We start from the raw sequence: 111,975 nt of genomic DNA on the forward strand, positions 1-111,975 counted from the left end.
CAGGATCACCACAGGCTGCAAGGCTTGCACAGTACCTGTGGGAGCGGGCGTGCCCGCGAAGGGGCCGGCCCAGGCATTAGAGAATTTTCAGGGAATTGAACAAAGACAACAGAAGACACCCAATTCACCGTCGGCCAGACCACTTTCTATCAAGGCGAAAACGGCACCCATCCACTGTTCCGCATCGAACCCGGCATCCCCTGTCGGGACGCCCGCGAGCAATCTTCGGAATTGATGGGCTATGTCCGTGAACTGACCATCACTGGCCTGAAGGAGGAGAAGCCCATGATGATCTGGGCTGCTCACTACCTGAGTGCAATGGCCAAGGCGCTGAGGATGATGCAGAGCTGGGCATGAAGCACTGACATACCGCAGCCCTTTCGCGACACGGGGCCGCCCCTACAGGTTTCGTGCATTTCTGGTCGGTCTGGTATCGACAAAAAGAAAGGCCCAGGGCTTCCGCAGCTCTGGGCCTTTCTTCAGTGGCAACCCACCATCAGTGGAACTGCTCTTCCTCGGTCGAGCCGGTCAGGGCAGTCACCGACGATGCGCCACCCTGAATCACAGTGGTCATGTCGTCGAAGTAGCCAGTGCCCACTTCTTGCTGGTGCGCCACGAAGGTGTAGCCTTTGCTGGCGTCAGCGAATTCCTGCTCTTGCAGCTTCACGTAGGCGGTCATGTCGTTGCGGGCGTAGTCGTGCGCCAGGTTGAACATGCCGTGCCACATGTTGTGGATACCCGCCAGGGTGATGAACTGGTGCTTGTAGCCCATGGCCGACAGTTCGCGCTGGAACTTGGCGATGGTGGCGTCGTCCAGGTTCTTCTTCCAGTTGAAGGACGGCGAGCAGTTGTACGACAGGATCTGGTCCGGGTACTCCTTCTTGATGGCCTCGGCGAAGCGACGGGCTTCGTCCAGGTCTGGCTTGGCGGTTTCGCACCAGATCAGGTCGGCATATGGCGCATAAGCCAGGCCGCGAGAGATGGCCTGGTCGAGGCCGGCGCGGACCTTGTAGAAGCCCTCACGGGTACGCTCGCCAATCACGAACGGCTGATCGTACGGGTCGCAGTCGCTGGTCAGCAGGTCAGCGGCGTTGGCGTCTGTACGGGCCAGAATGATAGTCGGCACGCCGGAAACGTCAGCTGCCAGGCGCGCGGCCACCAGCTTCTGTACGGCTTCCTGCGTCGGTACCAGTACCTTGCCGCCCATGTGGCCGCATTTTTTGACCGAGGCCAGCTGGTCTTCGAAGTGCACGCCGGCGGCGCCTGCTTCGATCATGTTCTTCATCAGCTCATAGGCGTTCAACACGCCACCGAAACCGGCTTCGGCGTCAGCCACGATTGGGGCGAAGTAGTCGATGTAGCCTTCGTCGCCCGGGTTCTTGCCGGCTTTCCACTGGATCTGGTCGGCGCGGCGGAACGAGTTGTTGATGCGCTTGACCACGGTCGGTACCGAGTCAACCGGGTACAGCGACTGGTCAGGGTACATCGACTCGGCCGAGTTGTTGTCGGCGGCAACCTGCCAGCCGGACAGGTAAATGGCCTGGATGCCGGCCTTGACCTGTTGCACTGCCTGGCCACCGGTCAGGGCGCCCATGCAGTTGACGAAATCTTTGTCTGGGCGGAAGGACGGGTGGGCACCTTGGGTGACCAGCTTCCACAGTTTTTCTGCACCCTGGCGGGCCAGGGTGTGCTCTGGCTGCAGGGAGCCACGCAGGCGAACGACATCAGCGGCGGTGTAGGTACGGGTCACGCCTTTCCAGCGCGGGTTCTCGGCCCAGTCTTTCTCGAGGGCTGCAATTTGCTGTTCGCGTGTCAGTGCCATGGAAATAAACCTCGTCGCATCGATCTTGGGTTAATTGTGCTGATGCTCGGGTGCAGATCAGGGCGCTTGGCGGCTGTCCTGTTCGCAGGAGTGCGGCGGCGAACGCGAAGGCTCGAAGGGGGAAGGGTGGGCAGGCCGGGCGAAGGTGTGCTCCGGCAGGTCGGCTCGTGGTTGCCTTGCTGCGGTGCTACGCGATTGCCAGTACTGCGGTGATGCGCTTCCGTCCCTCGGGACAACTTCTTCGTTGCAGTCGCAATCCCGTCGAACCGCCTTGTGGGCCGTATAGACACGAGGCGCCTCCGGGGGTGGGAGGAGCACGCCTCGAAGGCCCTTGCCAGGGCCCCTGATTAGCGGGAGCGAGGCCATCATGCCCTTGGGAAAAAGACCCTGTCAAATGTTTTGTAGTGGATTTTTTCACTTACTACATCTTTGGTCTAATGCGACTTGTCAGTCAGTTTCAAGGCCTTTGGTCGAGGCCTTGAATTGCCTGGGATCAGTCCAGAAGGTCGACTTTCACCCGCAAAGTCATGTTTTCACCGCGCTGGGTGCTGTAACTGCGGCTTGACGCGCTGCGCTCGGCTTGGCTCTGCTGGTTGTAGCCTGCCAGGGTGATCCACTCGCCGAGCTTGCCGGTCACGGTCGTGTCGGTGCTTTGCACTTTCACTACATCTGCACGTTCCTGGCTGATGCGGTCATTATTAGTGCTGATTTGCAGACGAACCGTGTCACCGCTCAAACTGGGCGTGACATAAAAGCCCTGGGTCACATTGCGGTATTCGGTGTTGCTCTGGATGCGCCCATAACCGTCGGTGCTGGTGCTGGTAATCGGGATGCTCTGGCCAACCTGAATGAGTGCAGGCTGGCCTTCGCTGGCCTGAACCTGCTGCATGCCGCCGTCACGGTTGCTGGTGCCGTAGTGGATGACGCGTGCGTTACCGCGGTTGTCCTGGAAGTTGCTGTCGTTGTTGTCAACGCTGATCAGCAGGCGTTTGGGAGCGGTGTCCAGTTGCTGCAGCAAAGTGCGCAGGTCGCTGATGCGCTCGGGGCTGGCGTTGACGATCAGCTTGTTTTCGAAAGCGCTGACCGTGCCGTCCTTACCAATGAATGCCTGTGCGGCAGGCAGCAGTTCGGCGCTGGCGCGGTGCTGCAGCGGCACCACCTCGGTGGCCGCCTGGGCGGCGAGGCTGGCAACGAGCAGCAGGGAGGCGAAAAAGGGGCGTAGCGGCATGTCCATGATCTCCGCAGGTGGAATCAACATGATGGCAAATTTGCGGATGTCCTGCTGGATCTGGATCACGCTCCGGGGTGGGCAGATGAACCTTTAAGCTGCGCCGTCAGTCGCACTCACAGGGAACGCGTGGGGTGATTACATGAAGGGTAGTCTGATCCTGCTGTTATGGCTTTGCAGCCTTGGTGCACAGGCTGCAGCGGACACGCTGCGCATCAAGCAGCTGCAGCGGTGCGGCGACTTGTTCGACGATAACCAGCAGCAATGGTGCCTGCGTGCCGAGGGGCTCGGGGCAGATGTGCCAAAGGTATGGCTGGGCGGTGTGCGGCTGCCAACGGCGGATATCGAGCGTCAAGGTGACCGGCTCACGCTGAAGCTGGCGAAGCAAGCCCAGCGCAGCGCGCCGCTTTGGCTGGAATCTGGCAGCAGTACCAGCAACCCTGTATGGCTGACCCGCCAGCGCAGTCATGTGGTCGCCGCAAGGCCTGATGAGGTGGCGAAGAACATGGATGGCCTGACCACCTATGTCGACCTGGTCAGCCTGTTGATTGAGGAGAAACACGAAGGCCTTGGAGAGGCCCGGCGTATTGCCGACAAATACGGCGCCCAGGTTGTCGGTGCGATACCGCCGCTGAATGTCTACCAGTTGCGCTTGCCGGTGGCTGACCTGGTGCAGCGTGACGCGATGATCCTGCGCATGGGCAGTGAACTCAGCGTGGATGCCGTGGTTGTCGAGGAGTCTGCACCGGAGCGCGGTGAAGAAGGCAGCGGCCGCGACGCTCGGGCCATCGACCAGGCGGACGAATGGGCCGCCAACCGGTTCATGGATGCGCTGTATTTCTACCAGCGACGGATTGGCGCTTCGCACTTGCCGGTGCACCCCGTGCGGGTTGGGGTAGTCGAGCGTGAAGTGGATTTTGATGCCCCCGCGTTCAGCCAATACCGAGGCGGCTGCGAACAGGGCCAGACCTGCCTGTACGCGCGCGACGGGGATCGCGCGACCAGCCACGGCAGCCATGTCGCAGGCATTCTCGCCGCACAGGGTGAGGGATTTTTGCCGGGGCTGGGCAAGCACAGCCCTGGCTTCGAGGTGATTGTAGAGCGCAACTCCGATGCAGGTATCACCGCCAACATCGCTGCATCGGTGAACCTGGTCGAGGATGGCGTGCGGGTGCTGAACTGGAGCTGGGGCATCCACCGGGTAGGCGCACGCGATGTCAACGGTGATGAGGTCGATTCGCTGGTGCGTTCCGGGCTGGCGATGAGTGGTTACGAGGAATTGCTTGAGGAGTTCTTTCTCTGGCTGCGCAAAGAGCATCCAGATGTGATGGTGGTGAATTCGGCGGGTAACGGTGCGTCGTGGTCAGGTACCGACGAATACCGCCTGCCGTCGTCGTTCATCACCGAACAACTGCTGGTGGTGGGCGGGCACCAGCGCAGCGACAAGGCGACGGCGGTCGAAGCCCCCGAGCATGTGCGCAAGCGCCACAGCTCCAACGTCGACATGCGCGTGGATGTCAGTGCCGCTGCCTGCATTCGCCCAGCGGCTGCCGCTGCTGCGCATTGCGGCACGTCGTACGCAACACCCTTGGTGACTGCCACCGTTGCAACGATGCTGTCGATCAACCCGGCCCTGACCCCGGAACAGGTGCGCATGCTGTTGCGGCGCAGTGCCCTGACCCTGGGCACCGAGCAGGATTTCGAGGCGATGGATGCCGAAGACCTGACGGCGCCGATCCTGCCTTCGGAACGTGGAGGGCGCCTGAACCACCCAGACCTGGGGCGTTCAGCGCGGCTGGACATGCAGCGTGCGCTGGACCTGGCAGTGCAGAGCCGGGAGCGGGTGCGCTGAACGGTGGCCGCTGTCAGACAAATTCCGTAACATCGCGCCCTCGTTTTTGTAATGTCCCGCACCACAGGAAACCCATGAAGCCCGCCCGAATACGCGCCGACCTGCTCGCCGGCCTGACCACCTCGTTCGCCCTGGTGCCCGAGTGCATCGCCTTTGCCCTGGTGGCGCACCTCAACCCGCTGATGGGCCTGTATGGCGCGTTTATCATTTGTACGCTGACGGCGCTCTTTGGCGGTCGACCGGGGATGATTTCCGGCGCTGCCGGGTCCATGGCGGTGGTGATCGTCGCGCTGGTGGTGCAGCACGGCGCGCAGTATCTGCTGGCCACGGTGCTGCTGGGTGGCGTGGTGATGATCCTGTTCGGCCTGCTACGGCTGGGCAAGCTGGTACGCCTGGTGCCGTACCCGGTCATGCTCGGCTTCGTCAATGGCCTGGCCATCGTCATCGCCATGGCGCAGCTTGAGCACTTCAAGGCGGGTGAGCACTGGCTCAGCGGCGCGCCGCTGTACCTGATGATCGGCTTGGTGGCACTGACCATGGCGGTGGTCTACGTGCTGCCGAAATTGACCCGTGCGGTACCGCCGGCGCTGGTGGCGATCCTGGGCGTTGGCTTGCTGGTGTACCTGCTCGACCTGCCCACCCGCACCTTGGGCGACATGGCGCACATCGCAGGCGGTCTGCCGGGGCTGGCGCTGCCGGATGTACCCTGGAATCTGGACACCCTGAAGATCATCGCCCCCTACGCGGTGCTGATGGCGATGGTCGGCCTGCTGGAGACCTTGCTCACCCTCAACCTGACCGATGAAGTGACCGAGAGCCGTGGTTTCCCGGACCGCGAATGCGTGGCGCTGGGTGCGGCGAACATGGTTTCGGGCCTGTGCGGTGGCATGGGCGGTTGCGCAATGATCGGCCAGACGGTGATCAACCTCAGTTCCAACGGGCGCGGCCGGCTGTCCGGGGTAGTGGCCGGGGTGATGATCTTGCTGTTCGTGTTGTTCCTGTCGCCGCTGATCGAGCGTATTCCGCTGGCAGCGCTGGTCGGGGTGATGTTCGTGGTGGCCCAGCAGACCTTCGCCTGGGCGTCGCTGCGGGTGCTGCACAAGGTGCCGGTGAACGATGTGCTGGCGATCATTGCGGTGACCGTGGTGACGGTATTTACCGACCTGGCCATGGCGGTGCTGTTCGGCATCGTCATCGCGGCGCTCAACTTTGCCTGGCAGCATGCGCGGGAGCTGTACGCCGACAGCCATGAGGACGCTGAAGGTGGCAAGCGTTATCAGGTACATGGCACCCTGTTCTTTGCCTCGACCGCCTCGTTCCTCAACCAGTTCGACCCGGCCCAGGACCCGGCCCAGGTCACGCTGGATTGCCAGCATTTGAGCTTTGTCGATTATTCGGCAATTGCGGCGCTCAAGACCCTGCGCGAGCGCTATGCCAAGGCGGGCAAGCATTTGCGCGTTGTGCATTTGTCGGAGCGGTGCAAGAAGCTGTTGAAGCGGGCTGGCGAACAGCATTGAAAAAATTGTGGCTGCCTGTTCCGGCCCCTTCGGCTAAAGCCGCTCCCACAGGGGTATGCGATCCCCTGTGGGAGCGGCTTTAGCCGCGAAGGGGCCGGAACAGGAGAGCCACTTACTCCCCGCGATTTTTCTTGACGATGCCATCGGCAATGCTCGCCGGGGCCTCGGCATAGCGGGTGAACTCCATCGAGAAGCTGGCCCGGCCCTGGGTCATCGACCGCATCGAGGTGGCGTAGCCGAACATCTCGCCCAACGGCACCTCGGCGCGGATCACCTTGCCAGCCGGTGTTTCGTCACCGTCCTGGATCATCCCGCGGCGCCGGCTGAGGTCGCCCAGAATGTCGCCCTGGTATTCCTCCGGCGTCACCACCTCCACCTTCATCACCGGTTCCAGCAACACCGCGCCGCCTTTCTGCGACAGCTGCTTGGTGGCCATTGAAGCAGCGATCTTGTAGGCCATCTCGTTGGAGTCGACATCGTGGTACGAACCGTCGAACACGGCAGCCTTGAGGCTGATCAGCGGGTAGCCGGCAAGCACGCCGTTCTTCATCTGCTCTTCGATGCCCTTCTGGATCGCGGGTATATACTCGCGCGGTACCACGCCGCCGACGATCTCGTTGATGAACTCCAGGCCTTCCTTGCCCTCGTCGCCGGGGGCGAAACGGATCCAGCAATGGCCGTATTGGCCACGGCCGCCAGACTGGCGCACAAAACGGCCCTCGATCTCGCAGGTATTGCGGATTTTTTCCCGGTAAGCCACCTGCGGCTTGCCGATGTTGGCCTCGACGTTGAACTCGCGGCGCATGCGGTCGACGATGATGTCCAGGTGCAACTCGCCCATGCCCGAGATGATGGTCTGGCCGGTCTCTTCGTCGGTACGTACGCGGAATGACGGGTCCTCCTGGGCCAGCTTGCCCAGGGCGATGCCCATTTTTTCCTGGTCGGCCTTGGTCTTCGGCTCCACGGCCACGGAAATCACCGGGTCAGGGAAATCCATGCGTTCGAGGATGATCGGTTTGTCCAGGTCGCACAGGGTGTCGCCGGTGGTCACGTCCTTCATGCCGATCAGCGCGGCGATGTCGCCTGCGCACACGTCCTTGATTTCGGCACGCTGATTGGCATGCATCTGCACCATGCGGCCGATGCGTTCCTTCTTGCCTTTGACCGAGTTGAGTACCGCGTTGCCGGAACTGAGCACGCCGGAATACACGCGGGCGAAGGTGAGGGTGCCGACGAACGGGTCGGTGGCAATCTTGAAAGCCAAGGCTGAAAACGGCTCTTTGTCGTCGGCGTGCCGTTCCAGGTGCTTTTCTTCGTCGTCCGGGTCGGTGCCGCGGATGGCAGGAATTTCCGAGGGGGCGGGCAGGTAGTCGATTACCGCATCCAGCATCAGCGGTACACCCTTGTTCTTGAACGATGAGCCGAGAATGGTCGGGACGATTTCGTTGGCAATGGTGCGTTGGCGCAGGGCAGCCTTGATTTCTTCGACGCTCAGCTCCTCACCATCGAGAAACTTCAGGGTCAGCTCATCGTTGGCTTCGGCAGCGGCTTCCACCAGGTGAGCGCGCCATTCGTCAGCGAGCGCGCGCAGGTCATCCGGAATTTCTTCTTCGCGGTAGCTGGTGCCATTGTCGGCGTCGTTCCAGTAGATGGCCTTCATCTTTACCAGGTCGATCTGGCCAATGAAGTTTTCTTCGCTGCCGATGGCCAGCTGGATCGGCACCGGGTGGTGCCCCAGGCGCTGGTCGATCTGCTTGACCACCCGCAGGAAGTCGGCGCCCTGGCGATCCATCTTGTTGATGTAGGCCAGGCGAGGCACATGGTATTTGTTGGCCTGGCGCCAGACCGTCTCGGACTGAGGCTCTACCCCGTCAGCGCCGCTGAACACCACCACCGCGCCATCGAGCACGCGCAATGAACGCTCCACCTCGATGGTGAAGTCGACGTGGCCGGGGGTATCAATGATGTTGAAGCGGTATTTGTGCGCGAACTGTTTGGTCGAGCCTTGCCAGAATGCCGTGGTGGCCGCCGACGTGATGGTGATGCCGCGTTCCTGCTCCTGGGCCATCCAGTCCATGGTCGCGGCGCCATCGTGCACCTCACCCATCTTGTGGTTGACCCCGGTGTAGAACAGGATCCGCTCGGTAGTGGTCGTCTTGCCGGCGTCCACGTGGGCGACGATGCCGATATTGCGGTATAGCTCGATGGGGGTTGTGCGGGCCATGGCGGACTACCTGCGGATGGGCGGATTCCACCACGTTAGCAGACCGGTGGAATCCTGCCCTGCCGCCGGGCCGTCAGTCGGCCTGGGCTTGCAGCATCCATTGGCCATCCACTTCACGGGCCAGGCCACTGGCCGTGAGCAGCGCCAGCAGGCGCGGGTGCAGGTCCGCTTCGGTGAAGGTCTTGAGGGTGGCCAGGTCCAGTGGGCCGACCAGGTTGAGGTCGGCCTTGGTGTACGACAGCCAGGCCTTTTTCAATACCTGGGCGACATCGCTGCCTGATGTACTGGCGAAGCGGCGATGGCACTGGCGGCTTGCAAAAGTGAAGGTGTGGGCGTGGCTGTAGGTGCCTTCGTCACCCCCTTCAGTGCAGCGGTGGCAGCGGCACGGGCCTTCGCCGAAGGCGTTGCGCAGGTAGCTGTTGAAGTCCACGACGGGCTTGAGGGACAGGCGTTTATCGACATCGAACAGGTCGGCGATCAGGGGTTCTTCGGCGCTCACTCGGGATCCTCGTGTGGTGTGGCGTGCATCGGCGGGCACCCTAACAGATCGGGGCATTCAGATCACCTGTAGAGACAACAGAGACCACCTGCCGTACTCTACGCGCCCTTACGCCTACACACCCACTGAGGTAACCCCGTTTGAGCACCAAGTACCCGTACACCGCCACCGTGACCATCAGCGCCGAAGACCGTGGCGGAGATACCGAAGCTTCGGAAAACCCCAGCATGCGCGTGGGCCTGGAAGCGGTGACCGAAACCCTGAAGAAGGTGCATTTCGTCGGTACGCTCGCGGCACCTGAAAAACAGGCCACGCACATCTGCGTGACCCTGGAGAACGGCCTGACCTACTACGGCCCGATCGTCAACGGCCACGCCGAACTCGAAGGCGGCTGGATCGCCTTCGAATCCGACATGCTGACCCCCGAAGAACTGGGCCTGTAAGCCTCAGTTCAGCTCCACCAGGCACTGCTCGAGGATATCCAGCCCTTCCTCGAGCACCTCGGCTTCGATGGTCAAGGGGGCCAGCAGGCGGATGATGTGTCGCGCCTTGCCGCTGGGCATCAGCAGCAAGCCCTTGGCCCGTGCCGACTCCATTACCTTGGCCAGTTGCGCCGGCGCCGGGCTGCCGTCGGCATTGACGAATTCGATGCCGCGCATGGCGCCCACGCCGGTCAGTCGGCCGATGTACGGGCTCAGGCCCGAAGCCTTCCAGCGCTGGTGGCGGCTGACGATGGCCTGCTCCTGGCGCTCACCCCAGGTGGCGATGTTCTCGTCGGTCATCTGCGCCAGGCTGGCCAACGCCGCCGCACAGGCAATCGGGTTGCCCGAATAGGTGCCACCGAGGCCGCCCTTGGGCAGTGCTGCCATCAATGCCTTGCGCCCGACCACCGCCCCCAGCGGCATGCCGCCGGCGATGCTCTTGGCCAGCAGCAGCAGGTCGGGCTCGATGCCGAGGCGCGGGAAAGCGAAGCGCTGGCCGGTGCGGCCGAAGCCGGACTGGATCTCGTCGATGATGATCAGGATGCCGTGTTGGTCGCAGAAGCGGCGCAAGGCCTGGGCGAAGGCCGGGTCGAGGGCGAGGAAACCGCCTTCGCCCTGCACCGGCTCGAGGATGAACGCTGCCACGTCTTCCACGGCCAGCTCCACGCTGAACAGGCGCTCCATGGCCTTGAGCGCCTGCTCGCAGGTAACCCCGGTATCCACGCTGGGGTAGGGCAGGTGGTACACCGGTCCGGGCAGCTCGCCCACCCGTTGCTTGTAAGGGGCCACCTTGCCGTTGAGGTTAAGGGTGGCCAGGGTGCGGCCATGGAAACCGCCGTCGAAGGCAATGATGGCGCGCTTGCCTGTAGCACCACGGGCAACCTTCAGGGCGTTTTCTGCCGCTTCCGCACCGCTGTTGGTGAGCATGCCGGCCAACGGGTAGCTGACCGGTACGAACTGGCTCAGCTGTTCCATCAGCGCCAGGTATGGACCGTGGGGTGCGGCGTTGAAGGCATAGTGGGTCAGACGGGTGGCTTGCGCCTGGATGGCTTCGACCACGGCGGGGTTGCAGTGGCCCAGGTTGAGCACGCCGATACCGCCGACAAAGTCGATGTAACGTTTGCCGTCGGTGTCCCAGACTTCGGCATTACGGCCATGGGAAAGTGTGATCGGGTGAACGATGGCGATGGATGGGCTGATACTTTCCTGGTTCATGGGCACGCGGGACCTTTGTTCAAGTTTCTTATTATCCAAGCGTGTTGGGGGGTTATTCCGCAAACGAATTATTCGATTGCGGTCATTCCCTGAATTCGTGAACTGGCCGGTATAGGTTAAGTCAGTCCCCCTCAGCCACCCGCTCCCGAATCCACTGCACAAAGGCCCTGATCTTGGGCACTTCGGCCGCATGCTCGGCATGCGCGATAAAGTGCTTGCCGTTGCTCGCCACCGGGTGGTCCCAGGCCACCACCAGCTTGCCCTCGCTCAGCTCCTCGGCCACCAGGTAGCGCGGAATCAGGGCTATGCCGCAACCGGAGATCGCTGCGCGGATGCACAGGTAGAACGTGTCGAAACGCGGCCCGTGGTAGCTGTTCTGGCTGTGTAGCCCCAACCCCAGGAACCATTCATGCCAGGCCTCCGGGCGCGACACGCATTGCAGCAGGCGGTGCTCGGTAAGCGCCTGGGCGCTTTCAAAGGGGTGGTTGGCCAGCAGCTGCGGGCTGCATACCGGTACCACTTCTTCGCTGAACAGCTCGATGCAAGTGGCCCCAGGCCAGGTGCCCTGGCCGAAGAAAAAAGCCACGTCGGCCTTGGCCTGCACCAGGTCGAATGGCTCCAGCTCGTTGCGCACGTCCAGGTGAATGCGGGGGTAGCGGTCGCCGAAACCCTTGAGCTTGGGCACTAGCCAGCGCGCGCCGAAGGTAGGCTGGGTAGCAATACGCAGCACTTCGGTTTCGTCGCCGTAGCTGAGGATGTAGCGGCTGGAAATATCGATCTGGGTGAGGATCTTGTTCACTTCGGTGAGGTACAGCGCACCCGCCGGGGTCAGGTGCAGGCGCCGACGAATGCGCTGGAACAGGGAGTGCGAGAGCATGTCTTCGAGCTGCGCCACCTGCTTGCTGACGGCGCTTTGCGTCAGGTGCAGTTCCTGGGCCGCGCGGGTGAAGCTGAGGTGGCGGGCAGCCGCTTCGAAGCACTGAAGGGCGGTGGTCGAAGGCATCAGGCGTTTGGACATGACGGGCAAATACCGAGCAAAAAAAGGAAGGAGTTCATTCCAAAGCGGAATCATGTGGTTCGAAAAGGTCGTTTGTTGACCCCGGCCTATAGATTAATACTGACCTGGATCAACGATTACAACCGGTCATGTGAAGAGGAGGTCAGTACCCGCTTCCGGCATCTGCAAAACAACAAAAACGACTATCAGAAATTTACAAGAATTCTGCTCCGACCTTCAGCCGCTTTGTCGCGGCCGACCCATTCGAGGGTTCTTCATGGCTTCGCAAGACAACAAGAAACAGCGTTCCCTGCAGCACGGCCTGACTTCCCGTCAGGTGTCCATGATCTCCATTGCCGGCATCATCGGCGCCGGCCTGTTCATCGGCTCGTCGAACGCCATCGCCACCGCCGGCCCGGCCATCCTCATTTCCTACGCCATGACCGGCCTGCTGGTATTGCTGGTGATGCGCATGCTGGGCGAAATGGCCATCGCCAACCCTAACAGCGGCTCGTTCTCCACCTATGCCTCAGAAGCCATCGGCCCTTGGGCGGGCTTTACCATCGGCTGGTTGTACTGGTGGTTCTGGGTGCTGATCATTCCGGTGGAGGCCATCGCTGGCGCCGACATCCTGCATGCTTACTTCCCCGGCGTACCGTCCTGGTTGTTCGCCTTCCTGATCATGCTGGTGCTGTCGTGCACAAACCTGATCAGCGTGAAGAACTTTGGTGCCTTCGAGTACTGGTTCGCACTGGTCAAGGTGGTGGCGATCATTGCCTTCATTGTGGTCTGCAGCCTGGCGGTATTCGGCTTCTGGCCGCTGGCCGAGGTGTCCGGAGTCAGCCGGCTGTGGGACAACGGCGGCTTCATGCCCAACGGGTTCGGCACGGTGCTCGGTGGTGTGCTGATCACCATATTCTCGTTCTTCGGCGCCGAAATCGTCACCATTGCCGCTGACGAAACCGCAAACCCGAAAGACAAGATCCGCCGTGCCACCAACCTGGTGGTGTACCGCATTGCCATCTTCTACCTGGCGTCGATCTTCCTGGTGGTGTCGCTGGTAGCCTGGAATGACCCTGCGCTGAAAGCAGTCGGTTCGTTCCAGCGCGTGCTGGAGGTACTGAACGTGCCAGGCGCCAAGCTGTTGGTCGACCTGGTGGTGCTGGTTGCAGTGACCAGTTGCATGAACTCGGGCCTGTACACCGCGTCGCGCATGCTGTATTCGCTGGGCGCCCGTGGCCAGGCACTGAGCATGACCAAGCGTATCTCCGGCTCGGGCGTGCCGACCGTGGCGGTCATCTTCTCGACGCTGGCCGGTTTTGCCGGGTGCCTGGTCAACTATGTGTTCCCGGGTAAGGTGTTCGGCTTCTTGCTGTCCACCACCGGCGCCATCGCCTTGCTGGTGTACCTGGTGATTGCCGTGTCGCAGCTGCGCATGCGTGCGCGTGCGGACCGCGAAGGGCGCCCGCTGGAGCTGAAGATGTGGCTGTTCCCCTGGCTGACCTGGCTGGTGATCGGCACCATCGTCATGGTGCTGGGCTACATGCTGTTCAGCGATGCCTACCGCTATGAAACCCTGATGACCGCTGGGGTGACAGCATTCATCCTGCTGGTTTCGCTGACCCAACGGCGTGCCCAGGGGGTTGCCCAAGCCGCCTGATGTTTCTGCTTTAATGGGGGCGTTGCGCGCCCCCATTCCAACAAGCACAGGAAGCGTATGACTGACCACCCACTCTCCCTTCAGGCCCTTGCGGCGCCTGAAGGCACCTGCTACGGCTGCGGCTGCGCCCACCCCAGTGGGCTCCACTTGCAAAGCCACTGGGACACCGACGGCATCCACCTGGTATGCCGGCACGCACCCGACAGCACCTTTATCGGCTGGCCCGGCCTGGTTTACGGCGGCCTGCTGGCGATGCTGGTCGACTGCCATTCCAACTGGGCGGCCATGGCCTACCACTACCGCAACGAAGGCCGCGAGCCAGGCAGCCTGCCGCGTATCGATTGCGTGACTGGCACACTCAACCTGACTTACCTGAAACCTACCCCGATGGGTGTGGAGCTTTTGCTCAAAGCCCGAGTCGAAGGGGAGGTGGGGCGCAAAAGCCGGGTGATTTGCGAGGTCTGGGCCGAGGATGTGCTGACGGTGACGGCCGACTCGGTGTTTGTCCGTGTCGATACCGAAAAGCTCAAACTCAAGGCCCATGGCCAGGCTTGAGTTGCCGGCCCGGATGAGTGGTCGGTGATGGTCAGCGGCCGGGGATGTCTCTAGAGTGACAGGTTCATTCCCCAGGCAAGGTTGATCATGACCGATCTCAGTGCTTTCCCCATCACCCGCAAGTGGCCCGCCAAACACCCTGAACGCCTGCAGCTGTATTCGCTGCCGACGCCCAATGGCGTCAAGGTGTCGATCATGCTCGAAGAAATCGGCCTGGCCTACGAGGCGCACAAGGTCAGCTTCGATAACGATGACCAGTTGAGCCCCGAATTCATTTCGCTCAGCGCCAACAACAAGATCCCCGCCATCCTTGACCCGGACGGGCCTGGCGGCCAGCCATTGCCGCTGTTCGAATCCGGGGCGATCTTGCAGTACCTGGCGGAAAAAAGTGGACAACTGCTCAGCCAGGACCCTGCCCAGCGTTACCAGACGCTGCAGTGGCTGATGTTCCAGATGGGCGGCATCGGGCCGATGTTCGGCCAGGTCGGGTTCTTCCATTTCTTCGCTGGCAAGGAATATGAAGACAAGCGCCCGCGTGACCGCTACGTCAACGAGTCCAAGCGGCTGCTGGGTGTGCTGGATCGGCATTTGAAAGGTCGGGAGTGGATGGCTGACGAGTACAGCATCGCCGACATCGCCATCTTCCCTTGGGTGCGTAACCTGGTGGATCGCTACAACGCGCGTGAGTTGGTGGGCTTCGACCAGTTCAAGGAAGTGCAGCGGGTGCTGGCGAATTTCCTCGAACGGCCGGCGGTGCAACGCGGCCTGAAAATCCCGGGCTGATAACGCAGAACCCGTCACGTACACCGGTCCCTGCAGGAGCGGCACAAGGCCGCTCCTGCAAAGGGCGCAGTTCAGGTTTAGAAAATGTGGTTCAGCAGCCAGTACAGGCTGCCAGCCAACAGCATCGCCGCCGGCAAGGTCAGCACCCAGGCCATCAGCAAGTTGAACAGCGTGCGCTTCTGAATCCCCGACCCATTCGCCACCATGGTCCCCGCCACCCCCGAGCTCAGCACATGAGTGGTCGAAACCGGCAACCCGAACATGTCCGCTGCGCCAATGGTGCACATGGCAACGACCTCCGCCGAGGCACCTTGGGCATAGCTCAGGTGGGTCTTGCCGATCTTCTCGCCCACTGTCACCACGATGCGCCGCCAGCCAACCATCGTCCCCAGCCCCAGCGCGATGGCCACAGCCACCTTGACCCATAGCGGAATGTAGCGGGTGGCGTCGTCCAGTTGAGTCTTGAACAGTTGCACCTGGCTGCGGGTATCGGCATTGAATGCCACCAGGCGGTTTTTCTCGATCAGGCGGATGGCTTCGCTGGTCAGGTACATATCATTGCGCACGTTGGCCATAGCCTCGGCAGGTATGCGCTTGAGCGAGCCGTAGCTTTTGACCTCTTCGCCGATCATCCCGGTCAACGCCGCCAGTGCCGGTACCAGTTCCGCGCTGGCCTTGGGCTCGCCAATGAACGCGGTCAGGGTCTGGCGCGGATCGGCCGGGGCCGCTTGTGGGGCGCTGCGCACCAGTGCCTGGCGGGTCACTTCGGCGACGGTGGAAAACTGCAAGGCCTGCTCATTGGGCATGGTCTTGTTCAGCGCATACGCCATTGGCAGGGTGCCGACAAGGATCAACATGATCAGGCCCATGCCTTTCTGGCCATCGTTGGAGCCGTGGGCGAAGGACACCCCGGTACACGTCAGGATCAGTACGCCACGAATCCACCAAGGCGGCGGTGTATGGCCTTGTGGCGCCTGATACAAAGCTTGACGCTTGACCAGTGCACGCAAGGCTAGCAACAACAGGGCGGCGCAGGCAAAGCCGATCAGGGGGGAGAACAGCAGGGCGTAACCCACCTTGCTGGCCTGGGCCCAGTCCACGCCGCTGGTGCCGTCACGCCCATGCATCAGCGCATTGGCCACCCCCACACCGATGATCGAGCCGATCAGGGTGTGCGAGGATGACGCCGGCAGCCCCAGCCACCAGGTGCCGAGGTTCCAGATGATCGCCGCCAACAGCAAGGCAAAAACCATCGCGAAGCCGGCCGAGGAGCCTACCTGTAGAATCAGTTCCACGGGCAGCAGGGCGATGATGCCGAATGCCACTGCGCCACTGGAAAGCAGCACGCCCAGAAAGTTGCACAGCCCGGACCATACCACAGCGACCGGTGCCGGCAGCGCATGGGTATAGATCACGGTGGCTACCGCGTTGGCGGTGTCGTGGAAGCCATTGACGAATTCGAAGCCCAGGGCAATCAGCAGTGCCAGGCCCAGCAGCAGAAACGGCGTGAACGTGGTGATGACCGTGCCGCTGGCGCTGACATCCTGTTTCAGGCTCCAGGCGGTGTAGGCGATACCCGCCAGCAGCAGGCCGAAGAACAACACGAGGGTGGCGCGCCCAGGCTTGTGGGCAAGTGGCGGGCGGGCGTCGCGTTGGGCCAGGTGCGGCTGGCTGGCCAGTAGCGGGGTTGCCATGATGGCTCCGGTTGGCATTGGGCAAGTTGCCGAAGGCCTTGAGCATAGAAACAATTCGCAACCTGGCCGTGACCTCGATCAATGAATTATCTAGGCTCAAGACGGACGGTAAATGCCGGAGACAGCCATGATCCGCTGCAAGCGTGTCTACGATGCGGTCGCGAGCGACGATGGCCAGCGAGTGCTGGTCGACCGCCTGTGGCCGCGCCACCTGCGCAAGGAAAACCTGCACGGGCAGTGGTTGCGCGAAGTGGCACCCTCCAATGAATTGCGCAAGGCGTTTCACCAGGGGGCGGTCGACTTTACCGGTTTTACCCAGTGCTACCAGGAAGAATTGGCTGCCCATCCAGAGCATTGGTACCCCCTGCTGGACTTGGCCGGAAAGGGGTTGCTAACCCTGCTTTATGCAGGCAAGGACACCGAGCACAATAACGCCCGGGTGCTGGCCGAATGGCTGGAAAGCGAACTGGACCGGCATGGGCCTGGCAGTTCACCCGTATGCTATGCCCAGTGAGTGATATTTGCTGCACCGGCCTCATCGCCGGCCCTGCCAATCTCCAGAGCCCATTGTGCGATGCCGCTACATTTGATTCCCGCCAACGACAGTCACCGTACGTTCGCCCGCGACCTCACGCGGCGCGCCATGCTGCGGTATTACCGTGAATTTGACCTGCTCTGGATCGAGGACGCGTTCGACCAGGCCTGGGGTTGGCGCGAGCAGTGGTTGATCAGCGAAGGCGACAGCCTGTTGGGTTTCTGCAGCCTCAGCCAGGACCGCCAGGCGCTGTTTATCCGCGAGTTGCACCTGTTGCCCGAACATCGCGGGCGCGGTGTCGGCAGCTGGGTATTGGAAGAGCTGGCGCTGTGGGCCGGGCAGCGGCGCCTGCCGTTGCTCAGGCTGATGGTGTTTCGCAGCAACCCGGCGCGCCTGTTGTACCAACGCCATGGTTTTGTCGAAATGGGTGAGGATGAGTGCTTTGTGCGCATGCAACGTACGATTGGCTAGTAGCGTAATGATGGCTTGTCGCGACCGAAGCGCAGCGGCATAGTGAGCCCAGACGCTCACGGTCGCCCGTAGACGGGGCGGCAGAGGATGAGCGTGATCAGGGATAAGGAGAAGCCCACAATGAACGGGATTGGTCCGCGGCTGCGGGAAGAACGTGAGCGCTTGGGCATGACCCAGCGCGTGTTTGGCGATATCGGTGGGGTCGAACCCAATGCCCAGGGCAAGTACGAAAGTGGCGAGCGTACGCCGCGGGTCGATTACCTGGCAGCACTGGCGGCCAGGGGGGTGGATGCACTGTACGTGCTTAGTGGCATGCGCACGCCGGCCCCGCTAGAAGGGTTGAGTACGGATGAGTCAGGGCTGCTGGGCGCCTTCCGGCAATTGCCGATCGACGACCAGGCGGCCATCTGGCACCTGCTGGGCCGCTTGAGCAGCGATATCAAGCCCAGGCAAACAGTGAGGCCTGTCACTGTTGTGCGTCAGGCGTTTCTTACAGAAGCAATGCGTTAGACCCGCCTGGAAAAATTTTGTTAAGGTGGCGGGATCCAATCGCCCTGCTGACGAGGTGTGTGCTTGATTAGGGTCTTAGTGGTCGACGATCACGATCTGGTACGAACCGGTATTACCCGCATGCTGGCCGACATCGACGGCTTGCAGGTGGTGGGTGAGGGGGACTCGGGTGAATCCGCGCTCAAACTGGCCCGCGAGCTGAAGCCGGACGTGGTGCTGATGGACGTGAAAATGCCCGGCATCGGCGGCCTTGAGGCCACCCGCAAACTGCTGCGCAGCCACCCGGATATCAAGGTAGTGGCCGTGACCGTGTGCGAGGAAGACCCGTTCCCCACCCGCCTGTTGCAAGCCGGTGCCGCCGGTTACCTGACCAAGGGCGCAGGCCTTGACGAGATGGTTCAGGCCATCCGTCTGGCTTTTGCCGGCCAGCGCTACATCAGCCCGCAAATCGCCCAGCAGTTGGCGCTGAAACCTTTCCAGCCACAGGGCTCACCGTTCGATACACTGTCGGAGCGGGAAATCCAGATTGCCCTGATGATCGTTGGCTGTCAGAAAGTGCAGATCATCTCTGACAAGTTGTGCCTCTCGCCCAAGACCGTCAATACTTACCGTTATCGGATCTTTGAAAAACTCTCGGTCACCAGCGACGTCGAACTGACCTTGCTGGCCGTTCGCCACGGCATGGTCGACGCAAGCCTGTAGAACCTCATGTCCCAAGTGTTTGATGCCAGCGCATTCCTGGCCACCTGCAGTGGTCGCCCGGGCGTTTACCGGATGTTCGACGGCGAAGCCCGCCTGCTTTACGTGGGCAAGGCCAAGAACCTCAAGAAACGCCTGGCCAGCTATTTCCGCAAGACCGGCCTGGCGCCCAAGACCGCCGCGCTGGTCGCGCGCATCGCCCAGGTCGAAACCACCATCACCGCCAACGAAACCGAGGCGTTGCTGCTGGAGCAGAACCTGATCAAGGAATGGCGGCCGCCGTACAACATCCTGCTGCGCGACGACAAATCCTACCCCTACGTGTTCCTGTCCGACGGTGAGTTCCCGCGGCTGGGCATTCACCGTGGGGCGAAGAAGGCCAAGGGCCGCTACTTTGGCCCGTACCCCAGTGCTGGCGCCATCCGCGAAAGCCTAAGCTTGCTGCAAAAGGCTTTTTCGGTGCGCCAGTGTGAAGACAGTTACTACGCCAACCGCACCCGGCCGTGCCTGCAGTACCAGATCAAACGCTGCAAAGGGCCCTGCACCGACCTGGTCACCCCCGAAGAATACGCCGAGGATGTGCGCCACTCGGTGATGTTTCTGGAAGGCCGCAGCCAGCAACTGGGCAACGAGCTCAATGCCGAGATGGAGAAGGCCGCCATGGCCCTCGACTTCGAGAAGGCCGCTGAGTTGCGCGACCAGATCGCCTTGTTGCGCCGCGTGCAGGACCAGCAGTACATCGAAGGCGGCAGTGGCGACGTCGATGTCATCGCCGCTTTCGTCAACCCCGGTGGCGCCTGCGTGCACCTGATCAGCGTGCGCGGCGGCCGGGTGCTGGGCAGCAAGAACTTCTTCCCGCAGGTGGGCATCGAGGAGGAGGTGGCCGAGGTCATGGCCGCATTCCTTTCCCAGTACTACCTGGGCAACGCAGAACGCGAATTGCCCAGCGAGTTGATCGTCAACGTTGTTCACGAAGACTTCGATGCCATCACCGCAGCGCTGCACACGCTGCGTGGCCGCGAGCTGACCATCAGCCACCGGGTACGCGGCACGCGCGCCCGCTGGCAGCAGCTGGCAGTGACCAACGCCGAGCAGGCGCTGAACGCTCGCCTGGCCAACCGCCAGCACATGGCCGCACGTTTCGAGGCCTTGGCCGAAGTGCTGGGCCTGGACGAAGTACCGCAGCGGCTGGAATGCTACGACATCAGCCATTCCAGTGGTGAAGCCACCGTGGCCAGTTGCGTGGTGTTCGGCCCCGAAGGTGCGCTGAAGTCCGACTATCGCCGCTTCAACATCGAAGGCGTCACAGCCGGCGATGACTACGCCGCCATGCACCAGGCCCTGACCCGCCGTTACGGGCGTATCAAGGATGGTGAGGGCAAGCTGCCCGACGTGTTGCTGGTGGACGGCGGCAAGGGGCAGTTGAACATGGCCCGGGATGTGATGCAGGAATTGGGCTTCACCGACCTGACCCTGCTGGGTGTGGCCAAGGGCGTCACCCGCAAGGCCGGTTTCGAAACCCTGTACCTGAACGACGTGCACCACGAGTTCACCCTAAAGGGTGATTCGCCGGCCCTGCACCTGATCCAGCAGATCCGCGACGAAGCCCACCGTTTTGCCATTACCGGCCACCGCGCTCGCCGCGGCAAGGCCCGCCGGGTGTCGAGCCTGGAGGATGTGGCCGGGGTAGGGCCCAAGCGCCGGCGCGACCTGCTGAAACATTTCGGCGGCCTGCAGGAGCTCAACCGCGCCAGTATCGATGAAATCGCCAAAGCCCCCGGCATCAGTAAAAAGCTTGCCGAGTCGATTTATGCCAGCCTGCATAGCGAGTAGAATGCCGGGCTCAACTTGCAGCCAGTCGTACCGATGAATATTCCAAACCTGCTCACCGTTCTACGCGTCCTGCTCATTCCGTGCTTCATTCTGCTGTTCTATATGCCTTATCAGTGGAGCTACATGGCCGCCAGCAGCGTGTTTGCCGTTGCCGCCGCCACTGACTGGCTGGACGGCTACCTGGCGCGTCGCCTGCAGCAGAGCACGCCGTTCGGTGCCTTTCTGGACCCGGTGGCCGACAAGCTGATGGTGGCGGTGGCCCTGGTACTGCTGGTGCAGACCCACGCCAACTTCTGGCTGACCCTGCCGGCGGCGGTCATCATCGGCCGCGAAATCGTGGTGTCGGCGCTGCGCGAGTGGATGGCTGAGCTGGGCGCGCGAGCGCACGTGGCGGTGTCCAACCTTGGCAAGTGGAAGACCGCCGCGCAGATGCTGGCGCTGGTGATCCTGCTGGGCAACCCGCCAGCGGTAACGTTCTGGGTGATCCTGGGCTACGGGCTGCTGCTGGTGGCGGCGGGGCTGACGCTGTGGTCGATGGTGCATTACCTGCTGGCCGCCTGGCCGCACCTGCGCGAAGGTTCTGAACAGAAATAAACTTTTTTTGAATCAAGGGGTTGACGCTGTTTTAGAAATCGCTAGAATGGCACCCATCACGACGCGGGAATAGCTCAGTTGGTAGAGCACGACCTTGCCAAGGTCGGGGTCGCGAGTTCGAGTCTCGTTTCCCGCTCCAGATAGTGATCTACAGACTTCTACTGACGTCTGTAAGTCGTTGAAAAGAGGGGCTTTGGCCCCTTTTTTCATTCCAGCGAGCGCCACGGAAATCCACCCACAGCTACCGTTTTTGAGTGACCAATTGAGGCACAAGAATACGGTTGGGACGGCTACCGGATAGTTGCTGGGGCTGAGCGGGAACCATGACGAGCATTAGGCCTAAGTCATAACTTAGGAGCCTCGAAATGGCACTCTCTGATCTGACAGTCCGGCAGGCAAGAACCACCGGCAAGCGCTACACCCTCTCCGATAACGACTGCCTGGGCCTGATGGTCTCTGCCGCAGGCGGCAAGTCGTGGATCTTCCGATACTACTGGCTGGGCAAGCAAAAGCGCATGTCCCTGGGTGGCTATCCCGCCCTCAGTCTGCGCGAGGCCCGCGCCGAGCGGGACAAGGCTCAGGTTCTGCTCGCCAAGGGCATTGATCCCCAAATCGAACGCGACCAGCGCCGGCACGCGGCCAAGCTGGCGGGCGAATACACCTTCAAGAACGTCTTCGATGCTTGGGTCGAGCATCGCCGCAAGGAACTCAAGGAAGGCCGTCAGAGCACGCTTTCGCAGATCCTGCGCATCTTCAACAAGGACGTGCTGCCTACCCTGGGGAAGATGTCGATCTACGACATTCGACGGCCCCAGCTCGTGGGCGTCGTGGCGGCGATCGAGAAACGCAAGGCGTTCACCACCGCCGAGAAGGTCCGCACCTGGTTCAACCAGATGTTCCGCTATGCCCTGGTCATCGCCGAAGGGCTGGAAGTCAATCCGGCCGCGGACCTGGACGTGGTGGCCGAGCCCAAGCCCCCGGTGGCCCACAACCCCTATCTGCACCTGCCCGAGCTGCCCGAGTTCCTTCAGAAGCTCCGGCGCTACAACCCCCGGGGCTGGCAGACCCAGCTTGGCGTCCGGCTGCTGTTCCTGACGGGGGTGCGCACGGGCGAGTTGCGCCTGGCCGAGCCTGAGCAATTCGACCTCGACCGCGGCTTGTGGATCATCCCGCCGCAGGTCGTCAAGCAACTCCAGGACGAAATGCGCAAGGCCGGCAAGCGGCCGCAGGACGTGCCGCCCTACATCGTGCCCCTGTCCCTGCAGGCCATCGAGATCGTGCGCTATCTCCTGGGCGTGATGCGTCCAGCGCAGAAGTACCTGCTGTCGCATCGCAGCGAACTCAAGAAGCGCATCAGCGAGAACACCCTCAACAAGGCCGTGCAGCTCATGGGCTACGAGGGGCGCCTGACCGGCCACGGCATCCGCGGCACCATCTCGACCGCGCTCAACGAGATCGGATACCCGAAGATTTGGGTGGACGCTCAGCTTTCGCACTCCGACCCCAACAAGGTGAGTTCGGCCTACAACCACGCCAAGTACGTGGAGCCTCGGCGTCGCATGATGCAGGACTGGGCAGACCGTCTTGACCTGCTCGAACAGGGTGAAGTCGAAGCCGCGAGCGCGCATCTGACCATCCGTATCGACGGGGTGCCGGCAATGGCGGAAGTGGAGGAAGTGGTGGGCGCGGTCTCCACGACTGCTGAGCCTGTTGTCCCCGGCGTGCCGCCCGTGGTGGCCACGCCTATCGTCGTGACCCCCAACAGCGGCGGAATCATGTTCCAGCGGCTGTCGCAGGTGCCGCCGCCTCCGGTGCATGCCCCGGAGCCGGAAGTCTCCGCGATCCAGCGCGAGCGCGAGGAAATGCTGGCCATCTACGAGTCGCCGAACAATCTGCCGGTCCCGCTGTTCGGCAAGCTGGCCGGGAAGTCCAAGGACCAGATCAACCGCGAGCTGAAGGCGGGCAAGCTGCTGTCGATCAGCCTGGGCAACCGGGGGCAGCGGGTTCCCGACTGGCAACTGGTGCCGCTCAAGCACAAGCTGGCCCAAGTGCTCATGAACCAATGCCCGCACGCCGATTCGTGGGACCTGTACCGCATGCTGACCCAGCCTCACCCCGACCTGGGTGATCGTGCGGCCATTGATGCGGTCACGCCAACGAACGTGCCCGCAATCATCCGGGTTCTCATGGGCGACTACCAGCACCATGCGGATGTGCCCGAGGCCGTTGCCCCGCGGCCCATCCCCGAGGACGTGCGGCAGAGCGTCCGCCGACTGGTGGACAGCGCAGCGGTGCTTGAAGGGGTCTAGTCCGGTCTAGTCCCATGCTGCAACCTATGGCCGGGATGAGACGGCTCCGGCCTATAGGAGTGCCTGCTACAGGGCGCCTGCCTCGGCGATCTGCAGCGCCCTGCGCTCGAAACGCTTGGCAGCAGAATCTGCTTGCGCGTGGGGCCGTTGGAGGTACGTCACGATCTCATAGGGGCCATCGGCGAGCGGTCGCATGCTTACCCCCCATTGATGGGCACGCTCGATGCGCGATTGCGCGCATACGCCGATGCCGTAGCCGGCTGAAACCCACAGCGCCATCATCTCGAATGAAGTTGCAGGCAGGATGTTCTCTTGGTCCACTGGCATCAGGGAGGCCAACCTCTCGTCCAGCAAGGGACAAGCCTCCGCCTGCCAGCGATAGATTGGATAGTCCTGAAGATCGGAGATGGTGAGCTTCGCCTGATCAACCAAACGGAACCGCGGTGGTATCGCGACGGCCATGCTTTCGCACCACAGCCTCCGGCTACTCGTCAGGTGATCCCCCGCACTGCTAAGAGATAGCCCCGCGTCGTAGCGGCCCTCATGCAGGCCCGTTACCAGCTCTTGATCCGAAACTTCACGCACGGCGATCGCGACACCCGGCTCGTGCGCTCGCTGCAGTGCAAGCAGCGCCGACAGCCGTGAAGACGGCACACCTGGCGCTATGGCGAGTGTGAAATTCGGGGACGGTCTGATGGCGTTGTGCATGGATGCCCCCAAGAGGCAACGGGATCGAAAAGAGCAGCCGACATCATACTCAAGAGATATCTTTAACGTGGTTAAAGATCAGTGATTCCATGACGCTTCTGCGAATGCAGAAGCGCACTATTCGGCCTGGACGGCCCGCCGGAGTAACCACCTATGAGTCCGCACCGGCGTTGGCGTTCGGGCAAGCGGTGCGAGCCGCTCGCCTGGCTCAGGGGATTGCTCAGGATGAGTTCGCGGGCTTGGCGGGGATCGCGCGCTCGCACATGGGCAAGATTGAGCGCGGCGAGCACATGCCGACACTCGCTCTCATTCTAAAAATTTCCCTGGCTCTCAAGATCAGCTCGGCCGAACTGATGACGGCCACGGAGCGCAACCTCTACCTTCAGGGCGATGCGTGACGCCGGATGTGGCGCAGGCGTCGTAGCTAATCGCTCTTTGGCGAACGCAAACGCTCGATGAAGCGCTCTACGGGTGCGGATAGTCCGCTACCGCCTTCGGGCCGAAGCAGGTAGGTGATGATGACGGCCGAATCGAGCGCCAACGGCCGGATCACCACGTCGGGACGTTGACACGCCGCGATTCGGGTCGCCGTTGCGAAGCCGATGCCGTAACCAGCTCCGACCAATGTGAGCATCATGTCCAGCGACGAGACATGCTCAACGATGGTGGACTCGCGCTCCAGGGGATGTAGCAGCCGGGTCAATTCGCGGCAGTAGCCCTCGCAAAGCTGCGGATCGCACATCACCAGCGGGTAACTCACGAGTTCACGTAGCGACACTTCCTTGTGGGCCAGCAACGGGTGCCGGATCGGCACGGTCACCACCAGCGGGTCCTGCCAGATGGGCTCCGTCACCAGTCCGTCGCCGACGTCCGCGGTGTGTGCGAAACCGATCGCGAAGTCGCCGGATCGCAGTCCCCGCAACTGTTCCGCCAGGGTGACCTCGGAGAGCCGTATTTCGATCTCCGGCTCCTCCTGGCGGCACAGGGCAAGAAGTGCAGACAGCCGCGGGTCGATGGCGCCATCGGAGATGGCGATGCGCACGCTGCCTCTTAGGCCTGCGGCGATCGCCCTGACGTTTTCTCGTGCCTGCTCCAGGTTGGTGAACAGCCTGCGAATGTCCTGAAGGAAGGTGGTGCCCGCTGGCGTCAACCGCGTTCCCCGCCGATCGCGGTCAAAGAGCAGCACCCCCAGTTCGTCTTCCAATTCCTTGATCGTGCGGGACAGCGGCGGCTGCTCGATGTGCAAGCGCTCCGCAGCACGGGTGAAATGCAGCTCTTCGGCGAGAGCCACGAAGCAGCGCAAATGACGAAGTTCCATGGGCACGTCCTTCAGCAATCCTGGTCATTGGGTTGGCCACGGCGCATTGCTGCCGAAGTGCGCTTAGAGGGGGCGACGTAGTGCTGGGTCCCTCTTCAGGGCGAGGAAAAAGGCCATCGGTGTATCTGAATAAGAATACATATGTTCATGTATTAACTCAAGTCAAGGGCGGTAGCAACTGTTTCGGAACGTGACGCCGAAGCCAACCCGCTCAATGCTTGAGCGGCTAAGGCAGTACTGACGCCAAAGTAGCGCGAGCCCACAGAGGGGCTCGCGAGATGTAGGACTGAAGGCGCTCTGCCTTCATGGAAAGGCCCAAATCAGGCCGGGTTGATTTCCAACGAGCCACGGTTGATCTGGTCGCGTTCCATCGACTCGAACAAGGCACCGAAGTTTCCTTCGCCGAAGCCCTCGCGGTAGTTGCCCTTGCGCTCGATGAACTCGAAGAACACCGGGCCAAGCAGCGGCTCGGAGAATATCTGCAGCAGCAGGCGGGGCTGGCCGCCTTCGGTCGTGCCGTCGAGCAGAATGCCGCGCGCCTGCAACTCGGGTACGGGCTGGCCATGGCCGGGCAGGCGCTTTTCCAAGTTTGCGTAATAGATGTCGTTGGGGGCGGTCAGCAGCGGGATACCGGCCATCTGCACGCGGTCGAGCGCATCGAGTAGGTTGTCGCACAGCAGGGCGATGTGCTGGATGCCCTCGCCGCTGAACTGCATCAAGAATTCCTCAATCTGGCCGCCGCCCTGGCGTGCTTCCTCGTTCAGCGGGATGCGGATCAGGCCGTCCGGCGCGCTCATCGCCTTGGAGGCTAGGCCGGTGTACTCGCCGTTGATGTCGAAGTAGCGGATCTCTTGGAAGTTGAAGAACTTCGTGTAGAAGTCGGCCCAGTACTCCGACTCGCACAAGCGCAATCCCATGGACGTGTTCCGCGCGTCTGTCCAGAACTGGCCAGAGGTTGTGGAGTGCCATGCGCTGACCGGCGACATGGACTATCTGCTGCGGGTGGTCGTCATGGACATGGCTCACTACTCCCGCTTCGTGCTCGACACGCTGCTCAAGCACCCCAGCGTGCAGGACTGCAAGACCAGCTTCGTGCTGGATCGCGTAAAGAGCACCACGGCCTTGCCCCTATGAGCATTCGGCCGGTTGGTGTGGCGGGGATGCAAATAGCGATTGACCTTCCAACGGTGGCAAGGAGCACACTTCAAACACCCCAACCCGAAAGGAGTTTTCCATGCAATTCCATCTCGAAGACATGACCTGCGGCGGCTGCGCCCGCACTGTGACGAAAACGATCCAAATGATCGACCCCAACGCCAAGATCGTCACGGACCCGCCGACCCGCCGTGTCGAGGTCCAGACCTCGGCCTCGCAAGAGCAGATCGCCGCGGCCCTGAGCGAAGCTGGCTTCCCGCCGCGCGCGCAGTAACACCGCATCGTGGCCGGCATGCACACAGGACGGCCGATGCGAGCACGTGCGCTGCGCCGTACCTGGCGCGGCGCTCAGTGCATCCCAAGGTAGGCCGACCTTGGCCACAGGGCCATCGCCACCATCATCAGGTTCTCGGTCAGGGACACGAAGCCCAGCGGCACGTTGCTGTCCCCGCCCACGCAGGCGCACTTGAGTTCCCGGCGATCGACATAGACCGCCTTGAAAACCGACACGGCCCCGACGGTCCCGATGAACAGCGCCAACGGAATCGACACCCACATCCCCACGCCCGCGACCATCTGGACGCCTGCGATGGCCTCCGCGAACGGGTAGAAATAGGCATACCGAACCCAGCGCTTGGCCAGCAGGTCGTCGCGAAGCCGTCCACGTCCTTGAGCTTCTGCAGCGCCAGGAGGCACATGGCAAAGGCCACGAACCACTCTGCCGCCTGAATGCTCTAGACTTGGCCGAAGGCCGCCCAGCTCGCCGCCAGCGCCATTGCGGCCGCCGTGGCGAACAGCGCGATCACAGGGGTCTAGGTCACGGCGTTCTTGTCCTTCACGGACATGCCGAAGAATTTGCGTAGGTCGTCGTAGCCGCCCACGCGCCGCCCGTTTATGAAGACCTGGGGCGTGGTCTCGATGCCATGCTCCTTCTTGAACGCATCCGTCTGCTCGCGGCTTGCCAAGTGTTTGTCCTCGACCTCGTAGCCCTTGCGGTTGAGCAGATCGAGCGACTTCAGCCCGTAGGGGCAGGTATGGCCGGGCATGACCATTCGGTAGAGCGTGGCTAGCTTGGGCGCAGACATGCAGGACTTCTCCTGTGGGACTTTCCATGGGCCGGCCGTCACGGATTTAAGGACGTTGATGACCTTTCCAGCCTAACCGACGACCGTGCAAAGGGAGTGTAGACACCTGGCTCGCGGGTTGGTCTGGCCCACGGGTTGGTTATCTGGCGGCAATGCCGTCAGTCCTCCATCTGCCAGAGCAACCCTGCCGCAGGCCGGTGCGCCTGAGGCAGCACGCAGGCTCCTAGTGGTTCTCCTTGGCATGGTTGATCGTGTACTTGGGGATCTCGACGGTCAGGTCTTCGGTCGCAACGATGGCCTGGCAGCTCAGCCGCGACTGCGCCTCCAGTCCCCAGGCCCGGTCGAGCAGATCGTCCTCGCATTCCTCGACTTCGTTTAGAGAATCGAACCCCTTGCGCACGATGCAGTGACAGGTCGTGCAGGCACAGCTCATGTCGCAGGCATGCTCGATCTCGATGCCGTTGTCCAGCAGGGCCTCGCAGATCGAAGTGCCTGCTGGCACGTTCAGTTCGGCTCCCTCAGGCGCCAGTTCAGGATGGGGCAAGACGGTGATTTTGGGCATATCTCTCCTGGCTGCTCAGTGCGCACACGGCTTTTTTCCTGCTGCGTTGGCTCGCGCGCGGCGCGGCACTGCGCCAGTGCGCGCTTCGGGCTTGTTGTCACTGATATCGGGCTGCTCCAGCGTGTGCAGGATCGGGCAGTCGGGCCGTTCGTCGCCGGCGCAACACCGGATCAGCGCCTTGAGCGTCGCGGCCATCTCCAGCATGCTCTCGATGCGCCGGTCCAACTCGTCGATGTGTTGCTGGGCCAGACGCTTTACATCAGCACTCTGGCGCGACTTGTCATTCCACAGTCCCAGCAAGTCCGTGATCTCGGCCACCGAGAAGCCGAGGTCGCGCGAACGCCGGATGAAATGCAACCGGTGAACGTCGTCCTGGGTATAGGCGCGGTAGCCCGAATCGGTGCGGTCAGCCGGAGGGATCAGACCGATTTGCTCGTAGTAGCGGATCATTTTGGCCGAGACCTTCGAGGCCTTGGATGCTTCACCGATGTTCATGGTGTTCCTCCTTTCTCAATGAGCGGTATCCGCCGCCAGCGGCGGCTGGAAGCGGCGCAGGCGCAGCGCGTTGCCGAGCACGAACACGCTGGACAGCGCCATCGCGCCAGCCGCGAAGATCGGCGACAACAGCACACCGTATGCGGGGTACAGGACGCCAGCGGCCACCGGGATCAGGGCCGTGTTGTAGCCAAACGCCCAGAACAGGTTCTGGCGGATGTTGCCGATGGTCGCCTTGGACAGCGCGATGGCGTTGGGCACGCCCTGCAGGTTGCCCGACATCAGCACTACGTCGGCCGACTCCACCGCCACGTCGGTGCCGGTGCCGATGGCCAGGCCCACGTCGGCCTCGGCCAGCGCCGGGGCGTCGTTGATGCCGTCGCCCACGTAGGCGATCTGGCCGTGGCTGGCTTTCAGCCGGCGCACGGCTTCGACCTTGCCCTCGGGCAGCACTTCGGCCACCACCTCGTCGATGCCCAGTTGCTTGGCGATGGCCTGCGCGGTACGCGCGTTGTCGCCGGTGATCATCGCCACCTTCAGGCCGAGCTGGTGCAACGCGGCAATGGCCGCGGGCGTGCTGGACTTGATCGGATCGGCCACCGCGATGATGGCGGCCAGCCGGCCGTCGATCGCGGCGTACAGCGGTGACTTGCCCTCGTTGCCCAGGCGCTCGGCCGTGCGAGCGAAGCTGCCCACGTCCAACCCCAGCTCACGCATGAAGCGATCGGCACCGACCTCGACACGCGCGCCGTCCACGGTGGCGCGCACGCCCATGCCCGTGACCGAATCGAAGTCTGTCATCGTCGGCAGCGCGATGCCACCTTCCACGGCCGACTCGACGATGGCGCGTGCGATCGGATGCTCCGAGCGCGATTCGACAGCGGCGACCTTCGCCAGCACCTGGTTGCGGTCAAAGCCGTCGGCAATCTCCAGGTCGGTCAGGACCGGGCGGCCCTCGGTCAGCGTGCCGGTCTTGTCCACGGCCACCACCTTGGCGTCCTTGAGCAGTTGCAGGGCTTCACCCTTGCGGAACAGCACGCCCATCTCGGCGCCCCGGCCCGTGCCGACCATGATGGAGGTCGGCGTCGCCAAACCCATGGCGCAAGGGCAGGCAATGATCAGCACCGCCACGGCATTGACCAGCGCGAAGGACAGCGCGGGCGACGGGCCGAACACCAGCCAGACCAGGAAGGTCAGCACCGCGGCCAGCATGACGGCGGGCACGAACCACAGCGTCACCTTGTCCACCACGGCCTGGATCGGCAGCTTGGAACCTTGCGCCTGCTCGACCATGCGGATGATCTGCGCCAGCATGGTCTGACCGCCCACGGCGGTGGCACGCAGCGTCAGCGCACCCTTCTGGTTGACGGTGCCGCCGACCACGGTGCTGCCTTCCGCCTTTTCGACGGGAATCGGCTCGCCGGTGATCATCGACTCGTCCACGAAGCTGCGGCCCTCGGTCACTTCACCATCGACCGGCACGCGCTCGCCGGGGCGCACTTCCACGATGTCGCCCTGCGCCACGTCGTTGATCGGGATGTCCACGATGCGGCCGTCGCGCAGCACGTGCGCCTCCTTGGCCTGCAGGCCGATCAGGCGCTTGATGGCCTCGGAGGTGCGGCCCTTGGCCCGTGCCTCAAGAAAGCGGCCCAGCAGGATCAGCGCCACGATGACGGCTGCCGCCTCGTAGTACACGTTCACCGTGCCGGCCGGCAGCAGACTGGGCGCGAACGTGGCGACCATCGAATAACCGAAGGCCGCGGCCGTGCCGACCGCGACCAGCGAGTTCATGTCGGGACCCAGGCGGAACAGCGCCGGGAAGCCCTTCTCATAGAAGCGCCAGCCCGGAATGGCGAGCACCAGCAGGGTCAGCACGAACTGCAGATACCAGCTCTGCTGGATGCCAATGGTGGAAGCCACCCACTCGTGCATGCCGGGAATCATGTGCGAGCCCATTTCGAGCACGAACACAGGCAGCGCCAGCACGGCGGCCAGGGTCAGGTCGCGCTTGAGTTCGGCGCGCTCGGCGTCCTTTTTCTCGGCAGCTTCCTCGTCGGCCTGCATGCCTGTATCGACCGGGCTGGCCTCGTAGCCGACCTTATCGACAGCAGCAATCAGATCCTGCACGGATGCTACGCCACGCACGGTAGCGCGCTCGGTCGCCAGATTGACCACAGCCTCAGTGACGCCCGGCACCGCCTTGAGCGCCTTCTCGACGCGGCCCACGCACGAAGCGCAGGTCATGCCTCCGATCGCCAGCTCGATGGTGCCCTGAGGCACGTCGTACCCTACCTTCTCGATCGCCTGGATCAGCGCCATGCGATCGACAGGACGGTTCAGGCGAATGTCCGCTCGCTCGGTGGCGAGATTGACAGACACGCTTGCCACGCCCTCGACCTTGGCAAGGGCGGCCTCGACTCGGCCGACACAGCTTGCGCAGGTCATGCCCTCGATGGGCAGGCTGATTGCCGCTGCTTGGGCGCCAGCACTACTCGTTGTTGCCATGCTCATGGTGTGCTTCCCATAGTTGAAATTCGACATGGAGGGAGCTTAGGGTTTACCATCGTGGGAAGGTCAAGCGCTTTTTCGGATGCTGTCAGGTTTCAGAAATGACCCGGTGCACGGGGAACGGAGGCCTTGCCTGCCAGGCTCGCACTGGTTCTTTGCTGCGCGCGCCTAAGCGGCCGCTGCCTTGTTAATTCTGAAGGGCGAAAACAGCCATTCGAGGTTAGGAAATATTTTAAAAATGAATACAAGTAAGCCATTCAGTACCCCACCGAAGGGTCCCAGCGCCGATTTGGAATCGCTGTCACAGAATGACGTGACCATCTTGGCTGAGACATTCCGCCTCCTGGGTGACCCGTCCCGGCTGAGAATCATGCTGTGCTGCATGAAAGGCTCTTCCTCGGTCGGGGACATCGCTGAAACCCTCGAACTCTCGCAGTCGCTGGTGAGCCACCACCTGCGGCTGCTGCGCGGTGCTCGCCTGGTCAAGGGCGTGCGCCAAGCCAAACAGATCTTCTATGAGGTGGCGGACAAGCACGTGAACCAGGTGCTGCTGGATATGGCCACCCACATCGCGGAAGACCACAACGACGAGTAACTGTTGGGCATAGCATGCCGTTGCGGCGTGGCCTACGTTCCATGGCGATATGCGCCCCACCGCCCGCAGCTGCGTTCGGTGAGGTGGTTTGGATGCCGCTTCCGATCAATCAGAAGTTGAGCGCGCGCTTGTCCACGGCCAGCGAGGCCTCTTTGAACGTCTCGGAGAGGGTCGGATGGGCAAAGCAGATGCGGGCGATGTCTTCGCTGCTGGCCTTGAACGCCATGGCGATCACGGCCTCGGCCACCAGTTCACTGGCCTGCGGGCCGACCACATGCACGCCGAGTATCTCATCAGTGGCAGGATCGGCGATCACCTTGACGAGGCCCGGCGTGTCGCCCAGCGCACGCGCGCGGCCATTGGCCATGAACGGGAAGGAACCGATTCGATAGGCGGTGCCCTGCTCTTTGAGCTGCTGCTCGGTGCGGCCTACCCAGGCAATCTCTGGGCTGGTGTAGATGACGTTGGGGATCGTATTGAAATCGACGTGACCGTGCTGGCCGGCAATGCGCTCGGCCACTGCGACACCTTCCTCTTCCGCCTTGTGCGCCAACATCGGGCCACGCACCACGTCACCGATGGCCCAGATGCCGGGCACACTGGTGCGGCATTCATCGTCCACCAGCACGGCGCCGCGCTCATCCAGTTGGAGTCCCACGGCGGCCGGATTCAGGCCTTCGGTGTTGGGCACACGGCCGATAGCCACGATCACTTTGTCTGCCTGCAAGGACTGCGTCTGGCCCTGGCTGTCGGTGTAGTGAATAGTCACGCCAGCCTCGGTTGCATTGACTTCGCGAACCTTCGCACCTAGTTCGATCTTCAGGCCTTGCTTGTCGAACGCCTTCTTCGCCTCCTTGGCGATGGCTTGGTCGACGATTGGCAGGAAGCTGGGCAAGCCTTCGAGGATCGTGACATCCGCCCCCAGGCGGCGCCAAACGGAGCCCAGCTCCAGGCCGATCACGCCGGCACCGATGACGGCCAACCGATCGGGCACGGCCGCGATGTCCAGCGCGCCGTCGTTGGAGAGCACGACCCGCTCATCGAACGGTAGGTTGGGGAGTGGCCGCACGTTGGAGCCTGTGGCAACGATGATCTGCTTGCCCACCAAGGTAACAGCCTCATCGGCGGCGACGCTCACCTCGAAGCCACCATCGACAGTCCTGGTGAAAGACGCCAGGCCGTTGAAAAACTGGACCTTGTTTTTGCGGAACAGATAAAGGATGCCTTCGTTGCTGGACTTCACGACCTGATTCTTACGTTCCAACATCGTGGTCACATCCATGCGCAGATCACCCGTGGAGATGCCGTGCGTGCCAAAGTGGTGCTTGGCTTGTTCAAAGTTCTCTGACGACTGCAGTAGCGCTTTCGAAGGGATACAACCGATGTTGTTGCAGGTGCCGCCAGGTGCTGGCTTTCCGTCCTTGTTCTTCCAGGCATCTACACAAGCGACCTTCATGCCTAATTGGGCAGCGCGAATGGCCGCGATGTATCCGCCTGGGCCGGCACCGATAACAATGACGTCGAAATGCATTTCCATGATTTACATCTCCAAAGTTTTTGAGGAAATAGTGAGCGCCTATGTCGCGCCTTTTGTCAGGTGGTCGCCAGATTACAGCTCGTTCCCTGACGATCACGTTGAACACTACGGCAGAACGAACCGGGCGCTCGCGGTATTGCCCCCACGTTCGACTTGGACGACGGCCTTCGTGCCCTTGGCTGCGGCGAAGGTCCCGCTGCCTTCGAGGCGGCTTCCGTCCGCGGCAGGCGTGAGTTGCACCTCCTGCTTTTGTGAGCCGGTCAACAGTGTGAGCTTGGCTTTGGTGTTGCTTACATTGACCTGCTTGCCGTGGTCGCGCAGGTAGAGTTGCGCTGCTGCGGGCTGAACGACCAACTCGTAGTCCACGTCCCGGACTTCGGTCACGACGCCACCATGCAGCGGCTTGTGGTCATGCGCGTGGTCATGGTCGCCTGCGGCGAAGGCGGTGACGGATGCCAGGGCGAGGGCGGTGCCGGCCGTGAGGGAACGAAATCGAACAGACATGAAAGCTCCTATAGGGTTACGGTGGTTGAAATCGGGTGACAGAAGGCGTTGCATCAGAATGCCTCCGCGTCGCGGTCGTCCAGCAGGCGTTCGGCAGGCTTGCGGCCGAACAGCCAGAACATGGCGGGTGTAAGGAAGGTGTCTAGCAGCGTGGAGCTGACCAGCCCCGAGAAGATCACCACCGCGACGGGGTGCAGGATCTCAGTACCGGGTCGGGACGCCTCGAACAGCAGCGGGGCCAGCGCGAAGGCCGTGACCAGCGCGGTCATCAGAACCGGGGAAAGCCGTTCGAGCGAGCCACGCACGATCATCTTCTGGTCGAAGTCCTCGCCCTCCATGCGCATGAGGTTGAGGTAGTGGCTCACCTTCAGGATGCCGTTGCGCACAGAAATACCCGCGAGCGTGATGAAGCCGACCAGGGCGGCCACGGACAACGGCTGGCCAGACAGCCACAGCCCCAACACGGCGCCGACCAGGGCCAATGGAATGTTCACCATGATGAGCGCTGATAGGACGACCGACTTGTAGCGCGTGTACAACACCACGAACATGAGCGTCAGGGAGACGATGGACAGCAGGCCCACCAGTCGCGAGGCTTCCTCTTGTGCCTGGAACTGGCCGCCCAGCGTGATGAAGTAGCCTTCGGGCAAGCGCACTTCTTGGACGACGCTGCGTATGTCGGCCACTACTTCGGACAGCGGCCGTCCCTGAGCGTTGGCCGACAAAACTATGCGTCGACGGCCATCGTCGCGGCTGACCTGGTTGGGGCCGTCGCTGTCTTCGATGGTGGCAAGGCGCGACAACGGGACCCGACCCATGGGCGTGTCGATGAGGATGCGGCTCAAGCCCTCAATCGACCGCGCCTGCTCGGGCAGGCGAACCACCAGCGCGAAGCGGCGGTTGCCCTCGATGACCTCGGTGATCTTTTCGCCTTCGACCAGGCTTTGCAGCGTGGACAGAATTTGCGGTGCGGCCACGCCGTAGCGTCCCGCCGCCGCATAATCCACGCGGATTTTGATCTGCGGCGCTAGGACCTGCTTTTCGATCTCCAGGTCAGCAAGCCCCGGAATTCCGGCCAGCTTGGCGCGCAGCAGATCCGCCTGCCCGCGCAGGACGTCCAGGTCCTCGCCGAACACCTTGATGGCGATCTGCGAGCGCACCCCCGACAACATGTGGTCGATGCGGTGCGAGATCGGCTGGCCAATGCCGATGGAGCCGGGCAAGTGAGCCAGACGCGAACGGATGTCGGCGGTGATCTCCTCCATGGAGCGCTTTAGCTCCGAGGCGGGCAGCAGGCCCACGTCCAGCTCGCTGACATGCACGCCTTCGGCATGCTCGTCCAGCTCGGCCCGTCCGCTGCGCCGGCCCACGTGCTGCACCTCTGGCACCTGCGCGACCAGCAGCTCGGCTTGCTGGGCAAGCGCCGAAGATTCGGCCAGCGTCACACCGGGATTCAGGCGCAGGCCCACCAGCAACGTTCCTTCATTGAACGGGGGCAGGAACGTGGTCGGGAAGAATGGCACCGCGGCGACAGCCAGTGTGACAGCCACAGCGGCCATGCCAAGGGCGGCACGCGGCCGCTGCAAGACCCGCTGCAGGCCGCCCTGATAGCGCGTCTTCAACCAGGCTAGAAGCCGAGTGTCGCCATGGTCCAGCGTCCTCATCTTGGGCAGCAGGTAGTACGAAAGCACCGGAGTGACCGTCACAGAGACCAGCAGCGAGGCCAGCGTGGAGACGATGAAGGCGATGCCCAGCGGCACGAACAAGCGCCCCTCCATCCCCGGCAGCGCGAACAGGGGCAGGAACACCAGCACAATGATCATCGTGGCGTAGAGAATCGCCGAGCGAACCTCCATCGAGGCCCTGGCAACGATGACCAGGGGCGTCAGCCGGTTCTCAGGGTGGCGGGTGCGGTCCTCCTTGAGCCGCCGCATGATGTTCTCCACATCGACCACAGCATCGTCCACGAGACCGCCGATGGCGATCGCCAGCCCACCGAGCGTCATGGTGTTGATTGATAGGCCGAAATAGTGGAACACCAGCCCGGTCACGAAGATCGAGGCAGGAATCGCGGTCAACGCGATCACCAGGGGGCGCAAAGTGCCCAGGAAGAAGAACAGGATCACCGCCACGAAGACCGATGCGCCGATGAGCTTGCCTTGCAGCGTGCTGATGGACGCCTCGATGAAGTTGGCTTGTCGGAAGGTCACCTGTGGCTCGGCCATGCCAGCCGGCAGTGAGCCCTTCATGTCCGCCAACGCTGACTCGATCGAGCGGGTCAGTGCAATCGTATCGGCCGTGGGCTGCTTTTGGATGCCCAGGATCACGGCTGGCAGGCCCTCGAAGCCCGCATCGCCGCGCTTGATGGCTGGCGCAAACTGAACATCGGCGACCTGGTGGAGCAGGATGGGTTGGCCCGCACGCACCGCGAGAGGCAGGTTACGCAGGTCGTCGAGTCGGGACGTGCGGCCCAGGTTGCGGATCAGGTACTCGCGGCCATTGATCTCCAGGAAGCCGCCGGAAGTGTTCGCGGAGAAGCCCTTGAGAGCCGCATCCAGATCGGACGCAGTCACGCCCAGCTCTGACATTCGCGTGGTGTTGGGCTGGACCTGGAACTGACGGACCTCGCCTCCGATCGGGATGACTTGGGCAACACCAGGTATGGCCATCAGCCGGGGGCGTAGCACCCAGTCCGCGTACTCGCGAGTGTCCATGGCCGACAGCGGCGGGGCTGCGTTCTTCTGCCCTGAGGGCTTGGCACCGATGGGGATTGCAATCTGCATGATCTCGCCCATCACTGAGCTGATTGGCCCCATAGTGGGCGTCACGCCCGGGGCTAGCCCTTCCTCCATGGACGTCAGGCGTTCGGAGACCATCTGGCGCGCCCGGAAGATGTCGGTCTTCCAGTCAAATGTCACGTAGATGAAGGAAAGCCCGGCGCTGGAGACCGAGCGCACGCTTTCGACGCTGGGCAGGCCGTTCATGGCCGTTTCGAGCGGGAACGTGATGAGTTGCTCGACTTCTTCGGCAGCCATGCCGCCAGCCTCCGTCATGAGAGTGACGGTCGGCTTGTTGAGATCGGGAAAGACATCTACCGGCGTGCGCGTCAGGGTGAACGCGCCATACGCCATCAGCACCAGCGCCCCGATGATGACCAGGAGCCGGTTTCGTAAGCTATTTTCGAGAAGCCACTTGAACATGGAATGGTGCCCCTCAACGAACTTGATTGATCAGGGACGCGCCCTCGACAACCACGCGGTCGCCGTCCGCCAGGCCCGAAGTGACAGCGATGGATGCACCATCCAAAGGAGTGATGTTCACGACACGCGGCTCGAAGCGCTCGGCCTGGTCTTTGACCCAGACGATGTTCTGGTTGGCAGGGTTCTTCATCAGCGCACCGGAAGGCACGCGGTAGCCAGGTACCGTCGTCGCCTCTTGCACGAAGACCACCACCGGCATACCGACCGCCAAGCGCGAGAGGCTTTCGCTGGTGCCCTTGAACAGCATGGGCAGGGCCTGCTCGCGCAGGCTGCTGGCGGCACCGACGAAGCTCAGCGGCACCTTCTGACCGCCTACTGCGAGTGCAGCACCGGCCAGGTTCTGTGCCATTGCCGGATCGTAGGCAAGCGCCTCGATGCGCAGTTGGGTCGGATCGACCACCTCAAACACCAGTTCGCGCGCATCCACGACCTGCCCGGCAACTGCGGGGCTGGATGCGATGACGCCGCTGACTGGGGCCTTCAGTACGTCCCTGCCGGCGAGGCCCCCGCTCAAGGCGCGGGCGCGTTCGGTCAGGCTGTTCACTTCGCTTTCGGCTGCTTCGATCTCCTTGCGGGGCACGGTCTCCGACAGCTCGCGCAGCCGGGCCAAGCGCTTCTGCGCGAGCGCTTGGCCCGCACGCAGCTCGGCAACCTGGGCCATCTGGCCTGAGCGCTCCAGCACACCGCTGGCCGGTTCGATGTAAGCCAGCACCTGGCCCTTGCGCACGGATTGGCCGATCTGCGGCAGACCATCCGGCCCGGGCACCAGCCGGCCCATTACCATTGCCTGGACCTTGCCGCCTGTCGTCGGGTCCATGATTACTTTGCCAGCCAGTTCATGGCTGCGGGCCAAGGGCTCCTGCTTGATCAGCTGGGTGCGTACACCGATCTGACGTTGCGACGGTTTCGGAAGAAACACGCTGCCATCAGGCTGGCGCTGGGGGCCATTGGAAGACGCAGCCGGCGCTTCGTCGCCGTGGTCATGGCCGTCGTGAGCGAACGCGGGAGCAGCCAGAGCCAATGCAGCCGCCATGGCCGTCGTCATTAGGAAACGGAAGTTGCGCTTCATGCTGCACCTCGCAGTGCACCGTTGGTGCGTGTACGTCTGCGCAGCGCCCACGCTAGGACACCGACGCCGAGGACTGCGGCACCGCCACCTAGTACGACCACACGGCCGGATGCGACGGCATGCTCGTGTTCGGCGTCTTCGCTATGAACATCGAGAACGCCCGTCAACAGGTCCGATTGGCCCTGCGCAGTAATAGTGGCCATGATTGAGGTCTCGCCATCGGATAGCGGCTCAGTCAGATCGGCCTCGAACTCTCCAACCCCGTGTGAGCTGACCTTTACCTGTTGACCACCCAGCTCGAGGGTCAGCTCGCCATCGGTCACCGGCCGGTTGTCGGCAGCATGGTCGAGGTAGAGTGTGAGACGCTGGCCGTTCAGCACACCCACCAGTTCGAAGTCATCGGAAACTGCGGCAAAGCGCGGAAGCGCGGCCGCTGCGGGGGCAGGAGCGGCTTCGCCATGGTCATGGCCGTCGCCGGCCCACGTTGCGCTACTGCCAAGCAGGAGGCTGGACAAGGCAGCTGCACGCCAGAAAGAGGATTGCGACATTTCTAAGGTTCCAGGATGGTTGAGCGCGCGCCGATCAGCGCGTGCCGGAGATGTCAGTGAAAGTCTCGGTCGGCTGCGGCAGCGTGCCTTGTGCCTGCAACAGGGACGAGATGGCCGCGGCATGCTCCACCTTGGCGAGCAGCGCCGCGCGCTCGGCCTCGGTGGCCTCCTGCTCGATGCGAAGGCGTGTCGGCATGTCCGTCTCGCCCATCGCGAACGACTTTTGGTAGAAGGTGCGCGTTTGTTGGGCTAGTCGCTGGCGCTCCGAAGCGGCCTGCATCTGGGTGCTGGTTGCCAGTTCGCGCGATTGGGCAGTTCGAATTTCCGAGAGTAGCCGGGTGCGCTGGGCCGCGAGTGCCGACTCAGCCTCCAGTGCCTGCGCATTGGCGCTGGACAATTGCTCGGTATGACGGCTACCCGTACCGAAGGGAATGCGCACACCCACCGTGATCGTCTGGTTGTAGCGTTCGCCGTAGCCGCCCCGATCCCGCGTGGTCGCCAGGGTCAGTTCGGGGTTGGCGTACTTCTGATGGGACACCAGTTCCGCAGAGCGGCGGGCCGCCAGCGCCTTGTGCTGCAGTTCCAGCAGCGCAGGGTGGTTACCCAACAACGCGCCGGACGGCTGTGCCGATGCCGGTTGAACTCGGACACCTGACTGCTCCGGCTGCGCGGAATCGGCCTGCGACGGGATACTCTCGATGCCGGTCAGTGCCAACAACGCCTCGCGCTGCGTGATTTCTTCGGCCTGAGCAATGGCCAGGGCACTACGAGCCGACGCCAAGGCGCCATCGGCCTGGTTTCTGTCGGCTTGCGCCAGGTCGCCCGCGCGAACTCGGCGAGCCACATCTTGCGCCAACTCGTCCGCGCTGCGGGTGCGATCCTGCGCCGCCACCAATTCGGCCTGGGCACGCTGCCATGCCCACCATGCCTGGCGAACCTGTCCGGCCGTGCGTAGCTTGGCGGCCAGCATCCGGCTGGATAGCGCGAGGCTTTCCGCGTCCGCCCAGCGTGCCGACGAGGCGCGCTCACCAGGCATCCAAAGGGGAATAGCCACCCCGACTTCATATTCGCGCTGTCCGTTGCGGTTGTTGAACCGATCAGTTTTGGTGGAGGCTTCCAGCGCCATCGGACCTGCCACCCAACTGCCGGCCGTCTCTTGGCGTGCTTGGGCGGCCTGCTGCCAGGCGCCTTCTCCAGCGGCTTCTGGCTGCCGCTGCCAAGCTGACTCCCACAATTGGGCGACCATGTGGCTGTCTGGTCTGGATGGGACGTGAGGGGCGGCTACTGGCTGGGCTAGCACGGTGCCGGCCCAAAGCGTGGATACCGCCCATATCCATCCCTTGCGTATGTCTTTGCGAAGCATTCAATTCTCCATCGGTGTTGCATCAGTACTTACCCCCGGCTGGGTGTTCTCTTTCCGAGCAAGTGCTTGTCGTTGAAAAGCCACTGTTCACTGGCTTAGATATGAACAATTGTATATCTATTCATATGAATGGGAAAGAAAACCTTACATCCTTTGAGCACCAATCGCCTTAGAGAGGGCGTCGGGCGCAAGACATCGAGAGGCGAGGTGGGGCTAATCCACTGCGCAAACAGCTATGCAGACTCCTTGAGCATATCCCCCGGGGGGGGATATGATTGCTGCATGAAAGAGATGCACAAGCACACCAGCCACCCAGATCTCGTGAAACGGCTCAAGCGCGCCGAGGGTCATCTGCGACACGTCATCGGGATGATCGAAGGAGAAGAAACCTGCCTGGACATCGCTCGCCAGCTCGCTGCGGTGGAGAGCGCCGTCACAGCGGCCAAGCGCGTCCTGATCCATGACCACATCGACCACTGCCTATCTCATGATGAGGACTCCGTTCTAGCCGAAATGAAGGCGCTAACCAGACTGCTCTGAGGTCTCTCGATGCTCTCCGTCCTAAAGAACCGCACCTACCGCCACCTGTTCACCGCGCAGGTGATCGCACTCGTCGGCACAGGCCTGATGACGGTAGCGCTCGGCCTACTTGCCTACGAGCTGGCCGGGGCCGATGCAGGTGCGGTGCTCGGGTCGGCGCTGGCTATCAAGATGCTGGCCTATGTGGGAGTCGCTCCAGTCGCACAGGCCTTCGCCGACCAGTTCCCGCGACGGTCATTGCTCGTAGCGCTGGACCTGGTACGAGCGGTTGTCGCGATCTGTTTGCCCTTTGTCACCGAGGTCTGGCAGATCTATCTGCTGATCTTTGTCCTGCAAGCGGCATCCGCCGGCTTCACGCCGACTTTCCAAGCCACTATCCCGGACATCCTTCCCGATGAAGAGGACTACACGAAGGCGCTGTCGCTGTCCCGGCTGGCCTATGACCTGGAAAGCCTGATTTCCCCGATGCTGGCTGCTGCGCTGCTGACCGTCATCAGCTTTCACAACCTGTTCGCGGGAACAGTGCTCGGTTTCCTCGTTTCAGCCGCGCTCGTGGTCAGCGTGCGGTTGCCCACAACTATTCCCGGACCGCGCCGCGGCATTTGGGATCGCACGACCCGCGGCACACGCATCTATCTCGCTACGCCACGCCTGCGGGGCCTGCTGGCGATCAGCTTGGCCGTCTCGGCGGCGGGCGCCATGGTGATCGTGAACACGGTGGTTCTCGTGAAGGCGCGCTTTGGCCTAGGCGAGGTCGAAGTGGCGTCGGCACTGGCGGCATTCGGAGGCGGTTCGATGGTGGCAGCCTTCGTTCTGCCATCCTTACTGGAAAAGGTGGCCGACCGAACCGCGATGCTCACCGGCGCTACCGTACTGGTCGTGGGCACGGGGATCGGCGCACTGCTGCCGAGCTATGCATTGTTGCTGCCGCTGTGGTTGATCATCGGCTTTGGCTACAGCGTGGCGCAAACGCCATCCGGCCGTCTTCTGCGCCGCTCGGCCCATGCCGAGGACCGTCCTGCGATCTTCGCGGCACACTTCGCGCTGTCGCACGCCTGTTGGCTCATCTGCTACCCACTTGCCGGCCGCTTCGGCGCGGTCATGGGCTTGCCATCGACCTTCATTGTCATGTCCCTGGTCGGCTTGGCCGGCGTGGCGCTGACGCTCTGGCTGTGGCCGGCCAGCGACCCTTCTGACGTGGCGCATGACCACCCCAGCTTGCCGCCGGATCACCCTCATTTACGCACACACGCAGACCAAGGCAGGCACCATCACCAGCTGATTCTGGATGACCTGCACCGTATCTGGCCGAAAGGATAGGCACATTTTCTCGTTGCGGCATCACAACGCATGGCTTCGGAGGCTGAGAAGGGTGAGCGAAAATATATCACATGAACACATATTCATGTGTTATATTTCGCCATAGTCAAACACTCAACCAGCAGAGGCGCCCATGTCCCAATCCAATGCACATGACCATGGTCACGACCATGATCACGACCACACCCCCACAGTGACGAGCGCCAACGAGCGCAAGGTTCTGGTTTCCTTCTTCCTGATCTTCGGCTTCATGCTCGTGGAAGCTGTCGGCGGCGTGCTGTCGGGCTCGCTAGCCCTACTTGCCGATGCTGGCCACATGCTGACCGACGCCGTGGCACTTGCCCTGGCTTACGCTGCCTTCCGATTCGGTCGCCGCGCAGCCGACAGCAAACGCACATTCGGTTACCTGCGCTTCGAGGTCATCGCCGGCTTCCTGAACGCCGTGACCCTGTTCGCGATCGTCGCATGGATCGCCTACGAGGCGTGGGAGCGGCTGCAGGCGCCGCCCGTCATCCTCGCCGGCCCGATGATGATCGTCGCCGTGCTCGGCTTACTGATCAACGTCCTCGTGCTGTGGATCATGACCCGCGGCGAAACCGATCACGTCAATGTGAAAGGTGCCATCCTCCACGTGATGGGTGACCTGCTCGGCTCTGTCGGCGCCATCGTTGCAGCGATCGTCATCTACTTCACCGGCTGGACTCCGATCGACCCCATCCTGTCGGTTCTAGTAGCGGCGTTGATTCTGCGCAGCGCCTGGAAGCTCCTGGCCAAGTCGATCCATATCCTGTTGGAGGGTGCGCCAGAGGACGCTTCGCCGGAAAAGGTGGAACAAGGCCTGATGAGCACTGTGCCCGGCCTGGCGGCTGTCAGCCATGTTCACGTGTGGCAACTCACTTCCGGTCGCACGATGGCCACGCTACACGTTCGACCCAACGTGGACGAGGAGGCGCGAGCTGTGGTCAAGCGCGTCGAGGCGGTGCTGCGAGAGCAGTTCAGCATCGAACACGCCACAGTCGGAATCGACTGGAACTCGGAGGCTGACGAGAACATCTGCAGCCTGCAACCCACGACAGGCCGTCAGGACCACAGCGGCCACGACCACAGTGAGCACAATCATGACCATGACCACTCCGCTCCCGGTCACAAGCATTGAGGCCGTGCTAGACGGTTCGCAGTTCACTTGAGGGTTTGAATCCATGACATCCCGCAAAACCACCAGCGCCGCTATTGTGCAATGTTCGACCTCTAACCACGGCACGACCACTGATGTCCTCGCACTATCGCAAAGTGACGTCGCTGTTCTGGCAGAGACCTTCCGCCTGCTGGGCGACCAATCGCGATTGAAAATCCTGTTGCAGTGCATGCGCGGATCGGTCGCAGTGGGCGACATTGCTGGCTCGCTAGACCTGTCGCAGTCCTTGGTCAGCCATCACCTGCGCCTGTTGCGCGGCGCGCGCCTCGTGCGCGGCGAGCGCCAAGCCAAGCACATCTTCTACGGCATTGCCGACCAGCACGTCAGCCAGGTACTCCAGGACATGGCGGTTCACATTTCGGAGGACAGACACGACGATTGACTGAACATGTGAGTGCGCGCCGGCCTACGCCTTCAAGGGGTAGGCTTTTTTTGGCTATTAATCTAGAGAGACACCGGCGCGCCTTGCTGAATGCCTAGAAGACCCCAAGCAAAAAGCACTCTAAAAATAAACACTTGAACATATCTTCATGTGTGTTATTATTTGTCTACGGGGTATCCGAAAGGCGTAAGGACCACGCCATTATTTTTAACGTCAAGGAGTATTGACCATGTCCAAGAAAATTCGCTTTGCTGTTCTGCTTTCCGCACTTTTTGCTGCTGGAGTAAACGCTCAACCGTTCGCCGCAGATATGACACGGCAACAGGTCCAGGAGGATCTGGCTGCTTGGAGGCAATCTGGGTTGGAAGCGTTGTCTCGCGGCGAAAGCGGCCCGGATACGTTCAGCCCTCAATACCAGGCTGCCTTTCAGCGCTACTTGCAATTGACCCAAGGTGATATGTATCAGGCGCCCTCAGCAGGAAAGACTCGTGCTGAAGTGATGGCTGATTTGGAACTGTGGAAAATCTCCGGCATGCACGCGTTCACCTCGCGCGGAATCACCACCGCTTCGCACACCCAAGCCTACCAACAAGCCTACGAGAGCTATCTCCAGCTCAAGCTGGTTGCGGCTTACAAGGCTCCGGTGGCATTGACTCGTGCTCAAGTAAAGAGTGATTTGGCAGATTGGCAGGTTGCGGGAATGGCTGGATTCTGGGCTGGTGAGCAGACGCCTGATACCTATAGTGATGCCTACCGCACCGCATTTGAAACCTACCAGATGCTGCGCAACAAAAAATGACTTAATGGCAGCTGCATAAAGCAGCGGTCGGATGGTTCAGCCAGAAAGAGATTCTTTCTTTTTTTTGAATAAACATACAAACAAGTGTTCATTTGTTTGCATAACATTCCGATCGCTGATTTGTGCGTCCTGCCACGGCGATTACTCAGAGAACCAGGAGATTGATATGTCTTTGGAAACATTGGACGGCACAGGAGCGCAGGACGAACAACTGGGCTTTCGGGTCGAAGGTATGGATTGCGCCAGTTGCGTCGGCAAGATTGAAACAGCGCTTGGTCGAATTGATGGCGTATCAAATGTACAGGTTAATTTTACAAATGAGACGCTGACGTTGACGCGCAGCACAAGTAGCCGAAATACTGCACGCGACATTGCCAAGAAAATCCGGTCCCTGGGCTTCGACGTGCAGGCACTGCCCGCGTCCGAAATGTCCGCAGCACCTGCACCGTGCCATGCGGCCCACGCGCATGACCACGCCGGCTGCGGCGGCCACCATGACCATGGGCATGCCCACGACCACGGGCACGATCATTCGCACGGCAAAGCGTGCGGTGATGACCATGGGCATGGCCATGCTCACGGCCATGCCCATGCCCATGACCACGGTCACGATCACGGGGCCTGCAGCGGGCATGACCATGCGCCGGCCTCTGCCTCCCGTGGAGCACCCAGCACGCCCCCCAACGTGTCCATGCGCGTCGAGGGCATGGACTGCGCCAGTTGCGTCGGCAAGATCGAAACGGCGCTCGCTCGCATGGATGGCGTGTCCGATGCCCGCATAAACTTCACCGCAGAAACGCTGGAATTGACGCTCGCGTCTGGCGGCCCCACGCAGCTCGGCCACATCGAGAAGACCATCAAGAGCCTGGGCTTCGGCGTCTCCGACGTGCGCCGCCATGATGGCTCAGCACCCGCGGCCCCAGCAGCAGCATCGACGGCGCGCCATCAGCGCTGGTGGCAGACGAAGAAAGGCAAGCACGTGCTGGGCCTGGGCGGCCTGATGGGCTCGGCCTACGCGATCGCGCAGTTCGTTCCTGGCTACGCTGAATGGATCTTCGCCGCTGCGGTGATCGCGGGCGTGCTGCCGTTCGCTCGCAAAGCCTTCGCGCTGGCTGTGTCAGGCTCGCCGTTCTCTATCGAAACGCTGATGGTCGTCGCCTCGCTGGGCGCGCTCGTGATAGGCGAGGCCGAGGAAGCTGCTGCCGTGGTGTTCCTGTTCGCGATCGGCGAGCTGCTGGAAAGCGTGGCCGCCGGCCGCGCGCGCGCCGGCATCAAGGCGCTGGCCTCCCTGGTGCCTAAGACGGCGGTACTGCTCGATGCCGCGGGCGGGCAGCGCGAAGTGCCCGCCGCTTCCCTGCGCGTGAGCGACCGCGTGCTGGTGCGCCCTGGTGACCGGGTGCCTGCGGACGGCAAGATCCTCCGCGGTGAAAGCAGCCTGGACGAGTCGCCTATCACCGGCGAGTCCGTACCGCGTCAAAAGGCTATCGGTGCCGACGTGTTCGCCGGCTCCATCAACGTCGATGGCGTGCTCGAAGTACAAGTCGAGAAGACGGCATCGGACAACACCATTTCTCGCATCATCCAACTGGTGGAGCAGGCGCAGTCCTCCAAGGCGCCCACGGCTCGCTTCATCGAAAAGTTCAGCCGCTACTACACCCCTGCCGTCATGGCCATCGCGGCGTTGATCGTGGTGGTTCCGCCACTTGCCATGGGTGGCGACTGGGGTACCTGGCTGTACCGCGGCCTCGCACTGCTGTTGATTGCCTGCCCATGTGCGCTGGTGCTCTCCACACCGGCGGCCATCGCCTCGGGCCTTGCGGTGGCCACGCGACGGGGCCTGCTGATCAAGGGTGGCAACGCGTTGGAAACCATCGGCCGCGTGCGCGCCATTGCCTTCGACAAGACTGGCACGCTGACCGAGGGCAAGCCGCGCATCACCGAGGTCCTGCCCTTCGGGCTGTTCAAGCATCAACAGGTCCTTGCGCTTGCCGCCGCTGTCGAGTCCGGCTCAAACCATCCCTTGGCGAAGGCCATTGTCGCCCATGCCAAGAGCCTGGACGTGGCGATTCCCCAGGCCACGGGCGCATCGGCCATTGCCGGCAAGGCGGTGCGCGCCACCGTGAACGGCAGTGCGCTCGCTGTCGGATCGCCCGCCCATGCGGAACAGACGGCCACGCTGACAGCCGCGCACCGCAGGGAAATCGACAAGCTGGAGGATGGCGGCAAGACCGTGGTGGTCCTGTTCGACGAAGCCAGCAAGAACGTTCTGGGCCTGCTGGCCCTGCGCGACGAGCCCCGCCGCGACGCGCGCGAAGGCGTGGCCCAGCTCAACGCCATGGGCGTGCGCTCGGTCATGCTGACCGGCGACAACCGCCGCACCGCGCAGGCGATCGCCGGCAAGCTGGGCATCGAGTGGGAGGCCGAGCTGCTGCCGCAGGACAAGCTGCGCTTGGTCAACGAGATGAAGCGTGATGCCAAGGTGGCGATGGTCGGCGACGGCATCAACGACGCGCCGGCCCTGGCGACCGCCGACGTGGGTATCGCCATGGGCGGCGGCACGGACGTGGCGCTGGAAACCGCCGATGCCGCGCTGCTCAAGAGCCGCGTCACGGACGTGGCCCACCTGGTGGCCCTGTCGCGGGCGACGATGGCCAACATTCACCAAAACGTCGTATTCGCCATTGGCCTCAAGGGCTTGTTCCTGGTCACCACCGTGTTGGGTATCACCGGCTTGTGGGTTGCCGTGCTGGCCGACACCGGCGCCACGGCCCTGGTCACGCTGAACGCACTGCGCCTGCTGCGCTTCAAGGGCGCGCCGGAGGCCAACCACGGCGACGACGCCGGGCGTCCCACCACCTTGTCCGTGCCGTCTGCCCGCTGAGGCAACAAGAGGGCTTGACCTTGCCGTCGTTGTAACGCCTAGCCTCCACACAAATGTCTGCAGAGCGCTTCGGAAGGGCCGGAGTCCTGCATCCAAGAAAGGGTCACTTCCATGCGTAAAAAAATCAGAATCATTGTGGTGGCAGGCGTCATCGCAGCCGTCGGGGGGATAGCGATCGCTGCCCGCGACGCCAAGGACGAGGGCAAGGCCGCGGCGCCCCCGGCGGGCGCGCCGATGGCGCCGCAGGTGCCCGTGGCCGAGGTCATTACCCGCACGGTCGCGCCATCGGCCGAGTACACCGGCTTCCTGGCCGCGCCCAAGACCGTCGAGCTGCGCTCGCGGGTCGGCGGCGCCGTCGATGCGGTGAGCGTTCCCGAAGGTAGCCTCGTGCGCAAGGGCCAACTGCTGTTCCAGATCGACCCGAGGCCGTTCCAGGTTGCGCTCGACACGGCCGTGGCGCAACTGCGTCAGGCCGAGGTGCTGGCCAGCCAGGCCCAGGCCGACTTTGACCGCGCCGAGCGCCTGGTGGCGACCGGCGCCGTCGCGCGCAAGACCTATGACGATGCCGCCTCCGCACGCAACGCGCGCCAGGCTCAGGTGCAGGCGGCTAAGGCCGCCGTTGCTGCGGCTCAGCTGGACCTGTCCTACGCCCGCGTCACTGCGCCCATCGCCGGGCGCGTCGACCGCGTGCTCGTGACCGAGGGCAACTTGGTCAGCGGTGGCGGCGCCGGCGCGGCCACGCTGCTGACCACGATCGTATCCATCGACCCGTTGCACGTGTACTTCGACATTGATGAGGCCACCTATCTCAACGTCGTCAGCCGCTCGCGGCCCGCTGCGGGCGCCGGTAGCAAGGCTTCGCTGCCCGTGCAGGTCGGGCTGACCACGGACAAGGGTTTCCCGCACAGGGGCGCGCTCGACTTCGTGGGCAACACCATTGACCGAAGCACCGGCACGATCCGCGCGCGCGCCGTTGTGCCCAACCCGGATGGGCGCATGGCACCCGGCATGTTCGCCCGGGCCAAGCTGTCCACCGGCGCGGCGCGCGAGGCCGTCCTGATCGACGATCAGGCCGTGGGCACCGACCAAGGGCGCAACTACGTGCTGGTCGTGGGCGAGAACAACCAGGCCCAGTACCGGCCCATCGAACTGGGGCCGGTGGTGGACGGGCTGCGCGTCATCAACGGCGGCCTGCAGGCCGGTGAGAAGATCATCATCAAGGGCCTCGTGCGCCCCGGCATGGCGGTCACGCCGCGCATGGTGCCCATGCAGGCGCCCGCGGCACCGGCCGCCGGCGCGACCGGCGCGACCAAGGCTGCGGCAAACGCTCCGGCTCCCGCTGCGGCGCCTGCCAAGGCCGGTGGCGCGGACCCCGCCAAGGCTGACGGCGCGGCCGGCTCGGCGGAGGCCCGCAAATGAATTTCCCCCGCTTCTTCATCAACCGGCCGATCTTCGCCATCGTCCTGTCGGTGCTGATGCTGATCGCGGGCGCGATCAGCTATTTCCAGCTCCCCCTGAGCGAGTACCCCCAGGTCACGCCGCCGACGGTGCAGGTCACCGCCAGCTATCCCGGCGCCAACCCGCAGGTGATCGCCGACACCGTGGCATCGCCGCTGGAGCAGGCGGTCAACGGCGTGGAAGGCATGATGTACATGCAGTCCCAGATGTCCACGGACGGGCGGATGGTGCTGACCATCTCGTTCGAGCAGCACATCGACCCCGACGTCGCGCAGATCCAGGTGCAGAACCGCGTCTCACGCGCGCTGCCCCGGTTGCCGCCCGAGGTCCAGCGCATCGGCGTGGTCACCGACAAGACCGCGCCCGATATTCTCATGGTGGTGCATATGCTCTCGCCGGGGGACCGCTACGACCCGCTGTACGTGTCCAACTACGCGATGCTCAACGTGCGCGACGAACTGGCGCGCCTGCCGGGCATCGCCAACGTGATCATCGGCGGTGAAGGCGAGTACGCAATGCGCGTCTGGCTCGACCCCGAGAAGGTCGCATCGCGGGGCATGACCGCCAGCGATGTGGTCGCCGCCATCCGCGAGCAGAACGTGCAGGTCGCAGCCGGCTCGATCGGCCAGCAGCCGAATGCGTCGGCCGCCTTCCAGGTCAGCGTCAATGCGCTGGGGCGCCTGACCACCGAAGAGCAGTTCGGCGACATCGTGATCAAGGCCGGCGCCAACGGCCAGGTGACCCGCCTGCGCGACGTCGCACGCCTGGAACTGGGCTCGGACAACTACACCATGCGCGGCCAGCTCGACGGCGAGAACGCGGTCGGCCTGCAAATCCTGATGACGCCCGGCTCCAATGCCCTGGACACGTCCAGCGCGGTGCGCGCGACGATGGAGCGGCTGCAGGCCAAGTTCCCCGAAGGCATCGAGTACAAGATCGCCTACGACCCCACAGTCTTCGTGCGCGCCTCGCTCCAGTCCGTCGCCGTCACGCTGCTGGAGGCCATCCTCCTGGTGGTGATCGTGGTGGTGCTGTTCCTGCAATCTTGGCGCGCGTCGATCATTCCACTGATCGCCGTGCCGGTCTCGCTGGTCGGCACGTTCGCGGTGATGCACATGTTCGGCTTCTCGCTGAACACGCTGTCGCTGTTTGGCCTCGTGCTCTCCATCGGCATCGTGGTGGATGACGCCATCGTGGTGGTGGAGAACGTGGAGCGCCACATGGCGCTGGGCGAATCGCCCAAGGATGCGGCGCGCAAGGCGATGGATGAAGTGACTGGCCCGATCCTGGCCATCACCTCGGTGCTGGCAGCGGTCTTCATCCCCTCGGCGTTCCTGTCGGGGCTGCAGGGCGAGTTCTATCGCCAGTTCGCGCTGACCATCGCGTTCTCGACCATCCTGTCGGCGATCAACTCGCTTACGCTGTCGCCAGCGCTGGCCGCCATCCTGCTCAAGCCGCACCACGGCGCGGCCAAGCCCGATCGTCTCACGCGCATCATCGACGGCGTGTTCGGCGGCTTCTTCCGCCGCTTCAACCGCTTCTTCGATCGCGCCTCGAATTCCTACGTCGGGGGCGTGCGCCGCGCGGTGCGCGGCAGCGCCATCGTGCTGCTGCTCTACGTCGGCTTCCTGGGCCTGACCTGGCTGGGCTTCCACAAGGTGCCTGCGGGCTTCGTGCCGGCCCAGGACAAGTACTATCTCGTGGGCATCGCCCAGCTTCCGACCGGCGCCTCGCTGGATCGCACCGAGGCGGTCGTCAAGGAGATGACCAAGATCGCACTGGCTGAGCCGGGCGTCGAGAGCGTGGTGGCCTTCCCGGGCCTGTCGGTCAATGGACCGGTGAACCAGCCGAACACCGCGCTGATGTTCGCCATGCTCAAGCCCTTCGATGAGCGCAAGGACCCGTCGCTGTCGGCCTTCGCCATCCAGGGCAAGCTCATGGGCAAGTTCAGCCAGATCCCGGACGGCTTCGTTGGCATCTTCCCGCCGCCGCCGGTGCCGGGCCTGGGTTCGATGGGCGGCTTCAAGCTGCAGATCGAGGACCGGGCGGGCCTGGGTCCCGAGGCGCTTGCGCAGGCACAGGGCCAGATCATGGGCAAGGCCATGCAGGCGCCCGAGCTGGCGAACATGCTCGCCAGCTTCCAGACCAATGCGCCGCAGTTGCAGGTGGACATCGACCGGGTGAAGGCCAAGTCGCAGGGCGTATCGCTGACCGAGGTGTTCGACACCCTGCAGGTCAACCTTGGCTCGCTCTACGTCAACGACTTCAACCGCTTCGGTCGCACCTACCGGGTCATGGCCCAGGCCGATGCGCAGTTCCGCATGCAGGCTGAGGACATAGGCATGCTCAAGGTGCGCAATGCAGCGGGCGACATGATCCCGCTGAGCGCGATCGCGACCATCGAGCGCAGTTCCGGCCCCGACCGGGTGATGCATTACAACGGCTTTCCCTCGGCCGACATCAGCGGCGGGCCAGCGCCGGGCTACTCGTCCGGCCAGGCCACCGCCGCGATTGAGAAGATCGTGAGCGAATCGCTGCCGGACGGTATGACCTACGAATGGACGGACCTGACTTTCCAGGAAAAACGGGTTGGCAACACGGCGATCTACATCTTCGCGCTGGCGGTGCTGCTCGCCTTCCTGTTCCTGGCGGCCCAGTACAACAGTTGGTCGCTGCCGTTCGCTGTGCTGCTGATTGCACCCATGGCGCTGCTCTCGGCGATCGCCGGCGTCTGGCTCTCTGGGGGCGACAACAACATCTTCACGCAGATCGGTTTCGTGGTGCTGGTCGGCCTGGCTGCCAAGAACGCGATCCTGATCGTGGAGTTCGCCCGCGCGAAGGAAAGCGAAGGGGCCGATCCGCTGGCAGCCGTGCTCGAAGCCGCGCGCTTGCGGCTGCGCCCGATCTTGATGACGTCGTTCGCCTTCATCGCTGGCGTGGTGCCGCTGGTGCTGGCCAGCGGTGCGGGCGCCGAGATGCGCCACGCCATGGGCATCGCGGTGTTCGCCGGCATGCTGGGCGTGACGGTATTCGGCCTGGTGCTGACGCCGGTGTTCTACGTTGTGGTGCGCAAGCTGGCGCTGCGCCGCGAAGCGCGCCATGCCCGTGGCGGCATGACCGACCAGCACGCATGACGGCCAGGAGGACATACGACATGAAAACATCTTTCGCATTCACACGACCCGCCAGGACGCTGGCGCCGCTCGCCCTCGCGGCGGCGCTGGCTGGCTGCTCCATGGCACCGAAGTATGACCGGCCCGCAGCGCCGATCGACACGGCCTATCCCTCGGGCGCGGCCTATGTGGAACTGGCGGCCGCGACGCCCGACGACGCGATCACGGCCGAGATCGGTTGGCGGGACTTCTTCCGCGACCCGCTGCTGCAGCAGTTGATCGGCATTTCGCTGGAGAACAACCGCGACATGCACAAAGCCGCGCTCAACGTGGAGGCGGCTCAGGCGCTGTACCGTATCCAGCGTGCCGAGATGCTGCCGAACCTGGGCGTTTCCGCCCGCGGCGCGTCAGAGCGCGTACCGGCCGACCTCAGTACCACGGGGCAAAGCGACGTGCTCCGGCGCTACGACGTGGCCGGGGTGACGGCCGCCTGGGAGCTGGACCTGTGGGGCCGCATCCGCAGCCTCAACGACCGGGCGCTGGCGTCCTACCTGGCCCTCGACGAGACCCGCATCGCCACGCAGATGAGCCTGGTGTCCGAGGTGGCCAGCGCCTACCTCACGCTGCGCGCCGACCAGGAACTGCTGCGCCTGACGAGCGACACCCTCGCCACACAGAAGCGCTCCTATGACCTGACCACCCAACTGGTGGAAGCGGGAAATTCCACGCAGCTCGACCTGCGCCGCGCGGAGATCGCGCTGCGCACCGCCGAGGCCAACCGCGCCGCCTACACGCGGCAGGCGGCCAAGGACCGCAACGCGCTGGTGCTGCTGCTGGGCCAGCCGCTGACGCCGGAGCTGTCCCGGCAGCTTGACGAGGCCGTGGCGCTGCCGGACGACATCGTGCCGACCGACCTGCCGAGCGGCCTGCCGTCCGAACTGCTCGCGCGTCGGCCGGACATCCGCGCCGCCGAGCAGATGCTGATCGGCGCCAACGCCAACATCGGCGCGGCGCGGGCCGCGTTCTTCCCGACGATTAGCCTCACGGGCTCGGCGGGCACGGCCAGCGCTTCGCTGGACGGCCTGTTCGATTCGGGCTCGCGGGCCTGGAGCTTCCTGCCGCAGATCACGCTGCCCATCTTCCGCGGCGGCGCGTTGCGAGCCAATCTGGACGTGGCACAGGTACAAAAGAGGATCGAAATCGCCAACTACGAGAAGTCTATCCAGGCGGCCTTTGCTGAGGTGGCTGACGGCTTGGCGGGCAAGCGCACGCTTGATGAGCAGATCCGCTCGGAGCAGCTCCTGGTAGCGGCTAGCCAGAAAGCCTACCAACTAGCCGAGCAACGCTTCCAGGAAGGCGTGGACGACAACCTCACCTTGCTCGATGCGCAACGCACACAGTACGGTGCGCAGCAGACCCTGGTGCGCACGCGCCTGACGCGGCTGAACAACCTCATCCACCTCTACAAGGCGCTGGGTGGCGGCTGGACTGAGCACACGGTGCAATCGGGCGCCACCGGGCAACCATCCGCCCGGTCGCCGGGATAAGGGCTATGCGCAACGGCGGCGTTCCCCATCGTTGCGCACGGAGAACCGGATGAGGATCGGTGAACTTGCGCGCTTGACGGGCACCCCCCCGGAGAACATTCGGTTCTACGAGCGGGAGGGCCTGTTGCAAGCCCCGGAGCGGTCACGCAACAACTATCGGCGCTATGGCCCGGCCCATGTCGAACGGCTTCACCTGATTCGCAACTACCGTGCCTCGGGAATCGGCCTGGATGACGTGCGCCGCCTACTGGGTTGGGCACATGAGGGGTTCCTGGAACCTGAGCTGCTAAGGCAGGCTGTCCAAGGCCATCTCGCCTGTGTTGAGGAACGCATGGAGCAACTGATCCAGGTGAAAGAGCACCTGCTCGCATTGGCCCTGCACGGTGCTGCTTCCGCCGGGGCTTCCGAGGATGGACCGGCTCGCGATGGTTCGTGAGCATCGCATGTCCATATAACTGAATATATATTCATGCGTGTAATATTTCCGGCCAGACAAACGAATAAGAAAGACGCCCATGACCGACCAGAGCATCACGCGCCGAAACATCGGCGTTCTCACCGCCGCGCAGGCGCTCGGCGGCGCCAGCGCGCCCATCGTGATGTCGCTGGGTGGGCTGGTCGGCCAGCAGCTTGCCAAGAATTCGGCCTGGATCACCTTGCCCGTGAGTCTGTTCGGCCTGGGTCTTGCCATCGGCACCTTGCCTGCCGCCTTCATCATGCGGCACCATGGCCGCCGCAACGGATACGTGGTGGGGGTCGGCTTCGGCGTGGCCTCGGGCCTGATCGCCGCGTTGGGCATCATGCTGGCCTCGTTCTGGATCTTCTGCGCCGGCACCTTCCTGGCGGGCTTCTACGGCGCGTATGTGCAGAGCTACCGCTTCGCAGCCGCCGACACCGCCGAGGACGCGCTTAAGGCCAAGGCCATTTCCTGGGTCATGGTGGGCGGTCTCGCGGGCGCCATCATCGGGCCGCAGTTGGTGATCTTCACGCGCGATGCGGTAGCGGGCACGCCCTACGTTGGCAGCTTCCTCAGCCAGGCGCTGCTGCCGCTGATCGCCTTGCCGATCCTGCTGATGCTGCGCACGCCGAGCCAGACCCAGGCCGAAGCAGTCGCCGATAGCGGTCGGACGGTGCTGCAGCTCTTGGCGATGCCGCGCTATCTGCTGGCCGTGGCTGCGGGCGTGGTGTCCTATGGGGTGATGGCGTTCGTGATGACGGCCGCGCCGGTGGCGATGGTCAACCACGGGCATTCGGTGGACAACGCCGCCCTAGGAATACAGTGGCACCTGCTGGCGATGTTCGGGCCGAGCTTCTTCACCGGGCGACTGATGGTGCGCTACGGCAAGGAGCGCGTGACCGCCGTCGGCATGGTGCTGCTCGCCGCCTCCGGGGTGGTGGCCCTGGGCGGGCTCGGCCTGTCCCACTTCTGGGGCTCGCTGGCGCTGTTGGGCATCGGCTGGAATTTGAGTTTCATCGGCGCCACGGCGATGGTCACCGACTGCCACACCCCGGCCGAGCGGGGCAAGGCGCAGGGCATGAACGACTTCTTCGTCTTCGCCGCCACGGCGGCCGTGGTGGAAAATCGCATGTCGCGCGCAACGAAGCACAGGCCGTCGGCAATTTTAAAGAATATTAACTGTTTTTAGTAGTGAGGTTTCCAATGTCAGATATTATTCCCGGATATTGCACACTTTGCCGTTCGCGGTGTGGGACGCTGAGTGAAGTAGCAAATGACCACCTGATCAAGGTACGGGCTAACCCTGAACACCCTAATGGTAAGGCCATGTGTATGAAGGGGAAAGCGGCACCTGAGCTGGTGGACAGCGCAAATAGAATTCTGTACCCGATGAAGAGAACTCATCCTAAAGGTGCAGAGGATCCGGGCTGGCAACGTATAAGTTGGGAAGAGGCTATGTCAACGATAGCCGGACAACTGGAAAAATTTAAACGAGAGGATGGAGCTGAATCTGTCGCTTTCGGCTTTACGAGCCCAAGCGGTACCCCCCTCAGTGATGCAATTGAATGGTTAGAGCGATTTGTTCGTATCTATGGCAGCCCAAATACCAGCTATGGAACTGAGATATGTAACTGGCATAAAGACGTTGCACATCGATGGACCTTTGGCTGCGGCATTCCTGTTGCTGATTATTCCCATGCCGATCTTATTCTTCTTTGGGGGCATAACCCCGCGAATACTTGGCTTGCCCAGGCTAGTGCGATTGGTACTGGTCGAAATAACGGCGCAAAACTGATTGTCGTGGATCCTCGCCCGACACCCTTAGCGAAAGAAGCAAATGCCTGGCTTGATGTCAATCCTGGAACTGACGGTGCATTAGCTTTGGGGTTAAGCCATCTCCTGGTAGAACGAAACCTGTTTAATCATGAGTTTGTTCGAAACTGGACTAATGGTCCTTTGTTGGTTCGAAATGATAATGGTTATTTTCTTCGGGAAAAAGATATTAACCCACTTGCCATCAGTAATCGCTATACAGTTTGGGACGAACACAACCAGCAAGTCACATTTATCGATTCCGAGACTCGAACTGAAGAAACGCTGATGCCTACAGCTGCACTTGAGGGCAATGTTGAAGTCGCAATAGCTGATGGTGCAAAAATTTCCTGCCAAACGGCGTTTTCATCTTTTAAAGATATGTTGGCTAATTATGACCCAGAAAACGTAAGCCGTATCACCGGGGTATCTGTTGCGTCAATTGAAGCCGCTGCGAGTTTGATTGCCGGGGCCAAGAAAATCGCCTACCACAGTTGGTCTGGAGTGGCTCAACACACTAATGCCACCCAAACAGAACGTGCGATTGCGACACTGTATGCTTTAACCGGTTGTTTCGATCAGGAAGGATGTAATCGAATCTATGCCAGCCACCCGGTAAATGTGGTTAATTCACCGACATTGATGCCTAAATCACAATGGGATAAAGCATTAGGCCTTGAAGAAAGGCCTATCGGGCCGCCTTCACAAGGTTGGGTTCATTCTCAGGATATCTGGCATTCAGTATTAGAAGGTACACCCTATAAAATTCGCGGGTTAATTGGCTTTGGTGCCAACATATTACTTTCACAAAGTGATACTTCTCTCGGACAACAGGCGCTTGAGGCGCTTGAGTTTTATGCCCATGTAGATTTGTTTGAAACGCCTACATCAAAGTATGCTGATATCCTTCTGCCAGTTAACACTGCCTGGGAGCGCGAAGGCCTAAGAACCGGGTTTGAAAGTAGTGCTGCTGCTCAGGACCACATTCAGTTGAGAAAAAAAATGGTCTCTCCGCGCGGTGAAAGCCGTTCCGACCTTGAGATTGTTTTCGATCTTGCATGCCGGTTAGGAATGAATGAAGCGTTCTTCGACGGCAATATTGAGGCAGCCTGGAATTATCAACTAGAACCATTAGGTTTGACTGTTGAGATGCTCAGAAATAAGCCAGAAGGTTACGATATCCCGCTTGAGCATAAAGTCAGAAAATATGCTTTCAGAGACCCAAATAGTGGATATCTGGCAGGTTTCAATACAGAAACAAAACGTGCAGAGTTTTACTCTGAGATCCTTCATCACTATGGTTACAATCCTTTACCTGAGTATGTACAGCCGCAAGAATACCAGCGCAACGATCCTGATTATCCATTAATGCTGACATCCGTTAAAAGCGGATTCTTCTGTCATAGCCAACATCGAAGCCTGACTAGCCTACGAAAAAAAGCACCTTATCCAACGGTAGACATTTCGGCAACTCTGGCTGACGAAGAAGGTATCAAGACGGGGGATTGGGTAGAAATTGAAACGAGAGCAGGTCTTGCTCGATTTAGAGCAAAAGTGGAAGCCAAACTCTCTCATGAAACTGTAATTGCTGAGTTTGGGTGGTGGCAGGCTTGTCCTGATTTTGGCAAACCTTCATACCCGGTTAAAGGTGAGTACAGTAGCAATTACAATAGTTTAATCAGCGGTGATAGCTATGATCCAGTCAGCGGTGCTTTACCTTTGCGTTCATTCCGCTGCCGCATTCGCCGCTTGAATGATTTTGAGCTGATAAGGCGCCCCTGGGAAGGTCGTAAAACATTCAAAGTCATTGAACTGAAAAAAGAAGCAGATAATGTTACGACAATTACCTTCCAATCGAACAGTGAAGGCTACTTACCTGATTATGAACCGGGCCAGCATATCACTGTTAGCTGTTGTCCGATGAGCGATTCTGAAGAGATCGTTACCCGGGCGTATTCGCTGACAGGCCCTGCGTTTGTTCATGACCGTAAAACCTATTCCATTTCTGTCCGTCATCAGAAAGCGACTGATGAGAAAGGTGAGTATGTTGAAGGAATAATGTCATCCTACATAAACACGCATTTGCAGATAGGCAAGGATGTTGAACTTACCCCTCCTGGGGGGAATTTCATTGTCCCGCTCAATGCCGTCCAGCCTGTCGTAATCTTTGCTGGCGGTATTGGAATTACTCCATTCATTTCCTATCTGGAGTCTATTAACCCCCAAGCGGAAGGTCCGGAGATCTGGCTTTTCTATGCTAATCAAAATAGTAGGCTACATGCGTTTAAGAAAAGAATTGCGGAGCTAAATGCGTCTATTGACAGGCTTAAAGTAATTAATATCTACAATCAGCCCCTCGACTGTGATATTCCAGGATTGGATTATGATAGAGCTGGTTACGTTGGTGCGGGAGATGTCGAGGCATATCTTATTGAGAATAATGCTCGTTATTACATGTGTGGTCCGCAGCCTATGATGGATGCGATATCGCGAGGGCTTCAGGAGAGAGGTGTACCTGCATTTGCTATTTTCTACGAGATATTTCGTTCTCCAGCAAAAATAAATAATGATCCCTCATTACGTCATAAAGTCATTTTTGCAAAATCAGGAAGAACAGAGATTTGGACCACGGATAAAGGTACTCTACTTAATTTTGGGGAAAAGCTTGGGATTCAAATGCCTAGTGGTTGTCGTGTTGGACAATGTGAAAGCTGTTCAACTAGGGTGATTGCAGGGAACGTACAGCATCTGAATGGTGTGGAGCCCTCTGATGAGGGGGCATGTTTGACATGTCAGTGCATTCCTGCCGGTGATATCACGATTGATGCTTGAGGTAAGTACTAGCTATTAGCATCCTTTACATCAGGCCATTTCAGTGGCCTGATTTTTTCTATGAATAACATTATGTTTTAAACAATTTTCAATTTTTTGTACGAATTCACCTCAATAGCCGATTTAATCAATTTTATCAGTGCGATCTTTCTAAGTTTTTATCATCCTCCCCCTTGACCTTCCAGTTACTACAAGCTTTAGCCTGTAAGAAATTATACCAATTGCATTAATTAATTGACCAACTTTATCCACTCTCTCCAACAGAGATTTTTGACTCGTTCAACATCCGCAATGAATGTATTCCAAGCGCGAGAGACCTGTTCCACTATTTCTTCGTAACCTCGAAATACGCGGTTTGATAAGCAACGTTGCCGTAACCATTGCCATACTTGCTCCATCGGGTTCAGCTCCGGAGAATAAGGTGGGAGTTTTAACAGACTGACATTGGTAAATGGGCTGGCCGTATCGATCGTATGCCAGCCCGCGCCATCCATTACAACAACGGCATGACGCCCAGGCTCTGTCGCTTCACTTATTAATTTCAGATGCTGCTTCATCACCTCTTTATTCACAAGAGGGCTGATAAGCGCCTGAGTATTACCATTGCTCGGACACACCGCCCCAAAGACATAGCCATAATCGAATTGCTGTTGCTTTACTACTCTTGGCCTGCTGCCCTTGGCTGCCCATATTCTGGACGTCTGATTTTGCTGACCGAATCGTGCTTCGTCTTGAAACCAGACGTCAACGCGATCCAGAGGAAGATGACCGGGAGTGTGAAGGATCGTTTCCAGCAGGAAATTTTTTAAAAGTGTCCTGGGTTTGTTGTGATTGTTTAGGGTGTTTAGAGCGACTGGTTATCCAACTGAAACCGAGCGCATCCATGATGCGGTATACGTTTCGCAACTGATAATCGATTTGGAAGGTGTCGCTAATGTATTGTCGTACATCCTGTGCAATCAAACGCCCCCCCTCCTTTTTAACCGCATTTTCTTTGATAAAATGTGCGATCTGTTCTCGCTGGGAGACGGAGAGCTGACAGGGTCTACCCGGACTAGGTTTGGATTGCAGACCTTCAAGTCCGTGCGCCAGATAGTTGGATACCCAGGTATTAACACTGCCTCTGGCAACCCCAAGGTAAGTTGCTATCTGGGTTCGTGTTTCCCCATTCTTGAAATGATACAAAGCTAGATAGCGGGTTCGCAGTTGCCCGTTGGAGGTTTGCTTTGCTAATTGTTTAAAGTCGTCGGCTGTATGCATATCAAAATCACTCGAATATGAATACCACTATTAGATCAAACTTTTAAGACAATTGGTATTACTACAGACGCCAACTTCGGACTGGCCGAAGAGTTTTGGTGAATGAAAGGATCGTTATGATGAAAATGAAAGTTGGGATATTGCTGATGGCAGTTGCAGTGACAGCCAATACAGAAGTGGTACTTGCAAATGATGATGCAAGCGAAACGCAAAAAAAAACTGCAAATGCGCCTGCAGGTCCACAGGTACCCGTGGCTGTTGCCGTATCACGGAATATTATACCTTCTGCTGAATTTACCGGTTCTTTAGCGGCTATTAAAACAGTGGAGCTACGCCCCAGGGTAGGAGGGGCAATCGAATCTGTTACGGTGCCGGAGGGAAGTCTGGTTCAGAAAGGACAGATGTTATTTCAAATCGATCCGCGGCCCTACCAGGTTGTGCTTGATAGTGCACAAGCGCAATTACGACAGGCAGAAGCTCAGGCGTTCCAGGCAAGCCGCAATTACGAGCGTATTAGCCGTCTGGTAAACGGAGGTGCTGTTTCGCGTAAAGACTATGATGATGCATCTTCTGAGAAAAATGCCCGCGTTGCACAGGTTCAGGTATCGAAGGCTGCAGTCGAAGCAGCAAAGCTGGATTTGTCATACTCGCGTGTGACTGCGCCAATTGATGGCCGTATCGATCGGATTTTAGTAACTGAAGGTAACTTGGTTAGCAGCAGCCAGGGGGGGGCCGCGACTCTATTGACAACAATCGTTTCGTCCGACCCTTTATATGTTTATTTTGATATTGATGAAGCGACATATCTCAATACTGTCAGTAAGGCTCGGCCTGATGTTGTCGGACGTAGCAACGAAAAATTACCCGTACATATAGGTCTGGCAAATGAGAAGGGGTATCCGCACGGGGGGGCGCTTGATTTTGTTGGCAACCAAATTGATCGTAATACCGGCACTGTTCGTGTCCGGGCTATTATCCCGAATGCTGATGGTCTTCTTACTCCTGGAGCATTTGCCAGAGTTCAGTTAGGCACTGGTAGTGAGCAAAAAGTAATTTTGGTAAACGATCAAGCCGTAGGCACAGATCAGGGCAATAAGTATGTCCTTGTTGTTGATGCCAATAATAAGGCGCAGTATCGCCCGATAGTGTTGGGGCCAATGGTCGATGGATTACGTGTTATCAGCGACGGTCTGAAGGCCGGGGAAAAAATTATCATAAAAGGGCTCGTACGACCGGGGATGGCCGTTACGCCAGACATCGTATCGATGCAAACGCTGTTGAGCGTACCTGAGAGGCAGCCTGAAGGTGCATCTAAAAAATCGAATGGCAAAAATGAGGGAGGTAGTAAATGAAATTTCCTCATTTCTTCATCCAGCGCCCCATATTTGCAATTGTCTTATCAGTTTTTATGCTGATAGCGGGTTCTTTAGCGTTTTTTCAACTTCCTCTCAGTGAATATCCGTCCGTAACACCGCCAACCGTTCAGGTAACGGCAAGCTACCCCGGAGCAAACCCCAATGTAATAGCAGATACTGTTGCCGCCCCGCTTGAGCAAGCCATCAATGGGGTTGAAGGCATGCTTTACATGAGTTCTCAAACTGCTTCTGACGGCCGAATGATTTTAACCATCTCTTTCAGACAGGGAACTGACCCCGATATTGCGCAAATTCAGGTTCAGAATCGGGTATCACGGGCTTTGCCTCGGCTACCAACGGAAGTCCAGCAAATAGGGGTTGTGACTGAAAAAACCTCGCCGGATATTCTTATGGTGGTGCATTTGTTCTCTCCTGATGAGCGTTATGATCCACTTTATGTTTCTAACTATGCAATGTTAAACGTACGTGATGAGCTTTCACGCTTACCAGGTGTCGCAAGCATAGCGCTGGGAGGTGAAGGGGAATATGCCATGCGAGTATGGTTAGATCCTAATAAAGTGGCTTCCAGAGGGTTAACATCAAGTGATGTCACTGCTGCGATTAAAGAACAAAACGTTCAGGTAGCGGCTGGCTCTGTCGGACAGCAACCTAATGCATCGTCATCATTCCAGGTCACTGTGAATGCCTTAGGGCGCCTAACTACTGAGGAACAGTTCGGCGATATAGTTATTAAAACCGGAGATGACGGACAAATTACGCGCTTGCGTGATGTGGCTCGTCTTGAACTCGGTTCAGATAACTACTCCATGAGGAGTTTACTAAATAATAAAAATGCAGTGGGTATGCAGATTGTTATGACCCCGGGCGCCAATGCACTTGAGGTGTCTGCATCGGTAAGGTCAACAATGGAACGCCTGAAAGTAAGGTTTCCGGAAGGTATTCAGTACAGTATCGCTTATGATCCGACCGTGTTTGTTAGTGCTTCCCTGAAATCTGTCACGACGACTTTATTAGAGGCCACAATATTAGTTGTGCTGGTCGTGATGCTATTTTTGCAAACATGGAGAGCATCAATCATCCCATTGATCGCAGTGCCTATTTCATTAGTGGGTACGTTTGCATTAATGGATGTATTTGGGTTCTCACTCAATACGCTATCTTTATTTGGTCTGGTTCTTTCAATTGGTATTGTTGTTGATGATGCAATCGTTGTGGTTGAGAACGTTGAGCGCCATATTGCAAAAGGACTCTCACCAAAAGACGCCGCAAGAAAAGCAATGGACGAGGTAACGGGGCCAATTCTGGCTATTACCTCAGTACTGGCAGCTGTGTTTATTCCATCAGCATTCCTCTCGGGGCTTCAGGGCGAATTCTATCGTCAATTTGCATTGACGATTGCTATCTCAACGATTTTATCGGCTATCAACTCCTTAACATTGTCTCCGGCATTAGCTTCCGTACTACTGAAACCACATCAAGGTATAGAGAAGCAAGATTTGTTGACTCGTGTAATGGATCGTTTTTTCGGATCTTTTTTCCGTCGTTTTAACCGTTTCTTTGATAGCCTGTCGAATTCCTATGTTGGGACGATTCGACGTATCGTTCGCGGAAGTACAATTGTACTCATTCTGTATGCTGGTTTTCTGGCACTGACCTTCCTGGGCTTCAAACAGGTTCCTGGTGGTTTTGTGCCTGCTCAGGATAAATATTGCTCTTTTGTCAAATACATAGAATCATCCTATGTATAAGGCCTGAGTTGCTACAATCGAGGTCCGATGGGCTCCCGTCTCTACGTCATTTGAGAACCGCGATGAATAACCGCTTCACACTCCCACAGGCGCCGCGGCGTTCGCTCGTCGATTCGACGATTGAGCTGATCCGCGGCCAGATCGAGGGAGGCGCCTGGAAGGTCGGCGAGCGCATCCCCAGGGAGCAGGAACTGGCCGAGATGCTGGAGGTTGGCCGCAACACGGTGCGGGAAGCCATTCGCGTGCTCTCGCACGGCCAGGTCCTGGAAGTCCGCCAGGGTGATGGCACCTACGTGCGAACCAATATCGATCCGGCCGAGGTCATGCGCCGTGTCGGGCGTTCCGGCTTGCGAGAGCACTTCGCGTTGCGCTGCATGCTGGAAACCGAGGCGGCCAGGTTGGCCGCGGTGCATCGGTCCAAGGCGGACGTTGGGCTGCTGCGCCGACTGTTGAAGGCCCGCGGCGAGCAGGAGCAACACGCATCGAGCGCGGCCTTTGCCGAGGCCGATACGGCTTTCCACTGCGCGATCGCCGGGATGTGCGGCAACGGCGCGCTGGCTGAGCTGTACCGCTACTTCGCGAACTCGGTCCGCATGAACACGCTGACTGCGCTGAAGGACAAGGAACTGCCCGAGCCGGGTCTCGCGACCCATGAGGCGATCGTGGATGCTATCGAGCGCCAGGATGGAGAAGCAGCTGCGGCGGCTGTGCGGAACGTGGTCGCTCCGCTGATTGCGGCACTTGAGAAATCGGGTTGATCCGAGCGCGACTCCCGCGCTGGCAATGCCGCTTTCCATCGAGCAGCCGGTCGCCGGCCCCGTTGATCGGAACGCGGGTTGTTTCCCGGAGAGCACGCGGTAGCCGGTCCTCATGGATAGGCCCTTGGTGCGCTACAGCGACCGGACGGTGCTGTTCATATCGAATCTTCGACGCGACCACCCGCCAGGACATACCGGGCCAGCGCCTCGGCATCGGCGTGGGTGGCCCGGGTGGACTGCGGTGTACCGAAAGCCTGGACGAGCTTTGGCAGCATGGCCTCCAACTGGGCTCGCTTATCCGAATCCGGTTCGACGTGGATGAGCGCGAGCAATGTGCCGCCAAGCGTCTCCTTGTGAGTCTTCAGCCAGACGCCGCGCTGAGCGCGATCGTCGAGAGTCTCTTCTGGCCCTCCCGCGACGTAGATAAGCACGAAGGGCTTTCCGCAGGCGACGAGTTCATCCATTTCCGCGCACCAGGCGCTGCTGTATCCGTTGTAGATGCTTGCGCCGTCGAAGCGGACGATGGGGAAATCGCTGGTGTCGTGAACTTTCGGTTGCTGGGACATGATCCTGGACTCTCGCTATTAACGTCCTAACATCCTACCTTTGTTGAGAATTACTTGCAACTGAAATGGGCATGGGCACACCGCCGTGCAGCGCCAAGTGACGGGCGAAATAAGGGCTTGACCTTCCAACAATGGGAGGCCCTACAGTGAACCCATCAACCTCATTCAAGGAGTTTTTTCATGAAGGTCAACAAGTTCAGCCTCTTGTTCATTGCGGGCGCCGTCGTGGTCGCCGCCGGCCTGATGGCCGTCCAGAAGAAGGTGGTCGTCCCGTCGGGTGAAGCGATGCAGGCCAGTGCGGGCGGAGGTCACCAAGGGCACGCGATGCCCTCCAGCGCCTCGGCCAATGACAGTCCTTCCACGACCGCGTATCGCGCCGTGAACGACCAGATGCACGCCGGGATGGGAGCGCAGTTCACTGGCAACGCCGACGTCGATTTCATGCGTGGCATGATCCCGCACCACCAGGGCGCGATCGACATGGCCAAGGTGGCGCTGCAGTACGGCAAGGACCCGGAGGTTCACAAGCTGGCCCAGGAGGTCATCACCGTGCAGGAAGGCGAGATCGCCATGATGAACAAGTGGCTGGGCGACAACGGCCAGCAGGCGGCGGCCGGCAGCTCGGGCGATGCCTCGACGGCCGCCTACCGTGCCGGCAACGACCGCATGCATGCGGACATGATGATCGACTTCAGCGGCGACGCCGATGTGGACTTCATGCGCGGCATGATCCCGCACCACCAGGGTGCGATCGACATGGCCAAGGTGGCGCTGCAGTACGGCAAGAACCCGGAGGTCCGCAAGTTGGCTCAGGAGGTCATCTCCGCGCAGGAAGGCGAGATCGCCATGATGAAGAGTTGGCTTGTCGCTCGGGGCAAGTGAAGGCACGACCATGAACCAAGCCAACACCCCGCGCATCCTCATCTATAGCACTCCAACTTGCCCGGACTGCCGGGCACTAAAGGAGTGGTTGTCCCAGCAGGGCATCGCGTTTGAAGAGCGCGACCTGACCGACCCGAAGATTTCCGCGGAGGCCAAGTCACGAACCGGCGTGCGCGTGGCCCCGATCACGATCGTCGGCGACGAGGTCTTCTATGGCACCTTCGCGAGCCAGAAGCCGAGGCTGATGAAGGCGCTCGGTCTTCAGTGAGCCGCTGAAGGAAGACCGTGGTCACGGGCGGAGTCGCCGGTGCGGACCCCGGTCGGACCCTGTAAGCGCTGTTGTGGACGCGTCTGCACGCAAAGCTCAAGACCGTGAGGCATTCTTCGCCGACGACGCTCGGCGCTTTCGCCTGCGGTCGTTGACATCACGAGAGGAATTTTTATGCGATCGACATCATCAGCCACCTCCCTGCACGTCGCCATTTCCGAGGGCATCACAGTCGCCAACGACCTGCCGTTCGTGCTGTTCGGCGGCATCAACGTCATCGAGGATCTCGATACGACCCTGGCTGCGGCTGAGCACTTCGCGGAGGTGACGCGCAAGCTGGGGATACCCTTCGTTTTCAAGGCGTCGTTCGACAAGGCCAATCGCTCGTCGATCCATTCTTTCCGAGGTGTCGGCCTGGAGGAAGGGCTGCGGGTCCTCGATGCGGTCAAGTCGCGGTTCGGATGCCCAGTCTTGACCGACGTGCATGAGGTTGAGCAGGCCATGCAGGTCGCTGCCGTTGCCGACGTACTGCAAGTTCCGGCCTTCCTGGCCCGGCAGACCGATCTGGTGGCCGCCATTGCCCGCACCGGTCGGGTAGTGAATGTCAAGAAGCCGCAGTTCCTCAGCCCGGGCCAGATCAGGCATGTCGTCCACAAACTGCACGAGGCTGGCAACCCGCGCGTCCTGCTGTGCGAGCGTGGCACGCAGTTCGGCTACGACAATCTCGTCGTGGACATGTTGGGCTTCCGCGAAATGAGCGTTGCCAGCAGTGGCCTGCCACTGGTGTTCGACGTAACCCATAGCCTGCAGCGGCGAGAAGCGGATGCGTTGGCTTCGGGTGGGCGTCGCCAACAGTTGCCCGAACTCGCGCGGGCCGGCATGGCGGTCGGCATTGGCGGTTTGTTCCTCGAAGCACACGCCGACCCGGCGCATGCACGTTGTGACGGACCCAGCGCTCTGCCACTGGACACGCTCGAACCGCTGCTGCGGCAGGTCAAGGCGGTGGACCAACTCGTCAAGTCGTTCGAGCCTCTTCGGATCGACTGAAGCTTGCCACCCGTTCAAACAGAACGTGTGGCACTTCCCCTCTTAGTCGGCTATTTGAGCGACAGATAAGGATTGTTCGGTGGAACGGCATCGAATATGTGCGATGGGTCTTCGAGCAAATAGCCATGCACCTGGCGCGTTTTGCGCGGTCCCATGACCTCGCACGTCCTGATGTTCAGACCCGATGGCTGTTTCCTGTGGAGTCCGAGTTTTTCAAAGCGCTTCTGCACCCACTGCCAGTCCTGCAGGGCCGCGTCCTTCGCAAGCGGCCCAATGGTTGGATGCTCTTGTGCGTAGCGCTGGAAAACACCAGGGCTGATCAGGTAAACCGTGTCGGACACGGTATGTACCAGGGCCTTGGCGTCATTGATGATGAGCTTGCGGGTCTGGACGGCCTGTTTCAGCCAGGCCATGAAATGCTCGCCCGATGGCCGCCCGGTAAATGAGGCGAAATCGTGCGGCGCAGGCGCGGCGGTCGGCGCCGAAGGACCTGGGGCCGATGCGGGAGGGTCGAGCGGCACCGCTGCATCGTCGGCACCCTCTGGCGGGGCTTCGACGGACTGCTCCGGCTCAGGCGTTGTCTCGAACATCGCCAGCATGCTTTCCAGTGGGTCGGCCGGATTGCGCTGCGTGCTGGGAGGTATGGCGTGACTTCCGCCCGACTGATCTGGACGGCTGCTTGCTGCGGGCTCCTTCTCCGTTGCCACCGCTGCTCCAGGTAGCAATGCAGCGTCGGGTGCGGACGGGCGCGGCCCGTCCTCGGCCTCGCCGGCGTTGTCCACGGTCACGGTTCCCGCAAATGGGCTGGGTCGCTCCGAGGGCTCCCAGATCAGCGCCGGGGCCAGGCGCAGGAGCGTGAAGGCATGGGACCAGCCACTCTCACTGGTAATAGTTGCGCGCCAGATGGCCTTGCCGGAGGCGGTGGGCTGCAACATGGCATGATCCTGTAGCACGTTGAACACGGCCGTGTTGTTCGCGGGGATGCCATCGACCCCCTGGGACAGCAGGTGCGCGCGCAGCTTGTCCGAGACTGTCTTGCTCACCAGCCACAGCGCGTCCTCGGTGAGCCAGCCATCGGAGGCCTCCGGCTGGTTCAGTTTCAGCTCTTCCTTGAGCAGGTAGCGCAGCCCGTTGACCAGCTTGCGTTGGAGCGAGTGCTTGGGCGCGGCCATGGCGCGCGCGGGATCGCCGCCCAGCTCCTGGGCGACGGAGGCGCGGTCGGCCTGCACGACAAGCTCGCCCAGAACCCCGGCGTGCTCGTACTGCCCAGCCAAGACGTAGAGCAGCGGCGCCCACAAGGATGGATAGCCACTGAGCCAGTCCAGCAGATCGCGATTGAGCAATTGCTGGTACAGCAAGCCTGTCGCGGCGCTATGAAGCCGGTACTCGCGGTCGTCGCGGTAGCGGAAGCGGTACGGTTGGCGCAGCGGGCCGTGCCATGGGTGCCAGGTGCTGCCGTCGGCCAGCTCGACGTGCAGATCGACGGCCACCTTGCCGATGTCATGGAGCAGTGCGGCATAGGCGACGGCCGCAGTCCAGGCTTCGGCCTGCGCCGCCTGGTCTTCGGGGCTGGCCCCGATGGGCAGCAGATGGGACTGCCGCAGCTTTAGGCTGTAGGCGACGATTTCGAGGCCATGGTCGAGCATGCCGCCCGGGTAGGCATGGTGATGCGCTTCGGAAGCCGGGAAGGCCTGGACCAGCTCGGCGTAGCGCTCCAGCGGCGCGCGGTACAGGGAGGCGAACTGCTTGCGCGAAAGCGAGGTGCGCTGCCAGATGTGTTCCAGCAGCTTCTGCCGGCGCGGGGTGGCGAGCAACGATGCGGCCGACTCCGGCCGCATCAACCCTTTCGGGAGGTCGGTGGCGGGTGCTGGCGACGGCGCGGCAGCGACCGGGGGCCGTTTTCGCTGGAACAGGGAGAGCATGTCGGTGTCCTGATGGCGGGCCGGGCGGGAGGCCTTTTGGCCTTTTCAAGGTAGGGCCTTTCCCCTTGCACCCCATTCCCTTGCCGTTTCGACCCTTTGGCCTTTAACCGTTTCGGTATAGCGGGGCCTGGGCTGCGGCTCCAGCGTCAATGCGGAACCCGCACGAATGGATTAGACGGCGACCTGGCGCTGGGCCCCGGCCTATGCTGCCGGGGCGCTACACCGCCAGGTAGGCTCCCACCCGGGCGACTAAGTTGACAAATGCGACAAAGGAGACTAGAGTGAATCCTGTCTCAAACCTACCTGGGAGCTGACCATGCCCACTGCGATCGAATTCATTGCCGACCGGCTGCCGCGAGTCACGGTGGAGGATGTGCGACGCTTCGCCGATACCGTCGAAATCCGGGATGCACCGGCGTTCGCGGCTGAGTTGCAGGCGTTCATCCACGAGCGCGTGGAGGCGGTGACGCTGCCCGCCAACCTGGAAGGTGAAACGGTGGCGCAGGCCTTGCAGCGCAAGGCGGCCGCGTTGCGCTCCGACACGCGCTGGACACCGGCTGAAACCGATGTCCAGCGAGGCCGCGCCTTGCTGCTGGAAGCCTTCAACCAGCCGGACAACCTGCCGCCTGCCGAGTTCGCCAAGCTGGCGGACAAGTCGCGCCAGCAAATCTACAAGGACATCCTCGCCCGTCGGCTGCTGGCGCTGAACGTGGGGCCGCGCGGCCAGAAGCTGCCCGACTGGCAGCTCGACCCGGTGAAGCAGCAGTTGACCCAAACCGTGCTCCAGGAGGTCGAGGGCATCGACCACTGGACGATCTACCGCGCGCTGTCCGAACCCCTCGAAGGCCTGGGTGGTCGCTCGCCCGTGGATGCGGTGACGCATGGCACGATCGATGACGTGGCCGAGGCCGTGTTCAACGTGCTGGGCGTCCAGGTGCATTGAAGCGAGACCGCCATGAGCCACGAGCTGCCTTCGTTCCTGATCGATGCCGGTGAACTGCTCCAGCATGTGAGCCGCGTCGTCTATCGGGGCAGCCCGCTGTACTATGGCCGCAGCAGCACGAATCGCTACGATGACCCAGCGGGGGGCCTACGGCGTGCTCTACCTGGGGCGCGACCTGCCCACGGCGCTGATGGAGTCGGTGTTTCACAAGCACCAGTGGCTTGCGGACACGCAACGCTCGATCGCGCTGAAAGAAGTCCAAGCCCGGATGGTGCGCGCAGTAGGCGTGATGGACGACGTGTTTCTGGCCGATCTCACGGCGCAGGGCGTCATGGCGGGCTACTTCGGCCTGAACCTGGAGCAGTTGGCCAGCCGCGACTACACGCACACGCAGCGGGTGTCCGCCCAGGTGCATGCGATGCTCGGAGATGATGGCCAGGCGCTGTTCGACGGGGTGCTCTATCCGTCGCGCAACAACTATCCCGCCAAGAGCATCGCCCTGTTCGAGCGTGCGGGAGCGAAGGTTGGCGTCATCGAGGACATCGACCTGGTGGACCATGTGGACTGGCCGCGTTTCGTTGTTACCTACCGCATCGGCGTTGAACCCGACCCCGGCCCGGTGGGGCCGGATGACGAAGCGTCCTGAAGCAGCAAGAAAACACATTGAAGCCGCAAACCGAATGAAGTGGAGCAAACTGGAATAGGCATTCCTCAACAGCAGGAGACGACCATGAACACGACGACCCGCACCAGCACCGCAGAACGCCTCGGCCGCGCCTTTGGCCGCGGATGGCGTGCCTATGCGCGACGCGAACGGCGGGCGTCGAACTGGTTGGTGTCCAAGGGCATGCCGCGAGCTGGCGCTACCGCGCTCGTGTGGGTAGCCAAGCTGGCTGTACTGGGGGTGCTGCTCTACGTTGCGTTTTGGTTTGCACTCGTGATGCTGGGCGTTGCGGCGGCGGGATGGGCTGCTGCTGCAAATACTTCGGATGAGGACGAGTGGCCTTTCACCGACCTCACCGAGCTGCGCAAGACGCCGGGCTACGATCCCAACCTGTACAACGACACGTCGCACGAGTTGTACACCGACGACTGACCGGCCTCGCGCTATTTCAGTTTTCCTCCGGTGAGCGCCCCGGCACCCTTGCCGCCAGCTTGGCCGGCGCTCTTGCTGCCATCGGAAAGTCCCTGGATGACGTGCCCGGCCCGAATCCCAACCCAGGTAAGGCTCGCCAGCCAGAATCCCGGCAGAACCAGGAACATCGTGCCCATGACGAACATCAGGAGCATGTCGCCGAAGGCGTTGTTCAACCCTACCAGCGGGTCAAAGTTGGTGTGCGGCCGGTTCCAGCCAAAGCCCCAGCCATAAAGCGCGTCCAGAATCGTTGAATCGATCCAGCGTGCGAGCTGGAACCAGAAGTCCGTGAAGAACAGCGCGAACTGCACGACGCTGACGGTGACGACCGTCTTCAGGTCGTAGGTGCCCACAACCAGCACGAGCGGGATGCAGATGACCAGCGCCATCTTCAGTAAGGCGAGGATCATGGGCAGGGATTGGCGCACGACATCCATGGCAGGAAACGCGGCAATCGCGCCGACTGCCATCCCCACGTCGCCCGTGGCGCGCGTCACGATGTTCGGCAGGGTCTTGTCGATCTGGCCGCCGTAGTCCGTATAGACGCTGCCCTGGTTCAGTTTCTGCTGCCGCGGTGACGCGATGGCGCGGATCACCGAATCGTCCACCTCGGCCCGGCTGAGGAACCCGGCCCAGCCCGCCAGGCGATTCAGCAGGGTCGGGTCCACTTGCCCCAGCAGCCGCGCGCGCAGGCCGTTGCTGCCGTCTGACCACCACTGCCTGCAGGTCGGGTAGCCGCCACCATTGGCAACCTGCGCGAGGCCTGCATCGCGGGTGTCGTCATAGGGCCATGCCTCGCGCGCCGTGCTGGAGCGGTAGCTGTCGTAGTAGCCACCCGTGTCCGTGAAAAAGCGCGAGCCGATCCAGGTTACGTCGTGCATCTGCTGCTCATCGAGATCCGGGCGCTGCATGAACAATTTGGCCCGCGCAGGCCCATAGCAATCCCGCGAGAAGTCCGCGACCTCCTGAGCCAGTACCGGGTCGTCAATGCGGGTCGCGTCGATCTCCATCCTCATCTGCCGCAGGTCCGTACCGCACGGGATCGCCGCTACCGAGGCGCTCGTGACGGCGCGCGAGAGCGCGTGCATGAAAGCCCACCAGACCGGCACCTTCGCCGACTGGTTGTTGATGGTGCTGAAGGACTGCGACCAGCCGGTTTCCGTGGGCTGCGGCACGCTGACCTGGCACTGCGCCGAGCGCGAGCTGTCGTACTGGATGGTGCTGAGGTCCACGTCGATGAACGGAATGCCCGCGAACATCACCACCACGATCGCGACGAACACCCGGTTCTCGATACGGGCGGCACTCAGAACGCCTTTGTTGCCCTCGTCAGCGCCTTCCGCGCGGGCCTTCAGCCACTCCTGCACGACGATGGCGACGAAAGGCAGCGCGAACACCCCGCTGGACACCAGCACGGCCCAGATACCGTTGTTGACGATCCAGGACACGAGGGTGAGGTAGTACTCCAGATAGTCGGTCGTGAAGAGCGTCATGGCCCCGATCTCCCCTCAAGCGGCCTGCATCAACAGGCTGGCTTCCAGCGCGACGATGGCGACGACGCCGGCGACCTCGGTACGGATCAGCCGGCGCCGCGCCTGCCCATCTGTCCCGCTTTGGTCTTCGCGGGCCAGCACCCGGCGGCGCATCCAGAACCATCCATAGGCCGTTGCCGCGTACACGCACAGCCGCCAGATGAAGAAATACCCTGCGGAGGCCGCCAGCCACCGTTCCCAGCCTGCAACGCTGCCGACCAGGTTGATGCCCGCGACGTTCGCCCCCACTGCGGCGGCAACGATAAGCACCAGCCACAGCAGCGTCTTCGCCGCGCGCCGGCTGAACAACCAGCGCAGCGGCCGCCAGGCCATGCGCGCCGGGCTCATGGCCGACTCCCCGGATTGCCCTTCTGGAGCTGGTCGAGACGGTCCGGCACAGGATCGCCCTCGTAGATGCCGCGCGAACCGGCCGCGCGCGCGCCGTGGCGCTGGATGATCGCCATGGGCGAGTTGTTCGCCAGTTCGCGCCGCAGCTCCAGTTCGGTCTTGAGGTTGCGAATCTCACGGTCGAGCGTGTCGCTCTCGTGGTTCACCGCCTCCACGGCAAGTTCGTTCGCCGCGACGTTGGGCTCCTTCTTGCCCGTGAGCAGCGTGCGCTGCAGCAGCAGCGCTTTCTCCAGCACGGATGCCAGCGCGACCTCGGACGCGAGGCGCTGCGACAGCAGGTGCTGGTCGGGCTCGTCGCGCAGCGCCTCGATCACGCCGCGCGTGATCGGCAGCGACGCACTGCCAGCTTCGCGCAGGTTCTCCGGCGTCGTGTTCTTGGCCTTGGTTACCAGGTCCTGGAGCGCCTGCAGCTTGGCGTCGTACTCCTCCTGGATCAGCGGCGTGAGCCCGACGCCCGGCGTCGTCTCGGTCTTGGTGCAGGTATCGCACGTGCGCTGCTCCTTCTCGCCGAGCACGCGCGTGGCCCACTCGACGGCAGCCTGCGGCGAGGTCCAGGTCTGGCACGAGAGACTGCTGCAACTGGCCGGCGCAATGGACGAGGTGTCGGTCACGCCGCGGCCGTTGACCAGGTTGTAGCCAGCGCGGGTGACATCGCCGACGACCTTGATCGCGGGCTGGCCGGAGCCGCCCGCGTTGCTGCCCCCGACCCACGGCACGCCGTCATTGCCGCGGCGCGTCTCGGCCTGCTCGATGGCCGAGACCGCATCCGTGCTCGACACGGCATCGCGCAGCGCCAGCCCTTCGGCCATCTGGCTCCAGCCGAGTTGGCCGCCCGCCGTTTCGGCCATCTTCTCGGCCATGGCACGGCACGTCAGCTTGCTGCGGTCGAAATCCAGCCGCGCCTGCAGCACGCCATTGGTGAGCAGGTTGTACAGACCGGGATCGGCCCGCTGGATGATCAGTGCGGGCAACGATGCCACCGCACTGGTGGCACTCTGGATCACCGACGACATGATTTGCTGGAAGCCGTTGGTAATGCCGTTAAGTTGGTTCTTCAACGTGGTCTGGATGCTCATGTCGCCGCAGATCAAGTTGCTGTTCCAACCCACGCCGACACCGATGGAGCGCATGCCGGCTGCACGTCCCATCGACACGGCGTTGCCGCCACCGATCGAGTACATGACGTCATCGCCGATGACGCTGCCGCTGGTCTGGTATCCCAGTTGACCCCAGGCCACGCCGCTGCCCAGCGCGAGCGCGCCGGCCAGTGCCAGGACGATCTCCGTGCGACGTACCCGGCGGGAGAACGGATTGAATGCAGGACGGAACTTCATGGCACCCCCTCAGAGGAAATCGACGCTGCCCAGGAACACCTGGCCCCGGCGCTCGCAGCAGGCATACGGCCGCCACAGCGCCCATGCGTAGTCGCCTTGCTGGGCCTGGGTAAGGAAGCCGCTGCGCGGGAAGACCGTGCAGGACGAGGACAGGACGGGCGTGAGTTCTTGCCACTTGCCGGTCGAGGCATCGCCCTCCATCAGCGCGCCGGCCGGCCAGTAGCCGTCACGGGAGTTGGCAAGCAACGGCTGATAGACGTGGATCTGCCCGCGGCGCGTGACCACATCGCCCGCACGCTGGGCCACCACTGCGCCGGCCTTGAAGTCGTCGGTCTGGTGCAGGAAGCCGCCACGGGGATACACGTTGCCCCAGAGATTCATCGTGGTACGGGCACCGACTTCGCGCCGGCCCGGAATCAGCGCTTCCGGGTAGGCCATCTCGGGCACGTTGTAGCGCCAGGCCAGCGTATCCAGGGTGCTGAGCAAGTACGGCATAAACGCCGTGCCCGCGCCCTCACAGAAGTAGCCTGACGAAGAGACGAACTGGTTGAACACCTCTGCGCCGGGGTGACCGATGACATCCGCGTTCTTGAATTTGGCGAGGCTGTTTTCGTGATCCTCGTTCGTCGTTCCGTCGCCGCCAGCTTGGGCGGACGGGTTGGGCGTGCTCATTGCCTGGACTTCGACCCAGGGGTTTTCTCCGGTATTCGAGTACGACGACACCACTGCATCGGGGATGTAGTGGCGCACCTTGATCGACGTGCGCACGGTGCAGCCCGTCCATGTGCAGTAGAGCCAGTAGCAGATGCCGACGACGCGGTATTCGAGGCAATCGGGCGATGCCACCGAGCCGATGATGGTCGCTGTATTGAGGGCGTAGCTGCCCGTGGCGCTGAGCAGCAGCAACGAAGCCACGCCAGCGCGCAGGCGGCGCATCAGGTCGAATGGTCGGGTCACGGCTGGGTCCTCCGGTGCTGCTCGATGCGCGCGACAGCGCGAGCCACATCCGGCTCGCCATAGACCACATAGCGCCTGTCCACCACCACGGCCGGGAGGCTGGTGATGCCGAGGCTCCATGCGTCGGTAACGCCTTGGTATGCGGAAGCGATGCGTCGCTGCAGATCGGCACCGCCGCCATTCAGCCGGCGCTTGACGATGGCCGTCGCCTGTTCGGGGTCGGTGGGCAGTCCCGCGGAAAGCTCCGCTTCAATCCTGTGGGCTTCGTCCAGCTCGATCAGCCGCTCGCCGCCCATGGTCTTGACCGGGTGGCGGCTGTCGGTGACGACCACCACGTCGGCGGCGAAGGTGGCCGGGCTGAAAACGGCCAGGGCTGCCGGCAGCGCCACGGCCCGGCCGAGGGTTCGCCAGCCCGGCGCGAACCTGGAAAGGGATGCTGTCATGTCGCGTGCCCTTGAAGTTGATCAGAGCAGTAGTCAAACGCGAAGCCGACGCGGCCCCAACAAACAATGCGCATCGCGCACTGCCCGCATACCTGCTTGTCTCGCGCCCATGAAAAAGCGGAGGCCGAAGCCTCCGCGTGGATCAGGGAGCCGATGCCGTCGCTACAGCAGGCCGGATTCCGCGAACGAGTACGGCGTGCCCTGGCCGACGATGAGGTGATCCAGCACCCTCACGTCGATCAGCGACAACGCGGCCCTCAGCGTTTGGGTCAACGCACGGTCCGCGCTCGACGGCTCCGTGCAGCCCGAAGGGTGTTGGTGAGAAAAAATGACCGCTGCCGCATTCAGTTCCAAGGCACGCTGCACGATCGGACGCGCATGCACCGAGGTCGAATGGATCGTGCCTCTGAACATCGGCTCGTAGGCCAGCACCTCGTGCATGCTGTTGAGGAACACGATGGCGAAGACTTCATTGGGCTCGGCGGCCAGTTTCAGGCGCAGGTAGTCCTTGACGGCGGCAGGCCTCTCCAGGGATGGCCCCTTCTTGAAGACCCGCTGCTCCAGCAGCGCGATGGCTTGCCGGATGATCCAGTCATCGGATTGGGACATGGGGGCAAAACGTGGCTCCACGCAGGAGTCGTTGGCGACGAGAGACATGGCGGACCTCCAGAAAGTGAGCGGAGGGCGCCACCCTGGGAGGGCAAGCCCTCCTGGGGATGGAAACAGCGGAACAAGGTGCATCCATCACCGCGCGGCGGTGATTGTTCGCGGCCAGGATGCGAAAGCGAACGGGTAGCGGTCAGCGCGGCGAGCCGCGCCGTAGCCTTCAAGACCGAGGGCTACCTGGGCATGTCGCCGACAACGTCGGCAGGCATTTCGGATGTGGGGGTGGCGGGCGAACCCGGCGCGTCGCTGGCCATTTCCCCGGCCGCCAGCAGGTCCATGGCCGAGAGCAAGGCATCGCCCTCGATCGGCCCCTGCAACAGGATGGCCTGGCCCGTCTGGCGATCGAGCAGTCGCAGCGACGGCGTGGCGGTCACGCCGCTCTTGGTGGCTTCCGCGGCCTGCGCGCGGATGGCCACGTTGGGGCGCTCGCTAGCCATGCACTGTTCGATGGCTGACGTTGTTTCGGGGTAACGCAAGCCATCGGGCAAGCCCTGGCCGTCGCTGCGCGTGTGGGCATAGACCCATTCGACCGCCTGCCAGAACGCCGCATGCCCGCCCGCTTCGGCGGCGCACTCGGCCAGACGTGCCTCGGCCGACGCGGCAGGCTCGTGCGCGGCCAGCGGCTGGTGATGCCATTGCAGCGCCACGTCGGTGTTGTTGCCGACCCAGCGCTTGAGCTGCGGGAAATACTCCCGGCAGAACGGGCATTCCAGGTCGGCATAGAGCGTCAGCGTGAAACGGCCTTCCGGGTTGCCCATCTGCCAGGGTGGCCCAGCGACCTGCGCCGTGCTGACCGGCGCGCGCGACGGCGCTGAGGATTCGCCGGGCGTCCGGGACACCAGCCAGATCAGCAGCAGCGCGACCAGCGCAGCAGCCAATACCCAGGGCCAGCGAGGCCGCCAGCGGCGACGGCGGAACGCCTGGACCTGCATCGGAATGGAAGGACGTTTCTGTTCCATGGCGTTCTCCGGTTTACGACAGTTCCAGGGCCGGCGACTCGATGCCGCGGGCCTGGTCGATCTTCTCGGCCACCTTGAAAGCCGCTTCCAGTTCGGTGCAGCCGTACTGCTGCATGAGCTGGTAGCGTTCGGCCTTCTCCTCGGGTTCTGTCTGCGCGAGGGCGAGGTACAGGGACGGCGGCACGGCGCGGAACAGCACTTCCATGCTCTTGGAGAGGATGACGCCTTCGGTGAATTTCCCCGCTTCCTTGCGCGCCGAAAGCATCAGCGCCTTCTGCGCGGGCGAGAGTTCGCGGAACCGCGCGATCTTCTCAACTTCATCGGGCGGCATGCTGAGACAGATCCACCACTCGATCATGTTGAGCATGGGCTCCGCGGCGCGCGGCAGGTCGTCGATGTTCTGCGTCGCGAGCCAGAACCAGGCCCCCAATTTCCTCCACATCTTTGTAATTTTCACGACGTAGGGCGCGAGCAGCGGGTTCTTCGTGATGATGTGGCCTTCGTCGGTGACGTTGATGATCGGGCGTCCCAGGTATTGGTCGCGCTCGGCGATGTTGTTCACCGTGCTGATCAGGCTGATGTAAGCGATGGAGAGCTGCGCGTTGTAGCCCTCGCGGGCGTATGTCGCGAGGTCAACCAAGGTGATGTCGGCTTCGGGCCACGGCGTGCCGTCGCGGTCGAACATTTCGCCGTCCGTGCCTTGACAGAACATGTCCATCGCATCCGCCATCTCCAGCAGCCGCACGCGGCGCATTTCGGGCAGCGTCGGGTCCTGGCCGCGGGCGCGCAACGCGTTGCGCACGTCGCGCGTAAGCACCGTGCGTTTGTCGGCCACGCAGTGCTCGGCGGCGTCGAGGATGCACTGACGGATCAGCGAGCGGTCAGCCCGCGTCATCCGGGCTTCCTCCTTGTCCTCTCCGCCCGTGATCATCAGCCGCGCCGTGATCTCCAGTTCGCCGAGCACGTCGCGCTGCTCGTCCGCCTCCATGGCCGAGGCATCTGGTGGCGGGTCTTCATCCAGCGCGTCGGCGTCGAGCGTCTGCACGTCGCTGGGCGTCTCGATCAGCCGACGCGCGTCTGCGAATGGCGCGAGGCTGATGCCCGAACCTGGGGCCAGCTTGACCCGGTTTACCGTCAGCCCGAGCATGCGTGCGAAGTCGCTGAACAGGCCGAAGCTGTTGCCAGCCTCCACGATGAACAGCCGCGGTCGGTAGATGGCCGTGACCTGATTCAAGAGGTTGTTGAGCGTGGCGCTCTTGCCGGAGCCGGTGGGGCCGAACAGGAACAGATGGGCGTTCATCTGCCGATCCAGGCGGCTGAGCGGGTCGAAGGTGATCGGCCCGCCACCGCGGTTGAACATCGTGATGCCCGGGTGCCCCGTACCTTGAGCGCGGCCCCACACCGGCGACAGGTTCGCCGCGTGCTGAGCGAACATCAGTTGGGTGTACCACTTGCGCCGATCCTGGCCGGGGTTGTAGCAGCATGGCAGCCACCGCAAGTAGCTGTTGAGCGGCGCCACCTCGTCGTCCTCGCGCACCGGCTGCAAGCCAGCATTGAGCATCACGTTCGCCAGGTCCAGGCCGCGCCGGTCCAGTTCCGCTTCGTCGCGTCCGCGCAGGTAGAATGCCAGCGTCCCCCGGTAGAGCTTGTGTGCGCTGCCGATGAGGGAGCGGGCTTCCTGCACGTCCTTCAACGTCTGCTCCGACGCCAGCGTCTCGCCCACGGCCTTCTTCGCCAGGTGGTTGAGATCCGCTTCCAGGACATCCTGCGGCGTGGCGACCATCGTGAGACACAGCAAGGTGTCTTCCGGCATCTGGTCGAACAGCGTGTTGATGGCATCCCCTTTGCGGGTCTCGCCGGTCAGGTGTCCGGTGCCGGGCGGCATGCGCAGCCGGTCGGTGATCAGCACGCGGTGCGGCATGCCGTCGAAATACCAGGTGCCGTGCTCCACGTCGGAGCGTGGCTGGCCGAAGAACAGCCGCTGGCTGAAATCCCGCCCGCTCGCCAGCTCGATTTCGCCGGCCTCGCTTTCTTCGGTGCTGTCGGGGTAGCGCGCCAGCGCGTAGAAGCGCTCCCGGTCCTCTGCACTCGGTCCAAGCATCGCCGGGCGCGGATTGAACCACCGCAGCAGCCAGTCGTGGACGTCGGCTGCGACCATGCGCCGTGCCTGGATGCCGGCGTTCGCCAGGCCGCCGCACAGGCGGTCGCAGACGATGTTCAGCATCTGCTCGGGCGTCTGGCCGCGGCGGCTTGCCTGCCCAGTTGCACGGCGATAGATCACCATGCGCACCCGCCGCGTCTGGCCGCGCCAGCGCAGCCGCGTGACCACCGTGTCCTCGAACAGGCCGCCGGGCTTGGCCACAGCGCGCAGGTGGTGGCCGAAGAAGCGCAAGTAGAACTCGGTGAACGCCGAGCCGCGCGCACGTGGCTGCACGTAATCGCGCAAGGTCTGCATGTACTGGTCGAAGCTCGGTTCGTCCTGGGCATAGAGCTGGAGCACCCACGGGTTCTCGTCCAGTTCATCGAAACTGTCCTGAAGCGCGTTTTCCAGGGCGTCGCGGGCATGCGCGAGCCAGCCGGGTTCCCGGCCTTCGGTGCCCAGCGGCACCAGTTCGTAGAACGCCGCCACCGATTGGCCATCCTCCAGGAGCATCGATTTCGACCCGGGCAAGAACTCCACCCAGGGCAGCAGTTCCACGAAGGACGGCGCAACGTCGTACAGCGCCTGCTCGTCGGCCACGGTCGCTGGCTTGCGGCCGTGGACTGCCGAACCGGGTTCGGGGATGCCGGCCTGGCGCAAGGCCTCGACGTGGCGCTGCCAGCTGTCCGGCTGCTCATCGCTAGCCGGGCTACTGGAGCCGGCGCCGGCCAGCTTCGGCCATGGGAGTTTCCACCGCATCAGTAGTCCTCCACGCGCTCGCCCGGCATCGCGTACTGGATGCGCTGGTAGAGCGGGAAGACGGTCGTGTAGCCGGGCACCGGCACGGGATCGGTGCCGGCCAGATGCGGGTACACGTACATCACGAGATCGGGATTGGGCAGGCGCTGGAACTGGCGGTGGACCTCATTGCGCGCGGTGCGCGTGTAGCGCATCTGCTCGACAGGTGCGGCCTGCACGTCGGCGTCGGTCAGGGGCCGACGCAGGCTCTGGCGCGCATCGAGCAGCTGGCGGCCGGCGTTCCGTCCGGCTGCGCCACCGCCGTCGCCGGCCTCCTGCTGCCAGATGTCCATCATCGTGCGGTCACCGTGGGTCAGCAGCTTTTCCTTGCTGGTGGCGCAGCCGCCGAGCACCGCGACGGCGAGGGCCAGCACCAGGCCCTTAATCGAGTTCGAGAGCATGGCTTTCTCCTGCGCGGTGATCGACCTTGCGGCCTTCGGGATCGAAGTCGATGGCGAGCGGTTTTTCGAGGTGGACGGCGACCTTGGCGCCGGGCTGCACATAGACGGCGGCGAACGCCTGGCCGTAGAGCTTGTTGACCCAGGCCGACATGTCCCGGACACCGCCCGCGAGAATCTGGCCGACCGCTTCCTGGCCGGTGATGCCCACGGTGCCGATGGAGCCGTCCGAGCCGACATAGGACATGCGGCCGCTGTCGCTCTCGATGAGCGAGGCCACGCCGGCACCGGCCGCGGTGATCAGGGCCTGCGAGCCGAGGTACTGCTGGGCGTTGCTGCGCCGCTCGCCGCTGACGCAGGGGATGCCGTGCGGGTCGCTGATCCAGCCCAAGCCGTCGCGTTGCTGGTTGTTCTGCTGGTTGCCCTCGCGGTCTTCGGGGATCGTGCGGATCGTGCCGTCGTTGAAGACGAACGTGATGCTGCGCACCTGGCCGCGCACGCACGAAAGCGTCCAGTCGCCCGATGCGGTGCCGCTGAACACGGCGCCGGCCACGTCGGGAATGTCGATGCCATTGGCGGTCAGGTTGTCCGGCCCGACCAGGACTTTGAACGGATAGGGATCGTTGACCGTGCCGTCGATCGGCACGCGGCCGATCAGCGCGGTCATGGCGACCGAACCCATGAGCGTGGAGTTGGTCGGCACGGTATAGACCGGCTTGGCACTCTTGACCCCAGAGGCGCGGGCGCCCGCGTTGGCCACGGTTTCCGCGGTGGTTTCGAGCGTGCTCTGCGCCGGGCCGAAGCTCGTGGGGAAGCTCATTCCGCCGCTCGCGCCACGACCGCCGTTGCGCCCCTCGGCGGGCTTTGCGTCGTCCGGCTCGACCCACCGCACGCCGCCCTCCATGCCGGCCTCGTCGCCGCCCTGCAGCCCCAGGCCCACGGGCAGGTCCGCATGGCCGCCGCCGCGCCCGCCGATGCTGTCCAGGCGCCGCTGCAGGTCGGCGAGCAGCCCTTCGGTCTGCTGGCGCGCGCTGGCCGCCTGCTCCTGGTCGCGGCGCAGGTTGGACCGCTCGGATTCGAGCGCCGAGTTGATGCGCTGGTCGATGGAGTTCTCGCGCTGGCGCAGTCGCTGGTTCTCTTCACGCTGCGACTTGTTGTCCGAGAGCGCGGTCTGAAGCTCGGTGCGCAACTGCTTCACTTGGGCAACGAGCGTCGCCACGGTGTCGCGCGGGGTGTCGCCTTCGATGCCCAGCGCCTTCATTTCCTCGGGCGTGAGCTGGGCGCCGTTGTCCGCCGCGGGTGGCGCCGTGCTGCCTCCACCCGAGAACAGCCGGATACCGACGAACAGCACCAGGATGGCGACAGGGATCATCAGCCACTTGAGCAGGCCGTTACTGCGCATGGCGGGCCTCCTTGGCGTTCTCGTCGCCGTCCGGCTGCGGCAGATGCACGGCAGGGTCGAAGCGGTGAATCGCCGGCAGCAGCGACTGCGCGAGGCCGCGGCCGCCCGTGACCAGGTAGAGGACGGTCGTGTCCTCGGGCGTGCCGCGCGGGCCCAGCGCCTCGTGCTGGAAGGTGGCGGTGAGGAAATCGCCTTGCAGCACGCGCGGGTCGAGCGCGACCCAGTCGGCGCCGGTGTTGGTAAGGCGCACGGCAGTCACCCATTGGTCTTCCAGGCGCCACGACGCGAGCGCGACCGCGCGCACCGGCAGCGTTGGCATCAGTGTGTCCAGGTCGAGGTCGCGGGGCAGGTTGACCCGCATGACGCCCGGAAGCGGCTCGACGGTGCGCAGCGGTGCGTAGAGGTTCTGCGCGGCGAAGCGCGTCAGCACGACAGGGACCGGAGTTTCGCGCCGCGCGGTCCGCGCACCTGCCTGGCCCTGGGCGCGTGCCGGGGCCTCGGCACTGTCGGCCTGCTCGCCATAGCGTCCCGGTGCGCTGTCACCCTCGACGATGCGCACCGGCTCCAGCTCGGCTTCCCCGTCCTTGGGCGGTTCGGCTGCGATGTCCAGCAGGATCAGCGCGCCCGTGTCGGCGTCCTGCAGTTGCAACCGCGTGGGCTCGATCGGCTCGCTGGCGCGCAGGTACACCGCGCCACCCGCACTCTGCACGCGCAGGCGTTCGCCCACGCCCGCGGGCACGCCCACGCGCACGTTCCGGTCGATGAACACGATGCGTTCCTGACCGACCTTCAGCGGCACTGCCAGTGGCATGCGTTCCCAACGCAGGATCTCCACCGCCTGGGCGACGGGTGCCGCGGCCACGGCCAGTAGCCCCAGCAGCGCGAGTACAGGATGCTTCATGGGGTGTTTCCTCCTTGAGGCGCTTGCGGAGACAGGCCACTCGACGCCGGGCGCGCCGGCTCCGGTGCACTGATGCGCTGGGGCGCGCCTTCGTAGCAGTCCAGCGCCAGGCCGAACGGGTTGCGGGCGGGATCGACGTCCACCCGCGTGACCTTGATCGGATAACGCACCAGGGCGCGCTTGACCTGCTCGGCGCCGTAGTACTCGTCCGCCGTGATGTCCAGCGTCACCACCCAGTCGCGATCGGACACGGTGCGCACGCGCGCCGTGGGGTCGTCGCCATAGCCGCGGCCGGGAATCTCGTAGATGCCGCGCACGCGCTGGCGTAGCTCGCCGGTGGAGCGGCGGTAGTCGTAGTCCGCGCGAAGGAAGGCCTGGCAGGACGGGGTGAGGTACGGCGAGAGCGTGTGGAGGTTGCGCGAGTAGTCTTCTTCGCCATTGGTCGGCCAGCGGTTCAGCGTCTGGAACACGTAGAACGTGAACGCATAGACCGATTCGGGCGGCACTTCCCACCACTTGCGGGTACTGCCAGAGCGCAGGTCGGGCGGGACGTGGATGGTCAGGTCGCGCGGCGCGCTCCACCAGCCGCCGCCCATGACCAGGGCGACAATGACCAGCGCGCCCGCGCCCAGGCGCAAGGTCTTGATGTGCGCCTGCAGGTGGGTGATCTCGTTCTTGAAGCGGCTCATCGTGCCCCCCTTGCAACGGACCTTCGGGTGGACCAGAAGCCGGAGCGCGAGATCAGCACGTGGCCGCCTACCCATCCCGCCATCAGTGGATGGCGCGTGGCGATGCGCCATTGCAGTTGCCGGTACAGCCAGGTGTCGGGGCGCCCGCGCTTGAGCCGGCGCAGGATGCCGCCGCCGATGAAGACGCCCAGGGCCACGCCCAGGACGACGAACGTCGGCGCGATGGCGATCGTGCGGAACACCCAGGACAGCGGCGCGCCGACCAGCAGGCCGGCGGCGCCGGACAGGCCGCAGCAGATCCACAGTTCGTCGGCGGTGAGGCCGCGCACGACAACAGGGTGGCGGTTGAGCCGATGCGGAAGGAACGTGACCGTCCCGTCCGCACGGACGTGCTGCTGCTCGGACATACCGGCCTCGCCTTACAGGATGCCGGTGGCTTCGGTGAGCAGCCAGATGCCGATCACGAGCAGCACGGCACCGATCGCGACGGTGAGGCCAAACTGGCCCCAGGTCTTGCGGCCGGTGTGGATTTCCGCGTAGGTGCCGTAGGCGTGGTAGCAGACGCCGATGAACATCGACGCCACGACCAGGAGGGCTACGAGCATGATGATGTCGTAGCCGTAGTTCCTGATCGTTTCCATGATGCCGTTGCCGGTGCCGCGGGTCGGGTTCTCCAACTGCGGCAGGCCTTGCGCGAACGACAGCGCGGGCAGCGCGGCGGCGCCCAGGGCCATGGCGGCGCGCTGGGCGAGACGGGAAGTGAGGATGCGGTTGTGCATGGTCGGGCCTTTCAGGTCAGGACAGAAGGAAGAAACTCAGGACGAGGTACATCGCGACGAAGCGGATGCAGACGCCGAGGAACTGGCGCTGGTTGAGGCGGCTCTCGGACCACCCCACGTAGGCCGTTCGGATGGCCCAGACGCCCCACACGAGCAGGACCGCGAACACGACGCCGACCAGGACGGTCGCCATTGCGGAAGGCGCGATGCCGCTGTTGGCTTGAAATGCCGAGACCTGGGCGCCGTTCATTGCTTGCCCCCCGCAGTCGTCGCCGGCAGCGGCTCGGCCGCCCGCTCGGTGCGGTAGTCGCCGGCCAGTTCGGAGGGGTCGCGCGGCTGAGCGCGCGATGGCGTCAGGTGAAACTGGATGCCGGCGCGAACGCGCGCCAGGTCAGCCAGCAGCCGCGGGTAGTCGAAGTGGTAGCGCTCGCCCGGCTGGATGGGGGCATGCGCGGCGCTGTCCGCGACGGTGCGCTCCAGCGCGTCGAGCTGGCGCAGTGCGGCGACCAGCTCCTGGCGCTGTGCCGGAGACTCGGCCAAGGCCATCTGGGACTGACCCAGCAGGAGGGCCGTCACGAGAAAAGTGGGCACGCCGCGATGCGCGGCGCGCAGCCAGATCGAAGCCACCATCGCGCCATTCCTGTGTGATCAGCAATGGGGTGATCGTGGAGATCAGGGCTGTTTTAGGCCGCAAACAATAGGAACTGGCGGACGACCGGATTGGGCATACCGCGAGCGAACCTACAAAAGCCCGGGTGGAGTTTCGATTATTGCGTTTTTCGAGTGTTTCGAATATGATCGGCTCTGCAACCGTTTTCGCTTAGGAGCTACCCATGACCACCGCCACTGCCCAATCCAAGATGACCCTTCCCGCCGCGGGAGAGGTTAAGGCAGCCGTCCAGGGTCAACGTGCCTTGGCGGCTTACCTCGCAACCCAGTTCGAGACGCAGCACATCCAGATCTTTGATGACCACAAACAGGCTCATCAGGTGGAACTGCCTACCTCGGCTTTACGCCTGCTGGTCGACATCCTGGCCGAGTTGGCCGATGGCAATGCAGTAAAGGTGGTGCCCGTCCATGCAGAGCTGACGACCCAAGAGGCGGCGGACTTGCTCAACGTGTCCCGTCCCCATTTCGTCAAGCTGCTAGAAGATGGGGTGTTGGCATTTCATCGCACCGGCAAGCACCGCAGGGTGAGGTTCGCCGATCTGATGCAGTACAAGGAAGCGCGCGAGCGCGCCAGTGAGCAGGCGATGGCCGAACTCGCTCAGCAGTCGCAAGAGTTGGGAATGGGATACGAATGAGGCATTCCCCATTCACCGCCGTCTACGACGCGTGCGTTCTATATCCCGCGCCACTGCGGGATTTCCTGATGTGGCTCGGCCTGTCTGGCCGCTTCCGGGCGCGGTGGAGCCAAGCCATTCATGAGGAGTGGAAACGCAATCTGTTGATCAACCGCCCCGATCTCACCCGGGTTCAGGTCGACAGGACGTCGGATCTCATGGACAGGGCCATTCCGGACGGCTTGGTGGAGGGCTACGAAGCGCTCGTGGCAGGCCTGACATTACCCGATCCGAACGATCGGCACGTCCTGGCTGCGGCGATTCGCTGCGGTGCGAGCGTGATTGTGACGTTCAACGAACGTGATTTCCCGAACGATCTGCTGGCTCCGTACGGCATCGAATCGCAGCACCCCGATGAGTTTGTGGACAACCTGCTGGATCTGGATGCGGCCGCCGTAGTGTCGGCTGCGCAGCGCCAGCGTGCCCAACTCAAGCATCCGCCGATCGATGTGGACCGCTATCTCGAAATCCTGCTGCGCCAAGGCCTTGTGCAAACGACCAAGGTGCTGGCGACCTATCGCACCATTCTCTGACCCGCCGAGAGCCACGGATGACCAAGAATCCTTCATCAGACGCCACTTTGCCGAAAGGCATCCATCGAAGCTGGAAGCTGCCGGATAAGTCGCTGGGTGACTTGTGGGATTCGATCGTGATGGACGAAGCCATCAAAAAACAGTTGCTGTCACAAGCGATCGTCAACTTCACGGTGCGCCCCAAGGTGGAGCGCACGGTACTCCCCCTGCACGGCGTGATCTTGTTGGTCGGCCCGCCGGGGACTGGGAAGACCTCCTTGGCACGGGGCTTGGCGCATCGTGTGGCCGAATCTTTTTCTTCTGCGAAGTTTCGATTGCTGGAAGTGGAGCCTCACACGCTGACGAGCTCTGCAATGGGAAAGACTCAACGCGCCGTGGCAGACCTGTTCTCGCAATCGATCGCAGAATCCGCAGCGGCGGGCCCGACGATCGTCCTTCTGGACGAGGTCGAAACGCTTGCGGCTGATCGAGCGAAGCTCAGCCTGGAAGCCAACCCGGTTGATGTGCACCGGGCCACCGACGCGGTGTTGGTGCAGTTGGACATGTTGGCCGAACGCAACCCGCATCTGCTGTTCGTGGCCACCAGCAACTTCCCACAGGCCGTCGACAGTGCCTTCCTATCTCGTTGCGACATGGTGATGGAGGTGCCACTGCCCGGCAAGGATGCCTGCAAGCAGATCCTAGTGGACTGCCTGAATGGCCTGGCAAAGACATTTCCGGGGATTGGCAAGCTTTCCTCGGCTCACCAGTTCGACGCGTGCGCTGGCGAGTGCGTCGGATTGGATGGTCGGGCCATTCGCAAGGTCGTAGCCAACGCCCTCGCGGCCGACCCGCAAGTGGCTATCGATCCGAACAAGCTTTCCGTAGAGCACTTGCGCAGTGCGATACGACAGGCAAAGCAAATGCGCCTTCAAGGAGGGAAGCAAAAATGACCACCGTTGTCAGCCGGACGTTTCGCAGCTCGCCGCACCGCGATGCGTTGCAGACATGGGATGCCATTGTCGAACTGCTCACTCAGGGCAAGGACGGCACGGCTCGCTCTGAACTCAGGGCCGTGACGGGCGTGGCCGCCAGCTTGATCGCCGACCAGGCACCCAAGAGCGCGCCCATCGTTGCGACATGCGATGGACCACGGACCAGGATCTACTGCCTCTTCGACGAAGACGCGATCTATGGTGATGATGCCAACGAAGAAGTCTTGGGGTTCGAGCCGTTGAAGGGAGACTGGGGAGTCTCGCTGCCGTGTCCGAAGGAGCAGCTCGGCTGGGTGCAAAGCGCGCTCAAAAAGCACAGTTCTCGCATCATTGCACGGGACTTGAGCCAAGGAATTGCCACGCAGGCGCAGGCCGATGCTGGGCAAGCGCTGTCGCTCGACCTCGGAGGTTTCCTCAAGTCATGAGCACCGTCGCCACCTACTCGTACACGCACTCGGTTACCTATGTGACCGACAACATCCTCAAGAGCTTGAAAGACATCATCCTGCTCAGTGGGCTGGACCCTGAGCACTTTGCGGATCGCTGGGAGAGCAATACCCGAGCCATCAAGACGTGGCTCGGGACCGGTGATCTGCGCAAGGTGATTCTGGAGATCTACAACCCGGCAACCGACAAGCTCGTGACCCGATGGGATATCGACATCGTGTATGGGTGGTCCGATGGCGACGGCAGCTTCTGGACAGATACCGAGCAGTTGAAGTACGCGATCAAGAAAGCTGGGCTGCTGCCATCGCAGGCCAAGTACAAGTTAATGCTCGATACAAAGCCAGGGCGACCTGATGTGGAGGGATGGAGCAAAGGAAGTTATCGCTCGACGGATGGAATGGTCAAGCAGAGCCTAGGCTCGACTGTCGAACACAGCGGCCTGGCGGGTCAGGCCGGATATTGGAGGCAACGCTGATGCTGTCGATCGATGAAGCTTTTCGCAAGTTCAAGTCGCGTCTGGAACTCAACGAACGCGAACAGAAGAATGCCTCGCAACGCCAGAACGAAGTGCGGGACTACCTGCAGACCAAGTTCGGCATTGCGCGCAGCTTCCTGACCGGTTCCTATGCTCGATACACGAAGACGAAGCCGCTCAAGGATATCGACATCTTCTTCGTGCTGAAGGACTCGGAGAAGCATTACCACGGCAAGGCCGCATCGGTAGTGCTGGATGATTTCCACTCTGCATTGGTGGAGAAATACGGTTCGGCGGCCGTGCGCAAACAGGCGCGCTCGATCAACGTGGATTTCGGTGTTCACATCGACGCGGAGGACAACACGGACTACCGGGTGGTCAGCGTGGATGCGGTGCCCGCATTCGATACCGGCGACCAGTATGAGATCCCCGATACGGCGTCCGGAAAGTGGATCAAGACGGACCCGGAGATCCATAAGGACAAGGCGACCGCAGCGCACCAAGCCTATGGCAATGAGTGGAAAGGTCTCGTGCGCATGGTGAAGTACTGGAACAACAATCCCAAGCACGGCGATCTGAAGCCGGTGAAGCCCTCGTTCCTGATCGAGGTAATGGCCCTTGAGTGTCTTTACGGCGGCTGGGGAGGATCGTTCGATCGCGAGATCCAGTCGTTCTTTGCCACGCTTGCCGATCGAGTTCATGACGAGTGGCCGGATCCCGCCGGACTTGGCCCGGCGATCAGCAACGATATGGATGCCGCGCGCAAGCAGCGCGCGCAGCAGCTGCTGTTCCAGGCGAGCCAAGACGCAAGCATCGCCATCGACCACGCGCGTCGTGGTCGCAATATCGAAGCGCTTCGCGCCTGGCGCGCACTGTTTGGCCCCAAGTTCCCACTGTCCTGATTCCATCGGCTTCCATACACGTCCCATCGAGGTACAGCATGTCCCAGTGGTCGCTTTCCCAGCTCCTGTCGTCCCTGCATGAGGACATCCAGCAGCGCTTGTCCGTAGTACGCAAGACCTTCGGTCACCCGGGTACGAAGGGGGATGCGAGCGAGAACGTCTGGATCGACATGCTGGATACCTATCTGCCCAAACGGTACCAGGCGGCCAAGGCGCATGTGGTGGACAGCCTGGGGAACTTCAGCCAGCAGATCGATGTGGTGGTGTTTGATCGGCAATATTCGCCTTTTATCTTCACCTACGAGAACGAGACGATCATTCCAGCCGAAAGCGTGTACGCCGTTTTCGAGGCCAAGCAGACGGCTGACGCGGGGCTTGTGGCCTATGCCCAGGAGAAGGTCGCCAGTGTGCGCAGGCTGCACCGCACGAGCCTGCCGATCCCGCACGCTGGCGGGACCTACCCAGCGAAGCCGTTGATTCCGATTCTGGGTGGCTTGCTCACCTTCGAGAGCGAATGGAGTCCTGCATTGGGTCCATCCATGGACAAGGCGCTGAACGCAAACCTCACCGAGGGGCGTCTGGACATCGGATGCGTTGCCGCCCACGGGCACTTTTTCTATGACCAAGCCAGCGGCGCGTACAGCTACACCAACGAAAACAAGCCGGCGACCGCGTTTCTTTTCAAGCTGATCGCGCAGCTTCAGTTCAGTGGAACGGTCCCCATGATCGATGTGGAGGCTTACGGTCAGTGGTTGACCAAGTGAGGGGGCGCTGTGGCAAGCATACGTTCGGAGTACCACCGGTTCCTGGCGCACTTGGCGCAGCGGCACGTGCACGACGACGTGCGCCGGCTGGCGCACCTGGTGCTCGATCACCTGCAGCCACTGGCCGAGGTCGGTGCTGCACGCCGGGGGCGCTCCACGCGCTTGGCGCCGCTGGCCATCGCGCATCTGGCGCAGATGCCTGTCGCCTACGACGGGGACGCGCGCGGCCCCGAAAACGGGCCGGCGCTCGGGCGACTGCACCAGCTCGAAGTCGGGCCGTTTCGAGGATTCATGCGGCAGGAGACGTTCGACCTCAGCCATGACATCACCTTGGTCTACGGTGCCAACGGCACCGGCAAGAGCAGCTTCTGCGAAGCCTTGGAAGTGGCGATGCTCGGTTCGATCAGCGAAGCGCAGGCCAAGCGGGTCGACCAGCGGACGTACTGCAACAACGCTCGCCTGCGCCGCCACGTCGCGCCAGTCCTGTCGTCTACGGCGGCGGGCGAAGCGCAGGCCGTCCAGCCCGACGAAGCTGAGTATCGCTTCTGCTTCATCGAGAAGAACCGCCTCGACGATTTCGCCCGAATCGCCGCGCGGACCCCGAGCGATCAGCGCCAGCTCATCGCCACCCTGTTCGGCGTGGACCAGTTCAGCGAGTTCGTGCGCGGCTTCAACCCCTCGCTCGATCAGGACCTGATGCTTGCCGGCGTGCAGGCGGCGCAGCTGGCGCAGCGTCGCCTGCGGTTGGCGAACTCCGAACAGACCATCGCCGCCTACCCGCAGAAGATCGCAGCGGTCGAGGGCCTGGAACAAGCTTTGGCGCAGCGCATGTCACCTGGCGCGACCTATCAAGCCTGCGTGGACTGGCTGCTGGGTACGCCGCAGCAGCAAGGACGGCTACCGTATGTCCAGGCTCAGCTGGACGCCAACCCGCCTGCCATTCACGAGGTGACCCAGGCCCGCCTGCAAGCGTTGCTGGCAGAGGCCTACCGCGTCCAGGGACTGTGGCAAGCGTCTTCCGCGCAACTCGCGGCCCGCGCGGGCGAGGTGTCGTACGCGAAGCTCTACGAGGCCGTGCAAGCGTTGGCGGACGGGGCGACCGCGTGTCCGGCATGTGGAACCGGACTGGCCGCTGTGGCACAGGACCCGTTCGCCAGGGCGCGAATGGGCCTGGAGCAGCTCGCGCAACTGGCCGTCCTGCAGCAGCAAGAGGCCGGGCATCGGACGCAGTTGAGCGAGGCGGTCCGAGCGCTGTGGGACGAAATGCGCCGCGTGGTGGCGGCGGCTGGGGTCGCTTGTCCTGCCGAATCGCAGGCCGCGGGCCTGCCACTGCTGCCTCCCACGTCGGCGGGCAATTGGCTCGGCGGCTGGGTGAATGGGGACCAGCGCGCCTGGCAAGCCCTCTTACGGATCGCACAGATCATCGAAGGCTTCGACGCGCAGGCGCGCGACGTGCATGCCCAGCGCGGCGCGATGGCCCAGGAGCGGGACCGCCTGCAACAGCATCAGCTGGAGATCGAACGGCTGCGGACCATGCGCACGACTGCGGATCAGGAGCTGGCGGCCGCCCGCCAAACCGTGGCCCAATTCGACGACGCGAACCGCGGCCTGATCCAGGCGGCCACGGACGAAATGCCGGTGGTGGTGCACCATCAGCGGGTCAAGGCCGCCTACGACGGCTTCCTACCCGAGATTCAGGCATACCTGACCGCTCTGCCGGGGGTTCTGCTACAGGGGCTGGGAGACCAAGCCCGCCATCTCTACAACGCATTCAACCGGGCCGATCCGCCCGGCGATCTGCTGCACGCGCTGTGGTTGCCCGTGGCCGAGAACGGCAAGATCGAGGTGGAGTTCGCCGGCGAGCCGGGCGTGCGCTACGACGCGTTGATCGTCTTCAGCGAAGGGCACATCAAATGCTTGGGTCTGGCGATTCTGCTTGCCAAGAACCTCGCGCAGGGCTGCCCCGTGGTCATCTTCGATGACGTCGTCAATGCGATAGACGACGACCATCGCGATGGCATCTGGCGTACCTTCTTCGAGGACGGTTTGCTCCACGGCAAGCAGGTTATCCTCACCTCGCACGCAGAGGAGTTCCTGCACCGCATCCAGCAGGAGTTGGGCGTGCGCCGCGCCGCGGCCATCAAGCGCTACAAGTTTCTCCCGCATCAGGGAGAGCACGAACTGCGGGTCGACAGCGACCCGCCAGCGAAGAACTATGTTCTTCTGGCCCAGCAGGCGTTGGCGGCTGACGAGAAACGCGAGGCACTGCGCCAGGCCCGGCCGGCGCTGGAGAGTCTGACGGACCGCCTGTGGACGTGGCTGGGTCGGCGGGCGGACGGCCGGATCGACATCAAGCTGAGCGGGCCCCGCGCGCCTTGGGAGCTGAACAATAAATGCACCAAGTTGCGGTCGGCCGTCGAGCGTATCGCGGCGCAACATGCGGGTGCGCCGGATGCCGTAGGGGCGTTGGTCAGGCTGCTCAATGTCAGCGGTACGAGTATTGAATGGGGTTACCTCAATAGCGGTGTGCACGACGCTCAGCGCGATCATGAGTTCGATCGGGCGACGGTAAGAACGGTCGTCGAGGCGGTTACGGCGTTGGATGCTGCTCTTGATACCCTGCAGAACCGATGAACGGCACACGGCTTTGCAGAGCAGTGCCGCCCGTGTCACCTCATAAGTACTTCTTGAAGCTGCCTGCGGTCAGGCTGACTGCCATCCCCAGCAACGCCGCGCTGGGCAGCAGGATGACCAGAGGATGCACCGCTATGGGCAGTGCGAGATAGGTGACCCAAGGCAGCACGGCCAACGGCATCAGGCTGGCCTTCGCGCGGTGGTAGATGAAGCCGGATTCGCGGCCCGCGCCGAACCGGCGCACATCCCGTCGCACCAGGCCGTCGATCAGGCCGACGAATGCTGCAGTGAGGATCAGCGGCAGCGTGAGTACCAGGACCAGCAGGCGCACCAGGAAGGTGAGCGTCGTGAAGGCCGCAGCGATCAGGTAGCTTTCGGCCCAGACATAGACTTGGCTGATGTAGTAGCGGAAGTTGCGGCTCTGCCCGTGGCTGGCCGCGCGGGCGCGCTCGGCGGTCTGGCTCATGCGCTCCAGCAACCCCGAGCGCACGAACACCCACTCGTACCCGGTATCCACCAGCTCGTGCGCCGTGCGCCCGGGCTCCTGCACCACCACGCTGCGCGTGAAGTGGTTGGACAGGTGCCCGAGTTCGTACTGCAGCATCTGCTGGGAGTGGCGCCAGCCCTGGTCCTTCCAGAACAGGTGCATGCCGACGCACTCCACCACGATCGAGAACAGCAGCGAGCCGATGAGCACCCCGAGCAGCCGGAACGGCAAGGTGATGGTGCCGACGATCAGCCCCTGGCGCTGGTTCTGCTCCCGCTGCGCGGTCGAGGCGGCATCCTTCATGGTGCGGCCTCGCCGGTGCTGTCGTCGGCGCCGGTGGCCACCGCGTCAGGCTCGGCTGGAGCGGCGTCATCCAGCAGGTCGTCGGGCAAGGCTGCATGCGGCAAGGCTGCGGAACTGGTGAACTCCCACCACTGCGTGGCCTCGCTGTAGCTCTGGCGCATATACCCGGCCAGTTGCTGCAAGTCCGTCGGCATCACTTCATCGGGGTCTGGCGCCGGAAGCGGCATGCGCACCTTCCAAAGCTGGCCGCCCTGCAGCAGCGCGAAGCATTGGCCCTTGGGCAGACCGACGACGTGTGACGGCTCGATCATCGGCACGCTGGCCATGCTGATGCGGTCCTGGGTGTTCGACGTGAAGTCCGTCGCGCCGCGGATGTCTGAGCTGTCCGTCGCGCCCGAGACGATGGTGGTCGTATAGACCTCGACCTTCGGCAACTGCCTCGTCAGCAGTTCCGCGGTGGCCGTCTCGCGCACGCGCAACATGAATAAATTGTTGAAATTCCCGATCACTTGGCCGGCCTTCGCGCGGTTGCCGATGCGGGCCTCGATGTCCGAAAGCGTTTGCGTGTAGGCGGTGACTTGCAGGCCCGCGCCACCGCCCTTGTTGATGAGCGGAATGAACTCGTCACCCATCAATTCATTGAACTCGTCCGCATGCACGTTGATCGGCACGCGCGCACCAGCCGATGCGCCCGGCAGGCCATCGTCGATTCCGTGCTTGTAGATGTGCCCAGCCACCGAGACGAGATCGCTGAACATCGAGTTGCCGACCGCTGCGGCGACCTCCGCATCGGACAGCGCGTCCAAGCCGACATAGACGACGGCGCGCTTCCTGATCACCTGCATCCAGTCGAAGATCGGGCGCGGGTCGGCCAGGTCGGAGTAGTTCGGCGCCAGGAGCTGGGCGATCTTGCCGCTCGTGAGCTTTTCCAGCAGCGGCAGCAGCGATGCAACGATCTTGTCGAAGTAGGTCTTGTCGTAGCGCACCGCCGAGCGCAGGCCATCGAGCACAGGGTCGTAGTTGCGCGCCTGGGAGAGGTATTGCTCCAGCGCCACCACACGCTTCTCGCGCCCGATCATGTTCCTTGGGATGTTCTTCTCGTTGAGCTTGGCCTCGATCTGGACGATCACCTCCCAGGCCTTGGGCTCCGTCTTGGCAAAGTAGTGCTGGGCGTACTCAATGAACAGCGCGTCGATGTTGATGACGTGGCGCTGGATCAGCATGTAGTCCGGGCGCTGCCCCAGTTCCACCAGGGCGCGGGCGATGATGTTCACGAAGCGCCATGCGAACTCGCGGAACGCCGCGCTGTTGCCTTCGCCGGAGAGCTGCCCCGCGATGCGTGTCGCCACTTCCGAGATCCGACCGAAGCGGCCCACGGCGTTGTAGCGGGCGCTGATTTCCGGCCAGCCCAAGTGGAAGATGTAGAACTCGCCTTCGCGGCCAGCGCGCTGGGCTTCGACGTACATCCGTTTCAAGAGATCGGCATCCCCCTTGGGGTCGATGACGATGACGACCTCATGCTCGCCGGCAGCATTCCTGCGACGGATGTCCTGCGTGACGAACAACTCGGCCAGGCGCGTCTTGCCCACCCGCGTGGTGCCCAGCACCAGCGAGTGCCCGACGCGCTCGCCCAGCGGCAGGCTGACGTCCACTTCGTCGGGCTCGATGCCGTGCAGCCTTGGCAGGCCGCCGACAGGCGGCAACGGGCGCACGGGGTTGAAAGGCGCGTCCCAGCCGGTGAGCTTCGGCAGGCGCGAGAGCGGCAATGGCGCGAACTCCAGCCGTTCCTCCAGGCGCCTGGTCAGCCGGTAGGCCGGCGTCGGCTCGACGTAGCGGCGGAACTCGGGCCGGTACGTCTGCATCAGCCGATGCGTGTGCTTCTGCTCCCAGAGAAAGCCGCGCCCCACGAATAGGCGCTGCTGGCTGACCGGCACGTCCTTGCTGGTCATCACGTAACGCGGCAGACGGCGGATGTTGCGCCGGTAGCGCAGGATGATGCGGGCATCGCGGTAGCGGATCGCGCCGTAGGCGCCGAACGCCAAGGCGCTGCCGATGCCCATGGCCGGGCTCAGCGCGAGCGACCATGGGGCCACCAGGCACAGAAACGCGGCGCCTGCACACGCCGCGACGGTGTATAGCTCCACCGCTGGGCGTAGCAGAACCTCGACCGGCTGTTTGCCCGACATGGCTTCATTGCTCGATGCCGGTGGCCGTGATCAGCGCCGGGTAGTGCCGCAGGCCCAGGCGATCGGCCAGGTCGTCGCCGGCCACGGGCGCGAGCGGCACGCCCGGCACCAGGGCGCGCAGCCGCGCCAGGCCCTGCGCGGTCTCGACGTTGACGACCAGGCCGACCGCGCCACGTTCGCGCAAAGCGGCGGCGCGGCGCTGCAACCAGGCCCGGGAAGCCTCGTCGTCGCCGATGACCACGAACGGCCGCAGGCCGGGCGCTTCGATCACCCGTCGCGCGACGGTGCCGGGCGTGAGCTTGGCGCTGCGCACCGGCAGCATCGCGGCTTCGTCCGCCCGTGTGGCAGGAACCTGGGGCGTCGGGATGGACGGCCGCGCCGGTGCGTTGGCGCGCGGCTGGAGATTCAGGGCTTCGTAGTACGGCAATGCCGACGTGCCGCCACGGTCCTCGACAACGATCAGTGGCTCGCCGGCACGCGAGGCCAGCGGCAGGCCTGACAGCAGCATGAGTAGGCCCGTGAACGCGAGATGGGCGGGATGGGGTTTCGTCATGGGGAGGTCTCCTGGCGCGCCGCGAGGACCGCGGCGGCTGGTCGCGTGCCCTGCACGCGGGCAAGGTGGCGCGACACGCTGCGCCGATAGCGGGCGGCGGGCTCGCCGCCTGCGGGGCGGTGGTAGCGGCCGATCGCCAGCAGCCAGTCCTCGCCGGGGGTGTGCTGCTCCTTCAGGATCTCGGCGGCAACGGCCAGGTTGCGATACGGATCCAGCAGGTCGCACGCGCCGGTAAAGCGGTGCTTGTGGTAGCCGAGGTTGATCTGGCCCAGGCCCGCATCAATGCGCGTGTGCGGCGTGGCGCGCATCGCCTGCTGCAGGCCAGCGCAGGCGTCGGCGCGCGTGGCGAAGCGGCGCGACTGGCCGGCGACGTTGAGGGACCACGGCCACGGCACCAGGCGCCCGTTGCGCCGGATGCCGCTCTCCTGCAAGGCCACGGCGTAGAGCACGGTCGAGGGGATGCCTGCGCGCTGGGCGGCAAGCTGGTAAGCCGGTGGCGGAACCTCCTGGGCCAGGGCGGCAACGGCATACAGGCCGGCAGTGAGCACCAGTGCGCGCAGGGGCATGGCTACGGCTGGCGCTGCCATTGGCCGTTCACTTCGCGCACGGCGGCGGGCAGATCGCCGGGCAGGCCCAGTGACAGCCAGCGGCCGCCGTCGTGGTTGAGCGTGATGCTGCCGGCGCGCACGCGCGCCGGGTCGATCTGCGCGCGCTTGGCCCAGTCGCGGATGCGCGCGTCATCCTGGCGGCTGCCCACCATGTACAGGTCGAACTCCGCGCCCGAGGATTGCAGGCGCTGCACGAGCTGTCCGCAGGCTGCGCAGCCGTCCTTGACGAACACCGCCATGCGGCCGCTGCCGCGCAAGGGACTGCTGGATGGGCCGGCGCCCGGCTTGTCGTCGGGCAGGTTCACGCGCTGCATCCCCGGATTCAGGCGCTGCCAGGCCTCGTCGTAGGCGCGCTGGTAGGCGAGCAGCTTCTCGACGCGGCGCGCTTCCACCTGCACCTGCAGTTCCGCATAGCGGCGCCGTTCTTCGTCCGTGCGAGCTTCGATGCCCAGGGCGGACAGCGGGTCCAGGTTGGGCGAGTAGATACCCAGCGGCCCATCCATCAGCTCGCGGTAGCGTGCCCATTCTTGTGGCTGCAAGCCCCATTCGGTTGCCACCCGGTCGTCCAGCACGCGGGCGGCCAGCGGGCGCTCCTGGCTCTGTGCGTTGCGCGCCGAGGTCGTTGCGGGCTGCTGCGCCCAGGCGGGCCATTGCGACGACGCCACCAGGACCGCGAAAAGGAGGATCGACGGCTTCATGGGGTGCTCCGGTCAGGGAATCGCCACGCGGCGGGTCTGGTTGCCGGCCTGGAACACTGCGGTGTTGCCCTCGATCGCCTGCAGGCGCCACGGGCCGACCGCATCCCCGGGCAGCAGCACCTGAAGTTGGGCGGGCGTGAAGTCCCCGATGCTCGGCGCGACGGACACGCTGCGCTGGCCGGCGCGCAGTTCGGCGCCGACGACGCGGAATGGCAGCGGCGGCAGCTCGGTCTTGGAGGCGGCGGACGTGCGCGATGCGCGCCGCTGGGCGGGTGCGGTGGCACGCGCGGCGGCTTGGCGCGCCTTGATCTGCTCGACCTCCGCGCGCAGCGCCTGGAGGTCGTCGGCCGCTGCGTAGCCACTGAGAGATTTCTCGACCTGGGCCGCGCGTGCTTCCAGAATCTGGCGGGTGTCTTTGAGGTCAGCGTCCGTCGCGACGGCCGGGCGCTGCTGGATGGCCTCGATCGTCTCGGCCAAGCCAGTTGCCTGCGCTTCCAGGCGTTGCAGGCGGGAATCCAGCCGCTCCTGGTCGGCCTGGTCGCTGAGGGCCTGGTAGCCCAGGGCCGCCAAGACGCTGAGGAAGATCAACCAGAGCCACATCAGGCTCTGCACCACCACGGCGGCGGTCGATCGCTGGGCAGGTTGCGGGGCGTTCATGGCTGGCCTCCCGAAACCATGGGTGCCAGCGGGAACGTCTGCACCGCCTCGGTGGCGGGTGGCTCGGATGGGGACTCGGCGACCGCGCGATCGCCGGGCCGCTCGAAGCAGATTTGCCGTGCGCGGTCATCCGCGTGCAGTTCCCAGGCCGGGCCAGCCAGCGTGAGCAGCGCATCGCGCAAGGTCATGGGGCCGAGGTGCAGGTGTACCGCCGGCAACGGCAGCGCGTACAGCTCGATCACGGCATGCGCGGTCTGGCACAGGCCATAGCCGCTGCGTTTGAGCACGTGCCGAAGCCCATCCCCGACCGTGGCGCGGGCATCCTCGGGCATGGACACGTCGATGGTCTGCAACAACAGGTCGCGCTGCGCCGCCATGGGTGCCAGTTCGACCAGTGTGTAGCGGGCGTAGCGCACGACCGGGATGTACTCGGAAGCCTCGGGTTCAGGCGCGGCCAAGACTTCCGCGATGGTGTCGGGCGCGACCGGCGCAGTCGTCGTCGCGCAGCCACCGGCCAGCACCGACCACAGCAGGCCGAGAAATCCCGCCAGAAGGCGGCGTTCGGGATAGTGAAACCACGGTGGAGAGGGGCACATAGCTCGGCGTCCTGAAACATCCAGCCCTCACCATCGCCGCTCAGGCCGCGAGCGGCAGCAAACAATGCGAACCAGGCAGCGTCCGATTTACCGGGAGCGGCAAAAAAAACGGCCCCGAAGGGCCGTAAGTGGAACGTGTCATGCGGCGACAAGCTGCCGGGCCAGTGCGACCTCGACGGAATCACCGTCCTGGTTCAGGACATCGAGCCCGGATTCGGGCACGTCGCCCGAGGTGGACTGCGAGACCATGATCTTCTTGGCCATCAGCTCCAGGCAGGTCATCTGCGAGGAACCGGCGTAGCCGAGGTAGATCACACGCACGGGCTGCTTCTGCCCGATGCGCCAGGAGCGGCGTGCCGCCTGCTGGAGCGAGTACACGTTGTAGCCCGACTGCATGAACACGATCGTCGGGAACTCCAACAGGTCCAGCCCCGTCTTGACCAACTCGGGGTTGGTGATGAGCACGTCGATGCCACGGTCCAGTTGCTCGGCGATCCAGTCTTCGCGGCGGCTGGCATCCACGCTCGCGCGCAGCACCGCCACCTTGAAGCCTTCCTGCTCCAGCAACACCTTCAGGCGCGACGTGGTGTCGCGCGTGCCGGTATAGACCGTGTAGGCCAGGACCTTGCGGCCCTGCGCCTTCTCCTCTTTGCAGATGTCGATCAGCTCACGCTCCTTGGGGCTGATCTCGAACTCGTTGAACTGAGCCGGGACAAACGCCAAGGTGTTGCGCGTGCGCGGATGCACCACGGTCTCCGACCGGAAGCAGCAATCCGGCCAGGCCAGCAGCACGTTGAGGACCACACCCAGCAAGGTCGTATCGCGTCGCGCCAGAGCCTGTTTCAGCTCCGCGGTCAGCCGACCCGCCAGATCGCGGTAGGCCGCGGCTTGCGCCGTGTCCATCGCGACTTCACGGAACTCCTCGTCATACGGCGGCAGGACGTTGCCACCGATGTCCTTGAGCTTGAGAAAGATCGTGAACGGCAGGATGCAGCGCAGCACGCCCTTGGGGCCAAACCCCGGGGCCTTGACCGTGCGCACCGATACCTTGGTGCCCTTGGCCGTCTTGTGCGCCGTGCCGGTGCTCTCGGAGTAGATGTCCTTCAACACCCCGTGATCGCGCATGAACGCCATCGCAGCCGAGGTCATGCTGCCGCTCGTGGTCGGGCGGTAGCCGTCTTCGATCATCCGCCCCGGAAGGGCTCGGAACAGCAGGTGGAACAGGTCGTCCCCGTAGCCGCCCATCAACGTGCCGGTCAGCAGCAAGGTCTTGCGAGCCTTCGCCGCCAGCACGCCCATGGCCTGGCCCTGGGCACTGCCCCCGTTCTTGTACTCATGTGCCTCATCGGCGATGAGCAGGTCGAACGTGCCTTGCGGCAGGTAGCGTTTGATGAACTCGGACGGCTGATAGCCGCCCTCGCCAAAGCCGAACTCCATGTTGGCCATCGCACGTTCCATGCGCGTGGCCTGACGGTCGGAAAACACCAGCTCGCCGTTGCCATCCATGAGGTTGATGAACTCATGGATGTTGTCGCCGAGCATCGACGCCAGGAACCCGTCACCGAACTTTTGCATCAGCTTCTGCGCGGTGACCTCTCCGATGGTCGGTATGCGCTTTAAGGCTTTGAGCACGGCCGAGGACTGGTCGCTGCCGGACAGACTGCGCGGGCGGATCAGTGTCCACAGGGGCGCGGCGCAGTGGCCGCACTTCCTGCGGCACTCCTCGGCTTGGAGCGCGATCGGGTTGACCGGCTCGCCGTCGAGGTCGGTGATGACCGTGCCGCAGTCCGGGCAGGCCGCCACGTCGCCGTGGCGGGTGCGCCGCGTGGTGAAGACAGGCTTCCAGTGAAAGCCCATCCGCATCCTGACGCGCCCCAGGACGAAGAACTCCTGGCCCGTGGGCTGCACGCCCAACTGCTCGCGCAGCTTGATGAGCTTGACGAGCGTATCCGGCCCGTTGAGTACCCACACCTTGGCACCGGCCACCGTCTCCTGGATCTCGCGCCGCCACTTGTAAACCAGGTGGGGCGGCGACAGCACCAGAGTGCGGCGATAGCCTTCGGCGTTGAGCACGGCGGCCGTGGCAATGCCGACGGTCGTCTTGCCGCAGCCCATCTCGCCATTGACGATCGCAGCACGTTCGCCACGGTCGATCAGCAGCTCGGCGGCGGCGTGGACGACTTCGGCCTGGGCTGGGAACAGCTTGCGCTTGAGGCTGGCGACCACCAGTTGCCGGTGCGCCTGCGGTTGGCCGGTATAGACCGGCGGATTAGCGCTGTTGAGGGCGTCGAGTAGTTCGTCGCCGAACTCGCCGACAAAATCCTGAAGGCTCAGGGTCAGAGGGGAAGATTCCGCGTCGAGCAGTTCGCCCTGTACGGGCGCGGATTCAGCGGCAGTGGTTTCGAGATCGAGGGACATGGTGATGCTCCAAAGAAAAATGGGGCATGCACCACCCCCAGCGGGGCAATGGCATGCCCCGTGGTGGGAAGAGAATCGACGCGTGGCTGAGGGTGGTTGAAGGTGCTGGCCTGGGCGGCCCGCAGGTGAACCGTGCTCAGTCTTCGGACGGAAGCACGATGACGGTTGCGCAGCGCTGCGAATCGGTGACGATGCGAATGGCGAGCCCCGGATGGATCACGTAGTGCGATTCCAGCGACGCGCCCGATTGAAGCGCGCTGCTGTTCGTCTGCCATTGCTGGATGTTGACGTCGCCCCAGTCGCCACGGGTGTGGCGCCTGAAGTACGGGATCGGGTCCAGGCGACCCGCGCGGACCAGGCGGTCTACACCTCTGCTGAAGATGAGCGCCCCGATGGGGAACGCCAGCCGCTGGCAGTAGGTTTCGATGCGATGCGATGCCATGGGCTCCTCCTTGATGAGTCATTGAGCCACGACACCCCTGCCGGAGTGAAGTGGCTCCGTCAGGTGGATGAGGATGACGATGTGGGGCCTCAGATCAGGTCCCGCTCTTCGGGAAGCTGGACCACCGTGGTCTGGTGGTCCTCGCTGGTCTTGACGATCAGCGCCAGGTCCGGCGTGATCCTGAACTGCGAGATCATTAGGTTGTCCTGTTGGATCGCCACGTCGTTGGCTTGGCGTGTGGCCTCATCGATCTCGCCCCAGTCCCCGCGCACATGGCGCTGGACATAGGCCAAGGGGTCGATCAGGCCTCGCCGGGCCAGCCAATGCACCTTCTCGCTCAACTTCAACGTACTCGGTGCGAACAACGGTTGCTTGTGCGGCGCAGGCCGCTTGAACGGATTGGGGATCATGGTGTTTCTCCTTCGAGTTGGTACAGCAGGACGGCAGCGCGTCCGGTGGATCAGCGAATGGTCAACACCTCGCCCCGTGTCGCGGAGCCAGGTGTCATGTCCCACGCGCGGATGACGGGAACGAACTTGTCGGTGAGGATGCGGGTCTCGGCGATGGAGCCGTCTTCGCGTTCGGTGAACTCCCGCTGGAGCGTCTTGTCCTTGTGGGTGTCACCTTTGACGACGAGCACGCGCCCGGTCTTGGAGCGCACAACCCCCGAGATCGCACCCGCGGCCAGAGCCAGGGCGAGATGCCAGCGGGACAAGGCCCGCGCCGGTGGACGCAGCGATTGCTGCGCAGCCCCCAGGTGCGTGTCCTGCGATGGCCACAAGCCTTGCAGCCTGCCAACCTCATCGGCGAACTGCTCGGGCTCCATCGTCACGCGGAAGAAATGCTCTGGCTCGGCCGGGCTGGCGGGGACGATGTACGGCAGGAACGGCCACTCGCTCGGCAGTTCCTCGGCTTCGACTTCGCCTTGCCCTACCTGCAACAGCAGATTGCGCACGGCCTTGACGCCATCGGGCACCTGCTCGCGCTGGCGCACCCGGCGTCCGAAGATCACCACCTGCTTGAACTGCGTCTCCACCGCTCGGTAGATGCGCAGGTCCGTGTAGTGGCGCGTCAGCCAGCCGACCAACTCCGCGTCGAGCACGTAGCCGGGGACGATGAAAACCAGCACGCCGCCGTATTGCAGCAGCGAGAGCGTGCGCTGGTAGAACAGCTTTTCAAGGCGGGCACGGCCCTGGCCCTGATAGCCGATGTTGCCGTTGACGTCCTTGGACAGGTCCCCATACGGCGGGTTGAGCCAGAGCAGCCCGAAGGACTGCTTGGAGACCATCGTGTCCATCAGGTCCGCGTGCAGGCAGTGATCGACCAGGCCGCGGGCATGGCGCGCCCGCTCCGCGTCGAACTCGACGGCGAACGCCTTTGCCTGCTCGCGCCCGAGGGCATGGGCGGCTTCGGCGATCGCCACGCCTTCGCCGGCGCAGGGATCGAGGATGCACATCGGCCCGTCGCTGGGCATCAGTGCGTTGAGCGCTCTTTCGAGCGTGGGTTCGTCGGTCGGGAAATATCCGTTCTTGACGAAATTGCGGGCGAGCCGCGGGAACATGAGGGCCATGGAAGTCTCCTGGTTGGCGGGGATGAAACACGGAAGTACGCCAAGGCGTGCCTCCGAGGGTGGGTCAAGCCGCTACCGCTTCCGGCGTCCAAATCTTGGCCGGATACGGATAGGCGGTGAGCGCGTCGCTGCGGATCAGGGAGCCGAGCGCCAGGGTCAGCGCCGGCACGTCGATGGCGAGCCGATGGCCTTCCAGCGGCCCGAGGGCGAACGGAAGGCGGGCCAGCATCTCGCGGGTTTGCAGCAGTTCCAGCACGGTCTCGCGCCAGTGATCGAGCAGCGGCAACGGGCAGGTGTCCCGCACCAGCATCCACAGGCGGTCAAGCCTGTGGGCGCTGTCGCGTGGCAGCAGTGCCAATGCGCTGGCGTTGGCCTTGTCGGGCTTGACGCAGCGCCGGTCGAACAGCCACACGTTGGACAGCGAGCCGAACAGCGTCCGCCGGTACGCGCGCGTGATGCGCTTTTCCAGGCGATCGACGTTGCCGATGAATACCGGGACGCTGCCGCCCTGGTCGGTGATGACGTGGAACTGGTCCAGTCCCTGCTCGTCGCGCCCGAGGGTCAGGCGAGCGAGGAACTGCTGGACGGCGGTGTCCCGCGCCCAGATGGACAGGAAGATCAGGTTGCCCTGGTCATCGCCGACGCAGGCGTCGGCCATCACGTCCGGGCATTCGTCGATGCGGTACAGCGTGGAAGAAGTGTTTGCGGGCATGGTGGTGTCCTCGGATGAACGGGAACAGCACCGCCCGCTGGGGCAAGTACTGCCCCAGGGGGTGGAAGAAAACCGCTCAGTCCGGCTCGAACTGCCGGGTGTGCGGGTTGAAGTGAAGCGGCTCGTCCGCCGAAGTGATCGGCGTGAAGCCTTCCAGGTAGATGTTGTTGAGGTACTGGTCGCGGTAGGTCAGTGCCTGCCGTGCCTGGTCCTCGGTGAGGCCGTTGTCGATGAAGTACGCCAGCATTTCCTCGTCGGAGGACACTTCGTCGTTGGACAAACTCCCTTCAACGAGTGCCAGCAACGAGGGCGGAAGCGTTGCCAGGATCGGGTCCATGTCGGTTCCTCCTGGCTCAGGCCATCGACGCCGCGGCGGATGCCGCGGATGCCGTGGGTGTGCGCCGCCGGGCGTGGTAGGCGCGAACGCCTGCACGCCAGTCGGCGGACTGCTCCGGTGCGAGGTCCAGATAGGACAGCGGGCACGTGTAGTAGTACGGGTGCATGGACTCGTCCAAGGACTTGTAGCCCCACTGGCCGCCGCTTCGTTCAAGCAGATCGCAGCGGATGTAGCGCAGGGACTGGCCCGGTGCGAGATCACGATGCACGCCTTCGACCTTGGCGGTCACTTCGGCGACGGACCACAGCACGTTGCCGCGCAGGGTGTGAGCGATGACCTTGACGCTGGCGCGCTCGGTCTCTTGCGGTGCGATCAGTTCCGCGATCAGTTCGGACCGCGATTGGTTTGAGAAATACCAGCCCATGAGAGGCCTCCTCGAAAAGTTGAGCTGAAGGCCTCCCCGTGGGGAAGAACCCCCAGCGGGTGATGGAATGCCGCATCTGCGGCGAAGGAACCTATGCGTCGCCCTCAATCCCAGTCGTCATCGTCTCGATCACAACCGGCCGGGCAGTAGCCGAACTCGATCCCGTGCGAGCAATAGCCATGCTCCGCATTCCAGTCCTGGGTTTCCTGCCGTTCGGCAGGTGTTGCGTAGTCCCATTCCTGGGCCGCGATTTCGAGAGCCTGAGCACGTTGCTCATCCGGCAAACGATTGGCCTGTGCGTCGATCGCCGAACTGAAGAGCGTCACGTAGTGGTCGTAGGACAAGCCGCAACCGCGCTGGGCGTGTGCGGCGGCCGCTTTGCAAAGGTCCCGCCACGCGGGTTCATCCAGCGTTGAACGCGGGGTATCGCAAGCGATGGTGGACATGATGGAGACCTCCAGAAAATGGCCAGGGCCTCCCCCGCATGGGAAAGGAACCCCGGCGGGTGGATGAAGAACACCGCGCATGCGGCGTCTGCGATCACGCAGGTTTTGGTTCGGCCTGGCGGCTCCACTCCTGCGTCTTGAAGTCCAGCGCGTAGCCCAGCTCGCCCAGGCGGGCGATCTGCGCGCGCAGGGTGCGGCGGTCGATGGTCGAATCCAGTTTCACGGACTCGCCCAGCGGCCACAGCAGGCCGAAGAGCGCGGCGTCACCGTCTTCGGTGCTGCCGGGGGCAGCGGCCGTAGCAGGCGGTGGCGCATCCACGCCGAAGGGCGTGGTATCGACCAGCGGGTCCGCGGACGCCTGCACGGGTGCGGGCTTGGCGGGCCTGGACGCTTTGGTGGGCTTGGCCGGCGTTGCCGCAGGCTGCGCCCCTTGCTCTTCATCGAGCGGATCGACGTCCTGGGTGGCGAAGCTGCGGGCTTCGTCGCGGCTGAGTTTGTCGATGCCGTTGAGCGTCATGCCGTCGAGGCTGGCACGGATCTCGAACCGCATGCCGCCGCCGACCGGATAGGACTTCGGGAAGATGTACCTGATGATGAATTCCCCGTCGTACTTGCCTTCGGGGTACTGCTCCAGCTCCGGGTCTTTGACCTCGAAAGTACCGAGGTGCGTCGCGAGGCGGCCAACCGTGAACGGGCCGTTCTTGCCGCGGATGGTACGCAGCGTGAGCTGGCCGGGGACGACGATGGGCGCAACAGATTTCTCGGAAGCCGATGGGGTTGCCATGATGGTTCTCCTGATGATGAATGACGGGCCGCCGACGGCACCCGGTGGATGAGAGGAAATGGCCTCGCCCGAGGTGGGCGAGGTCCGCGTGGCATCACGCCTTGAGCTGGCGCATGCCTTCGGCCAGCAGCCACAACGCCCGGTTCAGGCGCAGGTTCTGGTCGATGCCTTGCACCGGACGGGTGCGCTGATTGCGGCCGTTGGCCGTGCGTCCGTTCAGGCCCCCTTTGACTAGGTTCTCCTGGACGCGGTTGAAGACGGCCCACAGGTCGTTCTTGCGGTCGTCCCATCGCCGAGGGGCCAGCAGTTGGCTCTCGGTGACAGGCGTGGACTTGGCCGGATCGTCGTACTTGAGTGCGAGCGCAGAGTTCGCAAAGACCTCCGCTTCGCCCTCATCGAGGGTGATGGTGCGCATCGCATCGCGCGCGTTATGCACGCGCTCGAAACCTTCGAGGACTCCGTAGGCACCTTCGATCACCTGGCTGGCCACGTCGCCCTTGTGGGGAACGCGGATGTCTGCGGTGGTGTCACCGCAAACCAGGCCGTTGTGGCAGACGAACCGGAACATGCCGGCGAGCATCTGATAGCTGCTCGTGCCGTCATGGCTGTTGAGCAGGATGATCTCGTTCGCCTCGTCGCCGTTGATCTGGCTTGCATGGCGAAGTCGGATGAGGTGCTTCGTGTACTCGCGCCGGTCTTCGTTGCGCACGCGCGTCTGACACACCATGAAGGGCTCGAAGCCCTCCTGGCGCAGCTTGGTCAGCACGGTCGAGGTCGGTATGTAGGCATACCGATCGGACCGGCTCCCATGTGGAGCGTCGGCGAAGATCGACGGAACGACGGCACGAATGCGGTCGTCCGAGAGTGGGCGATCAGAGCGCAGGATCGGGGATTGCGGAGCAAAGCGGGATACCAGAGACATGGCTGATCTCCTTTGAGAAATTCGACAACCGCGTGGCCGTGAGACCACGCGGAACTCGGGGGATGAAATGCGCAAGCACGCGTCCTGGGGACGCGGCGTACGTGGGGAGGAAAAGCGACAAGGCCCCGTGAGAGGCCGTGCCGGATCAGAACGAAGCAGCCAATGCCGGCTCCTGCTCCTGGACTTGCGCCTCGGGCTCGCGCTCGGCGGGCTCGGTGGCCGTGTCGATGGCATCGTCGGCTTCGGACGCGGATGCGTCTTCGGCCGGCGGCGCCTCGGCTTGCGCCTGGCTCGTCGGATAGACCTGGGTGCCGTCGATCTTGATGAGACCGATGTGGACCAGCGTCGATTCCAGGCTGGCGGCCGGTTCCCCGGCGTGCTCACCCTTGGTGCGGATGTACGGATCGATCTTCATGTCGTTCAGACGGAAGGCGATCAGCACCTTGCGGTCACCCTCGACGGCCTGAACGCACCGGCGAACCAGGTGCTCGGCTTCCGGGGTGGCGACGATGGTGTCGAAGTACCGATACTCCGGTTCATCGACAGGCCCGGCCAGTGCCGCGACGGTGCAAGAGAGGAACGAGTCGCCAGCTTTTGGGGTGACGTCCTTCACACGATTGAGATAGCCGATGCCGCGGGTGATCAACTCGTGCTGCTCGATCGAAGCCAGTTCGGCCCGGTCGATCAGTTCGGCCTTGAGCAGTCGCGCCTTGAGGGACGCGGCGGCCTGACCCTTCTGCTCACCCTTGTCGCGGATGTACACATCGCCCCACAGGTCACCGAGGCGAAAGCGCACCAGCGGGCGCTGCTTGGGATCGTCAACGCCGATGTAGCGCTGAACGAGCTTCTTGGCCTCGGCACCCGAGACCTTGACGTCGAAGTAGCGGTAGCTGGGGTCCCGGGCGGGGCCGACCAGCGCGGCGATGGTGCATGCCAGGAAAGGCTGCGCACGGCGGCCGCCCCGGACGGGCACTTCACGGACACGCTGGATGTAGCCGATGCCCGAGGTGTGGAGGTCGAAATACGATTTCTCGTTGGACGTGGTGTTCATGGTGAATCTCCATTGGGATGAAGCGGAGACACACCGGCCCACGCATGCGGGGAAGGTGCGTGACCCCGCGGTGGGTTGATAAGGCGAAAGCATCCGCCACCAGAGGCTGGTGGCCGCTCGCGGAAGGATGCGGTGCGAGCTGGCTCGGTCACGCAGTGGGAACTGCGCCGCAACCTCGAAGACCGATGGTTGCCTGGCATGTCGCTGACGACGTCAGCAGGCATGGGGCCAGCATGGCGGGGCCTCGCGCGCGCGGCAGCAATCAATCGGCACCCGGGCGCTTCCCTTTGTCCGCGCCACCCGGCGCCTGTCACAGGCACTTGGCGCCGCGCAGGTGCTCGGGGGTATCGGCGCGCGGACGGCCGGGACGGCTCCAGGCGCCGCCACCGCGCGCGCCGATCAGCCGCCAGCCGGCGGCGCGCAGGCTGGCGCCACCTTCGTCGGGCATGGTGTAGGTGAGCAGGCGTATGTAGCCCAGCGCCCTTGCCGCCTGCCAGGCCGCGCCGTAGAGCTTGCTGCAGGCGCTGGGTGTGCCGTCGGTGCACAGCCGCGTGACTTCCAGCGTCCAGGTGCCGCGCGACCGGGCGGCCGACAATGGCCACGCCGTGGATCAGGTCGCTGTCGCTCAGCGTGACGGCCAGGGCGAACTTCGCGCCCTGGACCGGGCGGTGGTGGCGATGGTGCGACAGAACGAATGCATTGGCCGTGCGCAGCGACACCGGTAGGAGGTGCAGCCTCGGCGAGGTCGATGGCGTGTTCATGCGGTTGTCTCCGGTGGCATGCCGGCGTTGTGGCCGGCGGGGCGTGCCTCGGCGGCTGGAGACAAACGCGCACGCGCGGCGATGGCGGCGGTGCGAACAAAAGAAGGCCCCCGATGCGGGGGCTGCGAGGCGGTTGCCGCGTCAGGCGGGAGGCACCACTGCTAAGGACAGGTGCGTGGCGGTGGCGGAAAGCACGAGATCGTCCGCCGAGTGCTGGAGGCGCGTGAACAGGCCGTCCTTCGGGTCGAAATACTCCGCGAAGTCATCGCCGCCCAGCTCGCGGCCGGCGAGGTGCCACCAGTCATCGAACGGGTCGGTGTCCGGGTTGCATCCGACGGCGTAGGCGAGCAGTGCCTGGCGCCCATCCGGGCGACGCTCCCCACGCTCGGCGAGGAAGTACACGCCCTGATCCTTGACCAGGACAATGCGGCACTGATTGGGGACGTCTCAGAAAACGGAAAAAATCGTACGCTAAGCCGGTTGCAGCGGTCGTAGCGGCCTGAACTTGCCCGCGCCGATCTTGGCGCTGCTGCGCCAGAGGTAATCGCCGGTCAGGTTGATGTGCTCCCAGCCCAGCGGCGACAGGTACTGCAACAGGGCGTCATCGACAGTCTGGCCGTGACCGCGTAAGGCGTTTGAGGCCCGTTCCAGATAGACCGTGTTCCACAACACTATGGCCGCCGTCACCAGGTTGAGGCCGCTGGCCCGGTAGCGCTGCTGCTCGAAACTGCGGTCGCGGATTTCGCCCAGCCGGTTGAAGAACACGGCGCGGGCTAGCGCGTTGCGGGCTTCGCCCTTGTTCAGTCCGGCATGCACGCGGCGGCGCAGCTCGACGCTTTGCAGCCAGTCCAGGATGAACAGCGTTCGCTCGATGCGGCCCAGCTCGCGCAGCGCCACGGCCAGGCCGTTCTGGCGCGGGTAGCTGCCGAGTTTCCTGAGCATCAGCGAGGCCGTCACCGTGCCCTGCTTGATCGAGGTGGCCAGCCGCACCTTGGCGTTGATCGCCTTGCCGGACGCCTGGAACTGCTGCTGATGCTTGTGCTTGGCAGCGTTGAACAGCTTGCCCAGGATGCGGTCGTGCAGGTCGATGATTTCGTCGGTGACGGTGGCCATGCCCTCGATGGCGAGCGCACCAGGGTCGCGTAGCGGCGCTGTGCCTCGAACTTGGCCAGATCGGCGGGCGTCATCTGGCCGCCTTCGCGGGCGATCTTGAGCAGGCGGTTCTGGTGCACCGACCGCTCGATGCCGGAAGGCAGGTCGAGCGCCTGCCAGGCTTTGAGGCGCTCGATGTGTTCGAGTATGTGGCGCGAGTTCGGCTTGACGGGCGACTGGCGCAGCCAGGCCAGCCAGGTCGTCTTGCCGTTGTCGTGGCGCTTGAGCAGATCGTCGAGGCGGTGCCGGTGGGTGGCCGACAGGGGATCGGACAAGGCCGCGTAGATGCGGCGGTTGGCGCGGCTGTAGGCGTTCATCGAACACCTCCCTTTTCCTCATCCGGCGCAACAGGACAGTTGCTTCACGTCCTTGTTGAAGGTCTGCGCCGCGAGCTTCAGTCCCTCGACCATGGTCAGGTAGGGGAACAACTGGTCGGCCAGCTCCTGCACGGTCATCCGGTGGCGGATCGCCAGCGCGGCCGTCTGGATCAGTTCGCCCGCTTCCGGCGCGACCGCCTGTACGCCGATCAGCCGCCCTGAGCCAGCTTCCGCCACCAGCTTGATGAAGCCGCGCGTGTCGAAGTTGGCGAGCGCCCTCGGCACGTTGTCGAGCGTCAGCAGCCGGCTGTCGGTCTCGATGCCGTCGTGGTGCGCTTCCGCCTCGCTGTAGCCCACGGTCGCCACCTGCGGATCGGTGAACACCACCGCCGGCATCGCCGTCAGGTCCAGCGCCGCGTCGCCGCCGGTCATGTTGATCGCGGCGCGCGTGCCGGCCGCCGCCGCCACATAGACGAACTGCGGCTGGTCGGTGCAGTCGCCGGCAGCAAAGATGTGCGGTGCGCTCGTGCGCATGGCGCGGTCGATGACGATGGCTCCCTGCGCATTGACTTCGACGCCTGCCGCTTCAAGGTTCAGGCTGCGCGTGTTCGGCGCGCGACCGGTGGCGACCAGCAGCTTGTCGGCGCGCACTTCCCCCTGCCCGGTGGTGAGCACGAATTCCCCGCCCGCATAGGCAACGTGGCTCGCCTGGGTGTGGTCCAGCACCTCGATGCCCTCGGCGCGGAAGGCGTCTGTTACGGCTTCCCCGATGGCCGGGTCTTCTCGGAAGAACAGCGTGCTGCGCGCCAGGATCGTGACCTGGCTGCCCAGCCGGGCGAAGGCTTGCGCCAACTCGACCGCCACCACGGAGGAACCAATCACGGCCAGCCGCTCGGGGAGCGAGCTGCTTTCCAGCGCCTCGGTGGAGGTCCAGTGGGGTGTGTCCGCAAGGCCCGGGATTGGCGGAAGCGCCGGGCTCGCGCCGGTGGCAATCAGGCAGCGGTCGAAGTTCACCTCGTGCGTGCCGCCGTCAGCGGTCGCCACGGTCAGCGTGCGCGTGTCCCTGAACCGGGCCTCGCCGCGCAGCACGGTGATGGCCGGAGTGCTTGCCAGGATGCCTTCGTACTTGGCATGGCGCAGCTCCTCGACGCGGCCTTGTTGCTGGGCCAGCAGCCGCTCGCGCAGTACAGCGGGCGCTGCGGCCGGCAGGCCAGCATCGAACGGGCTTTCGCGGCGCAGGTGGACGATGTGCGCGGCGCGGATCATGATCTTGGACGGCACGCAGCCGACATTGACGCAGGTGCCGCCGATGGTGCCGCGCTCGATCAGCGTGACGCGGGCGCCTTGCTCCACGGCCTTCAAGGCAGCCGCCATCGCCGCGCCGCCGCTGCCTATCACAGCCACGTGCAGCGCTTGTTCACCGCCAACATGCTTCGTTTCGCCACCGAGCCAGCCCAGCGCCTTGTCTAGCAGGCCGGCAGGCTTGTTCGGCGTGTCGGTAAGCCGTGCGCGATAGCCGAGCGTGGCCACTGCGGCAACCAGCGGGGCCACGCTCACGCCTGCATCCGCCTCGATTTCGGCCTGCCGCTGCGGATAGGACACCGAGGCCGCGCGCACGCCGGGCACGTTCGTCAAAGCCTGCTGGACGTGCTCGGCGCACGACGTGCAGGTCATGCCTTCGATGTGGAGGGTGATCGCCTCGGCCATGATTACGCCCTCACTGCTTGACGCTGGACGGGTAACCCGCGTTTGCGGTGGCCTTGGTCAAGGCGTCGGCATTGGTCTTGGCCTCGTCGAAGGTGACGACGGCCTCCCGCTTCTCGAAGCTGACTTCGGCCTTCTCGACGCCGGCGACCTTGGACAGAGCCGTCTTGACCGTGATCGGGCACGCGGCGCAGGTCATGCCGGGCACCGACAGGGTGACGGTCTTGGTGGCAGCCCAGGCGGGCGCGCTTAGAGCGGCGGCCAGGGCGATGAGGGTGGTGAGGGTGGTGAGTTTCTTCATGGTGATCTCCTTTCAGTAGAACAGCGGCAGGACGTAGGGAAACGCGAGGGCAACCAGAACCAGGGCGGCCACGATCCAGAAGATCACCTTGTAGGCAGTCCGCACTTGGGGCACGGCGCAAACGTCGCCGGGCTTGCAGGCATGGGCTGGTCGGAAGATGCTGCGCCAGGCGAAGAACAGCGCGATGAGCGCTGCGCCGATGAAGATCGGCCGATACGGCTCCAGCACGGTCAGGTTGCCGATCCACGCGCCAGAGAAGCCGAGCGCGACCAGGACAAGGGGGCCGAGGCAGCAGGCCGAGGCGAGGACGGCCGCGACGCCGCCGGTCGCCAGTGCGCCGCAGCCGTTCTTGGGTTCCGACATAAGGTTCTCCTTCCGGGACTTCGCTTGATGCTGTAACGTTACTTCCGTAGTCAACTACGGAGTCAAGCGCCATGGAGAACGCTCAAGAGAATCTGACCATCGGGGCCTTCGCCAAGGCAGCCCGGGTCAACGTGGAGACGATCCGCTTCTATCAGCTCAAGGGCTTGCTACCCCAGCCGGAGCGGCCCTACGGTCGCATCCGCCGCTACGGGCAGGCGGACGTGGCGCGGGTGAAGTTCGTGAAGTCAGCCCAGCGCCTGGGATTCAGCCTGGATGAA

The 111,975-nt window shown here is 63.0% G+C and carries 107 protein-coding genes, 1 tRNA gene and 6 pseudogenes (1 of these 114 only partly in view); 49 read left to right on the plus strand and 65 right to left on the minus strand.

What is annotated here, in order from left to right:
• Window positions 1–105 precede the first annotated feature (105 nt).
• Window positions 106–365 (plus strand): annotated as a pseudogene (locus ACK1VC_RS12905) (DUF3077 domain-containing protein); the annotation flags it as partial.
• Window positions 366–496: 131 nt separating this feature from the next.
• Here the strand turns inward: ACK1VC_RS12905 and aceA are convergent.
• Both aceA and ACK1VC_RS12915 read right to left on the minus strand, forming a co-directional pair.
• Window positions 497–1,822 carry an isocitrate lyase gene (gene aceA, locus ACK1VC_RS12910; RefSeq protein WP_016488214.1) on the minus strand — a complete coding sequence of 442 codons (1,326 nt, stop codon included), beginning with the start codon at window positions 1,820–1,822 and terminating at the stop codon, window positions 497–499.
• Between the two features lie 493 nt (window positions 1,823–2,315).
• Window positions 2,316–3,080 carry a secretin N-terminal domain-containing protein gene (locus tag ACK1VC_RS12915; protein ID WP_172901768.1) on the minus strand — a complete coding sequence of 255 codons (765 nt, stop codon included), beginning with the start codon at window positions 3,078–3,080 and terminating at the stop codon, window positions 2,316–2,318.
• 112 nt (window positions 3,081–3,192) lie between these two features.
• Between ACK1VC_RS12915 and ACK1VC_RS12920 the strand changes: the two genes are divergently transcribed.
• Entirely contained in the window at window positions 3,193–4,902 is a 1,710-nt protein-coding gene (locus tag ACK1VC_RS12920) for a S8/S53 family peptidase (RefSeq protein WP_191086802.1), read from the plus strand.
• Window positions 4,903–4,976: 74 nt separating this feature from the next.
• Window positions 4,977–6,419, plus strand: coding sequence for a SulP family inorganic anion transporter (locus tag ACK1VC_RS12925; RefSeq protein ID WP_016488212.1), 1,443 nt, complete (start codon window positions 4,977–4,979; stop codon window positions 6,417–6,419).
• 112 nt (window positions 6,420–6,531) lie between these two features.
• Here the strand turns inward: ACK1VC_RS12925 and fusA are convergent, their stop codons facing one another.
• Entirely contained in the window at window positions 6,532–8,643 is a 2,112-nt protein-coding gene (fusA, locus tag ACK1VC_RS12930) for an elongation factor G (protein ID WP_016488211.1), read from the minus strand.
• Between the two features lie 73 nt (window positions 8,644–8,716).
• Entirely contained in the window at window positions 8,717–9,142 is a 426-nt protein-coding gene (locus tag ACK1VC_RS12935) for a hypothetical protein (protein WP_023047497.1), read from the minus strand.
• 140 nt (window positions 9,143–9,282) lie between these two features.
• On the opposite strand from ACK1VC_RS12935, the gene ACK1VC_RS12940 reads away from it, so the two are divergent.
• A complete protein-coding gene (locus ACK1VC_RS12940) occupies window positions 9,283–9,585 on the plus strand; it encodes a hypothetical protein (RefSeq protein ID WP_016488209.1) in 303 nt (100 codons plus the stop codon).
• 3 nt (window positions 9,586–9,588) lie between these two features.
• Here the strand turns inward: ACK1VC_RS12940 and ACK1VC_RS12945 are convergent, their stop codons facing one another.
• Window positions 9,589–10,839 carry a 2-aminoadipate transaminase gene (locus ACK1VC_RS12945; RefSeq protein ID WP_095115672.1) on the minus strand — a complete coding sequence of 417 codons (1,251 nt, stop codon included), beginning with the start codon at window positions 10,837–10,839 and terminating at the stop codon, window positions 9,589–9,591.
• A gap of 121 nt (window positions 10,840–10,960) precedes the next feature.
• Window positions 10,961–11,857: a transcriptional regulator GcvA gene (gcvA, locus tag ACK1VC_RS12950; RefSeq protein ID WP_060516976.1), complete on the minus strand. Its 897-nt coding sequence runs from the start codon at window positions 11,855–11,857 to the stop codon at window positions 10,961–10,963.
• Window positions 11,858–12,113: 256 nt separating this feature from the next.
• On the opposite strand from gcvA, the gene ACK1VC_RS12955 reads away from it, so the two are divergent.
• The 3 genes from ACK1VC_RS12955 to ACK1VC_RS12965 all read left to right on the plus strand — a co-directional run bounded on the left by ACK1VC_RS12955 (window position 12,114) and on the right by ACK1VC_RS12965 (window position 14,834).
• Window positions 12,114–13,496 carry an amino acid permease gene (locus tag ACK1VC_RS12955; protein ID WP_016488206.1) on the plus strand — a complete coding sequence of 461 codons (1,383 nt, stop codon included), beginning with the start codon at window positions 12,114–12,116 and terminating at the stop codon, window positions 13,494–13,496.
• Between the two features lie 57 nt (window positions 13,497–13,553).
• Window positions 13,554–14,051: a PaaI family thioesterase gene (locus ACK1VC_RS12960; RefSeq protein ID WP_016488205.1), complete on the plus strand. Its 498-nt coding sequence runs from the start codon at window positions 13,554–13,556 to the stop codon at window positions 14,049–14,051.
• Between the two features lie 87 nt (window positions 14,052–14,138).
• Window positions 14,139–14,834, plus strand: a complete 696-nt coding sequence (locus tag ACK1VC_RS12965; protein WP_016488204.1) for a glutathione S-transferase N-terminal domain-containing protein — start codon at window positions 14,139–14,141, stop codon at window positions 14,832–14,834.
• A 77-nt stretch (window positions 14,835–14,911) separates the two neighbouring features.
• Here the strand turns inward: ACK1VC_RS12965 and ACK1VC_RS12970 are convergent, their stop codons facing one another.
• Window positions 14,912–16,528: an inorganic phosphate transporter gene (locus ACK1VC_RS12970; RefSeq protein ID WP_197884333.1), complete on the minus strand. Its 1,617-nt coding sequence runs from the start codon at window positions 16,526–16,528 to the stop codon at window positions 14,912–14,914.
• 127 nt (window positions 16,529–16,655) lie between these two features.
• Here ACK1VC_RS12970 and ACK1VC_RS12975 point away from each other — a divergent pair, with 127 nt between their 5' ends.
• The 8 genes from ACK1VC_RS12975 (at window position 16,656) to ACK1VC_RS13010 (ending at window position 23,479) form a co-directional block, all read left to right on the plus strand.
• A complete protein-coding gene (locus ACK1VC_RS12975) occupies window positions 16,656–17,042 on the plus strand; it encodes a DUF488 domain-containing protein (protein WP_023047493.1) in 387 nt (128 codons plus the stop codon).
• A 60-nt stretch (window positions 17,043–17,102) separates the two neighbouring features.
• On the plus strand, window positions 17,103–17,534 hold the full coding sequence (locus tag ACK1VC_RS12980) for a GNAT family N-acetyltransferase (protein WP_016488201.1): 432 nt from the start codon (window positions 17,103–17,105) through the stop codon (window positions 17,532–17,534).
• A 120-nt stretch (window positions 17,535–17,654) separates the two neighbouring features.
• A complete protein-coding gene (locus ACK1VC_RS12985) occupies window positions 17,655–18,044 on the plus strand; it encodes a helix-turn-helix domain-containing protein (RefSeq protein ID WP_016488200.1) in 390 nt (129 codons plus the stop codon).
• Between the two features lie 63 nt (window positions 18,045–18,107).
• On the plus strand, window positions 18,108–18,746 hold the full coding sequence (gene gacA, locus ACK1VC_RS12990; RefSeq protein ID WP_023047491.1) for a response regulator transcription factor GacA: 639 nt from the start codon (window positions 18,108–18,110) through the stop codon (window positions 18,744–18,746).
• Window positions 18,747–18,752: 6 nt separating this feature from the next.
• On the plus strand, window positions 18,753–20,576 hold the full coding sequence (uvrC, locus tag ACK1VC_RS12995; protein WP_060516982.1) for an excinuclease ABC subunit UvrC: 1,824 nt from the start codon (window positions 18,753–18,755) through the stop codon (window positions 20,574–20,576).
• 33 nt (window positions 20,577–20,609) lie between these two features.
• Window positions 20,610–21,170, plus strand: coding sequence for a CDP-diacylglycerol--glycerol-3-phosphate 3-phosphatidyltransferase (pgsA, locus tag ACK1VC_RS13000; RefSeq protein ID WP_016488197.1), 561 nt, complete (start codon window positions 20,610–20,612; stop codon window positions 21,168–21,170).
• 63 nt (window positions 21,171–21,233) lie between these two features.
• Window positions 21,234–21,309, plus strand: a tRNA-Gly gene (locus ACK1VC_RS13005).
• Between the two features lie 226 nt (window positions 21,310–21,535).
• On the plus strand, window positions 21,536–23,479 hold the full coding sequence (locus ACK1VC_RS13010) for a tyrosine-type recombinase/integrase (protein ID WP_012614046.1): 1,944 nt from the start codon (window positions 21,536–21,538) through the stop codon (window positions 23,477–23,479).
• A gap of 66 nt (window positions 23,480–23,545) precedes the next feature.
• On the opposite strand, the gene ACK1VC_RS13015 is transcribed toward ACK1VC_RS13010, so the two are convergent.
• Complete coding sequence (locus ACK1VC_RS13015) at window positions 23,546–24,187, minus strand: substrate-binding domain-containing protein (RefSeq protein ID WP_012614047.1); 642 nt, start codon at window positions 24,185–24,187, stop codon at window positions 23,546–23,548.
• A gap of 104 nt (window positions 24,188–24,291) precedes the next feature.
• Between ACK1VC_RS13015 and ACK1VC_RS13020 the strand changes: the two genes are divergently transcribed.
• Window positions 24,292–24,585 (plus strand): helix-turn-helix domain-containing protein, encoded by a 294-nt coding sequence (locus ACK1VC_RS13020; protein ID WP_024082527.1) that lies wholly within the window; start codon window positions 24,292–24,294, stop codon window positions 24,583–24,585.
• Between the two features lie 26 nt (window positions 24,586–24,611).
• On the opposite strand, the gene ACK1VC_RS13025 is transcribed toward ACK1VC_RS13020, so the two are convergent.
• Complete coding sequence (locus ACK1VC_RS13025) at window positions 24,612–25,505, minus strand: LysR family transcriptional regulator (protein WP_012614048.1); 894 nt, start codon at window positions 25,503–25,505, stop codon at window positions 24,612–24,614.
• Between the two features lie 320 nt (window positions 25,506–25,825).
• Window positions 25,826–26,395: pseudogene (locus ACK1VC_RS13030) on the minus strand (4-hydroxyphenylpyruvate dioxygenase family protein); the annotation flags it as partial.
• A gap of 25 nt (window positions 26,396–26,420) precedes the next feature.
• On the opposite strand from ACK1VC_RS13030, the gene ACK1VC_RS13035 reads away from it, so the two are divergent.
• Together ACK1VC_RS13035 and ACK1VC_RS13040 are read left to right on the plus strand one after the other, a co-directional pair.
• Complete coding sequence (locus ACK1VC_RS13035) at window positions 26,421–26,639, plus strand: Lrp/AsnC ligand binding domain-containing protein (protein WP_017511446.1); 219 nt, start codon at window positions 26,421–26,423, stop codon at window positions 26,637–26,639.
• 100 nt (window positions 26,640–26,739) lie between these two features.
• Window positions 26,740–26,934: a heavy-metal-associated domain-containing protein gene (locus tag ACK1VC_RS13040; protein WP_012614049.1), complete on the plus strand. Its 195-nt coding sequence runs from the start codon at window positions 26,740–26,742 to the stop codon at window positions 26,932–26,934.
• Between the two features lie 74 nt (window positions 26,935–27,008).
• On the opposite strand, the gene ACK1VC_RS13045 is transcribed toward ACK1VC_RS13040, so the two are convergent.
• From ACK1VC_RS13045 to ACK1VC_RS13065, 5 genes are all read right to left on the minus strand, one after another.
• A complete protein-coding gene (locus ACK1VC_RS13045) occupies window positions 27,009–27,377 on the minus strand; it encodes a MauE/DoxX family redox-associated membrane protein (protein ID WP_223656233.1) in 369 nt (122 codons plus the stop codon).
• Between the two features lie 95 nt (window positions 27,378–27,472).
• Window positions 27,473–27,745 (minus strand): glutaredoxin domain-containing protein, encoded by a 273-nt coding sequence (locus ACK1VC_RS13050; protein ID WP_012614050.1) that lies wholly within the window; start codon window positions 27,743–27,745, stop codon window positions 27,473–27,475.
• Window positions 27,746–27,968: 223 nt separating this feature from the next.
• On the minus strand, window positions 27,969–28,307 hold the full coding sequence (gene fdx / locus ACK1VC_RS13055) for an ISC system 2Fe-2S type ferredoxin (RefSeq protein ID WP_012614051.1): 339 nt from the start codon (window positions 28,305–28,307) through the stop codon (window positions 27,969–27,971).
• A gap of 15 nt (window positions 28,308–28,322) precedes the next feature.
• Window positions 28,323–28,802 carry a Cu(I)-responsive transcriptional regulator gene (cueR, locus tag ACK1VC_RS13060; RefSeq protein ID WP_012614052.1) on the minus strand — a complete coding sequence of 160 codons (480 nt, stop codon included), beginning with the start codon at window positions 28,800–28,802 and terminating at the stop codon, window positions 28,323–28,325.
• Window positions 28,803–28,817: 15 nt separating this feature from the next.
• A complete protein-coding gene (locus ACK1VC_RS13065; protein ID WP_017511447.1) occupies window positions 28,818–31,313 on the minus strand; it encodes a heavy metal translocating P-type ATPase in 2,496 nt (831 codons plus the stop codon).
• Window positions 31,314–31,548: 235 nt separating this feature from the next.
• Between ACK1VC_RS13065 and ACK1VC_RS13070 the strand changes: the two genes are divergently transcribed.
• Entirely contained in the window at window positions 31,549–31,905 is a 357-nt protein-coding gene (locus ACK1VC_RS13070; RefSeq protein WP_015912826.1) for an ArsR/SmtB family transcription factor, read from the plus strand.
• Between the two features lie 109 nt (window positions 31,906–32,014).
• Here the strand turns inward: ACK1VC_RS13070 and lpdA are convergent, their stop codons facing one another.
• The 6 genes from lpdA to ACK1VC_RS13100 all read right to left on the minus strand — a co-directional run bounded on the left by lpdA (window position 32,015) and on the right by ACK1VC_RS13100 (window position 40,069).
• Complete coding sequence (gene lpdA, locus ACK1VC_RS13075) at window positions 32,015–33,442, minus strand: dihydrolipoyl dehydrogenase (protein ID WP_015912827.1); 1,428 nt, start codon at window positions 33,440–33,442, stop codon at window positions 32,015–32,017.
• A 105-nt stretch (window positions 33,443–33,547) separates the two neighbouring features.
• Window positions 33,548–33,946 carry a hypothetical protein gene (locus tag ACK1VC_RS13080; protein WP_015912828.1) on the minus strand — a complete coding sequence of 133 codons (399 nt, stop codon included), beginning with the start codon at window positions 33,944–33,946 and terminating at the stop codon, window positions 33,548–33,550.
• A gap of 53 nt (window positions 33,947–33,999) precedes the next feature.
• Window positions 34,000–37,146: an efflux RND transporter permease subunit gene (locus ACK1VC_RS13085; RefSeq protein WP_012614056.1), complete on the minus strand. Its 3,147-nt coding sequence runs from the start codon at window positions 37,144–37,146 to the stop codon at window positions 34,000–34,002.
• Window positions 37,147–37,159: 13 nt separating this feature from the next.
• The gene (locus ACK1VC_RS13090) at window positions 37,160–38,275 is read right to left on the minus strand and encodes an efflux RND transporter periplasmic adaptor subunit (RefSeq protein ID WP_003821159.1); all 1,116 of its coding nucleotides are present in this window, start codon (window positions 38,273–38,275) and stop codon (window positions 37,160–37,162) included.
• On the minus strand, window positions 38,272–38,823 hold the full coding sequence (locus ACK1VC_RS13095; RefSeq protein WP_015912829.1) for a hypothetical protein: 552 nt from the start codon (window positions 38,821–38,823) through the stop codon (window positions 38,272–38,274). The genes ACK1VC_RS13090 and ACK1VC_RS13095 overlap by 4 nt, the downstream gene beginning before the upstream one ends.
• Window positions 38,824–38,857: 34 nt before the next feature.
• Window positions 38,858–40,069 (minus strand): TolC family protein, encoded by a 1,212-nt coding sequence (locus ACK1VC_RS13100; protein WP_223656232.1) that lies wholly within the window; start codon window positions 40,067–40,069, stop codon window positions 38,858–38,860.
• A gap of 399 nt (window positions 40,070–40,468) precedes the next feature.
• Here ACK1VC_RS13100 and ACK1VC_RS13105 point away from each other — a divergent pair, with 399 nt between their 5' ends.
• From ACK1VC_RS13105 to ACK1VC_RS13160, 12 genes are all read left to right on the plus strand, one after another.
• Window positions 40,469–40,726: a metal-sensing transcriptional repressor gene (locus tag ACK1VC_RS13105; RefSeq protein WP_003821156.1), complete on the plus strand. Its 258-nt coding sequence runs from the start codon at window positions 40,469–40,471 to the stop codon at window positions 40,724–40,726.
• Window positions 40,727–40,735: 9 nt separating this feature from the next.
• Window positions 40,736–42,046: an MFS transporter gene (locus ACK1VC_RS13110; protein WP_003821155.1), complete on the plus strand. Its 1,311-nt coding sequence runs from the start codon at window positions 40,736–40,738 to the stop codon at window positions 42,044–42,046.
• A gap of 133 nt (window positions 42,047–42,179) precedes the next feature.
• Window positions 42,180–43,202, plus strand: a complete 1,023-nt coding sequence (locus ACK1VC_RS13115; protein WP_003821153.1) for a cation diffusion facilitator family transporter — start codon at window positions 42,180–42,182, stop codon at window positions 43,200–43,202.
• Window positions 43,203–43,245: 43 nt separating this feature from the next.
• Complete coding sequence (locus ACK1VC_RS13120; protein WP_003821152.1) at window positions 43,246–43,623, plus strand: ArsR/SmtB family transcription factor; 378 nt, start codon at window positions 43,246–43,248, stop codon at window positions 43,621–43,623.
• 229 nt (window positions 43,624–43,852) lie between these two features.
• Entirely contained in the window at window positions 43,853–44,422 is a 570-nt protein-coding gene (locus ACK1VC_RS13125; protein WP_034018378.1) for a DUF4148 domain-containing protein, read from the plus strand.
• Between the two features lie 166 nt (window positions 44,423–44,588).
• On the plus strand, window positions 44,589–47,303 hold the full coding sequence (locus ACK1VC_RS13130) for a heavy metal translocating P-type ATPase (RefSeq protein ID WP_012614060.1): 2,715 nt from the start codon (window positions 44,589–44,591) through the stop codon (window positions 47,301–47,303).
• A 111-nt stretch (window positions 47,304–47,414) separates the two neighbouring features.
• Window positions 47,415–48,722, plus strand: a complete 1,308-nt coding sequence (locus ACK1VC_RS13135) for an efflux RND transporter periplasmic adaptor subunit (RefSeq protein ID WP_003821145.1) — start codon at window positions 47,415–47,417, stop codon at window positions 48,720–48,722.
• On the plus strand, window positions 48,719–51,895 hold the full coding sequence (locus ACK1VC_RS13140; RefSeq protein ID WP_012614062.1) for an efflux RND transporter permease subunit: 3,177 nt from the start codon (window positions 48,719–48,721) through the stop codon (window positions 51,893–51,895). Before ACK1VC_RS13135 ends, ACK1VC_RS13140 begins: the two co-directional genes overlap by 4 nt.
• Window positions 51,896–51,915: 20 nt before the next feature.
• Complete coding sequence (locus ACK1VC_RS13145; RefSeq protein ID WP_003821143.1) at window positions 51,916–53,421, plus strand: efflux transporter outer membrane subunit; 1,506 nt, start codon at window positions 51,916–51,918, stop codon at window positions 53,419–53,421.
• Window positions 53,422–53,470: 49 nt separating this feature from the next.
• Window positions 53,471–53,857, plus strand: a complete 387-nt coding sequence (locus ACK1VC_RS13150; RefSeq protein ID WP_015912830.1) for a MerR family transcriptional regulator — start codon at window positions 53,471–53,473, stop codon at window positions 53,855–53,857.
• A 79-nt stretch (window positions 53,858–53,936) separates the two neighbouring features.
• Complete coding sequence (locus ACK1VC_RS13155; RefSeq protein WP_049285238.1) at window positions 53,937–55,067, plus strand: MFS transporter; 1,131 nt, start codon at window positions 53,937–53,939, stop codon at window positions 55,065–55,067.
• Between the two features lie 14 nt (window positions 55,068–55,081).
• Entirely contained in the window at window positions 55,082–58,522 is a 3,441-nt protein-coding gene (locus tag ACK1VC_RS13160; protein ID WP_073661981.1) for a molybdopterin-dependent oxidoreductase, read from the plus strand.
• A 230-nt stretch (window positions 58,523–58,752) separates the two neighbouring features.
• Here ACK1VC_RS13160 and ACK1VC_RS13165 read toward each other — a convergent pair.
• Window positions 58,753–59,782 (minus strand): IS630 family transposase gene (locus ACK1VC_RS13165; RefSeq protein WP_161789755.1). Its coding sequence is split into 2 segments (ribosomal slippage): window positions 58,753–59,329 and window positions 59,328–59,782, totalling 1,032 coding nucleotides; the frame shifts between segments, so codons are not numbered across the junction.
• 119 nt (window positions 59,783–59,901) lie between these two features.
• Between ACK1VC_RS13165 and ACK1VC_RS13170 the strand changes: the two genes are divergently transcribed.
• The 3 genes and pseudogenes from ACK1VC_RS13170 to ACK1VC_RS13180 all read left to right on the plus strand — a co-directional run bounded on the left by ACK1VC_RS13170 (window position 59,902) and on the right by ACK1VC_RS13180 (window position 63,664).
• Window positions 59,902–61,134, plus strand: coding sequence for an efflux RND transporter periplasmic adaptor subunit (locus ACK1VC_RS13170; protein WP_073661980.1), 1,233 nt, complete (start codon window positions 59,902–59,904; stop codon window positions 61,132–61,134).
• A pseudogene (locus tag ACK1VC_RS13175) lies at window positions 61,131–62,864 on the plus strand (efflux RND transporter permease subunit); the annotation flags it as partial. The gene ACK1VC_RS13170 and the pseudogene ACK1VC_RS13175, both read left to right, overlap by 4 nt.
• Before the next feature lie 104 nt (window positions 62,865–62,968).
• Window positions 62,969–63,664 carry a FadR/GntR family transcriptional regulator gene (locus tag ACK1VC_RS13180; protein WP_003821135.1) on the plus strand — a complete coding sequence of 232 codons (696 nt, stop codon included), beginning with the start codon at window positions 62,969–62,971 and terminating at the stop codon, window positions 63,662–63,664.
• A 155-nt stretch (window positions 63,665–63,819) separates the two neighbouring features.
• Here the strand turns inward: ACK1VC_RS13180 and ACK1VC_RS13185 are convergent, their stop codons facing one another.
• Entirely contained in the window at window positions 63,820–64,230 is a 411-nt protein-coding gene (locus ACK1VC_RS13185; RefSeq protein WP_012614065.1) for a hypothetical protein, read from the minus strand.
• A gap of 180 nt (window positions 64,231–64,410) precedes the next feature.
• Between ACK1VC_RS13185 and copM the strand changes: the two genes are divergently transcribed.
• The 3 genes from copM (at window position 64,411) to kdsA (ending at window position 66,427) form a co-directional block, all read left to right on the plus strand.
• Window positions 64,411–65,112 (plus strand): CopM family metallochaperone, encoded by a 702-nt coding sequence (copM, locus tag ACK1VC_RS13190; RefSeq protein ID WP_003821133.1) that lies wholly within the window; start codon window positions 64,411–64,413, stop codon window positions 65,110–65,112.
• A gap of 10 nt (window positions 65,113–65,122) precedes the next feature.
• On the plus strand, window positions 65,123–65,380 hold the full coding sequence (locus ACK1VC_RS13195) for a glutaredoxin family protein (protein WP_003821132.1): 258 nt from the start codon (window positions 65,123–65,125) through the stop codon (window positions 65,378–65,380).
• 174 nt (window positions 65,381–65,554) lie between these two features.
• Complete coding sequence (kdsA, locus tag ACK1VC_RS13200; RefSeq protein ID WP_003821131.1) at window positions 65,555–66,427, plus strand: 3-deoxy-8-phosphooctulonate synthase; 873 nt, start codon at window positions 65,555–65,557, stop codon at window positions 66,425–66,427.
• Between the two features lie 50 nt (window positions 66,428–66,477).
• Here kdsA and mobH read toward each other — a convergent pair whose 3' ends face one another.
• Complete coding sequence (mobH, locus tag ACK1VC_RS13205; protein WP_003821130.1) at window positions 66,478–68,349, minus strand: MobH family relaxase; 1,872 nt, start codon at window positions 68,347–68,349, stop codon at window positions 66,478–66,480.
• Between the two features lie 316 nt (window positions 68,350–68,665).
• Between mobH and ACK1VC_RS13210 the strand changes: the two genes are divergently transcribed.
• The 3 genes and pseudogenes from ACK1VC_RS13210 (at window position 68,666) to ACK1VC_RS13220 (ending at window position 70,388) form a co-directional block, all read left to right on the plus strand.
• A complete protein-coding gene (locus tag ACK1VC_RS13210; RefSeq protein WP_003821129.1) occupies window positions 68,666–69,292 on the plus strand; it encodes an integrase in 627 nt (208 codons plus the stop codon).
• A 12-nt stretch (window positions 69,293–69,304) separates the two neighbouring features.
• Window positions 69,305–69,938: pseudogene (locus ACK1VC_RS13215) on the plus strand (RES family NAD+ phosphorylase).
• A gap of 84 nt (window positions 69,939–70,022) precedes the next feature.
• Window positions 70,023–70,388: a DUF3742 family protein gene (locus tag ACK1VC_RS13220; protein ID WP_003821127.1), complete on the plus strand. Its 366-nt coding sequence runs from the start codon at window positions 70,023–70,025 to the stop codon at window positions 70,386–70,388.
• An 11-nt stretch (window positions 70,389–70,399) separates the two neighbouring features.
• On the opposite strand, the gene ACK1VC_RS13225 is transcribed toward ACK1VC_RS13220, so the two are convergent.
• The 16 genes from ACK1VC_RS13225 to ACK1VC_RS13300 all read right to left on the minus strand — a co-directional run bounded on the left by ACK1VC_RS13225 (window position 70,400) and on the right by ACK1VC_RS13300 (window position 84,463).
• Complete coding sequence (locus ACK1VC_RS13225) at window positions 70,400–71,920, minus strand: conjugal transfer protein TraG N-terminal domain-containing protein (protein WP_003821126.1); 1,521 nt, start codon at window positions 71,918–71,920, stop codon at window positions 70,400–70,402.
• Between the two features lie 15 nt (window positions 71,921–71,935).
• Window positions 71,936–72,307, minus strand: a complete 372-nt coding sequence (locus tag ACK1VC_RS13230; RefSeq protein ID WP_003821125.1) for a hypothetical protein — start codon at window positions 72,305–72,307, stop codon at window positions 71,936–71,938.
• Window positions 72,304–73,701: an integrating conjugative element protein gene (locus ACK1VC_RS13235; protein ID WP_122048404.1), complete on the minus strand. Its 1,398-nt coding sequence runs from the start codon at window positions 73,699–73,701 to the stop codon at window positions 72,304–72,306. The genes ACK1VC_RS13230 and ACK1VC_RS13235 overlap by 4 nt, the downstream gene beginning before the upstream one ends.
• A gap of 9 nt (window positions 73,702–73,710) precedes the next feature.
• Entirely contained in the window at window positions 73,711–74,637 is a 927-nt protein-coding gene (locus ACK1VC_RS13240) for a TIGR03756 family integrating conjugative element protein (RefSeq protein WP_205301664.1), read from the minus strand.
• A gap of 17 nt (window positions 74,638–74,654) precedes the next feature.
• On the minus strand, window positions 74,655–75,101 hold the full coding sequence (locus ACK1VC_RS13245; RefSeq protein WP_003821119.1) for a TIGR03757 family integrating conjugative element protein: 447 nt from the start codon (window positions 75,099–75,101) through the stop codon (window positions 74,655–74,657).
• A gap of 162 nt (window positions 75,102–75,263) precedes the next feature.
• Entirely contained in the window at window positions 75,264–75,758 is a 495-nt protein-coding gene (locus ACK1VC_RS13250) for a JAB domain-containing protein (RefSeq protein ID WP_003821118.1), read from the minus strand.
• A 182-nt stretch (window positions 75,759–75,940) separates the two neighbouring features.
• Window positions 75,941–76,726, minus strand: coding sequence for a DsbA family protein (locus tag ACK1VC_RS13255; RefSeq protein ID WP_012614069.1), 786 nt, complete (start codon window positions 76,724–76,726; stop codon window positions 75,941–75,943).
• A gap of 13 nt (window positions 76,727–76,739) precedes the next feature.
• Window positions 76,740–79,625, minus strand: a complete 2,886-nt coding sequence (locus ACK1VC_RS13260) for a conjugative transfer ATPase (protein ID WP_012614070.1) — start codon at window positions 79,623–79,625, stop codon at window positions 76,740–76,742.
• Window positions 79,625–80,065 (minus strand): TIGR03751 family conjugal transfer lipoprotein, encoded by a 441-nt coding sequence (locus ACK1VC_RS13265; RefSeq protein WP_003149753.1) that lies wholly within the window; start codon window positions 80,063–80,065, stop codon window positions 79,625–79,627. The genes ACK1VC_RS13260 and ACK1VC_RS13265 overlap by 1 nt, the downstream gene beginning before the upstream one ends.
• Window positions 80,046–81,464 carry a TIGR03752 family integrating conjugative element protein gene (locus tag ACK1VC_RS13270; protein ID WP_004350605.1) on the minus strand — a complete coding sequence of 473 codons (1,419 nt, stop codon included), beginning with the start codon at window positions 81,462–81,464 and terminating at the stop codon, window positions 80,046–80,048. The genes ACK1VC_RS13265 and ACK1VC_RS13270 overlap by 20 nt, the downstream gene beginning before the upstream one ends.
• The gene (locus ACK1VC_RS13275) at window positions 81,454–82,365 is read right to left on the minus strand and encodes a TIGR03749 family integrating conjugative element protein (RefSeq protein ID WP_004350604.1); all 912 of its coding nucleotides are present in this window, start codon (window positions 82,363–82,365) and stop codon (window positions 81,454–81,456) included. The genes ACK1VC_RS13270 and ACK1VC_RS13275 overlap by 11 nt, the downstream gene beginning before the upstream one ends.
• Window positions 82,362–83,054 carry a PFL_4703 family integrating conjugative element protein gene (locus ACK1VC_RS13280; RefSeq protein ID WP_012614071.1) on the minus strand — a complete coding sequence of 231 codons (693 nt, stop codon included), beginning with the start codon at window positions 83,052–83,054 and terminating at the stop codon, window positions 82,362–82,364. Before ACK1VC_RS13280 ends, ACK1VC_RS13275 begins: the two co-directional genes overlap by 4 nt.
• Window positions 83,051–83,461, minus strand: coding sequence for a TIGR03750 family conjugal transfer protein (locus ACK1VC_RS13285; protein WP_003821108.1), 411 nt, complete (start codon window positions 83,459–83,461; stop codon window positions 83,051–83,053). Before ACK1VC_RS13285 ends, ACK1VC_RS13280 begins: the two co-directional genes overlap by 4 nt.
• A gap of 12 nt (window positions 83,462–83,473) precedes the next feature.
• Complete coding sequence (locus tag ACK1VC_RS13290) at window positions 83,474–83,833, minus strand: TIGR03745 family integrating conjugative element membrane protein (protein ID WP_003153634.1); 360 nt, start codon at window positions 83,831–83,833, stop codon at window positions 83,474–83,476.
• Window positions 83,834–83,849: 16 nt separating this feature from the next.
• Window positions 83,850–84,083 (minus strand): TIGR03758 family integrating conjugative element protein, encoded by a 234-nt coding sequence (locus ACK1VC_RS13295; RefSeq protein ID WP_003050225.1) that lies wholly within the window; start codon window positions 84,081–84,083, stop codon window positions 83,850–83,852.
• Window positions 84,080–84,463 carry an integrative conjugative element protein, RAQPRD family gene (locus ACK1VC_RS13300; protein ID WP_003090167.1) on the minus strand — a complete coding sequence of 128 codons (384 nt, stop codon included), beginning with the start codon at window positions 84,461–84,463 and terminating at the stop codon, window positions 84,080–84,082. Before ACK1VC_RS13300 ends, ACK1VC_RS13295 begins: the two co-directional genes overlap by 4 nt.
• Before the next feature lie 203 nt (window positions 84,464–84,666).
• Here ACK1VC_RS13300 and ACK1VC_RS13305 point away from each other — a divergent pair, with 203 nt between their 5' ends.
• Genes ACK1VC_RS13305 through ACK1VC_RS13340 form a run of 8 tightly spaced genes read left to right on the plus strand, consistent with a single transcriptional unit; the run spans window position 84,667 to window position 91,905 of the window.
• Complete coding sequence (locus tag ACK1VC_RS13305) at window positions 84,667–85,137, plus strand: helix-turn-helix domain-containing protein (RefSeq protein ID WP_003050245.1); 471 nt, start codon at window positions 84,667–84,669, stop codon at window positions 85,135–85,137.
• Window positions 85,134–85,709, plus strand: coding sequence for a PIN domain-containing protein (locus ACK1VC_RS13310; RefSeq protein ID WP_003153636.1), 576 nt, complete (start codon window positions 85,134–85,136; stop codon window positions 85,707–85,709). The genes ACK1VC_RS13305 and ACK1VC_RS13310 overlap by 4 nt, the downstream gene beginning before the upstream one ends.
• Before the next feature lie 17 nt (window positions 85,710–85,726).
• Entirely contained in the window at window positions 85,727–86,641 is a 915-nt protein-coding gene (cap6, locus tag ACK1VC_RS13315; protein ID WP_003050256.1) for a CBASS system CD-NTase-associated protein Cap6, read from the plus strand.
• A complete protein-coding gene (gene cap8, locus ACK1VC_RS13320) occupies window positions 86,638–87,108 on the plus strand; it encodes a type III CBASS phage resistance system CD-NTase-associated protein Cap8 (protein ID WP_003153638.1) in 471 nt (156 codons plus the stop codon). The genes cap6 and cap8 overlap by 4 nt, the downstream gene beginning before the upstream one ends.
• The gene (cap7, locus tag ACK1VC_RS13325) at window positions 87,105–87,605 is read left to right on the plus strand and encodes a type III CBASS phage resistance system CD-NTase-associated protein Cap7 (RefSeq protein ID WP_003090159.1); all 501 of its coding nucleotides are present in this window, start codon (window positions 87,105–87,107) and stop codon (window positions 87,603–87,605) included. Before cap8 ends, cap7 begins: the two co-directional genes overlap by 4 nt.
• Window positions 87,605–88,507 (plus strand): CBASS oligonucleotide cyclase, encoded by a 903-nt coding sequence (locus ACK1VC_RS13330; RefSeq protein WP_003153640.1) that lies wholly within the window; start codon window positions 87,605–87,607, stop codon window positions 88,505–88,507. Before cap7 ends, ACK1VC_RS13330 begins: the two co-directional genes overlap by 1 nt.
• 38 nt (window positions 88,508–88,545) lie before the next feature.
• Window positions 88,546–89,271, plus strand: coding sequence for a CBASS effector endonuclease NucC (nucC, locus tag ACK1VC_RS13335; RefSeq protein ID WP_003050273.1), 726 nt, complete (start codon window positions 88,546–88,548; stop codon window positions 89,269–89,271).
• 9 nt (window positions 89,272–89,280) lie between these two features.
• Window positions 89,281–91,905, plus strand: a complete 2,625-nt coding sequence (locus tag ACK1VC_RS13340) for an AAA family ATPase (RefSeq protein WP_003153642.1) — start codon at window positions 89,281–89,283, stop codon at window positions 91,903–91,905.
• A gap of 40 nt (window positions 91,906–91,945) precedes the next feature.
• On the opposite strand, the gene ACK1VC_RS13345 is transcribed toward ACK1VC_RS13340, so the two are convergent.
• The 25 genes and pseudogenes from ACK1VC_RS13345 to merT all read right to left on the minus strand — a co-directional run bounded on the left by ACK1VC_RS13345 (window position 91,946) and on the right by merT (window position 111,697).
• Window positions 91,946–92,695 carry a TIGR03747 family integrating conjugative element membrane protein gene (locus tag ACK1VC_RS13345; RefSeq protein WP_003153644.1) on the minus strand — a complete coding sequence of 250 codons (750 nt, stop codon included), beginning with the start codon at window positions 92,693–92,695 and terminating at the stop codon, window positions 91,946–91,948.
• Window positions 92,692–94,881 (minus strand): type IV conjugative transfer system coupling protein TraD, encoded by a 2,190-nt coding sequence (traD, locus tag ACK1VC_RS13350; protein ID WP_004350569.1) that lies wholly within the window; start codon window positions 94,879–94,881, stop codon window positions 92,692–92,694. The genes ACK1VC_RS13345 and traD overlap by 4 nt, the downstream gene beginning before the upstream one ends.
• A gap of 4 nt (window positions 94,882–94,885) precedes the next feature.
• A complete protein-coding gene (locus tag ACK1VC_RS13355) occupies window positions 94,886–95,434 on the minus strand; it encodes an integrating conjugative element protein (RefSeq protein WP_003109779.1) in 549 nt (182 codons plus the stop codon).
• Window positions 95,431–96,021: a transglycosylase SLT domain-containing protein gene (locus ACK1VC_RS13360; protein WP_003109780.1), complete on the minus strand. Its 591-nt coding sequence runs from the start codon at window positions 96,019–96,021 to the stop codon at window positions 95,431–95,433. Before ACK1VC_RS13360 ends, ACK1VC_RS13355 begins: the two co-directional genes overlap by 4 nt.
• Window positions 96,003–96,740: a TIGR03759 family integrating conjugative element protein gene (locus ACK1VC_RS13365; protein ID WP_003098886.1), complete on the minus strand. Its 738-nt coding sequence runs from the start codon at window positions 96,738–96,740 to the stop codon at window positions 96,003–96,005. Before ACK1VC_RS13365 ends, ACK1VC_RS13360 begins: the two co-directional genes overlap by 19 nt.
• A 12-nt stretch (window positions 96,741–96,752) precedes the next feature.
• Window positions 96,753–97,397, minus strand: a complete 645-nt coding sequence (locus ACK1VC_RS13370) for a hypothetical protein (RefSeq protein WP_003098888.1) — start codon at window positions 97,395–97,397, stop codon at window positions 96,753–96,755.
• On the minus strand, window positions 97,394–97,993 hold the full coding sequence (pilL2, locus tag ACK1VC_RS13375) for a PFGI-1 class ICE element type IV pilus protein PilL2 (protein WP_003098890.1): 600 nt from the start codon (window positions 97,991–97,993) through the stop codon (window positions 97,394–97,396). Before pilL2 ends, ACK1VC_RS13370 begins: the two co-directional genes overlap by 4 nt.
• A gap of 138 nt (window positions 97,994–98,131) precedes the next feature.
• The gene (locus tag ACK1VC_RS13380) at window positions 98,132–100,411 is read right to left on the minus strand and encodes a helicase-related protein (RefSeq protein ID WP_004350563.1); all 2,280 of its coding nucleotides are present in this window, start codon (window positions 100,409–100,411) and stop codon (window positions 98,132–98,134) included.
• A gap of 136 nt (window positions 100,412–100,547) precedes the next feature.
• A complete protein-coding gene (locus ACK1VC_RS13385; protein ID WP_003116817.1) occupies window positions 100,548–100,853 on the minus strand; it encodes a hypothetical protein in 306 nt (101 codons plus the stop codon).
• A gap of 89 nt (window positions 100,854–100,942) precedes the next feature.
• Window positions 100,943–101,263, minus strand: a complete 321-nt coding sequence (locus tag ACK1VC_RS13390; RefSeq protein ID WP_003116818.1) for a hypothetical protein — start codon at window positions 101,261–101,263, stop codon at window positions 100,943–100,945.
• A 50-nt stretch (window positions 101,264–101,313) separates the two neighbouring features.
• A complete protein-coding gene (locus tag ACK1VC_RS13395; RefSeq protein ID WP_003116819.1) occupies window positions 101,314–102,423 on the minus strand; it encodes a DUF6094 domain-containing protein in 1,110 nt (369 codons plus the stop codon).
• A 64-nt stretch (window positions 102,424–102,487) separates the two neighbouring features.
• Window positions 102,488–103,135, minus strand: coding sequence for a hypothetical protein (locus ACK1VC_RS13400; RefSeq protein WP_003116820.1), 648 nt, complete (start codon window positions 103,133–103,135; stop codon window positions 102,488–102,490).
• 76 nt (window positions 103,136–103,211) lie between these two features.
• Window positions 103,212–103,472: a hypothetical protein gene (locus tag ACK1VC_RS13405; RefSeq protein ID WP_003090124.1), complete on the minus strand. Its 261-nt coding sequence runs from the start codon at window positions 103,470–103,472 to the stop codon at window positions 103,212–103,214.
• Window positions 103,473–103,488: 16 nt separating this feature from the next.
• Window positions 103,489–103,896, minus strand: coding sequence for a hypothetical protein (locus ACK1VC_RS13410; RefSeq protein WP_003116821.1), 408 nt, complete (start codon window positions 103,894–103,896; stop codon window positions 103,489–103,491).
• A gap of 104 nt (window positions 103,897–104,000) precedes the next feature.
• A complete protein-coding gene (locus ACK1VC_RS13415; RefSeq protein WP_003116822.1) occupies window positions 104,001–104,342 on the minus strand; it encodes a hypothetical protein in 342 nt (113 codons plus the stop codon).
• 94 nt (window positions 104,343–104,436) lie between these two features.
• Window positions 104,437–105,126, minus strand: a complete 690-nt coding sequence (locus ACK1VC_RS13420; protein ID WP_003116823.1) for a DUF3275 family protein — start codon at window positions 105,124–105,126, stop codon at window positions 104,437–104,439.
• A gap of 94 nt (window positions 105,127–105,220) precedes the next feature.
• Window positions 105,221–106,048 (minus strand): DUF932 domain-containing protein, encoded by an 828-nt coding sequence (locus ACK1VC_RS13425; RefSeq protein WP_003116824.1) that lies wholly within the window; start codon window positions 106,046–106,048, stop codon window positions 105,221–105,223.
• Between the two features lie 145 nt (window positions 106,049–106,193).
• Window positions 106,194–107,099 carry a DUF3577 domain-containing protein gene (locus tag ACK1VC_RS13430; protein ID WP_003116825.1) on the minus strand — a complete coding sequence of 302 codons (906 nt, stop codon included), beginning with the start codon at window positions 107,097–107,099 and terminating at the stop codon, window positions 106,194–106,196.
• A 310-nt stretch (window positions 107,100–107,409) separates the two neighbouring features.
• Window positions 107,410–107,860, minus strand: a pseudogene (locus tag ACK1VC_RS13435) (XF1762 family protein).
• Window positions 107,861–108,001: 141 nt separating this feature from the next.
• Window positions 108,002–108,286 carry a DUF3085 domain-containing protein gene (locus ACK1VC_RS13440; RefSeq protein ID WP_031629745.1) on the minus strand — a complete coding sequence of 95 codons (285 nt, stop codon included), beginning with the start codon at window positions 108,284–108,286 and terminating at the stop codon, window positions 108,002–108,004.
• A gap of 45 nt (window positions 108,287–108,331) precedes the next feature.
• Window positions 108,332–108,850: pseudogene (locus tag ACK1VC_RS13445) on the minus strand (Tn3 family transposase); the annotation flags it as partial.
• On the minus strand, window positions 108,814–109,329 hold the full coding sequence (locus tag ACK1VC_RS13450; RefSeq protein ID WP_003098931.1) for a Tn3 family transposase: 516 nt from the start codon (window positions 109,327–109,329) through the stop codon (window positions 108,814–108,816). The gene ACK1VC_RS13450 and the pseudogene ACK1VC_RS13445, both read right to left, overlap by 37 nt.
• Window positions 109,330–109,347: 18 nt before the next feature.
• The gene (gene merA / locus ACK1VC_RS13455) at window positions 109,348–111,036 is read right to left on the minus strand and encodes a mercury(II) reductase (protein WP_003098932.1); all 1,689 of its coding nucleotides are present in this window, start codon (window positions 111,034–111,036) and stop codon (window positions 109,348–109,350) included.
• Window positions 111,037–111,046: 10 nt separating this feature from the next.
• Window positions 111,047–111,334 carry a mercury resistance system periplasmic binding protein MerP gene (merP, locus tag ACK1VC_RS13460; protein ID WP_003116826.1) on the minus strand — a complete coding sequence of 96 codons (288 nt, stop codon included), beginning with the start codon at window positions 111,332–111,334 and terminating at the stop codon, window positions 111,047–111,049.
• Window positions 111,335–111,346: 12 nt separating this feature from the next.
• Window positions 111,347–111,697 carry a mercuric ion transporter MerT gene (gene merT, locus ACK1VC_RS13465; protein ID WP_003116827.1) on the minus strand — a complete coding sequence of 117 codons (351 nt, stop codon included), beginning with the start codon at window positions 111,695–111,697 and terminating at the stop codon, window positions 111,347–111,349.
• A 71-nt stretch (window positions 111,698–111,768) separates the two neighbouring features.
• Here merT and merR point away from each other — a divergent pair, with 71 nt between their 5' ends.
• Window positions 111,769–111,975, plus strand: the 5' portion of a protein-coding gene (gene merR, locus ACK1VC_RS13470; RefSeq protein ID WP_003098939.1) for an Hg(II)-responsive transcriptional regulator. It continues 201 nt past the right edge of the window; only the first 207 of its 408 coding nucleotides appear in the window; its start codon is at window positions 111,769–111,771; its stop codon lies off the right edge, out of view.

This window comes from Pseudomonas sp. XP2 (assembly GCF_053557975.1).

Bases quoted from the DNA above. Each gene is read 5' to 3' on its own strand.
- aceA (WP_016488214.1), bottom strand. From the start codon at position 1,822: ATGGCACTGACACGCGAACAGCAAATTGCAGCCCTCGAGAAAGACTGG.
- ACK1VC_RS12915 (WP_172901768.1), bottom strand. From the start codon at position 3,080: ATGTTGATTCCACCTGCGGAGATCATGGACATGCCGCTACGCCCCTTT.
- ACK1VC_RS12920 (WP_191086802.1), top strand. From the start codon at position 3,193: ATGAAGGGTAGTCTGATCCTGCTGTTATGGCTTTGCAGCCTTGGTGCA.
- ACK1VC_RS12925 (WP_016488212.1), top strand. From the start codon at position 4,977: ATGAAGCCCGCCCGAATACGCGCCGACCTGCTCGCCGGCCTGACCACC.
- fusA (WP_016488211.1), bottom strand. From the start codon at position 8,643: ATGGCCCGCACAACCCCCATCGAGCTATACCGCAATATCGGCATCGTC.
- ACK1VC_RS12945 (WP_095115672.1), bottom strand. From the start codon at position 10,839: ATGAACCAGGAAAGTATCAGCCCATCCATCGCCATCGTTCACCCGATC.
- gcvA (WP_060516976.1), bottom strand. From the start codon at position 11,857: ATGTCCAAACGCCTGATGCCTTCGACCACCGCCCTTCAGTGCTTCGAA.
- ACK1VC_RS12955 (WP_016488206.1), top strand. From the start codon at position 12,114: ATGGCTTCGCAAGACAACAAGAAACAGCGTTCCCTGCAGCACGGCCTG.
- ACK1VC_RS12960 (WP_016488205.1), top strand. From the start codon at position 13,554: ATGACTGACCACCCACTCTCCCTTCAGGCCCTTGCGGCGCCTGAAGGC.
- ACK1VC_RS12965 (WP_016488204.1), top strand. From the start codon at position 14,139: ATGACCGATCTCAGTGCTTTCCCCATCACCCGCAAGTGGCCCGCCAAA.
- ACK1VC_RS12970 (WP_197884333.1), bottom strand. From the start codon at position 16,528: ATGGCAACCCCGCTACTGGCCAGCCAGCCGCACCTGGCCCAACGCGAC.
- ACK1VC_RS12975 (WP_023047493.1), top strand. From the start codon at position 16,656: ATGATCCGCTGCAAGCGTGTCTACGATGCGGTCGCGAGCGACGATGGC.
- ACK1VC_RS12980 (WP_016488201.1), top strand. From the start codon at position 17,103: ATGCCGCTACATTTGATTCCCGCCAACGACAGTCACCGTACGTTCGCC.
- ACK1VC_RS12985 (WP_016488200.1), top strand. From the start codon at position 17,655: ATGAACGGGATTGGTCCGCGGCTGCGGGAAGAACGTGAGCGCTTGGGC.
- uvrC (WP_060516982.1), top strand. From the start codon at position 18,753: ATGTCCCAAGTGTTTGATGCCAGCGCATTCCTGGCCACCTGCAGTGGT.
- pgsA (WP_016488197.1), top strand. From the start codon at position 20,610: ATGAATATTCCAAACCTGCTCACCGTTCTACGCGTCCTGCTCATTCCG.
- ACK1VC_RS13010 (WP_012614046.1), top strand. From the start codon at position 21,536: ATGGCACTCTCTGATCTGACAGTCCGGCAGGCAAGAACCACCGGCAAG.
- ACK1VC_RS13015 (WP_012614047.1), bottom strand. From the start codon at position 24,187: ATGCACAACGCCATCAGACCGTCCCCGAATTTCACACTCGCCATAGCG.
- ACK1VC_RS13020 (WP_024082527.1), top strand. From the start codon at position 24,292: ATGCAGAAGCGCACTATTCGGCCTGGACGGCCCGCCGGAGTAACCACC.
- ACK1VC_RS13025 (WP_012614048.1), bottom strand. From the start codon at position 25,505: ATGGAACTTCGTCATTTGCGCTGCTTCGTGGCTCTCGCCGAAGAGCTG.
- ACK1VC_RS13035 (WP_017511446.1), top strand. From the start codon at position 26,421: ATGGACGTGTTCCGCGCGTCTGTCCAGAACTGGCCAGAGGTTGTGGAG.
- ACK1VC_RS13040 (WP_012614049.1), top strand. From the start codon at position 26,740: ATGCAATTCCATCTCGAAGACATGACCTGCGGCGGCTGCGCCCGCACT.
- ACK1VC_RS13050 (WP_012614050.1), bottom strand. From the start codon at position 27,745: ATGTCTGCGCCCAAGCTAGCCACGCTCTACCGAATGGTCATGCCCGGC.
- fdx (WP_012614051.1), bottom strand. From the start codon at position 28,307: ATGCCCAAAATCACCGTCTTGCCCCATCCTGAACTGGCGCCTGAGGGA.
- cueR (WP_012614052.1), bottom strand. From the start codon at position 28,802: ATGAACATCGGTGAAGCATCCAAGGCCTCGAAGGTCTCGGCCAAAATG.
- ACK1VC_RS13065 (WP_017511447.1), bottom strand. From the start codon at position 31,313: ATGAGCATGGCAACAACGAGTAGTGCTGGCGCCCAAGCAGCGGCAATC.
- ACK1VC_RS13070 (WP_015912826.1), top strand. From the start codon at position 31,549: ATGAATACAAGTAAGCCATTCAGTACCCCACCGAAGGGTCCCAGCGCC.
- lpdA (WP_015912827.1), bottom strand. From the start codon at position 33,442: ATGGAAATGCATTTCGACGTCATTGTTATCGGTGCCGGCCCAGGCGGA.
- ACK1VC_RS13080 (WP_015912828.1), bottom strand. From the start codon at position 33,946: ATGTCTGTTCGATTTCGTTCCCTCACGGCCGGCACCGCCCTCGCCCTG.
- ACK1VC_RS13085 (WP_012614056.1), bottom strand. From the start codon at position 37,146: ATGTTCAAGTGGCTTCTCGAAAATAGCTTACGAAACCGGCTCCTGGTC.
- ACK1VC_RS13090 (WP_003821159.1), bottom strand. From the start codon at position 38,275: ATGAAGCGCAACTTCCGTTTCCTAATGACGACGGCCATGGCGGCTGCA.
- ACK1VC_RS13095 (WP_015912829.1), bottom strand. From the start codon at position 38,823: ATGTCGCAATCCTCTTTCTGGCGTGCAGCTGCCTTGTCCAGCCTCCTG.
- ACK1VC_RS13100 (WP_223656232.1), bottom strand. From the start codon at position 40,069: ATGGTCGCCCAATTGTGGGAGTCAGCTTGGCAGCGGCAGCCAGAAGCC.
- ACK1VC_RS13105 (WP_003821156.1), top strand. From the start codon at position 40,469: ATGAAAGAGATGCACAAGCACACCAGCCACCCAGATCTCGTGAAACGG.
- ACK1VC_RS13110 (WP_003821155.1), top strand. From the start codon at position 40,736: ATGCTCTCCGTCCTAAAGAACCGCACCTACCGCCACCTGTTCACCGCG.
- ACK1VC_RS13115 (WP_003821153.1), top strand. From the start codon at position 42,180: ATGTCCCAATCCAATGCACATGACCATGGTCACGACCATGATCACGAC.
- ACK1VC_RS13120 (WP_003821152.1), top strand. From the start codon at position 43,246: ATGACATCCCGCAAAACCACCAGCGCCGCTATTGTGCAATGTTCGACC.
- ACK1VC_RS13125 (WP_034018378.1), top strand. From the start codon at position 43,853: ATGTCCAAGAAAATTCGCTTTGCTGTTCTGCTTTCCGCACTTTTTGCT.
- ACK1VC_RS13130 (WP_012614060.1), top strand. From the start codon at position 44,589: ATGTCTTTGGAAACATTGGACGGCACAGGAGCGCAGGACGAACAACTG.
- ACK1VC_RS13135 (WP_003821145.1), top strand. From the start codon at position 47,415: ATGCGTAAAAAAATCAGAATCATTGTGGTGGCAGGCGTCATCGCAGCC.
- ACK1VC_RS13140 (WP_012614062.1), top strand. From the start codon at position 48,719: ATGAATTTCCCCCGCTTCTTCATCAACCGGCCGATCTTCGCCATCGTC.
- ACK1VC_RS13145 (WP_003821143.1), top strand. From the start codon at position 51,916: ATGAAAACATCTTTCGCATTCACACGACCCGCCAGGACGCTGGCGCCG.
- ACK1VC_RS13150 (WP_015912830.1), top strand. From the start codon at position 53,471: ATGAGGATCGGTGAACTTGCGCGCTTGACGGGCACCCCCCCGGAGAAC.
- ACK1VC_RS13155 (WP_049285238.1), top strand. From the start codon at position 53,937: ATGACCGACCAGAGCATCACGCGCCGAAACATCGGCGTTCTCACCGCC.
- ACK1VC_RS13160 (WP_073661981.1), top strand. From the start codon at position 55,082: ATGTCAGATATTATTCCCGGATATTGCACACTTTGCCGTTCGCGGTGT.
- ACK1VC_RS13170 (WP_073661980.1), top strand. From the start codon at position 59,902: ATGAAAATGAAAGTTGGGATATTGCTGATGGCAGTTGCAGTGACAGCC.
- ACK1VC_RS13180 (WP_003821135.1), top strand. From the start codon at position 62,969: ATGAATAACCGCTTCACACTCCCACAGGCGCCGCGGCGTTCGCTCGTC.
- ACK1VC_RS13185 (WP_012614065.1), bottom strand. From the start codon at position 64,230: ATGTCCCAGCAACCGAAAGTTCACGACACCAGCGATTTCCCCATCGTC.
- copM (WP_003821133.1), top strand. From the start codon at position 64,411: ATGAAGGTCAACAAGTTCAGCCTCTTGTTCATTGCGGGCGCCGTCGTG.
- ACK1VC_RS13195 (WP_003821132.1), top strand. From the start codon at position 65,123: ATGAACCAAGCCAACACCCCGCGCATCCTCATCTATAGCACTCCAACT.
- kdsA (WP_003821131.1), top strand. From the start codon at position 65,555: ATGCGATCGACATCATCAGCCACCTCCCTGCACGTCGCCATTTCCGAG.
- mobH (WP_003821130.1), bottom strand. From the start codon at position 68,349: ATGCTCTCCCTGTTCCAGCGAAAACGGCCCCCGGTCGCTGCCGCGCCG.
- ACK1VC_RS13210 (WP_003821129.1), top strand. From the start codon at position 68,666: ATGCCCACTGCGATCGAATTCATTGCCGACCGGCTGCCGCGAGTCACG.
- ACK1VC_RS13220 (WP_003821127.1), top strand. From the start codon at position 70,023: ATGAACACGACGACCCGCACCAGCACCGCAGAACGCCTCGGCCGCGCC.
- ACK1VC_RS13225 (WP_003821126.1), bottom strand. From the start codon at position 71,920: ATGACGCTCTTCACGACCGACTATCTGGAGTACTACCTCACCCTCGTG.
- ACK1VC_RS13230 (WP_003821125.1), bottom strand. From the start codon at position 72,307: ATGAGCCCGGCGCGCATGGCCTGGCGGCCGCTGCGCTGGTTGTTCAGC.
- ACK1VC_RS13235 (WP_122048404.1), bottom strand. From the start codon at position 73,701: ATGAAGTTCCGTCCTGCATTCAATCCGTTCTCCCGCCGGGTACGTCGC.
- ACK1VC_RS13240 (WP_205301664.1), bottom strand. From the start codon at position 74,637: ATGCGCCGCCTGCGCGCTGGCGTGGCTTCGTTGCTGCTGCTCAGCGCC.
- ACK1VC_RS13245 (WP_003821119.1), bottom strand. From the start codon at position 75,101: ATGACAGCATCCCTTTCCAGGTTCGCGCCGGGCTGGCGAACCCTCGGC.
- ACK1VC_RS13250 (WP_003821118.1), bottom strand. From the start codon at position 75,758: ATGTCTCTCGTCGCCAACGACTCCTGCGTGGAGCCACGTTTTGCCCCC.
- ACK1VC_RS13255 (WP_012614069.1), bottom strand. From the start codon at position 76,726: ATGGAACAGAAACGTCCTTCCATTCCGATGCAGGTCCAGGCGTTCCGC.
- ACK1VC_RS13260 (WP_012614070.1), bottom strand. From the start codon at position 79,625: ATGCGGTGGAAACTCCCATGGCCGAAGCTGGCCGGCGCCGGCTCCAGT.
- ACK1VC_RS13265 (WP_003149753.1), bottom strand. From the start codon at position 80,065: ATGCTCTCGAACTCGATTAAGGGCCTGGTGCTGGCCCTCGCCGTCGCG.
- ACK1VC_RS13270 (WP_004350605.1), bottom strand. From the start codon at position 81,464: ATGCGCAGTAACGGCCTGCTCAAGTGGCTGATGATCCCTGTCGCCATC.
- ACK1VC_RS13275 (WP_004350604.1), bottom strand. From the start codon at position 82,365: ATGAAGCATCCTGTACTCGCGCTGCTGGGGCTACTGGCCGTGGCCGCG.
- ACK1VC_RS13280 (WP_012614071.1), bottom strand. From the start codon at position 83,054: ATGAGCCGCTTCAAGAACGAGATCACCCACCTGCAGGCGCACATCAAG.
- ACK1VC_RS13285 (WP_003821108.1), bottom strand. From the start codon at position 83,461: ATGTCCGAGCAGCAGCACGTCCGTGCGGACGGGACGGTCACGTTCCTT.
- ACK1VC_RS13290 (WP_003153634.1), bottom strand. From the start codon at position 83,833: ATGCACAACCGCATCCTCACTTCCCGTCTCGCCCAGCGCGCCGCCATG.
- ACK1VC_RS13295 (WP_003050225.1), bottom strand. From the start codon at position 84,083: ATGAACGGCGCCCAGGTCTCGGCATTTCAAGCCAACAGCGGCATCGCG.
- ACK1VC_RS13300 (WP_003090167.1), bottom strand. From the start codon at position 84,463: ATGGTGGCTTCGATCTGGCTGCGCGCCGCGCATCGCGGCGTGCCCACT.
- ACK1VC_RS13305 (WP_003050245.1), top strand. From the start codon at position 84,667: ATGACCACCGCCACTGCCCAATCCAAGATGACCCTTCCCGCCGCGGGA.
- ACK1VC_RS13310 (WP_003153636.1), top strand. From the start codon at position 85,134: ATGAGGCATTCCCCATTCACCGCCGTCTACGACGCGTGCGTTCTATAT.
- cap6 (WP_003050256.1), top strand. From the start codon at position 85,727: ATGACCAAGAATCCTTCATCAGACGCCACTTTGCCGAAAGGCATCCAT.
- cap8 (WP_003153638.1), top strand. From the start codon at position 86,638: ATGACCACCGTTGTCAGCCGGACGTTTCGCAGCTCGCCGCACCGCGAT.
- cap7 (WP_003090159.1), top strand. From the start codon at position 87,105: ATGAGCACCGTCGCCACCTACTCGTACACGCACTCGGTTACCTATGTG.
- ACK1VC_RS13330 (WP_003153640.1), top strand. From the start codon at position 87,605: ATGCTGTCGATCGATGAAGCTTTTCGCAAGTTCAAGTCGCGTCTGGAA.
- nucC (WP_003050273.1), top strand. From the start codon at position 88,546: ATGTCCCAGTGGTCGCTTTCCCAGCTCCTGTCGTCCCTGCATGAGGAC.
- ACK1VC_RS13345 (WP_003153644.1), bottom strand. From the start codon at position 92,695: ATGAAGGATGCCGCCTCGACCGCGCAGCGGGAGCAGAACCAGCGCCAG.
- traD (WP_004350569.1), bottom strand. From the start codon at position 94,881: ATGTCGGGCAAACAGCCGGTCGAGGTTCTGCTACGCCCAGCGGTGGAG.
- ACK1VC_RS13355 (WP_003109779.1), bottom strand. From the start codon at position 95,434: ATGACGAAACCCCATCCCGCCCATCTCGCGTTCACGGGCCTACTCATG.
- ACK1VC_RS13360 (WP_003109780.1), bottom strand. From the start codon at position 96,021: ATGGCAGCGCCAGCCGTAGCCATGCCCCTGCGCGCACTGGTGCTCACT.
- ACK1VC_RS13365 (WP_003098886.1), bottom strand. From the start codon at position 96,740: ATGAAGCCGTCGATCCTCCTTTTCGCGGTCCTGGTGGCGTCGTCGCAA.
- ACK1VC_RS13370 (WP_003098888.1), bottom strand. From the start codon at position 97,397: ATGAACGCCCCGCAACCTGCCCAGCGATCGACCGCCGCCGTGGTGGTG.
- pilL2 (WP_003098890.1), bottom strand. From the start codon at position 97,993: ATGTGCCCCTCTCCACCGTGGTTTCACTATCCCGAACGCCGCCTTCTG.
- ACK1VC_RS13380 (WP_004350563.1), bottom strand. From the start codon at position 100,411: ATGTCCCTCGATCTCGAAACCACTGCCGCTGAATCCGCGCCCGTACAG.
- ACK1VC_RS13385 (WP_003116817.1), bottom strand. From the start codon at position 100,853: ATGGCATCGCATCGCATCGAAACCTACTGCCAGCGGCTGGCGTTCCCC.
- ACK1VC_RS13390 (WP_003116818.1), bottom strand. From the start codon at position 101,263: ATGATCCCCAATCCGTTCAAGCGGCCTGCGCCGCACAAGCAACCGTTG.
- ACK1VC_RS13395 (WP_003116819.1), bottom strand. From the start codon at position 102,423: ATGGCCCTCATGTTCCCGCGGCTCGCCCGCAATTTCGTCAAGAACGGA.
- ACK1VC_RS13400 (WP_003116820.1), bottom strand. From the start codon at position 103,135: ATGCCCGCAAACACTTCTTCCACGCTGTACCGCATCGACGAATGCCCG.
- ACK1VC_RS13405 (WP_003090124.1), bottom strand. From the start codon at position 103,472: ATGGACCCGATCCTGGCAACGCTTCCGCCCTCGTTGCTGGCACTCGTT.
- ACK1VC_RS13410 (WP_003116821.1), bottom strand. From the start codon at position 103,896: ATGGGCTGGTATTTCTCAAACCAATCGCGGTCCGAACTGATCGCGGAA.
- ACK1VC_RS13415 (WP_003116822.1), bottom strand. From the start codon at position 104,342: ATGTCCACCATCGCTTGCGATACCCCGCGTTCAACGCTGGATGAACCC.
- ACK1VC_RS13420 (WP_003116823.1), bottom strand. From the start codon at position 105,126: ATGGCAACCCCATCGGCTTCCGAGAAATCTGTTGCGCCCATCGTCGTC.
- ACK1VC_RS13425 (WP_003116824.1), bottom strand. From the start codon at position 106,048: ATGTCTCTGGTATCCCGCTTTGCTCCGCAATCCCCGATCCTGCGCTCT.
- ACK1VC_RS13430 (WP_003116825.1), bottom strand. From the start codon at position 107,099: ATGAACACCACGTCCAACGAGAAATCGTATTTCGACCTCCACACCTCG.
- ACK1VC_RS13450 (WP_003098931.1), bottom strand. From the start codon at position 109,329: ATGAACGCCTACAGCCGCGCCAACCGCCGCATCTACGCGGCCTTGTCC.
- merA (WP_003098932.1), bottom strand. From the start codon at position 111,036: ATGGCCGAGGCGATCACCCTCCACATCGAAGGCATGACCTGCACGTCG.
- merP (WP_003116826.1), bottom strand. From the start codon at position 111,334: ATGAAGAAACTCACCACCCTCACCACCCTCATCGCCCTGGCCGCCGCT.
- merT (WP_003116827.1), bottom strand. From the start codon at position 111,697: ATGTCGGAACCCAAGAACGGCTGCGGCGCACTGGCGACCGGCGGCGTC.